This is a genomic window from Streptococcus sp. 27098_8_186, assembly GCF_041432055.1.
In the GTDB taxonomy this organism is placed as follows: domain Bacteria; phylum Bacillota; class Bacilli; order Lactobacillales; family Streptococcaceae; genus Streptococcus; species Streptococcus dentalis.
This window is the reverse complement of the sequence record NZ_JAPVYV010000009.1, coordinates 1-86,309: the sequence shown is the minus strand read 5'-3', so window position 1 is coordinate 86,309 and position 86,309 is coordinate 1. Positions and strand designations below refer to the sequence as shown.

The window sequence follows — 86,309 nt, the reverse complement described above, 5'->3', positions numbered from 1 at the left end:
ACTTTTTTTAAAAAATTTTTACTTTCTTGAAAGTTTTTTTACTTTTTTAGTTTATATTAAAAAATCAGGAGCATCAATACCCCTGATTCCTCTATAATTTAATTGATGTTTTCAATCTCTTTTTGATCTCTATTCTTTTACTTCCAATAGACCGATATCTCCGTCTTCTCTACGGTAGATAACATTAGTTGTGTTGTCTTCTGCATCACGATAAATGAAGAAATCGTGTGCTAATAGATCCATTTGAAGGATCGCTTCATCTATATCCATTGGTTCTAGATCAATTGTTTTTGAGCGAACAACTTTTTCTGTGGTTGTTGCTTCTTCTACAACTGCATCGGTAAACAATTTACCTGCACCAGATTTAACACGATTTTTCTTTTCGATTTTTGTTTTATTCTTACGAATTTGACGTTCAATTTTATCCACAACCAGATCAATTGAACCGTACATATCTTGAGAGACATCTTCTGCACGCAGTGTAATAGATCCAAGTGGAATAGTTACTTCTACTTTTGCGGTCTTTTCACGGTAAACTTTTAAGTTTACTCGAGCGTCTAGCTCTTGATCTGCCTGAAAATATTTTTCAATCTTTTCGAGTTTAGAAACGACATAGTCGCGAATGGCTTCTGTTACTTCTAGGTTTTCACCACGGATACTATATTTAATCATATTAGTACCTACTTTCTAAACATTATGTTTTTATTTATATGTATATTATAACGCTTTCATAAAGTTTTTGCAAATCTTTTTTTACCTTGCGATTGAAAATGTCTTTATTTCTTTCACACCTTTTTCAATTAGTAGGCGCTTCATTAATTCGATTGTTTTGCCCGTTGTGTAGATGTCATCGAAGATAAGATATTTCTGCTTTTTTGAAACTTCTTCTTTTAATTGAAAGTGTTGAGAGGTTTTTAATCTTTCTTCTCTTGTTTTTTTTGATTGGGCTAAGCTGTCTTCTTTTTGGAAGAGACTGCTGTACTTTATTTCTGCAAAATCTAATATAGTCGATACTTGATTGAATCCTCTCTCCTGCTTTTTTTCATGGCTGATTGGAGTCGGTATTATCGTATAGCTTTTATACTTTTTCAAGGCTTTTTTGATTTCACATGCAAATACCATTCCTAATAAACGATCGCCTTCAAATTTATATCGCTTGAAATAGTCCTTCATTGCTGCATTATATCTAAATAATGATTCATGTTCGACCATATTCCCCTTTTGTATCCAGTATTCGCAATCTTTACATACTTTCTCCTCCTTATCTTTATAACATCTAGGACAATGGATTTCACCAATTTGTTCGAAGTCTTCTTTGCATTCTTTGCAAATCCATTCTTCTTGTTGATTCATAAAAATAAGGTCTGTGAAATGTTCACCAGTTTTCAACTCTTTCGTACAAAGCAGACATTCTTTCAAAATCCAGCCTCCTGATTCATTTCCTTTATTTCCTTAATCGCTTTCTTCATTTCTCGTGTTATGCCATCTGATAGGAAAAGTAGTTTACCTGTTGGTCTTTCTTTACTTCGACCGACCCTTCCTGAAATTTGTACGAGGGCACTTTTAGTAAATAATTTGTGATTACTTTCTAAAACAAAGACATCTACAAATGGAAAAGTCACTCCTCTTTCTAAAATTGTTGTCGAGACTAGCATGGTTATGGCTCTGTTTCTAAACTCTTCTACCATTCGTAGGCGGTCTGTTGTCTGTGAGGATACAAAACCTACTGTTTCTTTTGGAAAGTATTTTTTTAAATTCTCAGTAAATTGTTGTCCTAATTCTATCTCAGATACAAAGATTAACAATGGGTAGTGAGTCTGTCTTTGTTTCTTGATCAGTTGCAATAGTTGGTAAGGGATTCTTCCTTTTTCTATTTTTTCTCTAATTTTCGGCACCCATTTTATTTCAGGGACCACTAGTGGGTTCCCATGAAATCTTCTTGGAAGACTATAACGAATGATTTCTTTTTTCTTGACCTTTTTATCTAACTCATCTGTAGAGGTTGCTGTTAAATATAGGGTATTTCCCTCTTTTTTTATTGCATTCTGAGCTGCTTTATATAAGATTGGATTGTCCACATAGGGAAACGCATCTACTTCATCTATAATAAGGAGATCAAAGGCCTGATAAAACTTTAGCAATTGATGGGTTGTAGCGATCACCAAGGGTGTTCTAAAATAGGGTTCCGATTCTCCATGAAGTAAAGAGATGGGGCAGGAAAAATCTTCCTTCATCCTTCCGTACAGTTCGATACAGACATCGATTCTTGGGGTAGCAATACAGACTGCTTTTCCTGCCTTGATCGCTGTTGCTACAACCTGATACATCATTTCCGTTTTTCCAGCTCCTGTCACAGCATGTACCAAGGCATGTTTTCCTGCTTTAACTGCTTGGATAAGTCCTTCAGATACCTCTTGTTGATAGGAAGTCAAGGTCCCTTTCCAGTTTAGCACCTCTTGACCTTCAAAGTCTCGCTGTGCAATAGTATAAAGTTTTTGATCACTCCGGATCCTTCCCAATTGGATACAGGCTCTACAATACAGCACCTCCTCACTCAACTTCCAAAGTTTCTGATCAATCAAACTGCCACATCGAAAGCAATGGTACCTTCCATTCTCTTTTTCTATAGCTGGAAGTTCTTGGGCAATTTCTTTTAGATCATTTGTCATTTGACTCTCTGTTAAGAGTCTTCCATAAGAATCTTCTATCTTCATACTTATTAATTCGCAAAAGTTGGAGAAAATCATTCTTTTTTGTAAAATAAGAATATGGAATATGTTACATTTAAAGAGAACGGCACTGTTCAAGAAGAAATCAAAAAATCAAAATTCATTTGTCATGTCAAGCGAGTCTCCTCTGAAGAGGAAGCTAGAGATTTTATCAATGCCATCAAAAAGGAACACTATAAGGCTACACATAACTGCTCTGCTTTCATCATTGGAGAACAAAGTGATATCAAACGAACCAGTGACGATGGAGAGCCTAGTGGAACAGCTGGGGTACCGATGTTAGGAGTTTTGGAGAATCATCGCATCACTAATAGTTGTGTCGTGGTTACCCGCTATTTCGGAGGTATTAAATTAGGTGCTGGCGGTCTGATTCGTGCTTATGCTGGAAGTGTGGCACAAGCAGTTCGAGAAATTGGACTAGTAGAAATCAAAGAGCAAGTGGTTCTTGGGATCACACTTTCTTATTCCCAATACCAAGAATTTGCTAATTTCTTAAAAGACCATCAATTGGCGGAACAAGATCCAATGTTCACAGATCAGGTGATGACAACTATTTTTGTGGATAAAGAAAACACAAACTCTATCACAGCAGCTTTAGTCGAATTTTACAATGGTAAAGTCATTATTAAGGATCAAGGAATTCGTGAGGTTGAAGTACCCCTGCTTTCTGTAGAAAAATAATTAAAATACTATCGGCAACGATAGTTTTTTTTTATCACACCCATAAAATTTCTATATTTTACATTCTTCCCGCAAGGGACTATACTTGTTAGTATCAAGAAAACCTAGAACTGAGGTATATTATGGCTATTTATGAAAATATTACAGAACTGATTGGGAACACTCCGATTGTCAAATTGAACCGTCTTGTTCCTGAAGGAGCTGCAGATGTCTATGTCAAACTCGAAGCTTTCAATCCTGGATCATCTGTTAAAGACCGGATTGCTTTGAGCATGATTGAAAAAGCTGAAGCGGATGGCTTGATCAAACCAGGTGATACCATTGTCGAAGCAACTAGTGGGAACACAGGGATTGGCTTGTCATGGGTTGGCGCAGCTAAAGGCTACAAAGTTGTGATTGTCATGCCTGAAACTATGAGTGTGGAACGTCGTAAAATCATCCAAGCCTATGGAGCTGAACTCGTTTTGACTCCTGGAAGCGAAGGAATGAAAGGCGCTATCGCTAAAGCTGAAGCAATCGCTGCAGAAAGAAACGGCTTCCTTCCTCTTCAATTTGAAAACCCTGCTAACCCAGAGGTACATGAAAGAACAACAGGACAAGAAATCGTTGATGCCTTTGGAAAAGATGGTTTAGATGCTTTTGTCGCAGGTGTTGGTACTGGTGGTACTGTTTCTGGTATTTCTCATACTTTGAAAAAGAATAATCCTGCTGTCAAAGTCTATGCCGTTGAGGCCAATGAATCTGCAGTCCTTTCTGGCGAAAAACCTGGACCACATAAAATCCAAGGGATTTCAGCTGGTTTTATCCCAAATACTTTAGACACTAATGCATATGATGGTGTTCGTCGCGTATCTTCAGAAGAAGCTTTCGAACTTGCACGCGCTATCGGTGGAGCTGAAGGATTCTTAGTCGGTATCTCAAGCGCAGCTGCTATCTATGCTGCTATTGAAGTCGCAAAAGAATTGGGTAGCGGTAAAAAAGTTCTTGCTCTTGCACCAGATAATGGAGAACGCTACCTTTCTACTACCCTTTACGAATTTGAATAATTCTCTATATCAAAAAAACTTCGGTGGGTTTCATCAACCTATCGAAGTTTTTATTTTTTTTCTTGTTTGCTGAAGAATGCTTTTCCTTCTTTGACCCAGGTCGGCATCTGTTGGGCTAAGGGCGCAAAACCACTCTTGTGGCGGTCATTTGAAAAACGATGGTGTCGAATACTTCGTTGTGGTGTTTCTTCTAGTGTTCTCAGAGAGAGACTAGCTTTCTTAGAATATTCATCAACATCGATGACTTGGACAAAGACTTTTTCTCCAATTGAAAGAATATCATGAATATTACTTACATAACCACTTCTAATCTCTGAGATATGAATTAAGCCCTTGACACCTGACTCTAGTTCGACAAAGGCACCATAAGGTTGAATGCCTGTAATGGTCCCCTCTAACTTATCTCCAATTTTCATATTAGTCCTCAATTTCGACGGTTTCAATCACGACATCTTCTACCGGCTTATCCATCATCCCTGTCTCAACAGCCGCGATCTCATCCAACACAGCAAAAGAAGCTTCATCCATCAATTGTCCAAATACGGTATGGCGTTGATCTAGGTGAGGAGTTCCCCCTTCTGTCGTATAGATTTCGGCAATTTTTTCAGGCCAGCCACCGCGGACCAATTCCTTTTTCGAATATGGGAGATGTTGATTTTGTACAATAAAGAATTGGCTGCCATTTGTGTTTGGTCCAGCATTTGCCATCGAAAGGGCTCCGCGAATATTGTACAATTCTTTTGAAAACTCGTCTTCGAAGCTCTCCCCATAGATGGATTCACCACCCATACCTGTGCCTGTTGGATCTCCCCCTTGGATCATAAAATCTTTAATAATCCGATGGAAAATGACACCATCATAATAACCAGACTTTGCAAGAGCTACAAAGTTTGCAACTGTTTTTGGCGCTTGATCTGGGAACAATTGAATGTTCATCTCACCGTGATTGGTTTTGATCACAGCGACAGGACCGTCAACCGTAGCAAGTTCTAACTGTGGTAATGTCAATTCTTTTTCAACCATATTTAACTCCTCTAAGGCATAGAATATGCCATCTTCTTCCAGATTCTTAGTAATATAATCAGCTTTTTCTTGTAACTCTGGGGCAGATTTTCCCATTGCGATACTAATTCCAGCATAATCAAACAGTTCTAGATCATTTAATCCATCCCCAAATACTAAAACATTCTCTGGCTTCAAGCCCAAATGATTTACAAGATGAGAAACTCCTGAAGCTTTTGAAGCTTCAAAGCGGACAACATCTGACGAATGGGGATGCCACGAAACTAGGCGCAAGTCCTCTTGCAAAGAAGGGGGCAACTCTAGCTCACTATCCTTTTCATCAAAGGTCCACATTTGGAAAATAGGTTCTTTCAAATGCAGATCTGGATCTACGGGTAAGTTGGGATAAATGATGTCAATTGCATCACTGATCAAGGGTGTCCGATTAGACAGGGTAGCTTGATGACTAGCCACTAACCCATAATCAATCTCGGATTCTTTGGTCCAATCTACAAAAGAAGAAACGATTGCTTCATTGATTGGTGATTGGTAGATCACAGTTCCTTTTGTATCTTCTATATAGGCACCGTTTAAGGTTACTAGAAAATCAGGCTTTAAGTCCATGATTTCAGGAACAACCCCAAAAATCCCTCTGCCGGTTGCAATCCCTGTCCGGATTCCTTTTTCTTTCAATTGATGAAAGACTTCTTTGACAGATTCTGGGATCAATCCAGTTTCTTTTGCACGTAATGTATCATCAATATCAAAAAAGACGATTTTAACTTTTTTGGCTTTATAACGTAATTTTGCGTCCACTTGTCTCCCCCTTATGATCATGCTCTATTATAGCATGTTTCCTTTTAAAAATCTTCTTGATTCACCAGATGGTGTCGAAAGGCATAGACGACTGCTTGCGTCCTATCACTGACTTCCAATTTGGATAAGATGTTGGAGACATGGGTCTTCACTGTTTTTAAAGAAATAAAGAGTTCATCTGCTATTCGTTGATTTTCATATCCTTTCGTCAATAAAGCCAGAATATCTCGTTCTCTAGCTGTCAAATCATCATGCAATTCAGCATGGTTCTTTCGTGACTCAACTTTTTGACTAACTTCTGTCTCAATCGCAAATTCTCCCTTTGCAACCTTCCGGACAGCCTGTAAGATCTCAGTTGCTGACGAGGTCTTTAAAATATACCCTTTTGCACCGGCATCTAAGACAGGATAAATCTTTTCGTTATCTAAATAAGACGTCAAAATGACAATTTTAGCTTCCGGCCACTCTTTTAGGATGGCTAGAGTCGCATCGATTCCATTTAGCTCTGGCATCACAATATCCATGATGATGACGTCTGGTCTTTCTTTCAACGCCAACTCCACCCCTTCTTGCCCATTTTTCGCCTCTAAGACTTGCTCAATATCGGTTTGCATGGACAAAAAGCTTTTCAATCCCAACCGGACCATTTCATGGTCGTCTACTAATAATACTTTCATACAGTTTCCTTTTCATTTTTATCTTTTACAAGGAGGGGAACGCGAATATCCACAGCCACTCCCTTTTGAGGACTCGTTCTTATTTTAATAGTTCCCGCCATGTCCTCTACACGTTCTTGAATATTTTTCAACCCATAACTCAATCGTTCTAATTTTTCCTGCTCAAAGCCGATTCCATCATCTACCATCCGTAAATGAAGTTGTTTTCCTTCCTGATGCAAGAAGACATCCATTTGTTGAGCTCTAGCGTGTTTCAAGGTATTGCTAACAATCTCTTGGACAATCCGAAATAGATGTTCTTCCATATCTTTTGGAATGCTCACTTCATTGTGTTTGAAGACGACTGTTAGGTTACTCTTTTCCTTCAATTCTCTAAAAATCATCTCCATCCCTTCTACCAAACTTTTTCCTTCCAATTCTGTAGGACGAAGATGTAGTAGCAAGACGCGCAAATCATTTTGGGCTGTCCCTAGAATATCTGACACACCATTGAGTTGCTGCTGGATCTGACTTTTCTCTAACTCAAGGGCCTGGGCTGCCACTCCAGATAAAATCATATTGGCTGCAAACAATTCTTGACTAACCGTGTCATGTAGATCACGCGCAATTCTCTTACGCTCGATTTCCACAATTTCTTCCTCATTTCGCATCACACGATTTTCACTTTTTTGTAAATTTTCTTCTAGTCGAAGCAATTTGCTGTCCAATAAATCTAACTGTTGATTCAATTCTTTTGGGGCAATTTCTTTTCGCTGTGAAGCAGTCAGGATAGATTCTACCTTTTGTTGTACTGCATGGACCGTTACAAATTGCGTGATTTTGATAATTAAGACAACCAAAGCCGTCAATGCAAGCGTCAGACTAAAAACCAAAAATAGGAATGATTGAAGCAAGGAAATATCTGAGAGAAGTTTGCCCCACTGAAAACCAACAAAATGGAAAATGGTATGACAAATGACCGCAACCACCATTAGGGAATAGAAGTACAATAGGAGATAGTCTAATTTCTTCATGCGCGAATCACCTCAACATCCCCAACAATACCAACTAACACAATTTTTATAGAACGGTGCGATCTCCGATAATGTGCTGTTTCAATATCTATGGTTTCATTCCTCATTTTACGGACAGGAAGATCCAAAAACTTCAGATCTCCATACAGAGTGTTAATTTGTAAATGCAACTCTAAATCAATCGGTAAGATAATTTTTGTATTACCAAAACCTTTCCGGATGATCACCACATTGTCCCAATTGCAAATGGCTACCTCCTCTAAATGGAGGGTGTCATTTCCAAAAACTCGGATCACATTCAGATCTCGATACCCTCGACTTTGCTTTGAAAAATGTTGTAAATCACCAATCCATCGAGTTTTTTCCTGACGAATTTTCGTATCCTCTTCAACATCAAACACAACGGCTTCATTTTCCTTATACATATAAGGGTAGGCAATCAATAAACCATAAACCACCGCAAATAAAATGGCTGCAATCACAAAAGGATTCAGCATCACGATAAAAAACAAGAGCACACTCAGCGCGATTAATAGAAAATTCGCTTTTTGTTTGCCAAAATAGTAATACAAAAGGAGCAAAAAGAGAACCATCAAGACAACAAATCTGGAAAAATCGATTGATAAAATGGTGATCGCTGCTAATGTTAACAAAACGGCTTCAACGAAAATAAAAATTTGTATTTTCCACATAGTCTACCTCATCTTTTCCTATTTTATCAAATTTTTCCTCATTTGACTTCCGTCTGTGGTTGGATAATACGAAGAGCAAAAAAACACCCAAAAGATAGAAATCCTTTGGGTGTCCTTGGTATCGGAATGAATTGTTATTAAATAAGTTCTTTCCGATAACGGTTGTATAGAGGCATTATTTATACATGAATGCCCAGTAATAGTTACCGTCGCCATTGATGACTGCTGCTACCGCACCTTCTGTGGCATTTGGATCGAGCATTAATTCTCTCAATCCACTGTTATACCATTTCGTTGCAACCGTTGTTGCATTGTCTTCACGACGAGCTACAAAACCTGTGCTATCGTACTGACGTGAAATAGTATGGGCTTTTGGTAAGGCACGTGAGTTGTAGACATCATCTGACCAAGTCAATTCTTTTAAGCCTTGTGCTTTTCGCAATTCGTTAATCTTAGCAAAAGCTTCTTTCGCTTTATCTAACTCGATATAGTTTGTATTGTCTGTCGCTTCTACACGATAAACGAATTTCACATAGCCAAACTCAACATCTTTGTAGTTCTTGTCATCTACTCCACTCTTCAAGTTAGCGATTAAAACATAGTCTTTAGCCCATGGGTTTTCTTTAGATTGCTCAAAGAGTTCTGGGTCTTCGATTTCCCATTCTACTTTGGCATCCCAGCCAGCATTGTCAATAAATTTAGGATTCATTTTCTTAATGACATAGTCCTTAAATTCATCCACATTCTTAAATGGAAGAGCTTGACCTGCTTTAGCTGTTTCTACAAGATTTGTAGAGTAGAGCTTCACGCTTGAGTCACGATCGCTATAAGCATATTCATCATCTTTGGCATCTTCGTGGAATTTTGGATCGATCTCAGGATCTTTCGGATCTGTCATTCCATAAAGTTTCCATTTGTCTCCGTTCCATTTCCAATAAGCAGAGTAACCAGTTGCTTCTGTATCAGATGGAACATAGTAATAGTGACTTGAACCATCAAAGTAGTAGTTCTTATCTCCACGAAGGGCTACTGAGCCAGGTTTACCAGGAGGGTAGACTACTTTAGGCGCACGTCCATTCGGAGCCCATGGAAGATGTTCTAATCCTTCTGCTGGTGTCTCAACGTATGGAGGAATTTGGTTTTCACTAGGCTGATCCGATGATACCAAACCATCATTTCCTGGGACTTCAGGTTGAACCGGTTCCTCTGGCTTCGGTTCACTTGGATTTTCTGGAGTTGGAGCGAAAGGATTAAACTCTCCATCTGCCCCTACAAATGGAGGATTTTCTGGGAATACTAAACTATCAATGTTATCAAAATCAGAAGGATCTGATGGTGTAACAGGTTGATCTGGTTTATCGGTTGGATTTGGTTCTTCAGGTGTTGGTGTTGGATCCGGAGTCGGTGTTGGGACTGGATCAGGAGTAGAAGGATTTTCTGTTGAGTTCTTCACAAATACCCATTTACCATTTTTATAATAGTAATAATCCCCGTTATCCAATACATAATAATGGTAGCCATTTTCATACAAATAATGAGGGTCGTTGGCAAGGTTATTAGTAGAGTTATCCCGATTGGTTAGAGGTTTCCACTCACCATTGCGGTAGATCCGGTAAGTTCCATCACTCATCCGATAATAATGATTGCCATTCCAATAAATGTAGTTTTCATCATTTTCTAAGGAATAGCCATAGTTCCAACCATTATAGCCATAATAATTATTCCAGCTAGGATAACCATAGTTATAGCCATAATAATTGTTCCAGCTAGGATAACCATAGTTATAACCATAATAATAGTTCCAATTTGGATATCCATAGCCATAACTATAGGTCCATGGATTATAACCATTATAACCATTCCAGTTATTGTAAGCATAGTTATAATAGTTTGAACGATAAGAGGAGGTATTCCATCCTCGATTTTCTGCAGCTACTTTTGTTGCTATAAATGCCGGAACAATCATAGCTGTTGCTAGGATTGCTCGACTAACCACTCTATATTTTCTGTCCATTTAACTAATCTCCATTGGGAAAGTATAGGCGAAAGATATATCAACTATGTGCACATATTTCAAAAGTCATTCTGCCTCCCTGTATCTTAGTTCACGATATTTATCTCCACTAGTTTCAAGGCCTATTCAACTAGTAGAAAAAATCTATTCATTAACCAATTTCCTATCAAAGCAGGTCTGAACGACATTTTTACTCTTTGATTTCCTTTCATGCAAATTATAGCATGGGCCTAAATCGAAGGCAAATAATTTGATATTCAATCTATTTTCAATTTCAAATCACCTTATGTTTAATTGACTATTTTATTTTACCGATCTTGAAACCCCTTGTTTGTGAAGGGGTTCGCACAATCTATTCAAACTTAGAAAAATAGTATCTTGTAGTGGCCTTAAAGTTTTTCCCTCAACAGGGAAATAAAAAAATTACGACATAGCAATAAAAAATACAAAAAGGCTCAGAAATTCATCTGAGTCTTTTTGTATTTTTTAATCCACACCTGTAGCACTATTGCTCACTACTGCTAGAACTTTCTGTATCGGATCGTTCCGCAGAGGACGAACTAGATGTCTCTGAACTTGAAGAGGCTTTCGTGCTTGAAGAAGCCGTCACTTTAGGCTCATATACCGTTAAAACAATTCGTGTTCGGTTAATATCCACCGTACTCGAGACTTCTGGAGTTTGACTGACAATTTGACCTGCAGAAACAAATACTCCATCAGGGAGATGTTCCGTTTTTCTTAATTCGATATTGGCTTCTTTAATACCATAGATCTCAATCAAATTACTTCTAGCAAAATCATAAGTTGATCCAACATAGTTTGGCATTTCAATTGAAGTCGTTTCTTTCGCTACTTTCAAAACAATCTTGGTTTTTGAATTCAGAGAATATTGCTCTCCTGGAGCTGGGGTTTGTTCAAGAACTGTCCCTGCAGCATAATCGAAGGTCTCAACTTCTTCAATCGTGATCATTTTGCTTGATACTTTATAAGTATTTTTCAGATCTTCCTCCGCTTTAGCTCGTGTTTCTCCTACATAGTTTGGCATTTCAAAACTATTTGGACCTTTTGAAACAATCAAATCAATGCGACTTTGTTCTTTCTTTTGAGCACCTGCATTTGGATTGGTCCGAATCACATAGCCTTCTGCAACCGAATCACTGTACTCTTCTTTCTCTTCACCGACTTGAAGGTCTTGTCCCTCAATAACCGCTCTAGCTTCGGCAATGGTTTTGCCGGAAACATCTGGAACTGTTTTATTGGCTGGGCTCATATACAACAAGAAAGTAAAGGCTGCAAGAACTAGTGCAATGGCAACAAACAATACCTTGTAGCGCGCCCGCAAGCGTCTTCTTGGCTTTTTACTTGGTGCCATTGTCTGCTGGTCAGATAATGGTCGATTAGGATCTACCGAACTGATTTCACTGCGTACCTCAGAGATTGGAACAGGAGCCGTCTTTGGAGTTGGACTCACTTTTGGAAGAGTCTTTGTATCAGCTTTCGCTTGGTCTTCAAAAATCAGTTTTTTCTCATTTCTTCTCTCGTAGGACAAGCAACTTGAAAGGTCCACATACATCTCTGCCACTGATTTATAGCGATCCGTCAGTTTTTTAGCTGTCGCTTTGATCACCACATTTTCTAAAGCTTGTGGAACATTCTTATTCTCTTCCCGAATAGATGGGAGTGGCTTTTGAAAATGCTGCAAAGCGATTGTAACTGCACTATCTCCATCATAAGGAATGTGTCCTGTCAACATCTCATAGAAAATGATCCCCATCGCGTAGATGTCACTTTGCACCGTAGCTTTTGAACCGCGCGCCTGCTCAGGGGACAAATAATGAACCGACCCCAACATCGAGTTGGTCTGAGTCAAACTAGTCTCTGCGAAGGCCACTGCAATCCCAAAGTCTGAAACTTTTGCTGTTCCATCTGGTGTCAAGAGAACATTCTGTGGTTTTAAATCTCTATGGATAATGCCACGCGTATGGGCAAGACGCATAGCTAGAAGGATCTGCCCCATCAAACGAACAGCTTCTTCATTTGATAAAGGAGCATTTTCTTTGATATAGCGTTTCAAGTCTAAACCTGCAACATATTCCATTGCAAGGTATTGTTGTCCTTCTTCTTCGCCAATGTCTGTAATCCGAACGATATTTGGATGGTCCAGCTCTGCCATCGCCTTTGCTTCACGCTGAAAACGCGCAACTGCAATGGGATCCGTCTGGTAATTCGTACGCAGTACCTTGACTGCAACTTCTTCCCCATCCAAAATCAAATCACGCGCAAGATAAACATCTGCCATCCCGCCGCGTCCAATTTGTTGGATGATTTTATATCGCCCGGCAAAAATTTTGCCGATTTGAATCATGCTGCGTCCTCCTCAGTAAAGTGGAGCAGTACAACGGTGATATTATCCAAGCCTCCAGCATTATTGGCAAAACGAATCAAGGTTTGAGCTTTTTCTTCCAGTGAAACATCACTCAAGACAATGTCTCTGATTTCATCTGGGCCAATCATATTGGTTAAACCGTCACTATTGATCAAAATATAATCATCTGCTTCAACCGTCACCAAACCATAATCCGGCTCTAACTCATCTTTTTGACCAATGGACTGAGTGATGATGTTACGTTGAGGATGATGGGCAGCTTCTTCCTCTGTAATTTGACCAGCTCGCAAAAGAGCATTTACAAGAGAATGGTCACTGGTCAACTGCTGGTATTCGCCCTGACGAATGAGGCCAATCCGTGAATCCCCAACGTGGGCATAAATCACTTGTCCTTCTACAAAAGCCAAGGCTTCTAGTGTCGTTCCCATCCCTTTGTGCTCATCATCTTGCCCAGCCAAATGAATCCGACGATTCACAGCTTCTAAATGTTCTGCAAACCATTCCCGTACTTGATTAACCGTCTCGATCTCAGAAGAAACCCAAGCCGCACCTAGGTCTGTGACTGCCATTTCACTAGCAATATTTCCGGCACGGTGTCCTCCCATACCATCAGCAAGAAAAACCATCGGTTTTCCTGCCTTGTTTGTATATTGATTTGCATAGTCTTGGTTATTTGTCCGTCTTTGACCTACATCGGTTAAGATCGTCATATCCATACTGTCAGTTTCCTCCTGATATTATGAGATTCTCTTAAAACGACTGATAAAGAAGCCGTCGCTTCCATATAATTCGGGTGTAATAAGGATACAATCATTTTTAAGAATATCTTTTCTTTCGTGATCCAATGGGACTTGTTCGAAATTTGGATGGTTTTTCAAAAATTGGTCCACCACTTCAAAATTCTCTTTGCCCATAATTGTACACGTACTGTACACTATTATACCACCTTTACGCACACTTTGACAAACACTATCCAGAATGGCCAATTGAATGGCTTGTAAAGATACAAAATCTACACTCTCTTTATTGTACTTGATATCAGGCTTTCTCCGTATCAAACCAATCCCTGAACAAGGCGCATCCACCAAAATTTTATCGAAAGCATCAGGTCCAAATGTTTCAAAGACTTTTGTCGCATCTAACTTCTTTGTCAAAATTTTGTCCGCAACATGGAGCCGATTAGCATTTTCTTGAATCAATTTGAGCTTATGGTCATAGAGATCCAAGGCTGTGACTTTCCCAGTTGTGAGATAAGAAGCCAGGTGGGTCGTCTTTCCACCTGGCGCCGCACAGGCATCTAAAACCCACTCATCTCCTTGCAAATCCAAAGCCGGTGCCACCAATTGGCTGGACTCGTCTTGAATAGTAATGCGCCCTTCTTTAAACAAGGAGTGTCCTGCAAAATGTCCCTGCTCTTTCACAAGAGCGGACGAAGCAAGTAGAGAGGAGGTTGCTTCGAGCAGCTGAGCCAACTCTTCTTTTTCGTCCAGATCAATCACACGAATACTGGATTTATTACGCTGATAGAGACTCTTAAAAATAGCGCAAGCACGTTCTTCACCGTATTCTTCGATCAATGCTTTGACCAACCATACAGGTAGGGAATACTCTACCGAATAACGTTTGTTCTTTCGCTTGATCGTATCAACAGCTGGTAGCCCCTCGCGGAGGAGCTTTCTAAGAATAGCATTGACAAACTTCTCACTGCCTTCTTTACGACGTTTTGCTATCTGGACAGCTTCATTGACGATGGCATGATCGGGAATGCGGTCTAAATAGACAAGTTGATACAAACTCATCATCAAAAGATAATAGAGCCAAGGATCTAATTTCGTCCGGTCTTCAATCACATGGGCGAGATACCACTCGAGTGTTATCTTTCGTGCTACAGTACCGTAAACAACTTCCGTAACAAAGCTTCTATCTTTATCTGAAAGTTGAGAGTGTTCTAACGCTTGATTTAGGGCAATATTAGAATAAGCTCCCTGCTCAAAAACCTCTTCTAGCACTCGAACGATCTGTTCACGCGCATTCATTTGTTTAACTTCCAAAGTGATCTCCTACTTTCAATTGACGGCCAGCGCCATTCAAAAAGTCTGTGATGGACATTTTTGGTTTTCCTGCCGGCTGCACAACTTTGAGGGACAGCGCGCCTTCTCCTGCAGCGACCACCAACTCTTTTTTGGTCAAAGCAATCACTTCTCCTGGATTTCCATTTCCTTCGCATAGCTCTGCTTCATAAACTTTAAAGCGCTGACCATTTAATAACGTATGAGCAACTGGCCAAGGATTCATCCCCCGGATCTGGTTAAAGACTTGGCGATTGGTTTTGGTCCAGTTCAAAACCTCTTCTTCCGGTAAAATATTCGGTGAAAATGTGACCAAACTTGGATCTTGTGGACTTGGCTTGATCTCCCCTGCCAGGTAAGCTGGCAAAGTATCTAGGAGTAAGTCACGTCCAAGGACAGCCAATTTTTCAAACAAAGTTCCCACATTGTCCTCATCTAAAATTGGGAGAGAACGAGCTGCAATCATGTCTCCGGCATCCATTTCCTTGACCATTTCCATAATTGTAACTCCAGCTTCTTCATCACCATTGATCAGGGCATAGTGAATGGGAGCTCCACCTCTATATTTAGGCAATAAAGACGCGTGGACATTCACCGCAAATTGGAAGTTCTCCAACAATTTTGTCGGTAAAAATTGTCCAAAAGCAGCGGTCACAATTCCATCTGCATCTAGTGATAAGAGAGTTTCCATTTCTGGACTACCCGATAACTTCTCCGGCTGAAGAACCGGTAGTTGATGTTCCAAAGCTACCTGCTTCACCGGGGTCATTCGAATCTCTTTTTTGCGACCTACTTTGCGGTCTGGTTGAGTCACAACTGCCAAAATTTCATAGCGCGAATCTGCTAACAATCCCTTTAAAACTGTCGCTGAAAAATCAGGCGTTCCCATAAATATTAATTTTGTCATTTCTTTCTTCCTTACATAAAACTTTGAGGTTCATTATCAATACTGACACGGAGATCTTGGTTGCCTCTTTCTTGTGTAAATTCTAAGATTTGATTCAAGACCTGAGTCATGCCTTCTTCGAAACGATATTTCACAATGATTTGATAATGATACAAATTATGTGTACGTGCAATTGGTTTAGGTGTTGGTCCTAAGATTTGGACCTGATCAGATAAGCCAGATCGGAGAATTTCCATGACCTGATGTGACTTCTCCATCACAATTTCCTCACTCTTATGTGATAGGGTTAACCCAACTGTGAAGTAATAAGGCGTATAGCCCAGCTGCCGGCGAATCTGCATTTCATAGGCAAAAAAGCCTTCATAATCTTGGTCTTTGGCAAATCGAATCGCATAATGATTGGGGTTGTAACTCTGAATGATAACCTCTCCTTCTTTCTCTGCTCGTCCGGCCCTTCCTGCCACCTGAGTCAAGAGTTGAAAGGTTCTCTCTGAGGATCGATAATCCGGTAAATTTAAAGAAGTATCTGCATTCAAGACACCCACTAATGTCACATTTGGAAAATCCAAGCCCTTCGCAATCATTTGCGTCCCTAACAAAATATCCGCTTCTCCATTCCCGAAAGCATCTAATATCGCTGCGTGGCTCCCTTTTTTTCGGGTGGTATCCACATCCATGCGCAGAATTTTAGCTTCAGGAAAGATCTCTTGTAATTCATCATAGGCTTTTTGTGTTCCTGTCCCGTAATAACGAATGGAAGGACTTTGGCAATTTGGACAGTGTCGAGGAATCGCTTTGCTATAGCCACAATAATGACAGTTCATGGTTTTAGTATCCATGTGGAGGGTCAGTGAGATATCACAATTGGGACAAGTATCTACAGTTCCACACTCGCGACACATGACAAAACTGGAATAACCACGGCGGTTCAACATCAAGACAACCTGCTCTTTTTTCTGCAAGCGATCAGCAATAGCTTCCACTAGAACCGGAGTGAAGTTACCAGCTTCATTTTGGCCAATATAATCACGGAAATCAACGACTTTAACTTCTGGAATTTTGGCTGCCGGATTGGCCCGCTGGGTGAGACGAATTAATTCATAAACCCCTTTTGTTGCACGAGCCCGCGATTCTAAACTTGGTGTAGCAGATCCAAGAAGCAAGACTGCTTGATTGTACTGAGCCCTTAGAACTGCAACTTCCCTTGCGTGGTAGCGTGGGTTACTATCTTGTTTGTAGGAAGCCTCGTGCTCCTCATCAATGATAATGGCTCCGATGTTTTTTAAGGGAGCAAAGATGGCTGAGCGTGCTCCAACGACTACCTTGGCCTCCCCACGTTCAACTTTTCGCCATTGATCATACTTCTCACCGTTTGATAAGCCCGAGTGTAGAATGGCTACTTCCTGACCAAAACGCGAGATAAAACGATCCGTCATCTGTGGCGTCAGGGAAATCTCAGGAACCAACATAATAGCCGTTTTCCCCTTATTTAGAACTTCCTGAATAATCTGCAGATAAACTTCTGTTTTTCCACTTCCAGTCACACCTTCTAATAAAAAAGGCTTTGATGTTTTCCCAATTTGAGAAACTACTGTCTCTACAGCTTTTGCTTGCTCTGAATTTAAAAGCAGGGCCTGGGTCTGTTCTTTTCCTTCATAATATGCAGCCGCCCGATTCACTTCTCGTTCTGTAATTTCTAAAATACCCTGATCAATAAAATAAGCTACTACTTCTCGTGAAAAATCCTGATACAACCCTGCTAAAGGTTGCTCCCCTTGCTCTAGTAACAGGCGTTCTTTCAATGCTAGCCTTTTTTTAGCTCTCGCTGATGGTTGAAGTTCTTTTAATCCTTCTTGGTTAACGCGATACCATTTTTCTGTTTTAATTTGTTTCTTATCCTTGGCCTTGTATTCAAGTACCAAATCTCCTTTTCTGACCAACCGCATCACTTGGGCTTGATCGGCCACATCCAGAGAAGAAAAAGAAACTTCATTTTTCTCACCAAAAAGTTTCACTTTGAGAGTGGGATCTAAAGAAGGTTGAGGATACAAAATCTTATCATAACTCGAATTGAGGAGAGAAGGAAGCATGGTTTTTAAAATCGTGATCTTATAAGAAAAAACACTTTTTCGTAATTGATCTGCCAACCAGAACTGCTCTTGATTTAAGACCGGAGTGTAATCCAAGACCTCAACAATCGCTTTTAATTCCTCGCTTGTGTCTGCCTCTTCTAAAACATCTACCACAATCCCTTGAATGAGGCGATTCCCTTTACCAAAGGGGACATGAACTCGCATACCTGCCTCCACCATATCTTCAAATTCTGATGGAATCTGATAAGAATAGGGTTTATCTGTCTGCATCAATGGGACATCTACGATGACTTTTGCTATCACTTTTTCACCTCCAGACTCGATCATATGAGCTTTACTTTATCACGGAACCCTTTAAATAGCAAAAAATAAGATTGAGAAGCCCCAACCTTAAATTTTTTCACCATCTTCTTTTTCTTTGGCAATTTGTTCCTTAATTTTGCGCTCTTCTTCTTCTTTGCGAATCCGCTCTGCTTCAATCCGACGACGAAGCGCTTCACGTTTTGCTTCTGGATCCGGGTGAACAACTACGTTCCCAGACTCGATTTCTTCAAGCGCTTGTAATGTTGATTTGACTGATTGGAATTCTTGAGTTGGTACTGCACCACTTTCCAATTCGTGGGCCCGTTTTGCCTCAAGAATGACCAATGAATATTTTGATGGTACTTTGTCAAGCAATGTATCAATAGAAGGTTTTAACATCATATTCCTATACCTAATTTCTAATTATTTATCTCTTCACAATAGTTTGTGTTTTTGGTAACATATCCAGATAATGGCCAATGACACGGTCTACACGGAAATGCTCTGCTTCGATCACACGTTTGACACGCTCAGCAGCAAGAGGAACCTCGTCGTTCACAATGGCGTAGTCATATTCACGCATCATGGCGATTTCTTCTTTTGCTTTTTCAATCCGTTGCGCAATAATTTCTGCACTATCTGTCCCACGACCCACTAATCGATCCTGCAATTCATCCAAATCAGGCGGAGTTAAGAAAATAAAAACTGCATCTGGAACTTTCTTCTTTACTTGAAGTGCACCCTGAACTTCAATTTCAAGGAATACATCGATTCCTTTGTCCAAGGTTTCATTCACATAGGTTAAAGGAGTCCCATAGTAATTTCCAACGTACTCAGCGTACTCCAACATTTGCCCTTGACGGATCAAATCTTCAAATTCTTCACGTGTACGGAAAAAATAGTCGACACCATCCACTTCACCTGGACGTTGTGCACGCGTCGTCATCGATACAGAATACTGAAACTGATTGTCCGAGTTTTCAAAAATTTCTCGTCTGACCGTTCCTTTTCCAACCCCCGAAGGACCAGAAAATACGATTAATAAGCCACGATCCGCCATGATTTCTCCTTCAATGTCTTTCTATCTAGTGTAACAAAAATCGGCCTAATTTTCAACTGATTTTTTCATTCAAAAAGCTTGAGATGCTAGACCTCAAGCTTTTCGTTTATTTTGCGTAATCTACTGCACGCAATTCTCGAATAACGGTAACCTTAATGTTTCCAGGATATTCAAGATTGGACTCGATCTTCTCACGAATATCATGAGCCAAGATCGTCACTTTATCATCCTTGATTGCCTCAGGGCTAACCATAATACGGATTTCACGACCCGCTTGAAGGGCGAAACTTGTCTTAACTCCTTCAAAACTATTTGCAATTTCTTCAAGATCTTGCAAGCGTTTGATGTAGCTTTCAAGTGACTCACTTCGTGCTCCAGGTCGAGCTGCACTCAAGGCATCTGCTGCAGCGACAATAACTGCGATGACACTTTCTGGTTCCACGTCACCATGGTGACTAGCAATGGTATTGACAACCACGGGGTGTTCCTTGTACTTCCGTGCCAATTCTGTCCCAATCTCGACGTGGCTTCCTTCCACTTCACGGTCAATCGCTTTACCGATATCATGTAAGAATCCTGCACGTCGTGCCAAAGTAGCATTTTCACCCAACTCGCTAGCAATAATACCAGAAAGTTTGGCAACTTCAATGGAGTGACGCAAAACGTTTTGACCATAAGAAGTACGGAATTGCAACCGTCCCATGATTTTCATCAAATCTGGATGGAGGTTTGGTGCACCGATTTCATAGGCAGCAGCCTCACCGTATTCACGAATACGATTGTCAATTTCCTGACGGTTCTTCTCAACCAGCTCTTCGATGCGGGCTGGATGGATGCGACCATCTTTGAGAAGGCTCTCCATTGTCATACGGGCAATTTCACGACGAATCGGATCAAACCCTGACAAGGTCACCACCTCTGGCGTATCATCGATAATCACATCGACACCTGTCAAGCTCTCAAAGGTACGAATATTGCGCCCTTCACGACCGATGATGCGCCCTTTCATACTATCATCTGGCAAATGAACCGTTGAGTTTGTTTGCTCAGCAACAAAATCACCAGCCATTCGCTGCATGGCTTGCACGAGAATGTCTTTTGCAATTTTATCAGAACGTTCTTTCACTTCCAGTTCTGCTTCACGAATCCGCGATGCAATTTCTTTTGAAAGTTGCTCTTCCGTCTGATTCAAAATAATGTCACGCGCTTCTCCTTGACTTAGAGCAGCGACACGTTCCAGTTCTTCTACTTTCTTGTGTTCAAGCTCTTCCAGCTGTTGTTCACGCGTATCAATGTGTTTAGTTCTATCTGTAAGACTTTGCTCTTTGTGTTCAAGAGACTGTTCTTTGCTTGTTAAAATATCGTCTTTGCGATCAAGATTGCTAGCACGTTCTGCCAAACGGTTTTCCAATTGCTTCAATTCTTGTCGTTCTGACTTAAACTCAGCATCGACCTCTTCACGATATTTTCTGGCTTCTTCCTTTGCCTCCAAAAGTGCTTCTTTTTTAAGTGAACTTGACTCATGCTTCGCCTCTTTTAAAATTAAATCGGCTTCACGTTCAGCCTGTCCACGTAAATTCGTTGCTTCTTGTTCAGCATTCAAAAGGGTGAGTTCCGCTGCTTCTTTTGAAGCTTTCATTTTAAGAGCAGTTCCCACATATCCAATGACTAAACCAATGACCGCGGCAAAAACACCTGTAATAAACAAATTCATGCTTTTACCCCAAATCTATTTAATTAGTTGAATTAAAAATTCTTTTACATTTTACCATAAATTACTAAAATTAACAATCTAAAAAAACAGGAAAAACCTTTTATATTTTTGCTTGACCCTTATTCTTTTATCCACGTTTCTTTCATGGAACACCTGTGAGAAATTCATCTATTTCCACTTTGTTGAATCTGCTTTTTATGCTATAATCAAGAAAAACAAAGAAGGATTTGAGTATGACAAAAGAAGTAATTGTTGAAAGTTTTGAATTGGACCACACAGCTGTGAAGGCTCCCTATGTACGCTTGATTGGTGAGGAAACTGGATCCAAAGGAGACATCATCTCCAATTTTGATATTCGTCTGGTGCAGCCCAATGAAAATGCGATTCCAACGGCAGGACTTCACACGATCGAGCATCTTCTTGCGATGCTCATTCGCAAACGCATCGATGGTATGATTGATTGTTCCCCATTTGGATGTCGCACCGGTTTTCATATGATCATGTGGGGACAACATTCGAGTACGGAAATTGCTAAAGTAATCAAAGATTCTTTAGAAGAAATTGCATCTGTCAGCACTTGGGAGGATGTTCCAGGCACAACCATTGAGTCTTGTGGAAATTACAAGGATCACAGCCTCTTCTCAGCCAAAGAATGGTGTCGCCTGATTCTAGATCAAGGAATTTCGGACGATCCGTTTGAACGTCATCTTGTTTAAGACTAAAAAAGGATAAACTTCTGGTTCATCCTTTTTTATTGTCATTTTTCCCAGAAAGGGGATGTCTGATCAAGCATTAATAATCCAGAGCATCTGAATGACCTTTTCCGTTTCCTACGAAATAACCAGTCTTGGCATTGATACTAAAGAGATAGGTTCCATCTGGTTTGAAGAGGTTGTAATAGCCATTACCATTAATGATATTGACACGCTCTAAAATGTATTGATTGCCAGTGATATGTCCACGTTTACGAGCAATGTTCAATACTTTTTCAAGAATACCATCACCAAACACCCAAGCTGGGTTATTGACATCATTGATAGCTACTTGGTTATACGGAACACGGCTTAGGTTTCTCTGAAGTGGAACACCATCGCTCGGAAGACCGTACCCTGAATAGCCTGGACTTGCAGTTCCTGCACTACCTGTAACAGCATTGACAGCTGGGGCCGTAGGCGTTGCTGCTTGAGCTGGAGTTGCATTAGAAGTATCTGTACCACCTGTTCCTGTCACTGGTGCCGGTGTCGCAACTTGTTGTGAACGTCCTTGCGCAACCGCCTCATTCAATAAGCTATCTAATTTGTCATTACCTGTCTTTGTTTCTGCAAACGTCGCATCACTTTTTACTTTGGCATTTGCATCAAGAACTCCATCTTTGATGACTGGAGAACTAAATTGAGAATTCACTTTTTGAATGGCAGAAACTTGCTTCACAAGGTCTTCATATTTTGTTCTAGCTGCATTATAATCACTGCTTCCTTCCAATTTGTCCAGCAGTTTCTTCAGATTTTCCAAGTCTCCGAATTTATCATTTTTAAGACCACTTTTCGATTCGTCTACAAAAAAGGCATCGTAAGCTTTGGTAAACTCTTCAAGTTTTTGAGCCTGTGTTTCACTGCTACTTGATTTAGAAGTAGAAGATGACTTGCTAGATGAAGATGATACAACTGTTGTACCACCAGATGTTCCACGACTATGCATCCAGTTATAGGTTACAAAAATGGCCGAACCGACAATCGCAAGACCTAACGTAGAGTATAAAACCGCTTTGATTCGTTTACCCGCATTGCTTGGTGTTTCCTCAGGAAGGTCCTCTGCTTCTACAATTGGTTCGGTTGGTGTGGGTCCAAATTTAATCTTAGCTGGTAATTCTGTTGAGATAGCATCCATTTCAGGTCTTTGTTCCAAGACCGTTTCCGTTACTTCCGGTGCCTCCACTGCTTCAGCAACTTCAGCAACTGTTTCTGAAGCAGCCAACTCCTCAGCTTTAGCCAATTCTTCTTTGGCCAAAATCTTTGTATCATATTTTTCTGCTTCTATTTCTGCTTGGTGTTGTTTGATATATTTGTCTAAGACATTATCACCTTCCGTTACACCTGCTTCAATTTCTTCTGCCTTTCGATTGGCCTGCCCAATCGTCATCTCTTTAGCATCTTTAAAATCTAAAATTGATTCTGTTTCTTGCTCTAATGGCTTTCTATCCTTCTCTGTCATAAAAATCCTTTCTATGCCTTTATCTGCCGTTTTACACGTTCCCCAAAATATTGGTAGAGATCAACTTTAAGGGTTCCGTTATAAAGTTTTCGTTTTTTATCTGCTTTACTACCGAATTTAGATTCAAAACCTTCATCACTGGTTAGGATAAATTTACTCCATGTTTTGAGAGGTGCAAATACTTGCCCCATTTCAGTATACAATTTTGACACACCTTCATCATCTGATAAGCGTTCTCCATATGGAGGGTTGGAGATAATCACCCCATTGATTTTATCTGAATGAAGATCTTGAACTCGCATTTGTTTGAAAGTAATGTCACTGCTAACACCCGCTTTCTGAGCATTTTCTTTGGCAATCTCAACCATCCGTGCATCGATATCGGTTCCCATAATATCCAATTCGATCTCACGATTGATTTTTCTGCTTGCTTCTTGACGGACTTCATGAATCAAGCGATCATCCATCCAGTTCCATTCTTCAAAAGAAAAGGTCCGACGCAAACCAGGTGCCATCTTTCTAGCAATCATCGCTGCCTCAATACAAAACGTACCAGAACCACATGTGGGGTCAATTAAGGGCTTATCTGGATACCAGTTTGACAGCAAAAGGATTGCTGCCGCCATATTTTCCTTAATAGGGGCTCCCCCTTTTTCGGTCCGATAGCCACGTTTGAAAAGGCTACTGCCAGTAGTGTCAATCAGGACGGTTGCTTGGTCTTTAAGGATCGATACTTCGATCTTGAACTCTGCCCCATTTTCCATTAGAGGAACACCTTCTGGTCGGGCATAGTGTTTTTGTAACTTTTTAACAACTGCTTTTTTCGAAATGGCCTGAACGCTAGGTTCATTATGAAGTTTTGATTTGACACATTTAGCCTTAGAAATAGGAAAACGTGCTCCCAAAGGCAAATAGTTTTCCCAATCCAAAGCAAAGACACCTTGAAAGAGTTCTTCAAAAGTTTTGGCCGGAAAACTCCCAACCACAATTTTCACTCGATCAGCCGCGCGCAACCAAAGATTGGTCTCTATGATTGCTCGACGGTCTCCTTGAAATCGAACCCGTCCATTTTCAACCTGGCAATCGTAGCCAAGATCGCGTAGTTCTCGGCCAACAACAGCCTCTATACCAGCAGCGGCCGTTGCAATTAATTCAAATTGTATTTTCATCTTATTCCTATCACTTTAAAAAAGGAGGTTGAGATCTCTCTCCACCTCATCAACCTATATGCAATTTTCTATAAGCCATGTTTTGTTCCAGAAATGACTAGGTACCATTTCCTTCGATAATCATCTGTCTACTGTTTCCAGTCAGAATGCTATGTTCGTTTCCACGCATTCCATGCCCCGACCAAAGTTTGGGTTGCTAGCTTGAGGGGTTTACCGCGTTCCACTTTTTAGGTTTCCCTAAAAACTACGTCACTGTGGCACTTTCAGAGCTACTAGAGCCTATCTTCAGACTTAGCTCCTTCACTCGCCGTAACTTGAATACCAAGTCCCTAGGCTTATGGATTCACCTAGCACAAACACTACAGGCATCACAGCCTGTGCTAGCATGGACTTTCCTCATGAGAGCATCCTCTCACGCGATTATCCAAAAATTGCACGATCTAAAGGATTAATAATCGCGATCTACGATCTGTTTCCCAAAAACTTCTTTTTCCAAACGATTGAGTCGTTTGAGAATATCAAAGTTCGTAGCTGTTGTCACTTGTGGGAATTCTTGCGTAGCTGTACTAGCAATCGGAGATGTTTGTGGTGTTTCTTCTGCTTTTTGGGCAAGTTCTTCACGAAGGCGAGCGTTTTCTTCACGCAATTCCTTCACCAAAGCAGCATAGGTTTCATAGTCTTTTATAACATCATCCAAAAATTCATTTACTTCATCTTTGTTATAACCACGAACTTCTCGTTTGAAATCTTGATCAAAAATATCTTTCGCAGTAAAAATAATACTTGCCATTAGTCTCTCCAATCTAGTTCATCATCACAATTATATAAAAAAATGGTAAGAAAAATCAAGGTATAACACTTAGTTTTCGTAAAAATTTTCGGCAAGTTCATTTAAATCATCAAAACTTAATTGTTTGATATAAAATAGTTCTTTTTCTAGCATCATTTTGTAGAGATACTTTAAATTGGTTTCATTTTCTGGATCATAAAAAAGGTAAGCTCCATCCGCATTATCTATCAAAAACTGATTGTATTCTTTTAATTGACCCGGATTGCTATAGTGGGGATAGGCATATTTCACGAAATCCACCTGTTTGAAGCGTGCTAATAGCTCCTGATTGCTTTCATTCCAATTTTCGCCAACATTCTCAAATAGAAAGATCGTCGCCATTTGAAAATCGTAGTCTTTTTTTAATGCAAAGGCAACCTCTAGCACCCAAGCCTCAAATCCCAAATTACCAGAAAAGACCAGCCATTTCACTCCTTCTTCAAATAGACGACGAAGATCTCTTTCAATAGCTTTTTTAATGATGGTCAGTCGAGGGTCTTTATTGGAAAAGACTCCCACATCAAAACTCTTATAACCTGCAACAAGTATGGTATTCATTTTTTCCTCATTATTCTAATTTATGATATAATAGAGTGATGTAATTGTACCAATAAGGAGAACTATGGTCAACTATCCACATAAAGTAGCCAAAAAAACCTTGGTCTCTACACAAAGGAAACATCCGATCGACTTTGCGAATCGTGGAATGACATTTGAAAAAATGATCAACGAAAGCAATCAATACTATCTTTCTCGAGGGCTGGCAGTCATCCACAAAAAACCAACCCCGATTCAAATCGTGAAAGTGGATTATCCACGTCGCAGTCGGGCAAAGATTGTTGAAGCCTATTTCAGGCAAGCCTCAACAACGGACTACTCTGGAGTATACAAGGGACGCTATATCGATTTTGAAGCTAAGGAAACACAGCAAAAGCAGTCTATGCCGATGAAAAATTTTCATCAACATCAGATCGATCATATGGAGGCGGTTGTCCATCAAGGCGGTATCTGTTTCGTTCTCTTGCATTTTGCAAAGTTAAGCGAAACCTACTTACTTCCTGCTCCTGCATTAATTCACTATTACAACATCGATCATGGTAGTAAATCTATGCCTCTCTCCTATATTCAGGAGCACGGTTTTCTAGTAGATAAGAATCGACTTCCGAGTGTTCCTTATCTTGAAATTATCGAACAGAAACTTCTAGGCGGTATTTAAATGAACAAACAAACAGTCATTCAGTGGTTGAAATATGTTGCCATCGCAGCCATTTCATTTTTCTTACTTTTATTTGTCCTTTGTGGACTGATATTTGGCTACTATGCTATAAAAGCGCCAACCTTATCTGAAAGGGATTTGGTTGCAACAACATCTAGTAAGATCTATGACAACCAAAATAACTTGATCGCAGATTTGGGGTCTGAGAAACGAATCAACGCCTCAGCAAATGAAATCCCTACTGATTTGGTCAATGCTATCGTGGCGATTGAAGACCACCGTTTCTTCAATCACCGTGGGGTCGACATCATTCGGATCGGCGGTTCCTTCCTTCACAACTTGCGTGGAGGAAGTGAAGGTGGATCAACCTTAACGCAACAATTGATCAAATTAACCTATTTCTCAACTTCAGCCTCTGACCGTACCCTCTCTCGTAAGATCCAAGAAGCTTGGTTAGCAACCCAACTGGAAAAGAAAGCGACCAAACAAGAAATCTTGACCTATTACGTCAATAAAGTATTTATGGCGAATGGAAACTATGGAATGCAGACAGCCGCGAAAAGTTATTACGGAAAAGACCTAAAAGATCTTTCGCTCCCTCAATTAGCACTCCTTGCAGGGATGCCTCAAGCACCAAACCAATACGATCCATACTCCCACCCTGAAGCAGCACAACAACGCCGAAACTTAGTACTCAAAGAAATGCTCGATATGAAGACCATTTCTAACAAACAATACGAGGCATCTGTCAACACACCTGTCACAGATGGTCTTCAAAGTCTTAGTTCTTCAAGTAGTTATCCACCATATATGGATAATTACCTGAAAGAAGTGATTAAGCAGATTGAAGAAGAGACCGGCTACAATTTGTTGACAACTGGGATGGATGTTTATACAAACGTTGACACCGAAGCGCAAAAGAAATTGTGGGACATCTACAATACAGATGAATATGTCAACTATCCTGATGATGAATTGCAAGTAGCTTCTACAGTTATCGATGTCAATACTGGGAAAGTCATTGCACAATTAGGATCTCGTCACCAATCTAGCAATGTTTCCTTTGGTACTAACCAAGCGGTTGAGACCAACCGTGACTGGGGCTCTACAATGAAGCCAATCACAGATTACGCACCAGCTCTTGAACATGAGGAATATACTTCTACTGCAGCAACCATTACAGATGCACCTTACAATTTCCCTCATTCCTCAACACCAGTTTACAACTGGGACCGTTTCTACTACGGTAGCATTACCATGACTTATGCAATCCAACAATCTAGGAACGTTCCAGCAGTGAAGGCTCTCGAAAAAGTCGGTCTTAAAAAGGCTAAGAAATTCCTAAATGGACTGGGAATCGATTATCCAAAAATGGTATACGCTAACGCTATCTCAAGTAATACTAGCGATTCAAGCAATAAATACGGAGCTAGCAGTGAAAAAATGGCTGCTGCCTATGCTGCTTTTGCGAATGGTGGTACCTATTACAAACCGAAATATGTCAGTCGGGTTATCTTTAGCGATGGAACTACTAAAGATTTTGATTCGGAAGGAACCCGCGCGATGAAAGCAACAACTGCCTACATGATGACAGATATGATGAAGACAGTCCTCATGGCTGGTACTGGTACAAATGCAGCTATTTCAGGAGTCTATCAAGCTGGTAAGACTGGTACGTCAAACTACTCCGATAATGAGTTAAGTAAACTAACTAAAAATTCAAGTTATTCAAGTATCGTAGCTCCGGATGAGTTATTCGTAGGATACACACCTGAATATGCTATGGCCGTCTGGACGGGTTATTCAAATCGCTTGACTCCGGTATTAGACAACGGAATTCAGGTAGCAACAGATGTTTATCGTCAAATGATGCTCTATCTGGCTAATAACAATAATTCTGGGCATACAGATTGGACACAACCAAGTGGGCTTTATCGAAGTGGTTCTTATCTCTACTTAAACAATGGTAAGAACAACAACAATAACTACTACTATGAACCAAGTTACCCCACAGATCAGTATTCATATGAGGAACCTTCGTCTAACTCTTCGAACGAAGAAAATTCATCTAAACCATCAGAGTCTTCTTCACAAGACTCTAACAATCATAACGAATAATATAATGGAGAAGTCGGGCTTTTCACCCGGCTTTTTTAAAACAATGATTGAAACATCAGAACCTTCTGTTCTTGTTTTAAAAACAACACTAATAAATCTGATTTATTTAGTTAGACATTCCAGCTTTTTTATTATTGAGTATATAAAAAAGAGCCTTTCGGCTCTTTTCTATATCATTATTTTGCTAAAGCTCCCATTGGATCCCACGGTGCTAGGACAATTGGTTCTGCTTCATAGGCTGCTAATTCGTCTGAGGTTAAGAATTCTTTACGAACTACGATTTGGTAGGTATATTCATCCATCCATGCATCAGAAGCCACAAAGTAACCATCTGTACCGACCTTGTCCCCCCATGAATTTTCAACCTTCCATTTACGAGGCTGACCTGCTTCGTCTAAATCAACCCCTGTCAAGACCATAGCGTGTGTCATTAGACTTTCAGCATAGTCCAAGCGACCGGCTTTGTCTTGTGTTAAATGAATATCCATACCCGCTTCAAAGTCGTAGACATCGGTTGCCAGGATTCCTGCTTTGCGGTTGCTGACTTGACCTACATCTGAACCAAACCAGACAGTTTCTCCTGCTTTCATTTGAGCAATGGCTAATTCTTTCAAACGATCCATTGGAACATTTAGGTAGCGAACTGAACGGCTACCTACAACATTGCCCAACATCTCAACGGTGTATGATTTTCCATATGGCTTATCTGTAGTTGGGGCATTGATAATAGAGACATAATCGTCTAATTGAAGGTCTACATATTTTTTGTAGAAGCTTTGTGGAGTTAAGTCACTTTCGCTATGGAATTGGTTGTCCTTATCACGGTATGAAAAGTCAAATTCACGCGGAGGCAATCCTAAAGACATAGCCAAGAAGTTAAAGATTTCTTGCAACAACGCTTGTTTCTTGCTCGCAACTGCCTCACTATCTGCGCCTGAGTGAATCAAATCACGCAAGATTTGCGCATCTTGACGCAAGAGTTTATTGAGGTAGGTGTTCAATTCCCGGCTATTGCTTGAAGAAATCGATTCTGGATAAACTGATTTTGGAACCACTCCGTATTTCTCAAAGAGGGATACCACCATATCCCATTGACCGCCATCTTGTTGTGGGGTTTGTAGGAGAAAAGCCACCTTACGGCTGGTCAATTCTTGGTCTGCTGTAGCAATCACTTGCTCCAAAAACCAGTTTGATTTTTCATACTTATCCCAAAAGAAAGTATGTGCTTGAGACAATTCAAAATCCTCCAATTGGAAGCTTGAAATCATCTTGTGACGGAAGGTATTTAAAGCCGCAAACATCCAACAACGCCCAGATGCTTTTTGGTTTGTCACCTTATCCTTGGTCAAATCAAGTGAAAAAACTGGTGTATTTTCTACTGCACTCTTGCGCGTTTCAAGCGATGCATGGATCCCATTGTGGGTAACAGCATTTTCAAGAGCCGCATATTTCACATTTGCTTCATAATTAGCATAGAGCTGGTCTGTAAATTCTTTCGTTAATTCTGACATAGCAATCTCCTTTTTTCGTTATTTACTATTATAATCCTTTGAGCAGAATCTTCAAGTAAAAATCACCCTATAGAGAGGGATTCTGTTTAGAATAGATGATTTTATCTCCGCAATATCCTTTGCGTTGAATGGCATGAGGGATGGTTTCTACATACTGCATTCCTGCCTTTTCCATGACTTTCCCTGAGCCAGGATTTAAACTGACATAAGTGGCTTTGATTTCTTTAAATCCAACTTTGTTCAATAAGAAATCCAAAACAGCTATGACGGCTTCTGTCATGAATCCCTGCCCCCAGAATTTCTTGCCAAGGATATAACCCAGCTCGCAAGATTCACTTTCCTGGTCTTGAGAAACCACACTAATATCTCCAATTACCTGTTCCGGTGATGTTTTCAAACAGAGCGCCCATTTATAAGTATCTGGTTTAAGATACTGTTCGATCCATCTTTTGATCGATTCTCTGGTTCTCTCAGTAGATGCATGGGCATCCCAGGTGACATAGTTCAGGGTTTCAGGATCAGAAGCCCAATTTTCAAACATCGCTGGTGCATCCTCCAAAACGAAAGGCCTCAAGTATAAATGCTCTGTCTCTATGACAAGACTTCCAAGATGATTCATAGATTGTCTCCCTTCATTTTTTATGCAACTTGAACTTTGCAAGTTGGTTACTTTAATCTAGAAGAAAAGGACGGATGAAACCGCCCTTCTTTTTGATGCTTTTCACAATATTGTATGGGGAGACTACGAAATCGAACTCTGCGAGTTACCGATTTCTGTCTAGTATTAATAGAAAAATTCTATTTGTCTCCACCTCATCCATGAGCTTTTCAATGATACATTGACGCAGTAGCTGGCTGATTTGAACGGAGCTCTTTGAGCACCTTTCAAATCTAGACAGCCTTGCGGGGGTGAGACTAGGAAATCGAACTCTACGAGTTACCGATTTCTACCTCGTTTTCCTATTTTAAGACTCGGGCTAAAAAGGTCCACTGGACCTTTTTACTCCCAAAAATGATCAAATACTGTGATTGGCAAGTGGCGTTTGTGTTGGCCTTTGTACCACCACTTTTCAATAGTGGCTTGAGCTTCTGGGCTCACTTGTTTGCCTTCTAGGTAATCATCGATTTCATTATAGGTGACACCCAGCGCTACTTCATCTGCTATTCCTGGTTTTTCTTCTTCCAAATCTGCTGTTGGGATTTTCTCATAAAGAGCAGGATCGGCTCCTAAGGCCTTAAGCAATTGTTTTCCTTGGCGTTTATTCAAACGGAAAAGGGGTAAAATATCTGCACCACCATCTCCAAATTTTGTGAAGAAGCCAGTAATATTTTCTGCAGCATGATCCGTCCCAATCACAGCTCCGCTACGTGCTCCAGCTAGAGCATACTGAGCAATCATACGACTGCGAGCCTTAATATTGCCTTTGTTAAAATCAGAAACCTCTGTTCCAGTCGCTTCCACTGCTCGGACCATTTCGTCAGCAGACTCCTTGATATTCACAACCAGGCTAACATCCGGCTGGATAAAGGCCAATGCTTTTTGTGCATCTGCCTCATCTGCCTGTACCCCATAAGGAAGACGAACGGCAATAAATTGATAGGAGGCATCTCCTGTTTCTGCGCGCATTTCTTCCATGGCTAATTGAGCTAATCGTCCAGCAAGAGTTGAATCTTGTCCTCCTGAGATCCCTAATACAAATGTTTTCAAGAAGGGATGTTTTTTTAGATATCTTTTTAAGAAATCAACCGAGCAGCGAATCTCTTCCTGAGGATCAATGCTTGGCTTGACACCCAATTGTTGGATAATCTCTTCTTGCAAACTCATTTTGCTTCTCCTTCTCCATTGGCCTTGTTACGCATTTCCTCGATCAGATCCATCTTATCCTGCCAAATATCTTTGGCAAAGTCAACTGGGTAATGCTGTGGATTGAGGACGCGCTTGTATTCATCCCATAATTGATCGTAATTTTTACGAGCATATTCTTGAATTTCTGATAATGTTGGTAGTTGATAAACCAATTGACCCTCTTTAAAAATATCCACTAAAAGAGGAATCGCCTCAAAGTTTCGGACCGTTTTATTGATGTAGGTATAAGTCGGATGGAACATTTTAAGTTCAGTCAGTTGTGAAACATCTACTCCATCATAAGTGATGTAGTCCCCTTCTGATTTACCTTTTTCACGGCTGGTAATCCGCCAGACTTGCTTTTTACCTGGAGTAGAAACTTTCTCTGCATTATTGGAAAGCTTGATGGTATTGATCATCTCTCCTACTTCGTTTTCAACAGAGACAATTTTGTATACCGCTCCAAGCGCTGGTTGATCGTAAGCTGTAATTAACTTGGTTCCTACACCCCAAACATCAATTTTTGCTTTTTGCATTTTTAAGTTGAGGATGGTATTTTCATCCAAGTCATTAGAAGCGTAGATTTTAGCATTTGTAAACCCAGCCTCATCTAATTGCTGGCGAACCTTTTTAGAAATATAGGCAATATCTCCTGAGTCAATCCGGACGCCTAGGAAATTGATCTTATCTCCCATTTCACGCGCTACCTGAATAGCAGCAGGGACCCCAATACGAAGAGTATCATAGGTATCGACGAGGAAGACACAATCTTTATGGGTTTCCGCATAAGCCTTAAAGGCCTGGTAATCATTTCCATATACCTGTACAAGAGAATGGGCATGGGTTCCTAAAACCGGGATTCCAAAGAGTTTTCCTGCACGAACATTACTAGTCCCATTGGCACCTCCAATGACTGCTGCACGAGTTCCCCAAATGGCCGCATCCATTTCTTGCGCACGACGTGTTCCAAATTCCATCAAAGGCTCATCTTCAATGACTGAACGAATACGAGCAGCTTTTGTGGCTATCAAGGTTTGAAAGTTGACGATATTCAAAAGGGCTGTTTCCACCAATTGACACTGGGCTAGAGGGCCTTCTACTTGCACAATCGGTTCGTTCGCAAAGACTAAGTCTCCTTCTTGAGCCGAGCGTACTGTCAGTTCCAGCTTGAGATCACGGAGATATTCCAAGAAGTCCCCATGATAACCAAGTGACTCTAAATAGGCAATATCGCTCTCAGAAAAACTCAAGTTTTCCAAGTATTTCACAATTCTCTCTAAGCCAGCAAATACTGCGTAGCCGTTTTTAAAAGGCTGTTGACGAAAATACACTTCAAATACGGCATGTTTATTGTGAATACCTTGATCAAAATAGACTTGCATCATGTTGATTTGGTATAAATCAGTATGCAAAGTTAAACTGTCATCTGGATACATATGTATACCTCTTTTTTATTGATTTGTTCTATGAATTCCTACCATAAAATTAGTACCATTATAGCACATTTCAGCCCTATTGAATACTGAAAGGAAAGCATGAAAAAAATCTGAGACAGGAAGCTCAGATTTTTTTGGATTAAAAGTTTTCTGTGATATATTTATAAACTTCTTGGCCAGCAATCGCACCGTCTCCGACGGCTGTCGTCACTTGACGCAAATCTTTTTGACGAACATCGCCAACTGCAAAAATACCAGGGACTGTGGTTCTCATATGATCATCCGTGATCACCCAGCCATTTTCATCTAAAATACCAAGTTCTGTCGCAAAATCACTGACAGGATCTAAACCAACATAGATAAAGACACCACCGAAGTCTTGCTCTCTAACCTCTCCTGTCTTCACATCTTTTAAAAGGACAGACGTTACTTTTTGTTCACCCTTAATTTCTTCAACAACCGTATTCCAAGCAAAGTGAATTTTATCATTAGCAAAGGCACGATCTTGAAGAACTTTTTGGGAACGCAATTGATCACGACGATGGGCAATGGTCACTGTTTTTGCAAACTGAGTCAAAAAGACAGCTTCTTCTACCGCAGAATCGCCACCACCAACGACCAAGAGATCCTCATCTCTAAAGAAAGCTCCATCACAAACAGCACAGTAGGAAACCCCTCTACTATTCAGCTCTTCTTCACCAGGGACATTCAATGAACGGTGGTTAGACCCTGTTGCAATCACCACGGTTTTAGCTTCAAATTCCCCATCATCTGTGACAATCTTTTTGGTTGCTCCGTGGTCTTCGATGCGCTCTACCTGACCAAACAAATGTTCCACACCAAGATTTTCTAAAGGCTCGAACATTTTTTCAGCCAAATCTGGGCCGCTAATATTCGCATAGCCAGGATAGTTTTCAATGTCAGACGTATTATTCATTTGACCGCCTGGAATTCCTCTCTCAATTAATGCGACTTTTAAATTGCTTCGTGCTGCATAAAGGGCAGCAGTCATCCCTGCAGGACCTGCTCCAATAATCACTGTATCAAACATACTCAACCTCTTTCTGTTTTGTTGTAACCATTATAATTCTAACACGGTCTTTTTGCAATTATCGTGCTTGAAAGATAAACAAAATCCCTATGACCGCAAAGGTTAAAATAGGAATCGTCATGATATCAATTAAGAGGATATCATACAAATGGGCTTGTCGTTGCTTGGCTGTTTTATCTTTCTTCTTAAGGGCACGGTAGCCAATCCAAATACAAGAAGCGATCCCAACTAAAATCGTTGTCGTCACTAAACTTTGTAAATATAAGGACAATAATTTATTTAACATCACGTCTCCAAATATTTTTACATTTTCAGAAAACAAACCCAGCTAGCATCGCCAGCTGAGTCTTACCTCTCCTCTATTATATCAAACATAGGTCCGTTTGTAACTAGCAAAGAATTCTTTTGTCCGTTCTTCTTTTGGATGTCGCATGATTTCCTCTGGTGTTCCAGATTCAATAATCCGTCCTTTATCCAAAAATAAGACCTTATCTGCTACTTGCGCTACAAAAGACATATCATGGCTGACCAGTACCATGGTTTGTCCTGATTTTGCTGCATTGGCAATGGATTTTTCAACTTCTCCAACCAATTCTGGATCCAAGGCTGAAGTCGGTTCATCCAGCAAAAGAACCTCTGGTTTCATGGCCAAGGCACGGGCCAAAGCCACCCGTTGTTTTTGTCCACCTGAGAGGTGACGAGGATAGTGATTTTCACGATCCGATAAACCGACTTTTGCCAGTTCTTCTCGAGCAATTTTCGTTGCTTCTTGATCGGATAGGCCCTTCACAACAATGAGCCCTTCTTTCACATTTTCAAGAGCTGTTTTTCTACCAAACAAATTAAACTGCTGGAACACCATGGCCAATTTTCTTCTTAAGGTTAAGATTTGATCTTGGGTAATGTGCTCAAAATCAACTTCGAAATCATCAATCTTAATTCTACCACTATCTGGTGCTTCCAAATAGTTTAAACTGCGTAAGAAGGTTGATTTACCAGCTCCCGAAGACCCGATTAGGGCCACGACTTCCCCTTTTTGAATTTCCAAACTTAGATTATTTAAAACCTTTTGACCTGAAAATGTCTTTGATAAATCTGAAATATAAATCATTAGATCCGGACCTCCTGATCTGGTAAATCAATTGCTACGGGAGTCTCAATATCCAGTCGACGTTCAATGTGACGGCCTAGTATTTCAATGAGAATGTTCACAATCCAGTAAACAATCGATACCGTGATAAAGCGTTCAAAGTACTTCAAATCGCTCCCCCCAATAATCCGTGCTTGAGCAAAAATTTCAACCACACTGGCACTAAAGGCGAGCGAGGTCCCCTTGGTTAAGCCAATGAGAGAGTTGATTAAGGTCGGGGTTGCAACGACTGCTGCATTGGGAATAATAACCCGGCGATAAACTTGGCGGTTGGTCATCCCAAGACTACGCGCTGCCTCAATTTCACCAGGATCCACTGATAAAATGGCTGCCCGGATGGTCTCACTCGCATAAGCCGCCTCATTAAAGGCAAGAGCCACAATTGCAAATAACTCAGCTGGAATAGCATTAATATTAAAAGCTGTTCCATAAGACTGATTGATCGCTTTTAAAATAAGAGGAATCCCATAATAGGTCAACATCAACTGAACCAACAAAGGAGTCCCCCGTAAAAAACTGACAAAAACAGCTTGAATCGGGTAAAGAATTCGTACACGATTAATTTTGACCAGAGCAAAAATCATGGCAAAAATAATCCCAAAAAATGCGCCTCCTAGGGCTAATAAAATCGTCACAGGCAATTTCCCTATGACAGCCGGAAATGCATCCAATACGGCTCTCAAACTAAACAGCTTGCTATCTGGAACGTGTTTTAAAAAGTCAGCATACCAGTTGGCAGTTAAAAGATTAGTTGTAAACATTTTTGTTACTTCCTTTCTCGAACATAAACATTCTATCACATTCACTATCGGAATTCCAAAAATTGCTACAGAAATAGAAAAATGATAGACTACTCAAATTTAGTCTATCATAATTTTAGACAAGTTCCTAATAGTTTTTCTTTATGGAGTTCATAAAGAAAATCTATGTTTTCTTCTGAACATTTGAAAGAAGGGGTTAGAAAGTTTGACGTTTGGCCTTTCGTTCGGCCCGACCACGCGCACGGTTTTCAGCTCGCTTAGCTTTTCTCCGCTTTTCATCAACTGCCCATTTAATTTTTTTCTTGTAGCCTGGTTTGATTTTTTTCTTTTTCTTCTTCACCAGACCAATCATTTCGATGTCGAGTTTCTCTTGCTTTTTCTCACGATTGGACCGTCTATCCCGATCATAAGTATCTTCAATAACCCCATTTTTCAACACTTTCGGTACGAAACGAATGCCCATTTTTTCTAGTTCACGGATATCTGAATCATCACTTGGTTGATAAAGAGTAATAGCGACACCTGGTAGACCATTGCGTCCTGTCCGGCCAACACGGTGAACGAAGAAGGAAAGATCTTGTGGAATAGCATCGTTGATGACATGACTCACCCCTTCGATATCAATTCCACGAGCCGCCAAATCGGTGGCCACAATATACTCAAAATCAAGATTTTTAACCTGATTCATGATCCGTTTCCGTTCACGTGGTGGGATATCTCCGTGAATCTTCGCCACTTTTAATCCCTGAGCCACTAAATAGGCATGGAGATCATCTGCTCTCGTTTTGGTATTGACGAAAATCATGGCCAAATAAGGTTGCAAGGTCTTGGTCAATTGGTAAATTTGCTCATTTTTATCCCGACCCTTGGTCGAAACCAGCCAATTATCGATGGTATCTGAAATCACCGTCTTAGTCTTAATTTGCTCCATGACTGGGTTTGAGAGATATTTTTTCAAGAATGGCTGTAATTTTTGCGGAATGGTAGCTGAAAAAACTAAAAATTGCAGTTGTTGCGGAAGTCTTGAAGCAATCTTATCCACGGTAGACAAGAATCCCATGTCCAGTGTCATATCTGCCTCGTCTACCACAAAAGTATGGGCCTTATGAATAGCCAGATCACCAGATGCAACCAGATCATAGATCCGGCCTGGAGTTCCAATCACGATATGTGGTTGTTTGACCTGCAGTTTTTCAATCTGACGGCTTTTATCCGTTCCTCCAACATAATTTACAATCCGAATCTCTTTTTCAGAATGACTAGCGATTTGACGAGCAGCTTGGTAAATTTGCGTCGCCAACTCCCGACTAGGAGCCGTGATGACCGCTTCTACTTGTTGGCTGTCTTCATTTAACGTTTGAAAAATCGGCAAGAGGAACGTATGGGTTTTCCCAGAACCAGTCTTTGACTCTCCTACCAAATCATTTCCAGCTAGGACAATCGGAATTAGTTTTTCCTGTACTTCGGTTGCTTCTATAAAATTGATTTCTTTCAGTGCCTCTTGAATATAGGGCTTAAAATTAAACTCTGTAAATTTCATTTTCTCAGTTCCTTTCATGATCTCTATTATTATATCAGAAAAGCTGTCTTCTTGCCTCTCTTATGGGTCATTTTCCCTAACCAGCGAAGTCTCTCTGAGTCAGCAAAAAAACGATGGGCAAGCCCACCGTCGTTTTATAGATAGAGAAGGACTAGAGTCACGACACTTGTCACCAAGGCAATGCTCCACATAAAGGCATCCACTTTCCATTCTGACCAGTTTTGGCCATTGCCAGAAAGGCCACCCAGTTCTAAATGATGGTGGAAAGGAGTCATTCGGAAAATCCGACGTCCTTCCCCGTAACGTTTCTTGGTCCATTTGAAATAGGTCACTTGTAGCATCACTGAACCTGTTTCAATGACATAGACCAGACCAATCAAGAGCAGGGTCCACTCGACATGCAAAGCCATTGACAAGGCTGCAAGCATCCCTCCAAGAGCTAGACTACCGACATCTCCCATAAAGATTTTAGCCGGCTTGTGGTTGAAGACAAAGAATCCTAGCAAGGCCCCAATCATACTCAAGGTGACAAAGAGAATGTCCCATTTTCCTTGCATATAGGCAATAAAGGAATAGGCACTCAGGCTAATGGCAACGGAAATGCTGGCTAATCCATCAATCCCATCTGTCAAATTGACGGCATTTGAAAAACCAACCAACCAAAACAAAGCAAAGAGAATGTAGAAATGGCCCAAGTAAAGATCGTAACCAAAGACATTCAAAAGGCTTCCTGCACCGTGGCGTTCAGAAAAAATATAGAAGATGATTCCACCAACGAGTTGAAGAGCTAATTTTTGCTTTGGATTGAGCCCTTCATTAATCTTACGAAAAACCTTTAAAAAGTCATCCAAAAATCCAACAATTCCATATAGAATCAAGATAAATAGAGTAAGTTGAACAGGTCGCGTGAAATTTCCAGTCAATACGGTAACGACAAAACTGACTAGAACTGCTGTAATGAGAAACACCACTCCACCCATTGTTGGAGTGCCAGCTTTCGCTTTGTGTTGTTTCACATCTTCATGCATTTGTTGCCCAGAAATATGAGCACGATGGTAAAATCGAATAAAGGCTGGAATAGCAGCCACTGTTAATAGAAACGATACAAGGATCGTAGCAATATACATCTTAGTCTCCTAATGTTAACGTAATCTTTTTGGTTTTATTGAGTGAGGTGTTCATTTTGACACTTTGTTTGGTTACTTTCTTTCCACTACCTTTATAGGTAATTTCAATTCCAGTCCATTCTCCAAAGATGTCTGCATTTTTCTTAGTCCAACCATACATATCTGGAACCGCATCAAAGTCTTCTGTCAATAACAATACTTGTTGATTTGCTTTAACTTTAGAGCCTACATCCACAGACATTTTGCGGATATTTTTCCCGGTTCCTAGGACAATTGGTTGCACCAAATTGCGACGCAATTCCTCTGAATAAGCACCTGGGCTTAGATTTTGCTTCAGATTCAACTCTTTAGAGAGAGTTTCCACTGAAGGGATTTTGTAGGTCGTTTCTTTGGTCACATCATCCAACGTTGGTGCCTCTGATGTTAAGTGCAATTCATCTTTTAAAGCAACTGCATCTTCCAAAATAGGATTGACCAGTTCTTCCCAGCTAGTGGCTGAGAATTTCACTTCTGGTTGTTGGACTGTTACATACATGATGAATTCAGGGTCTTCTGCAGGTGTCATCGCTACAACCGAGTTGATATAATCATTTTCTCCTTGCAAGTATCCTTGATCTGTCGCCATTTGGGCAGTCCCTGATTTCACTGCAACGTTTTGACCGGGTACCTGAATGATAGGTCCATCACTGTACAAGGTTCCATACTCTGGATCTGTTCCGACGGTGATCATATAATTTCGAGTCTGTTGCGCAGCTGATCCTGAAACTGGTTTTCCAACAACTTCTTTTTTTGATTTGCGGGCTGTGTCTGATTTTTTATCGTAAATGGCACTAATAAACTTCGGCTCCAACATTTGCCCATCATTGGCGATAGCACTAAAGGCCCGTAACATTTGAGTTTGACTGACGGAAATCCCTTGACCAAAGGCAGATTGTGCCTGACTGACGTAGTTATCGCCCGGAAGACCACCATAAGCTTCATTTCCCATTCCAAAACGAGTTGGAAGACCGAATTTAAAACGGGTTAGGTAGTCCATCCAGACAGCATTTCCCATCTTTTGCTCTAAGCGGGTCATCCCCACGTTACTTGAGTAAGCAAAGCCCTGCGCGATATTCATATAGCGACCTTCAGCCAGTCCCATATTGACATCCCAGTCACGGATGGTCGCATCTTTTACTTGTAGTTCGTTACTGTAGTATACCTCATTATAAGCTGGGAAGGTTCCATGATCAATCGCCGAAGCTAATAACATGACCTTCATCGTTGAACCCGGTTCATATTGATCTTGATAAAGGATGGTATTCCAGGTTTTCAAGTTTTTCAGATCCAGCCCTTGTTTGGTATCCGCATTATAAGATGGACGTTGCGTTGTCGCAAGGATTTCTCCTGTTTTTGCACTCACAAGAGTCGCACTAACATACTTTCCTTTTACTTTTTCTTGGAAAACATCCATACGTGTCTCAAGGTAGGTCTGCAATTCTGCCGAAATGGTCGTATAAACATCTTTTCCATCTTCTGTTTTGACAGAAACCTTATCTGAACCAGGAACGATATTGCCGTTTCGGTCTTTGTCATAGGTGATGACTCCATTTTGACCAGCGAGAATACGATCGAGGGATTTCTCCATTCCTGATTGCCCCTTCAAGGTTTTATTCCCCTCTTTATCTTCTTGAAGAGAGGCCTGCCCTATAAATTGAGAGGCAAAAACTCCATTTTTATAGCTTCGATTTGGACTAGTTGTAAAGGCAACCCCTTCAATCTTCGCTGCTTCCATGGCCTCACGGATAGCCGTCATATTACTATAAGTAATGCCATTTCCGTTCGAGCCAAAAGAAACCTGTTTCAATTTCTTTTGCGACAACTGTTGAATGACGTAATCCTCATCCATCCCTAAGTACTGCTTAAAGATTTCTGCTACTTTTTTAAATTGGCTCTCTTCTACATAGAGGATTTTCCCGGTTGCTGATTTGTACTTTTTATCAATAATGGCATAAACATTATAGGTCGTCGCATCTTCAGCAATTACTGCTCCATTTCGATCATAGATCGTTCCACGTTTTGCAGGAACAATGACCGTCTGCTCATGGACTTTTTTGGCTTGATCCGATAAGGTCACACCAAATTTTTTGTCAGTCCCAATGATCATTGCAAAATTAATCAGAAAGAGAAAAAAGAGGAAAATCGCCAGTACACTGAGATTTTTCCCAACTTGTTTTCGATTCTGATCCGGCAAGCGACGTTTCTTTATCGAATACCCGATCAAAAATTTTTTGAATTTATTCATCACTACTTGCACTCACTGTTTTTCGATTTTCTTTTTGCAGCTTCATTCCTTGGGAGCTAGCCAACTGTGATAAGCGGTCATAACGTGTTAATTCATTGACCTCTTGACGAACATCTGCCAATTCCGTCTTTTTGGCTTCTAGTTCCGTATTCAAATCAGTCAATTCACTTTGAACTTGTAAAATCCGTGTCTGCATAAAGACGATACTAATGGCTAAAATAACAGCTGTTAGGACAATCGACCCATAAAAAGCCTTTTCTACTCTAGAGAAACGGCGAAAGCGGTCTTGTAGTACCTGTGTTCTTGTTCTCTCATTTCTTGCTGCCATATCAATTCCTCTTACTTGTGTATTTTTCGAGCAACCCGTAATTTTGCTGAATGAGATCGATTATTTTCCTCAAGCTCTTCTTCACTTGGCAAAATAGGTTTCCGGTTGACCAACTCCATCTTTGGTTTCAAATCATCTGGAATAAAGGGAAGCCCCTTTGGAACCTCAACTGTCGAAGCTTCTTTAAACAATTGTTTGGTCAATCGATCCTCTAACGAATGAAAGGTAATCACAGAAATACGACCATCGAGGGCCAACAAATCCATGGCTTGCTGAATTGATTCATCTGCAGCTCCCAGTTCATCATTGACTTCGATACGAATGGCTTGGAAAATCTGTTTAGCAGGATGGCCCTTTTTCTTGAGCTCCTTAGCTGGTTTAGCAGATTTAATAATCTCTGCTAATTCAGTCGTTGTTTCAATCGGTTTAATTGCTCGTGCTTGCTCAATTTTCCGCGCAATTTGCTTGGAAAATTTGTCCTCTCCATATTTGAAAAAAATACGGACTAGATCATGGTAATCGTAGCTATTTACGACCTCATAGGCCGTCAAGGAAGCTTCTTGATTCATCCGCATGTCCAGTGGCGCATCTTTCTTGTAAGAAAATCCGCGTTCCCGTTCATCTAACTGAGGACTAGACACACCTAGGTCATAACAGATTCCATCAATTTCAGTCACACCCAATTCGTTTAGACGTTCCTTCAAATGACGAAAGTTATCCTTAATGAAGGTCACCATGCCTTTCTCAATGAATGGAGCTAAACGAATCTTAGCATTCTCAATCGCATGCTGATCTTGGTCAAAGGCATAAAGATGGCCCGATTCATTTAATTTTGTTAACAAATATTCGCTGTGTCCTGCCCCACCCAATGTGGCGTCTACATAGATCCCATCTGGCTTAACATCCAGCATATCGATCGTTTCATGAAGCAAAACCGTTACATGATGAAATTCTTTACTCATATCTTTACTATTTTACCACAAATGGGACCAAGATGCACTCCTGAAAGAAAATTCACTAACTAATCCTATCTGACCTTTTCGGATCTTACAAAATACCTAGAAGGTCTTGATATCACTTGTTTCCTATAAGATTTATGATACAATATTCTTATGAAAATAAGAAAACAGATTCTCATCCCACTTTTATTGGTCGATGCTATCGCTCTCTATTTTTTTATAACTACTATTGAGGCTTGGATTTTTTGGCTTGCTGCCCTGATCCTAGTCGGCTCACTTTGGTGGCTCAAAAAAGCCATTCAAGGACAAAAAACAGAGATGAAAGAAAAATAATTTCTTTCACCTCTGTTTTTCTTTTATTCACTCCAAGAAACTCCTTAAAAAAGCAAACTAGCTCTGAAATAAAAACTCACCTAAGGGTGAGTTTTGCGGTTTATTGATTATGTTTCCAATTACTGTAAATTCCAAAAAGAATGATCCATATGGTTGCTCCAATCGCTCCAATGTATGTTGATTCTTGCAAGAAGAGACAAACGAATACAAAGAGGAAGAAAACAATGGTCAATGGATTCAACACTTTATAGGCTGGCATGACAAAACCATCTGGCATAAATTCTTTCGATTTACGGTACTTAAGATGGGCAAGCATAGTCAAAATGTAAATAGCAATGTAGACACCAGAAGAAGATGCCGTAATCAAGGCAAAGGCATCTGAGACACCTGGCAAGACATTGATAAAGGCAGAAACAGCAACCACAATCGCAGAAAAAATAATCGCCCGACTTGGAATCCCCATACGAGATAAGCTATTCAGTTTCAAACGATTCATCACTTTACTGTTTGGCGTCTCTTTTGCAATCTGGTACAAGTGACGCCCTGTTGAATAGAGGGTGGAATTCAAGGAGGATGCAGCAGCTGTCAGTACAACAAAATTAATCAATCCTGCTGCCCACTTGATTCCTACCATCTGAAAGACCGTTACAAATGGTGATTTATTGACGGGAAGCTGTTGCCAAGGGAAAATAGCCATAATCGCCAACAAAGCCCCTACATAAAAGATTACAATTCGGATTGGAATTTCTTTAATGGCTTTTGGTAATACTTGGCGGGGATTTGCTGTTTCAGAAGTAGTAATTCCAACAAACTCAATCGCTTGATAAGCAAAGAAGACCATTTGGAAGGCCATGACGAACTTGACCCAACCATTTGGAAACATTTGAAAACCATTGGTAATATTGGTTAAGCTAGCGTGTCCAGCAGGTGTTTCAAAGTTAGTCGTCACCATAAAGATCCCTGTTGCGATCAAGGCTAAAATCGTAACAATCTTGATCATTCCAAACCAGAATTCAACCTCTCCAAAAACCTTCACAGCGATCAAGTTTACACAACTCAAGAGCGCTAAAAAGACAATTTGAATCTGCCAGGCTGGCCAATTTGGGAACCAAAGTTGGACATAGTTGGAAACAGCCGTGATCTCTGCCATTCCCAAAAATACTAAAGAGACCCAATAAGACCATCCTGAAAAATAACCCCAACCTTTTCCTAGATACTTGGTGATAAAGTTGATAAAGGTGTGTTGATCAGGGTCCATATAAAGCATTTCTCCGATCGCCCGCATCATCAAGTACATGAAGGCGCCAGTCAGCATATAGACTAAAATAATAGAGGGACCTGTCAAAGAAAGGGAACGACCGGCTCCAAGAAAAAGTCCTGTCCCGATGGTTCCTGCAATAGCAATCAGCTGAACATGCCGATTTTGCAGACCACGAACCATCCCATTTTCGGTTTCTTCACCAGGATGATGTTTTTTTGACATATGATTACTCCAATTCTTTTTCTGTATATTTTCAGAAAAGTATATTTCAAATTTTCATATAATCTACTATACCATGTTTTTAAAAATTGGTCAATCTAGTACAGAATATTCTGAATTTTGAAGATGCAAAAGAGTGCTGGAGTCTCTTCCAGCACTCTTTTGCTTATGAATTAGGATCATCCAAACTACGGCCATGCAAACCTTTTTCTCGTTGTACTTGGCGTAGTTTCTCAGGTGTTACATCGTTACCTTCTTCATCCACAATTTTGATACCTTCAATGTGGTGACGAACCGAACGACGATAACCTTCAATGTATTCTTCACGAAGTTTTGCTTGCTCCACTGCTTCTTCAGGAGTCAAACCTTCTGTTTTTTTCTTTTTAGCGAGCTCATTGATACGAGCGATTTTTTCAGGTGTCATAATAAAACCTACTTTCTACCTGTCATCAGGTACTTATTTTGTGTTCAATTGATTAAAGGCCGCAACAGCATTAGCTTTCGCTACAAGACCTGCAAGCAGGGCCAAACGGTTATTTTTAACAGCCTCATCTTCAGCCATCACCATGGTATTGTCAAAGAAGGCATCGATGACTGGACTAAGAGCAAAGAGCTGTGCCAATTTATCACTAGCTGAACCAGTCAATTCTAATTCTTCAATTGCTTTAGCAAGAGCTTTTTCTTGATCATTTTCAAAGAGACTGGCATCGACTGCTACTGAAGCATCTGCTTTTTCTGCCAAGTTGAAGGCACGTGAGAGTGATTCAACAGCTGCCTTGTAACCATCCGTCTTAGCAGCTTCTGAAAGAGCTTCAGCTGCTTCCAGCATATCTGCTACGACAAAGTTTGAACCAGCAAGAACAGCTTCTTTGATATCTTTTGGTGTACGTCCCATCATCTTGTCCACACGCGCCTTGATGAAGTTGAGCACTTCTGCTTGATTGTCATAAGAAAGGCTATCAAATGAAAGTCCGTAAAGGCTGTCGATTAACTCATCCATCGGGATATGCCAACCAAAGGCATCCAAAATACGAACAATCCCTTGCGTTGCACGGCGAAGCGCATAAGGGTCATTGGAACCCGACGGAATCAAACCGACTGAGAAGAAGGAAAGAAGGGTATCCAATTTATCTGCAAGAGCTAGCACTGCACCAACCTTGGTTTCAGGAAGAGCTCCGTCTGCTGCATCAGGAAGGTAATGCTCACGGATAGCTGTCGCAACCGCAGCATCCTCACCAGCAAGGAGGGCGTATTTTTCACCCATGATTCCTTGCAATTCATCGAACTCTCCGACCATACCCGTCAAGAGGTCAAATTTGTAGATTTCAGCTGCACGAGCAACGGCTGCCGTTTCTTCAGCAGTCAAACCAGCTTGCTCAGCTAATGACGCTGCAATAACACCCGCACGCGCCATGTGTTCTGAAAGAGAACCAATTTTTTCATGGAAGGTCACGTTAGCCAATTTAGCAACGAGGTCTTCAATCTTAAGTTTTTGGTCTTCACACCAGAAGAATTCACCATCTTCAAGACGTGCCACCAAGACTTTTTCATTTCCTCGGATGACATTTTCCAAGTGCTCAGCGTTCCCATTACGGACGGAAATGAAGTTTGGTTTGAGCTTACCATCTAGGTCACGTACAACAAAGTACCGTTGGTGCGTTTCCATTGAGGTCACCAAGACTTCTTCTGGAACGTCCAAATATTTAGTGTCAAAACTTCCCATAAAGGCAGTTGGGTATTCGACCAAGTTCAAGACTTCATTCAAAAGTCCTTCTTCGATTTGAACTTGCACACCTTGTTCTGCTTCGATGGCTTTGATTTGCTCACGAATCATGTTTTCACGTTCTTTGCTATCCGCAATCACGTAAACGGTACGAAGGTCTTCTTCATAAGAATCCGCATTGGTGATTTCCACTTCGTGTCCAAGGAAACGGTGTCCACGACTCACACGACCTGACTTGATATCCAAAAAATCAAGGTCAAGCGCTTCATCACCCAAAAGAACGATCAAGGTGTGAACTGGGCGAATGTATTCAAATGTGTTGTTAGCCCAGTGCATGCTGACAGGGAAGGTCAATGAAGTAAGTACTTCTGGAACGCCAGCCAAGACTTCTTTAGCTGGTTTTCCAGCTTCGTGCTTCGTGACATAAACGTACTCTTCCCCTTTGACTTCACGGAATTCGATATCATCAACCGTCAAACCTTTCCCTCGGACGAATCCTTGAGCCGCTTTTGAGAAGTTTCCATCTGCATCCAAGGCGGTTTTCTTAGAAGGTCCTTTAAAATCTTCAGTCAAATCCGATTGTTGATCTGCTAAACCAATCACACGGACAGCCAAACGGCGTGGTGTTGAGAAGGTTTGAATGCTTTCGTATGAAAGACGGTTGTCATCCAAGAAGGCTGCCATCTTCTCACCGAGTTGTTTTTCACTTGGTGTGACAACGTAGGCTGGCAACTCTTCAAGTCCAAGTTCTACTAATAAGTTTTTTGTCATGTTTTTTCTCCGAAAAATATCTTTTTTTCCAGTTTGCCTTATGTGATTGGCACGCAAGCAACCGACTTCGTCGTTTCATTGCTAAAATTGGAGCCTAAGGTCTCCAATTTTGCCTGGTATCGTTAGTTTCTCTAACGATACCTAAATCACAGCGGCAACTGGTTCTGTAGGGTTACTCTATTAACCTATCCTATCTAATACACTCTTTTTATTCTTCCTCTTCTGCTAGGAGTTTGGCGCGTGTGGCTTCGTCGAGAAGTGGATAACCAAGTTTTTTACGTTCTGCGACGAAGGTTTTGGCTACGACACGTGCCAAGTTACGGATGCGGGCGATGTAGCCAGCACGTTCTGTAACGGATACTGCTCCACGTGCATCTAGCAAGTTAAAGGTATGCGAACATTTCAAAACGTAGTCATAGGCTGGGTGAACAAGGCCCAATTCCAAAGCACGTCCTGCTTCTTTTTCAAATTTTTCGAAGTTTTCAAGAAGCATATCTTGATCAGAAACTTCAAAGCTGTATTTTGAGTGTTCATATTCTGGTTGAAGGAAGATTTCTCCGTATTTAACGCCTGGAGCCCACTCAATATCGTAAACAGAATCTACTTCTTGGATGTAAGAAGCCAAACGTTCCAATCCATAAGTGACCTCAGAAGTTACTGGGCCAGTTGCCAACCCACCAACTTGTTGGAAGTAGGTGAACTGAGTGATTTCCATACCATCCAACCAAACTTCCCAACCAAGACCAGCTGAACCAGTTGATGGGTTTTCCCAGTTATCTTCAACGAAACGAATATCGTGTTCCAAAGGATTGATCCCCAATTTTTCCAATGACTCAAGGTAGAGTTCTTGGATATTTGATGGAGAAGGTTTCATGACCACTTGAAATTGGTGGTGTTGGTAAAGACGGTTTGGGTTTTCCCCGTAACGACCGTCCGCTGGACGACGAGATGGCTCTACATAAGCCGCATTCCATGGCTCAGGACCAATGGCACGAAGGAAAGTATAGGGACTCATTGTTCCCGCACCCTTCTCATTATCGTAAGCTTGCATCAGCATACAACCCTGGTCATTCCAGTATTGTTGCAAAGTAAGGATGATTTCCTGGAAAGTCAATTTTTTAGACATGTTTTACTCCTTTTTCTATAATTTCTTGCGACACGAGTCTGCCTCGTCGATCGTACGAGGCAAGACGAGTTAGTACTGCGTTCAGCTCAGGCACCCTAGTGCTGAGCGTGGGGCAGTCCGACTGTAAGGAGGTCTCTGCCACTAACGCAGTGAAAGGTTAGTTTTTTAGACATGTTTTACTCCTTTTTCATAAAGTTTCTTGTGACTCAGGATACAAAAAGAACCGTGTCTTCGCTCCTAAGTCCTTTGACCTAGGGGCGTCAGAAACGCGGTTCCACCCTAATTTATTACTTCATTTTATCTTACTTTACTCAGCTTTTTGCTGAGAGAAAGCGCCACTTGCTTACTTTGCTCTACTTGGCTCTCACTATCCCAAGCTCGCTAGAAAAACGCCGTAAGCCCTTCTTTCTTGACTAGTATTATAGCAGATTTTTAATGACTTGTAAATTAAAATCCGCATGAGACAATCGTTTCATACGGATTTTAGGCTAACAAACTATTTTGTTTTGCTTATGGACGACTTACAGCTTTTGGTTTTTTACTGGGTAAAGATTTCTGAAATATAAAGACCAAAGTTCAAGAAGTTGATATCTTTTGTTTTATCAAAGGATTTTAAAAAACCGAGAACAAAACTGTCCTCGATTTTCATTAATAAATAGAAATTCTCTTTTAAAAATCTTTGGTGTCCGGATCTGGTGCACCTGCTTCAACCGGAAGATGGCGAAGGAGTTCCATATCATCTGCCGTCAATTCAAAATCAAAGCAATTTAGATTACTTGCAATCCGCTCAGGTGTAACCGATTTTGGCAGTGGAAGGAAACCTTCTTGTAAACTCCAAGCCAGGGCTAGTTGAGCGACGGTCTTTCCATATTTAGTAGCCATTTCTTTTACTTGTTCATTTTGGAACAATTCTCCTTGGCCAAAAGGTCCCCAAGCCTCTAGTAAAATGCCATGCTTGCGACTCGCTGCGATGGCTTCGCTTTGGTACACCCCAGGTGCTAGACGAATTTGGTTCACAGCCGGAATGACCCGAGCTGTTTCAAGGAGGGCTTCCAAATGATGAGGCAGAAAATTGCTAATACCAATAGCCCTAACTTTACCAGCAGCTAGCATATCTTCCATTGCTCGCCAAACCTCAGCATTCCGTTCTTTCCAAGCATCATTTTCTCGAAGGGGCTTTGGATTTGGCCAATGAATCAAATAAAGATCGACATAGTCCAATCCCAGTTTCTCAAGAGACTCGTCCAAAGCAACTTGAGCATCTTCATAGGTGTGATGAGTATTCCAAAGTTTGGTGGTAATAAACAGGTCCTCGCGCGCAAGACCACTATCCTTGATGGCCCGACCAACACTCTCTTCATTTTGATAAATCGCAGCTGTATCGATATGGCGATAACCTGCTTTTAAAGCAGCTAAAACAGCTTGATAGGCTTCTTCTCCATCCGCTGCTTTCCAAGTTCCAAATCCCAATACAGGAATCTCCACCCCATTATTTAAACGATAATGATTCATTTTTTCTTTCCTTTCTTCGATTTCGGTTTCTTAGGCCCTCGAAGCTTGAGCTCTGGCTTAAAAATATTCTTCTTGGTTGGCTCCATCTTCTTGCTATAAAAACTATAGAGTAAAAATGCCCCACCAACAATCACAATAAAGATATTTTTTCTAACAATCCCATATAGCAAGAAAAAAATTCCCATCAATAAAAAACGTATATCAATCGCCTTCATAAGCTACCTCACATTTCAATTCCCATTATAGCATGAAAAGGCAGCATTCACAAAATTGTACTACCATTGGTAAACAAAAAGACCCTCCAGACTGTTTAACTCCCATGAATACCTCACAAAAACCTCTCTAGGTATGACCTAGAGAGGAATTGTTCGTTCTTTAATTTTTGAATCTAGTTGGCAGCTTGGTAACGTTTGACCCCATCAAGATAGGTCGCAACCAGATCCAAATTTTGGTCAAGTACGATGAAGTCCGCATCATATCCTTCACGGATTTGACCACAAACATCATCAATATGGACTGATTTTGCCGGATTGAGGCTGGCCATCATCACTGCCTCATAAGGGTTGGCAATCCCCCACTCTACAACATTTTTTAATCCATCTTTCAATTTCAAGATTGAGCCAGCTAGATTACCAGTTGATTTCAAGCGAGCAGTCCCTTCAGCAACCACAACTGGGAATTCCCCAAGCATGTAGTCCCCATCTTCTAAGCCCCCGGCTGTCATACAGTCAGTTATCAAGGCAACATTTTCTTTCCCTTTTTGTTTCATCAGGATATCACACGCTAGAGGATCAACGTGATGGCCATCACAGATCAACTCTGCTGTAGTATGAGGCAACTCATACATGGCACCAACCATACCGAGTTCACGGTGCGTCAAACCACGCATACCATTGTAGGCATGCACCCAGACACTCGCACCTGCATCTACCGCTTTTTTAGCTTCTTCAAAAGTTGCATTGGAGTGTCCAAGGGCGACTGTCACTCCTTCTCCTGTAATGGTCCGAACAAATTCTTCTACCCCTTCACGCTCGGGAGCAAGGGCAATCTTATTCAACAGACCATTGGCAGCTTTTTGCCAAGCCCGAAATTCTTCCATACTTGGATCCTTCATATAAGCTGGGTTTTGAGCTCCCTTGTATTTTTCTGTAAAATAAGGGCCTTCAAAATAAATCCCGCGAATCTTGGCTCCTGTTGCTTCTTTGTATCGTTCACCGATATTTTCAGTTACTGCCAAAAGTTGTTCGTAAGAGGAAGTCAAGGTCGTAGGCAAAAAGCTCGTAACCCCTGTACTCAAGAGACCTTCACTCATGGTATGGAGAGTGCCTTCAATATTATTATCCATCACATCTACCCCACCAAAACCGTGAATATGGGTATCTACGAGACCTGGCGCAATGCTGTAACCAGAATAATCCAGTACATTCGCACCTTCTGGTATGCTTTCCACATGTTTTCCAAACTTGCCATCAACAAGCTCCAAATAACCTCCGCGGCGAACCCCATGTGGGTAATAAAATTGATCTGCTTTAATATATGTAGACATAAAATCGTCCTTTCCATTGTAGAAACAAACGTTCCTTTTTTATTCATACATATTATAACGCTTTCAGTTTCATTTGTAAATGGTATAGACCTATTTTTGGATAGAATCCAATAAAAACAGAGCAAGCTTCCTACTTACTCTGTTTGACGTTCCTTAAATTTGCTCGATTTGTACTTTTTCAGCTAGATTCAGGGCATGGTCCGCGACACGTGTATAGTGAGAAATGATATCAATAAAGTTCACTCCGGCTTGAGGTGTACATTCACCTTGGTTCAAACGACGTATATGAGTTTTCCGTAGTCTTTTCTCCAAGTTTTCAATTGTCTCATGTCGCGCTACCAGTTGGTTTGCAAGCGTTACATCATTATTCTCAACAGCCTTTAAGGCATCTTCAACAAATTGATGGGTTTGGTTATAAATATCTTCCAATTCAGCCAAAGCTGCTTCTGAAAAAACAACTTTCTTACGAATTAAATAATCGGTCAGATTGATCAAGGATTCCGCGTGATCTCCAATCCGCTCCAAATCCCGTGAGGAATCCAAGATATTGGTGAGAATTTCACTCTCTCTCGGACTCAAGGCTTCACTCGACAAACGAATCAAGTAGCGAGTCAAATCGTCATCAATGGTATTAATGGCTTCTTCTGTCTTATGTCCCTTTTCAGCTGTTTTTTCATTTTGATGAAGGATATAATCATAAGAAAGGCTAAAGGCTTTATCTGCATACCCACCTAAATGAAGCAACTCTTTTTTCGCATTTCCAAGAGCAATCGAAGGCGCTTGAGTGATCAAGTTTTCATCCAAGTAGAGCGGCTCATATTTGACAACCTCATCCTCACCAGGAATCAGTTTGGTTACAAAGTATGCCAAAGCTCCAATGAATGGGAATTGAATGATGGTATTGGTCACGTTGAAAGCTCCGTGAGAAAAAGCAATGGTCATTTCTGGTGACAAATGCAAGAGCCCTTGGAAGTATTCAATCATGGCTGTAAAAGGTGTTAATAAGATCAAACAAAGGATTGTACCGATCAAGTTAAAGAGCACGTGGGTTGCTGCAACACGCTTAGCAGAAACATTTGCCCCCATCGCTGCAATAATAACTGTCAAGGTTGTTCCGATGTTGTCCCCAAAAAGAATGGGTAAAGAACCGCGAAGATCTAAGAAACCACCTGAATACAAACCTTGTAGAATCCCAATGGTAGCTGAAGAAGCTTGAATCAAAACGGTGATGATGGCTCCTGCTAAAACACCCAGAATTGGATTTTTTCCAAGGGTGATCATGTACTGACTAAATTCTGGCAATTCTTTTAAAGGGCTCATTCCCGCACTAATCAGGTTTAAAGCGTAGAAAATTCCTCCAACTCCAAAGAGAATCCGACCAATATTGTTGGCCATTCGATTCTTGGTAAAGAAAAGTAAGACCGTTCCAAGAAACATAATTGGAAGGGCATAAGTCCCCAGTTTAAACCCAATAATGAACGAGGTGACCGTAGTCCCGATATTAGCCCCCATGATGATCCCAATGGCTTGACGCAGGGTTAAGAGACCTGCACTGACCAGACCAACGGTAATCACCGTTACCCCCGTACTAGACTGAATAAGGGCTGTCACAACAATCCCTACTAAGACTCCAAGAAAGGGATTGCTGGTATATTTATCAATATAGTAGCGAAGACGGTCCCCTGCTGCTTGTTGCAGCCCTTCTCCCATGGTTTTAATACTATAGAGAAAGAGACCCAACCCTCCCAAAAAGTTAAACAAAATTTCCTGCCAGTTAATGGACATGATCATTCCTCCAAATATGAGATCAAAAATAAAACTCCTCTCCTATTGTAAAGGATAATTTCCAATCACACAAGAGATTTCTGTAAATTTCTATTATTTTTTGAAACCGTTTTTTTCTTTCTGTTTTATTTTCCTCATTTTAAAAAGCAAAAAAAGAGGGTGGAAAATTTCCAACCTCTCTAGTCTTTGTTCAAATTGCGCAACATCTCATCGATCTTGTTACCGTATTCGATGGATTCGTCTTTCACAAAAGTAAGATCTGGAATCTTGTATAATTTCAGATTCCGACCTAATTCACGCTTGATGGTTCCTGTTGCTTTTTCAAGGCCTGTCTGAGCCTTTTGATTGTCTGAAGCCAAATCACTCATAATTGAATAATACACTTTGGCCATAGACAAATCACCTAGCATTTGAACATCCGTAATGGTGACGCCTTGAACACGCGGGTCACGGACTTTCTTTTGTAAAATCTCGTTGACTTCACGCTTGATTTCCATCCCTACTCGGTCTGTCCGAAAATGACTTGCCATAGGAACTCCTTTCTGCTTTATGTTTTAAAAACTAGAAAATCAGAGGAATCCCCTCTTTTTTCCTAGTCAACCTCTTATTTTTTAATTTCTTCCATGATGTAGGCTTCGATGGTATCATCTGTCTTGATATCATTGTATCCTTCGATCATCAATCCACCTTCACGACCATTTGTAATCTCTTTAACATCATCTTTGAAGTGTTTCAAGCTTGCAAGAGAACCGTCATAGATCACGACACCGTCACGAATGACACGGACTTTGGAATCACGTGTAACCTTACCACTAAGGACCATAAATCCACCGATGGTACCCACTTTAGAGACCTTAAAGGTTTCACGAATAACTGCTTCCCCGATGACTTTCTCTTCAAACTCAGGATCCAACATTCCCTTCATGGCATCTTCCATTTCTTCAATCACTTTGTAGATAATTGAGTGAAGACGGATTTCTACCTCATCAGCTTCAGCTTGTTGACGTGCTTGTGGGGTAGGTCGGACGTTAAATCCGATGATGAAGGCATTTGAAGCTTCTGCAAGGGTCACGTCTGATTCGTTGATGGCACCAACCGCTGAGTGAACGATGGTCACTTTCACACCTTCTACTTCAATCTTTTGAAGGGAAGCAGCAAGGGCTTCAACCGAACCTTGTACATCGGCTTTAATGATGACATTAACAGATTTCACTTCCCCAGCCTTCAAGGTATCAAAGAGGTTTTCAAGGCTGACGCGGTTGGTTGCTTGACGTTGTTTCATCAGAGCACGTTTGGCACGTTCTTCACCCGCCGCACGCGCAGATTTTTCATCTTCATATACTGCGAAGTGGTCACCCGCCATTGGCGCTTCGTTCAAACCAGTGATAGAAACCGGAGTAGATGGTCCTGCTACCTTCACACGACGTCCCAGGTCATTGGTCATGGCACGGACACGTCCAAAGGTATTTCCGACAACGATTGGGTCTTGGACATTCAAGGTACCTTGTTGAACAAGGAGGGTTGCCACCGCACCTTTTCCTTTATCCAAACGCGCTTCGATAACGGTACCGATGGCACGAACAGTTGGATCTGCCTTGAGTTCTTGGATTTCGGCCACAAGAAGGACAGTTTCCAACAACTCATCGATGTTTTGGTTGAACTTGGCTGAGATTTCTACAAACTCAGAGTCTCCACCCCAAGCAGTTGACATCACACCGTGTTCAGCCAATTCGCCGATCACACGCTCTGGATTAGCGCCTGGTTTATCAATCTTGTTGATGGCCACAATGATTGGAACATTGGCAGCTTTTGAGTGGTTGATGGCTTCGATTGTTTGAGGCATCACCCCGTCATCTGCTGCTACGACCAAGATGGTAATATCGGTAACAGATGCACCACGCGCCCGCATAGAAGTAAAGGCCGCGTGTCCAGGTGTATCCAAGAAGGTAATCTTCTTGCCATTTTCAACGATTTGGTAGGCACCGATATGCTGAGTGATCCCACCAGCTTCACCTGTCGCCACACGGGAGTTACGAAGGGTATCCAAAAGGGTTGTCTTACCATGGTCAACGTGTCCCATGATGGTGACAACTGGTGGGCGTTCTACCAACTCATCCGGATTCAAGTAACCATCTTCAACGAAGAAGCGTTCGATATCGGCATTGTCCACTTCAACCTTTTTCTTGGCTTCAATTCCATAATCTACCATCAAGAGTTCAATCGTATCTCCATCCAGCGATTGGTTTTGAGTCGCCATGACTCCCATCATAAAGAGTTTCTTGACGATTTCAGCAGGTTCACGCTTGATCCGTTTTGCGATTTCTGCAACCGTCATTCCATCCGTATACTCAAATTCACTTGGTAATTCATGGAATTTACGCTCTGTTACTGGTTTTGGAGCATCATTACGGTTGTTCTTTCCTTTTTTATTCTTCTTACTGTTATTCCAGTTACTATTTTTCTGATTTCTCACTTGATTTTGACTATTTCGATTCCTTTGTTGTTTTCTTGGACCATCTTCTTCACGATCAAAATCATCGCGTTTCTTATCTGGTCGCGCTTGTTTCTTCCGACGTGTATCGACTTGAGCTGGAGCAGCAGCAACAGCTGTTTTTGTATGGTTCTCAACAGCTGGCTCCTGTACAAGTGCTTTCACTTCTGGTGCTTCTACCCGTTTCCGGCGCTGTTGACGTTCTTGTTCTGCTTTTGCAGCTTGTTGTTTGTAGCGATCTTCACTTCCACGTGCGTACTCAGCATGTTGTTCAGCTTTCAGTGCTGCTGCACGCGCTTTGAAATCAACTTTTGGTGCCACTTGGGGTTGTTCACCACGTCTTTGATCTGGTCGGTTATTGCGACGATCAGATCCTTGATTTCGTTGTTCATTTCGCTCTTGTGGTCGTTGATTTCGATTGTCACCATTTCGCTGATTGTCCTTGCGATCGCGTTTTGGACGGTTATCTTGTTGTTTTCTGCGTTCAGCTTGCTCTTTTGCACGTGCTTCTCGTTCCGCTTTAAAGTTACGACTCTTTGGTTTAACAGCTGGTGTTACTGATTTTGTCTCAGTTGCCTCTTCTTTTTTGACGGGTGCTGCTTCTTTTTTCTCTGCGACAGCCGTTGTCTTGGCAGCCACTTCTGCTACTTTCTTTTCGACTGTTTCCTTTTTCGCTGAAAAGCTCTTGACCAACTTTTCAGCAACATCAGTATCGACACTAGATGCATGACTCTTGACGTCAAAACCTAATTCTTTCGCACGAGTGACGACTTCCTTACTTTCCTTGCCCAATTCTTTGGCAATTTCGTATAATCTTTTCTTAGACAATTGCTGTCCTCCTCTTCTATTCCATAAGAGACCTCATTTTCTTTGAAAATCCAGCATCTACAACGGCGACGACCTTACGGGCACGTCCGATTGCAGTGCTTAATTCTAGTGTTGAAAACACGGTAGATACTTGAACCTCATAATAGTGACCCTTATCTGTCACCTTTTTTGTCAGGTTACTAGCTGCATCATTTGCCAGAAAAACTAATTTTGCTTTTTCTTCCTGGATTGCTTTGATCACGAGTTCTTCTCCAGAAATGAGTTTTCCTGCTCTTTGCGCCAAGCCCAACAAATTACTTATCTTTTGCTTATTCAAGGCCTAACTCTCTTCTCTTCACCTTATGATCTACATAAGCGATCAATTCATCATAGAAAGCTTCTTCCACTTCCATATTAAAGCTACGATTAAAAACTTTCTTTTTCTTAGCAAGTGCCGCTTCTTCATTGTCTAGCTTGATGTAAGCACCTCGACCATTGGCTTTGCCAGTTGGATCGATAAAGACTTGTCCTTCTTTATTTTTGACAATGCGGAGCAAATCGCGCTTATCAATAATTTCATTTGAAACGACAGATTTTCTTAAAGGGATTTTTCTTGTTTTTACCATTTTCCCTTCCTCTCTTAATCGACTTGCTCTTGACTACTTTCTACTTGGTCTTCAAAAGTTTCTTGAGCTACTTCCATTTCTTCGAACTCACTATCAGATTTGATGTCGATGCGGTAACCGGTCAAATGAGCAGCCAAACGAACGTTTTGACCACGACGACCGATGGCAAGAGATAATTTATTATCTGGTACCACAACGAGAGCATGTTTGCTATCTTCGTCATCAAAAATAACTTGGTCCACTTCTGCAGGAGCGATCGCATTGTAGATGAATTCAGCTGGATCTGGAACCCACTCGATGACATCGATATTTTCTTCTGTCGGAACCATGCGGTCTAATTTTTGATCGTATCGAGCTGGGTGGAACTTGCTAGTAATCTTTTTAATATTCGATCCACCACGACCAACGATAGTCCCAATCGCATCTACATTTGGATTATGGCTACGGACTGCAACTTTTGTACGATCTCCAGCTTCACGCGCTACACTCATAATCTCAACAGTTCCATCATAAACTTCAGGAATTTCTTGTTCCATCAAACGTTTGATCATTTCAGGGTGGCTTCGGCTAACAAAGACATTGACACCGCGTGGATTATCTTCTACCTTGTAGACAAAAACTTCGATCCGGTCATGAGATTGGAATACCTCACCCGGGATTTGGTCTTGCTTAGACAATTGTGCTTCGATCGAACCAAGATTAACATAGATAAAACGATTATCAAAGCGCTCCACCGTTCCACTCATGATTTCATTTTCATGCTCTTTATAAGTGTTATAAGTGATGGTGCGCGTTTGCTTCCGCATTTTTTCCATGATCGTTTGTTTGGCAGCTTGAGCTGCTACGCGACCAAATTCAGCTGGTGCTTCTTCAAACTTGATCTTGTCTCCCAACTCATAAGCAGAGCTAATGGCCAAGGCATCCTTCAAGCTGATTTCTAAACGGCTATCAAAGACTTCATCTACTACTTCACGAACCGTATAAACACGGAAATCTCCAGTTTTTTCATTGAATTCAATCGCTGCACTTTCTGATTGTCCATAACGACGACGATAAGCTGAACGCAATGATTCTGTGACTGCTTCGATGATATCTTCTTTTTTGATCCCTTTGTCTTCTTCCAAAATGCGGAAGGCTTCTAGCATTTCTTTAGTCATGTTATTTTTGCCTCTTCTATAAAGGCTTCCTTTCTTTCATTCTGTTACAATTTTACGGCCAACCTTGCTTTGGACACAAGGTTATAAGGTATATCCACTGTTTTCTTCCGTGTTTTATCCATGTACTCAATGGTTAAAACATCCTCTTCAAAACCTACCAGGTTTCCCTCAAAGACTTTTTGCTTTTCAACAGCCTTGTATAAGCTGATATTGACATACTTGCCAACAGCTCCCTCGAGTGCTTCCTTGGTTTTCAAAGGTCTCTCCAAGCCAGGACTGGTGACTTCTAAAAAGTATTGTTCTGGAAATGGGTCAGGTTTGATTTGGTCCAATAGCGGGCTAATGATTTCTGTCAAATCCGCTGTATCATTCAGTGTGATTCCTTCTGGTTTGTCTACGAAAATGCTTAAGACGTAGTCACCACCCATTTTGCCATATTCAACATCAACCAATTCAAATGGTTCCTTTATAGCTGGCTGAATCACTTCTGTTACTAAGTCAACAATTGTTGCGATGGTTGCCACCTCCTCATAGATAAGAGGCGAAGATATTTCCCCGCCTCTCCTTTTCTATTCATTTTATGTATTATAGCACGATTCCCCAATGATTGCAAGGAATATGCTAAAACTGTGCTTCAACACGGTAAATGACCTGTCCTTTACTTGAGAACTTTTTCTCATATTCCGTCATGATATTCCCCTCAAAATCACTAGCATGAAGGTCTAGCCAGACTCCCTTCAAAGTCATACCATACTGTGAAAAGCTCACCAAACTGTATTCAAACAGACCTCGATTATCTGTTTTAAAGTGAATCTCCCCATGTTCTGGAAGAATTTGCTTAAAGGTATCCAAGAAGGTCTTGTAAGTCAAGCGACGTTTCTCATGACGTTTCTTTGGCCATGGATCTGAAAAATTCAGATAGAGTTGATCAATTTCACCATCTTCAAAATAGTTGGTCAAGCTATCCCCATCTACCCAAAGCAATTTAATGTTAGGAACATCAGCTTCTAAGACCTTATCTAAGGCATAGCTCAAGACCGATTTTTGAATATCAATTCCGATGTAGTTGATCTCTGGATTGGCCTTGGCCATCCCAGTAATAAAAGCCCCTTTTCCGCTACCCACTTCGATATGAATAGGATGATCATTCCCGAAAATCTCATGCCACTTCCCCTTAGCATCTTCTGGATTTAGGACCACATATTGCTGATTCGCTTCTAGTAGTTCTGTCGCTCCCTTGCGATTTCTAACTCTCATATTTCCTTTCCATATTTCAACCGGAAATTGCGCAGAGCATAGATCTCGCGATTGACATTTTCTAAATCATTATTTTCATAGTATTTAGCAATTTGGCACAAGAAAGAGTATTGACCAAACCAATAGAGTTTATCAAATACTTTTTGATTGTACTTGTAGCCATAATAACCTAACCAATCGCGCCAATTAGAATCTGGGATATAGTGACTCAAGATATGTGCCACATCCAACATCCGATCTGTCAAACGAACAGAGTCCCAATCGACTAGATAAATCAAGCCGCTCTCTGTCTCAATCCAGTTACTATGACGAACATCTCCATGGACGATCGTCGCATAATCCTCCCGAAAGGCAGGCACTGTCTTACGTAAATTCTTTACGACTGATTGGATATAGTGGTTCTGACGTAGGGCAATTGGCAACCGATTACTCCAAGAATTGAGCAATTCTAATGGAGATTCCACAGGATAGCCAAGTTTTTTCAATTGGGTCATCAAAGGTCTAGAACGGTGCAATCTCGTTAAAATATTGACGACTTGTTTTTTCGACATCCCATTAGGCGTGAGAATTTCCCCATTCAACCATTCTTGGGCACTCATCACATTTCCATCTGGCAAGCGTCGACTCCATAACAATTGAGGAGCAATCTGTTCTTTTGCTAGACCCGCAAGGATTGGGGTCGTATTCATTTTTACAAAAACGCGCCCACCATCTGGGTAGGTCCCCATGTAGGCCTTCCCACTCTTCCCAGGAATTGGGGTGAGGCTTAGCTCTTTTTCATTCGAGTCCATCTTTTCCTCCGTAAAAAGTTTCCAATCTATTTTACTAATTTTAACGACTTTCGTCAACCAAGCGCGCCATCTTAAATGGAAGATAGAGTAGGATTAAAGCAACTGTATAAGCCAATAAGCCTAACAACAGGACTTTATCTGAAATAAAGACCAGGCCAATTCCCCCTTCTATCACCGTTATCATCCCCATGACCAGCTGAATCGTTTTGTTCAACCCTGCCTTTTTACTGCCCTTTTTCATCGGGAAAAGGAGGGTCAACGGTTGGTAATCAAAAGCACTGTAAAGCCCCAGTAATTGAAAAATAACCAAGTAATTGAGCAAGGCTACAAGGGCAATCACTACGAGGGGTTGGGGAATAAAGATGATAGCGAGAATGGAAAGAGCCAAGAGTCGGAGAGTCATAGAGAAAAGATCTCCATTCCGTAGGAAGGAGCGCATATATAAATGAAGCCACGTATTGCCATGTGTTTTGGGAAGAAGCCCTAAGAAACCATCCAAGTAAGCTCTTCTTTTGACACTGTTGGTAATGCCTTTCACCGTTGTAAACAAGGCAAAGAAACGAAGGATCAATTGTTTCCTTGCATTCTCACGAGCAATGGCCAAGGTCCAATTCAAATTTCCATCCTGGTAGAAGCGGGCTTCCTTCCAACTAAAAACAGCCCCTTTAGCCAACCCTAAGACAAGGATATAAGCTACTATAGCAAATTTATTCATCCCCGTTGCCAGAAGAAGAGGCACAAATAATATAAGAACAAAACTTTGAATCAAAAACCAAAAGACAAAAGACCTCTTAGCCTGCCCTTTAATATAACTTTTCACTTCCTCTTCCTTTACTAAAAGGAATAAAGCATCGGGCTTCTCTAAGTAAGTCGCAATGGAGCCTATCGGAACCAAGAGGAGCAAACCAATCATGAGACTCCAGCGGATCAGGCTTGTATCTTTGGGTAGATCTTGCAAGAATTGGCTGTATTGAACCGCCAAAAATCCTATGAAAATTAGCATAAAGAGGACGAAATGATCATTGAGAACATAGCGGCTATATTTTACACATTGAGTTCGAAACGTTTCTTGCCGTTTTTTCATCAACTCTTTCATGCTGTTTCCTCTTCTGTCAAGGTCATGTAGATATCATTTAGACTTGCTTTCTCATCCCCAAAAGTTGAACGCAACTCATCCAGGCTCCCTTGTGCTCGGATTTGACCCTGATGGAGGATCACAAAACCATCACACATCTTTTCAGCCGAATCAAGAACGTGGGTACTCATCAAAATCGATTTTCCTTTTGCTTTCTCATCTGCCAATAACTGAATCAAATCTGCAATCGCAACAGGATCCAATCCCAAAAAGGGTTCATCGACAATATAAAGACTTGGATCCACTGCATAGGCGCAAATAATCATGACCTTTTGCTTCATCCCTTTTGAAAACTGGGTAGGGAACCAATCTAATTTTTCAGCCAAACGGAATCGTTCCAACAAAGGCTGGACGCGCACCATGACCTGATCCATGTCTAAATCATAGGCCATAGCTACGGTCTCGATATGCTCTCGCAAGGTTAATTCTTCATATAGACTAGGGGTTTCTGGAATATAACCAATTTTCTTGCGGTATTCCGTTGGAGCTTCTGGCAAACTAAGGCCGTCAATCCGTACTTCCCCAGCATAAGGATGTAGCAGACCAATAATTTCATTAATCGTGGTTGACTTCCCAGCTCCATTTAGTCCAATCAAACCAATCAGTTGGCCATCCGGAACTGAAAAACTCACCTCTTTCAGGACAGGGATGTTGACATAGCCCCCTGTCAACTTGTTGATTTCTAACATATTTTCTCCGATTTCTGGTATAATGTTCTTATATTATAACAAAATTTAGTCTAAATGAGGTGTATTTATGGTTGACGATTGTATTTTTTGTAAGATTATAGCTGGCGACATTCCTTCCTCCAAAGTCTATGAGGACGAGGAAGTCCTCGCATTTTTGGACATCTCTCAGGTTACACCCGGTCATACGTTAGTCGTTCCAAAAAAACATGCTCGCAATCTATTAGAGATGGACGAAACCGCCACAGCTCAACTATTTGCACGTGTCTCTAAAGTTGCTAAAAAAGTAGAAGCTGCTACCCAAGCTAAGGGAATGAATATCATCAGCAACATGGAAGAAGTTTCTGGACAAACCGTTTTTCACACACATGTCCACATTATCCCTCGCTATTCCGATCAAGATGAGCTTGCCATTTCATTTACTGAACACGAGCCTAATTTTGAACAACTAGCAGTTCTCGCAGAAACCATCAAAAACAGTTAAAAAGGAGGCCATATGAAACTCAAAAATCTCTTTTGGTTTGCAACAGGAGCTAGCATTAGCTACCACCTAGTAAAAAACCGCAAAGAAATCAAAACAGAGGTGACTGAATCCAGCCAATTGGTCAAGGGAATTCAAGATAACCTAGCAAAAATCCAACGCAATCTGGATATTATCCAAGACCAAAAGACCAATCTTCAAGAATTGGTAACGGATTTCCAATACAAGACCAAACTATTTAGTCAACAAGCAACAGCCTCTCTAAAAGAAATTCAAGACATCTGGCAACCAAGTAAAAACGATTGAGAAAACTCAATCGTTTTTTTCTTATTCTGAAGGTAGCGTAGGTGTCACACTGCTCGACTCTGTAGCTGCAGGGGCAACTGGCGTTACAGGAGCAACGGAACTTTGAGGTGTCACTACACCTGTATCCTGGGTTGATGGTACAACTGGTAGTTGGTTATACTCTTGGTAAACAGGTGCTTCCTCAGATGTTGCTACTGGAGTATCATTTTGAGAAGAAGAAGAATTCTTCAACTCTTCGTCTCCATCCAATAAGTAAGCATTTGTTTTCAGTGTTTTAATTTCTTTCTTTCCTAAAGCTTTGCGGATGATATTTTGAATTTTCAAGAGATGTTTTGAAGTGACAATCTGATAACTTCCACCATCTGCCAAGGTCGCATCTTCTCCTTTCAGCTGATACTGATGAATCGTTGAAAGGGCGTCTTTATATCCGAGTAATTGAAGAAGACTGTTGCTATCAAGTGAAATGTTGGTTTGCATATTGTCACTAACAGACTCAATAATTCCTTTGTAGTGACTCAAACTATTGAGGCTTAAAACTTTCTCAACAATTTTTTTAATCACTTCACGTTGGCGTTTTTGACGCCCATAGTCTCCTTCCGGGTCTTGGTAGCGCATCCGTGAGTAAACGAGTGCTTGGTCCCCATTAATTTCCTGACGTCCTGGTGCGATTTTAGCCGTATATTCTGGCTCATTTTCCTCAATCGAGATATCGAAGTCAAATGGATTGTTAACCGTGATACCACCAACCTTATCCACTAATTGAACCAATCCCTTCATATTGATCATGACATAGCGGTCAATATGGATATTCAAAAGATCTTGAATGGTCTTAATGGCTAACTTGGCACCACCTTGAGCATAAGCCGAATTCAATTTTGCTTGGACCGTTTCACCATCTGAAGTAATATTGGTTAGGATATCTCTTTCCAAGCTCGTCATGGTTGTTTCTTTTGTTTGAGGATTAACAGTCACCAAAATCATGGTATCACTATTTCCAGCCCAAGGATCTTCCCTAGAACCACTACCTGTATCAACCCCCATCAAAAGGATGGTCATCGGCTTGTTTTCTGCAATGACATTGGTCTCATTTCCAAAGCTCTTATAGGTCTTACTGAGTGCCCCCGTCGTCTGATTAAGGATGGTAAGGCCATAGGCTCCGACCCCAATCACTGTTACCGTCAATAAGCTCAAAAACATCAAAATAATTTTTTTAACCATATAGAATCTCTCTCTAATCTATCAGTTTCCCCATAAGGTAAACATCTAAAAATTCTCCTTCAGCTGAACAAGCTCCACGAGCTTGGCAACCTTCGATCTCAAAACCTAACTTTTTATACAGGTGAACCGCCCGTTCATTGCGCACTTGGACATTCAAGACTAGTTTCCGAAGAATACCGGTCGAGTGTGCCCACTCAATTCCTTCTTCCAGCAAGATCTGTCCAAGCCCTTGATTCCAATAAGCTTTTTGAACCACAATAAAGACATCACCAATATGCTGAGTGGACCGTTTAGAAGCCGCAGTGATATTTAACAAAGCTACCAATTCCTGATCTAGAAATAGCAAGAGGCAAATCCGGTTATCCGACATCTCTTGCACCATTAGAAAATGCTCCATGTCTGCTAGAGTCATGCCAATCCCAGTTTCATCTAGCGTCATGTAGTCCGACTCTTTTCCAACTTGATTTAAGAAATCAATGACAAGAGCTGCGTCTGCACTTTCAGCTTGCCGAATTTCTAACGTCACTTCCTTTTCCTTAGTCATCGGTTTTTTCCACCTGCTCAAAGGATGCTAGTAAAGCTTCTGCACGCGCTCCATGAGCTTCAAAAGCTAACTCTCTCCCATCTTCCAATTTTCGGATAAAAATTTTTAGATAAGCATCCGAAAGACTCGGCTCAATCAGCTCTCCCCATTCAATAATGGTAGCCCCATCTCCAAATAGAAAATCATCTAAATCAATAGAATCTGGATCATTTCCAATCCGGTAAACATCCAAATGGTATAAAGGCAAGCGACCTTCGTATTCACGAACAATGGTATAAGTCGGGCTTTTAATCATCTGATCAATCCCTAACCCCTTTGCAATTCCTTTAGTAAAGGTCGTTTTTCCTGCCCCTAGATCACCTGATAAGATGATCACGTCTTGCTTTTCTATGAGTTTTCCTAGCTGTTTTCCTAGAGCGATCAGCTCCGTTTCATTGTGACTAATCATTTCTCTATTATACCAAACTTTTTAAAAATCTGCTCTTTCTTTTAGAAATTGTTCGACTCCGGTTTGTTTTTGAGAAAAAGAAATCAAAGAAAACAGGAAACTCTCCCATTAATTCCCTCAATCCATCTAAAAAGGAATGGGAGACAACTCCCATTCCTTTTTGGCACTTTCCTGATGCTTAATTCAAGGCCATGCTAACGTAGTTTAAAATAAAGAGAACATCTAAAATCCAAATCATGCTGTGCACTTCTTTGGCTTGTCCTTTAACCACCTTCACCAAGCTATAGGTGATAAATCCAGCAGCGATCCCTTGTGTAATCGAGTAGCTGAAGCCCATAAAGATAGAGGTGAAGAAGGCAGGAACGGCCTCTGACATATCTTCCCAATGGATATTTTTCAAGCCACTCAACATCATGATCCCAACAACAATCAAAATTGGAGCTGTAGCAGCGGTCGGTACAATCGCCAACAAAGGACTAAAGAGACTTGAAATAGCAAAACAGATTGCCACAACCAAGGCTGTCAAACCAGTGCGTCCACCAGCTCCAATACCAGCTGCAGATTCAACATACGTCGTTACGTTTGAAGTTCCTGCAATAGCTCCGACTGAAGTCGCTACAAGGTCTGAATAGAGGGCCTTATCTAATTTCGCTGATTGATGGTTTTCCCCATTTGTCGCAACAATCCCAACTTTTTCACCCGTACCGATTAAAGTTCCAATTGTATCAAAAATATCAGTCAAGGAGAAGGCTAAAATTGCCATTAAGGTCTCAGGCAAACGAGACGTATTGGAAATCAACGAACCCAATCCTTTTGATCCCAAAGCTTGACCAAAGATCGTGCCTAAATCATTAAAGGCAGCTCCTAGATGGTTACTTGCAAAGTCAATTTTAGTGATATCAACCACATGGATGAGAATTCCAAGCACAGTCGTTGCTAAGATAGAAAGGATAATCCCTCCCTTAATCCCTTTGACAACAAAGAAAATAGTAATCGCAAGACCAACAAGAGCCAAGAGGACAGCCGGATTGTTAAAATCAACCAATCCAGGAACAGCAGATGCATTGGCTGAGATCGTTGCATTCGCCTTATCTGCTCCTTCCCCGACCACTGTATAGGTATGAGGGTCAATCGTGAATTTCAAAAATCCTGCATTCTTAATCCCAACATAGGCCAAGAAAATCCCGATCCCCGCTGAAATAGCAGACCGAAGAGCAGTCGGAATCGATTCGATGATCATCTTCCGAACATTTGTCAATGTGATAATCAATGAAATCACACCACAAATGAAGACCATTCCCAAAGCTTCCTGCCATGTGTAGCCCATACCAAATACAACAGTAAAGGTAAAGAAGGCATTCAAGCCCATCCCAGGTGCTTGTGCATAAGGTAAATTGGCATAAAAAGCCATCATCAAGGTTCCGACAACGGATCCAATAATCGTTGCAAGGAAGACTCCTTGAGCTGGCATACCTGTTTGTGACAACATTTGAGGGTTTACGAAGAGGATATAACTCATCGCAAAAAAGGTTGTCAAACCAGCAAGAACCTCTGTCCGAACAGTGGTTCCATGTTCTGAAAGTTTAAAAAACTTATCCATTTCAGAATAAACTCCTTTTTCATCATTCTCGCTCCCAATCAATTTGCGAACGTTATTTCTATTTTACCAAAAGATCTTTCGCCTTTCAAGAAATCCTACTTCTCTTCTCGATTTTTGAGCGCTTTTCCGATTTTTCTGATATAATGGTCTCATTCTTCTCGAAAGGAACCGAATTATGCATAAAAAGATGATCGCTCTAGATTTAGACGGCACCCTCTTAAATTCCGAAAGCAAATTGAGCGACTTTACCATTGATACGATTAAAAAAATTAGTGCTCTTGGCCATAAAGTCATTATTACAACAGGACGCCCCTACCGTATGGCACATACCTACTACAAACAACTAGAGCTAGATACTCCAATGATCAATTTTAATGGTTCTCTTACGCATCTACCTGAGAAAAAATGGGCGGATGAACAATGTTTGACTTTAGATAAAAAATACCTGCTAGATATGGTCGCTAACCGAGACACCATCCAAGCGGACTTTATAGCTGGCGAATACCGCAATAAATTCTTTATTACTGATCCAAATGAGCACGTTGCAGACCCTAAATTATTCGGTATTGAATCTTTCCAACCTGAAAATCAATTCAATCCCGAGCGGGTAACGAGCGACCCAAACTGTATCCTCTTTCAAACGAAAGCGGAAGACAAATATGCTCTGGCAGATGAAATGAATCGGCATTATGACTACAATCTGTCAATCAATACTTGGGGTGGACCCTTAAATATTCTAGAATGCAATCCCAAAAATGTGACCAAAGCATCCGCTCTGACCTACCTTCTGGATAAACTCAATATGGATCAGAAAGATTTGATTGCTTTTGGAGATGAGCACAATGATACTGAGATGCTAGCTCTTGCTGGTCATGGATACGCCATGAAAAATGCTAGCTCCGTCCTTCTCCCTTATGCAGACTCCGTCACAGATTTCACCAATAACGAAGATGGTGTCGCGCGCCAATTAATTCAATTATTCTTATAATAGGAACAGACATGAGTTATCCCCTCATGTCTTTTTCTACCCTAAATACTTAATCGGTTAATCAATACCCCCCTATTTTTCCATTTTTTTCATTGCTTTGTCATCTAACTTGTGATATTATTAACATAGTTATTAAAGAAGCGCTTCCAAAAATGCTAAACCACTTCTCGTTCACTTAAGGAGGAACAAAATGAAAGCTGTTGTTGTAAATCCAGAAGGTACTGGTGTTGAAATTGTTGCAAACAAAGAAATGCGACCACTTGAAACAGGGGAAGCTCTTGTTCAAATCGAATACTGTGGTGTCTGCCACACTGACTTGCACGTCGCACATGGAGACTTCGGTAAAGTTCCAGGCCGTGTTCTTGGACACGAAGGAATCGGACTTGTGAAAGAAGTTGCTCCAGATGTCAAGAGCCTAAAAGTTGGGGATCGTGTCAGTGTTGCTTGGTTCTTCGAAGGTTGTGGAACTTGTGAATACTGTACAACTGGTCGCGAGACTCTTTGTCGGACTGTTAAAAATGCTGGTTACTCTGTTGATGGAGGAATGGCTGAACAATGTATCGTTACTGCAGATTATGCAGTGAAAGTACCTGAAGGATTAGATCCAGCCCAAGCTTCCTCTATTACGTGTGCAGGTGTTACAACTTACAAAGCCATCAAAGAAGCCAAAGCTGAACCAGGACAATGGATCGTTATCTATGGAGCTGGTGGACTAGGAAACTTGGCTGTTCAATATGCCAAGAAAGTCTTCAACGCTCATGTTATCGCTGTCGATATCAACAACGACAAACTTGAATTAGCTAAAGAAGTTGGTGCAGACTTTGTTATCAACGGTCTTGAAGTCGAAGATGTCCCAGGCCTCATCAAAGAAAAAACAAATGGTGGTGCTCACTCTGCTGTCGTAACAGCTGTTTCTAAAGTAGCTTTCAACCAAGCAGTAGATTCTGTTCGTGCAGGTGGCCGCATTGTCGCAGTTGGTCTTCCTTCTGAAATGATGGACCTCAGCATTGTGAAAACTGTATTAGATGGTATCCAAGTCATTGGTTCTCTTGTAGGAACTCGTAAAGACTTGGAAGAAGCCTTCCAATTTGGTGCAGAAGGCTTGGTAGTCCCTGTCGTTCAAAAACGTCCAGTAGAAGATGCTGTCAAAGTCTTTGACGAAATGGAAGCCGGAACCATTCAAGGACGTATGGTACTTGACTTTACAAACTAAACAACTGAACCTACAGGACTAGCCCAGTTGGGCTAGTCTTTTTGAGTGCTCTCAATCACTCTTATTTACAATTTATTATATATTTATTTTTGTTTTCGAGAATATCGTTTGATTCTCGGAATCTTTTCATTGAGAACAAAATCCTATAAAACATATCTATTATTGATTTTTTAAGCATCAACAAGTAATAAACAAAATTCATTCAAGAGCATTCTTTTTCTATCTAACGATAATTTAATATAATAAATCAATGTTTTTACATCGAGATTTTGATAGAAAAATTGACTTAAGTGTGGAAACGATTTATAATAAAGTAGCTTAAAGTTTTCTTAAACTGAAAGTCAAACAAATTTTATAAGGAGGAATGTCAATAATGAGTATTGGTATCATTATTGCTAGCCACGGTGAATTTGCAGCTGGAATCCACCAATCCGGCTCGATGATCTTTGGGGATCAAGAGAAAGTTCAAGTGGTTACGTTCATGCCAAGTGAAGGCCCGGATGATCTCTATGCTAAATTTAATGCAGCTGTTGCCGCATTTGATGCAGAAGATGAAGTCTTGGTTTTGGCTGACCTTTGGAGTGGTTCTCCATTTAACCAAGCAAGTCGCGTCATGGGAGAAAATCCAGATCGTAAATTTGCGATCATCACAGGATTGAACCTTCCGATGTTGATTCAAGCTTATACAGAACGGTTGATGGATGCAAATGCCGGCGTTGATCAAGTCGCTGCAAACATCATCAAGGAAGCAAAAGACGGTGTCAAAGCCCTTCCAGAAGAATTGAATCCTGTTGAAGAAGCTAGTACAGCCGCTGCTGCTCCTGTAGCCCAGGCTGCTATTCCAGAAGGAACAGTTATCGGAGATGGAAAACTCAAGATTAACCTTGCCCGCTTAGATACACGTCTTCTTCATGGACAAGTCGCAACTGCTTGGACACCTGATTCAAAAGCCGATCGGATCATTGTTGCTTCAGATTCTGTTGCCAAAGATGAACTCCGTAAGGAATTGATCAAACAAGCGGCACCAAATGGTGTGAAAGCAAACGTTGTCCCAATTCAAAAATTGATCGACGTTGCAAAAGATCCACGTTTTGGAAATACCCATGCTTTGATCTTATTTGAAACACCCCAAGATGCTCTTCGCGCCATCGAAGGTGGTGTTCCGATTAAAACCTTGAACGTTGGTTCAATGGCCCACTCAACTGGTAAAACCATGGTTAACAATGTGTTGTCAATGGATAAAGATGACGTGGCTACATTTGAAAAAATGCGTGATCTTGGAGTTGAATTTGACGTCCGTAAAGTGCCAAATGACTCTAAGAAAGATTTGTTTGACTTAATTAACAAAGCTAACGTTCAATAATCGATTACTTACGAAAGGATTTTAAACATGTCTATTATTTCTATGGTATTAGTGGTCGTTGTTGCCTTCTTAGCAGGTCTTGAAGGTATCCTTGACCAATTCCAATTCCACCAACCCCTTGTTGCTTGTACCTTAATCGGTTTGGTAACAGGTAACTTGACTGCTGGCATTATGCTTGGTGGTTCACTTCAATTTATTGCACTTGGCTGGGCAAACATTGGTGCCGCAGTTGCACCCGATGCTGCCCTTGCATCTGTCGCTGCTGCCATCATCATGGTACTTGGGGGAGACTTCAGTACAAAAGGAATCGCTGTCGCTCAAGGTGTCGCTATTCCACTTGCAGTTGCTGGTCTTTTCTTGACCATGATCGTCCGTACCCTTTCCGTTGGTTTGGTTCACACTGCCGACGCTGCTGCTAGAAAAGGGGATATCAAAGGTGTAGAACGCGCTCACTTTGTGGCCCTTCTTCTTCAAGGTCTTCGTATCGCCATTCCTGCAGCCCTCTTGTTGATGATTCCTGCTGAAACTGTCAAAACTGCTCTTGAACAAATGCCAAAATGGCTCTCTGATGGAATGCAAATCGGTGGTGGTATGGTTGTAGCCGTTGGTTATGCCATGGTTATCAACATGATGGCGAGCCGTGAAGTATGGCCATTCTTTGCCATTGGTTTTGCTCTTGCAGCCGTTAGCCAATTAACTTTGATCGCTCTTGGAGCAATCGGTGTTGCTCTTGCCTTAATCTACCTTTCACTCTCTAAGAAAGGTGGCAATGGAGGTGGCGGAGCCGCTACTTCTAACGATCCAATCGGCGACATTCTCGAAGACTATTAAGAAAGGTGTGACACTATCATGACTGAAAAATTACAATTATCTAAATCAGATCGTCAAAAAGTTTGGTGGCGTTCAACCTTCTTGCAAGGTTCTTGGAACTATGAACGGATGCAAAACTTGGGTTGGGCATACTCATTGATCCCAGCTATCAAAAAACTCTACACAAAGAAAGAAGACCAAGCGGCTGCTCTTGAACGTCACATGGAATTCTTTAACACTCACCCATACGTAGCTGCTCCAATCATCGGGGTAACTCTTGCCCTTGAAGAAGAAAGAGCAAACGGTGCTGCGATTGACGATGCTGCCATCCAAGGGGTTAAAATTGGTATGATGGGTCCTTTGGCGGGTATCGGAGATCCAGTCTTCTGGTTTACAGTACGTCCTATCCTTGGTGCCCTTGGTGCATCACTTGCTGCGTCTGGTAATATCCTTGGTCCACTTATCTTCTTTATCGCATGGAATGCAATTCGTATGGCCTTCTTGTGGTACACCCAAGAACTTGGATACAGAGCAGGTTCTGAAATTACCAAAGATATGTCTGGTGGGATCTTGCAAGACATCACTAAAGGGGCTTCTATCCTTGGGATGTTCATTCTCGCTGTCTTGGTAGAACGTTGGGTATCTATTAAATTCGTCTTCAATGTTTCTTCTGTAAAATTAGACGACAAAGCTTATATCCACTGGGATAAACTTCCTGAAGGTTTCAAAGGAATTCAAGAAGCCTTCGCTCAAGTTGGTTCAGGCCTGTCTCAAACACCTGAAAAAGTTACAACTTTCCAACAAAACTTGGATTCATTGATTCCTGGTTTGATGGGATTACTTCTTACTTTTGCTTGTATGTGGTTGTTGAAGAAAAAAGTATCTCCTATCACGATCATCATCGCCCTCTTTGTAATCGGTGTATTAGCACACGTTGCTGGCTTGATGTAAGCAAAGATCAACTAAAAAGAAGGTTTCGGCCTTCTTTTTATTATGTTATAATGGAATGAACAGTAATACAGGAGGATCTCATGGCTCAATCATTGAATAAAACCGTTGAATTCCATACTACAGGGGTTTCTTACCTTGGAGTGGGGGGAAAGGTTGGAAAAATCCTAGTAGGGAATGCCGCTTTTGAATTTTATGCGGATGCAAATGTAGAAGACTACATCCAAATTCCCTGGCAAGAAATCGAACAAATCGGAGCCAATGTATCCGGACGTAAAATTAGCCGCCATTTTGAAATCTATACCAAAGAATCAAAATTTCTCTTTGCTTCAAAAGACTCTGGTAAAATTTTAAAGATTGCTCGGGAACATCTGGGAAATGATAAAATTGTCAAACTTCCTACATTGATCCAAATCATCACGGCTAAAATTAAAAATCTATTTGCAAAATAGGATCTTTTCTTGTATAATAGACGCAAACGGATAAGTAAGTTAAGAGTCTCTTTCAGAAAGTCTGCGGGTGCTGCGAGCAGATAGAAATCTTAATTGAAATTCTACCGTTTCTTTAAAATACAATATCGAATCAAGTGCACACCTGTGAAGTTGGATGGAACCGTGGCTCTGCCACTCCAACACTCTAACAGGTGTGTTTTTTGTTAAAGGAGAAGCTATGTTAGATATTAAACGAATTCGTACAGACTTTGATGCGGTTGCTAAAAAATTGGCAACACGTGGCGTAGATGCGGCTATTTTGAATGAAATGAAAGAAATCGATGCCAAACGTCGAGATATCTTAGTCAAAGTAGAAAATCTCAAAGCAGAGCGTAACACTGTATCTGCTGAAATCGCACAAGCTAAACGCAACAAAGAAAATGCAGATGATAAGATTGCTGCCATGCAAACCCTCTCTGCAGAGGTTAAAGCATTGGATACAGAATTGGCTGAAATCGATGCCAAATTAACTGAATTCACTACTACCCTTCCAAACATCCCTGCTGATAGTGTCCCTGTTGGAGCAGATGAGGATGACAACGTTGAGGTTCGTCGTTGGGGAACACCTCGCGAATTTGGCTTCGAACCAAAAGCTCACTGGGATTTAGGTGAAGACCTTGATATCCTTGACTGGGAACGCGGGGCTAAAGTCACTGGTGCTCGTTTCCTCTTCTACAAAGGACTTGGAGCTCGCTTAGAACGCGCTATCTACAACTTCATGTTGGACGAACATGGCAAGGAAGGCTACACTGAAGTCATCACACCTTACATGGTCAACCATGATTCTATGTTTGGTACTGGTCAGTATCCAAAATTCAAGGAGGATACTTTTGAACTTAGCGATACCAATTACGTCCTCATTCCAACAGCCGAAGTTCCTTTGACAAACTACTACCGCGATGAAATTCTTGATGGGAAAGACCTTCCAATCTACTTCACCGCTATGAGTCCATCTTTCCGTTCAGAAGCTGGTTCTGCTGGTCGTGATACTCGTGGCTTGATCCGTTTGCACCAATTCCATAAGGTTGAAATGGTGAAATTTGCCAAACCAGAAGAATCATATGATGAATTGGAAAAAATGGTTGTCAATGCTGAAAATATCCTTCAAAAACTGAACCTTCCATACCGTGTGGTAGCTCTCTCCACTGGAGACATGGGCTTCTCAGCTGCTAAGACTTATGACTTGGAAGTATGGATTCCAGCGCAAAACACCTATCGTGAAATCTCAAGCTGTTCCAATACAGAAGATTTCCAAGCTCGCCGTGCGCAAATCCGTTACCGTGATGAAGCAGATGGCAAGGTAAAACTCCTTCACACTTTGAACGGTTCTGGATTGGCAGTCGGACGTACCGTCGCTGCTATTCTTGAAAACTACCAAAACGAAGACGGTTCTGTGACCATTCCAGAAGTCCTTCGCCCATACATGGGTGGCGCAGAAGTCATCGCACCAAAATAAAGTTTAAAAAAACTGAGTCTCGCAAATTGCAAGCTCAGTTTTTTAATATTTACGAAAACGTTGGTAGCGTTGCTCCAGAAGATCTTCGAGAGGTAAGGCTTGTAAAACCTTTAACTCTTCCTGTAATTCCTTCTTCACTTGAGCCAATAGTTCTCCATTTGAAAATCCATGCTCGGGAATTACCTTATCGACAATTTCCATATTTAACAATTCGTGAGAAGTAATCTTCATCAACTCTGCTGCTTCCATGGCACGGCTTCCATCTTTCCAAAGAATAGAGGCAAAACCTTCTGGACTCAAGACTGCATAGATGGAGTTCTCAAGCATCCAGACCTTATCTGCCACAGCAAGAGCTAAGGCACCACCAGAACCACCTTCTCCGATGATAATCGCGATAATCGGAACTTTTAAATCACTCATTTCCATGAGGTTACGGGCAATGGCTTCACCTTGTCCTCGTTCTTCAGCACCAACACCAGGATAAGCACCCGCTGTATTGATAAAGGTCACAACTGGACGGCCAAATTTCTCTGCTTGCTTCATGAGGCGCAAAGCTTTTCGATAGCCTTCTGGATGGGGTTGCCCAAAATTACGTTTTAGATTATCTTGAAGATTTTTTCCTTTTTGGATTCCAACGACTGTAACCGTTTGATCGCCTAAGCGTCCAATCCCACCAATTACCGCACCATCATCACGGAAGTTTCGATCTCCATGCAATTCGATAAAATCATCAAAAATTCCTTGAGCAAAATCAAGCGCAGTCAATCTTCCTTGGTCACGTGCCTCTTTAATAATCTGTGTTATTTTACTCATGTTTACCTCCATGAAGGGCCAATAATTGTCCAACTGTTGCTCGGATTTGGCTTCTCTCCACGATCAAGTCTACAAATCCATGTTCTTGTAGAAATTCTGCTTTTTGGAAATCATCTGGCAATTTTTCACGCACAGTTGATTCGATCACGCGTCGACCAGCAAACCCGACCAAGGCTTGACTCTCTGCCATGATAATATCACCTTCCATAGCAAATGAAGCCGTTACCCCACCAGTTGTTGGATCTGTCAATACTGTCAAATAGAATAATTTTTCTTTGGAATGACGTTGAACAGCCGCAGAAATCTTTGCCATTTGCATCAAACTCACGATTCCTTCTTGCATCCGAGCGCCACCGGAAGCGGTAAAGAGAACAACTGGCAATTTTTCTTTTGTCGCAAATTCAAATAAACGAGTAATTTTTTCACCTACTACAGAACCCATTGAAGCCATGATAAAGTTAGAATCCATGATCCCAAGAGCAACTTTTTGCCCTTTAATCAAGGCAGTTCCAGTCAGGACAGCTTCATCCAGTCCTGTCATTTCCCGCACTGCTGCTAGTTTCTTCTTATAATTTGGGAAGTTCAAAGGATCTGTCGTTTCGATTCCTGTAAACATTTCTTCAAAGCTGGCTGGATCCACTGTCAGCGCCAAGCGTTCTTTAGCAGAAATACGGAAGGTATAGCCACAATTCGGGCATACACGTTCACTACCTAAATCCTTTTGGTAAATGGTATGTTTACAACCTGGGCATTGTGAAAATAGTTCATCAGGAACTTCAGGTTTTGGCTGAGGCTCCTTCCAGGCTGACCTATTCGGATTGATCCGAATATATTTATCTTTTTTAGAAAATAATGCCATTACTTACTCCTTATAATATGCTACAGTATCTGAAGCATTACTTTAAAAGCCTGAAACTGTGAAGATGATGTTCATACTTCCCTCACAAGTCCAGGCTTTTTCATCATTCCTTATTATAATTTGGAAGGAATTGTTCCATCAAAAATGCAGTGTCATAATCACCAGCGATCACATGTGAATCTGAAATCAAATCCAACTGGAAACTGCTATTGGTTGTGACACCATCGATTTCCAACTCATAAAGAGCACGCTGCATTTTCATCAGTGCATCAAAGCGATTTTCACCATGGACAATGATCTTGGCAATCATACTATCATAGTATGGTGGAATCGTATAACCAGGATACACAGCAGAATCCACACGCAAGCCAACCCCACCACTTGGAAGATAGAGATTAGTAATCTTACCTGGGCTTGGTGCAAAGTTGAAGGAAGGATTTTCCGCATTGATCCGGCATTCAATCGCATGGCCTTTAATGACAATATCCTCTTGAGTAACGGATAATTCTTGGCCAGCTGCGATTTTAATCTGTTCCTTAACGATATCAACTCCTGTTACAAATTCTGTGACAGGATGCTCCACTTGCACACGGGTATTCATTTCCATAAAGTAGAACTCACCCTTGCCTTCATCATACAAGAATTCAATCGTTCCAGCATTCTCATACCCAACTGATTCAGCAGCCCGAACAGCAGCAGAACCAATTTGATTACGAAGAGTTTTTCCGATAGCAATTGAAGGGGATTCTTCTAGAACTTTTTGATTGTTCCGTTGAAGAGAGCAATCGCGTTCACCTAAGTGAATGACATGTCCATGCTGATCCGCTAAAATCTGTACTTCAATGTGGCGTGCCGGATAAATCACCCGCTCCATATACATGGCACCATTCCCAAAAGCAGCTTGAGCTTCTGAGGAAGCAGATTCAAAAGCAGCAACCAGATCTTCTGGTTTTTCAACCTTCCGAATTCCCTTACCACCGCCTCCTGCAGATGCTTTCAACATCACAGGGTAACCAATACGTTCTGCAATCTCGAGGGCTTCTTCAGCAGTATACACTTCACCATCTGATCCAGGAATAACAGGCACTCCTGCTTTGATCATCTGTTTACGAGCATTAATCTTATCCCCCATCAAATCCATGACTTTAGCAGAAGGACCAATAAATTTAATGCCCACTTCCTCACACATGGTCGCAAATTTTGAGTTTTCACTTAAAAATCCAAAACCAGGATGGATAGCTTCTGCTCCTGTTAAGACAGCTGCAGACAAGACAGCACTCATATTCAAATAAGATTCTGTTGATTTAGCAGGGCCAATACAGACTGCTTCATCCGCTAGTAAGGTATGCAAGGCTTCTTTATCAGCAGTAGAATACACCGCAACCGTCTCGATGCCAAGTTCACGAGCCGCACGAATAATGCGCACTGCAATCTCACCACGATTGGCGATTAAGATCTTACGAAACATAGATAGGCCTTTCTTAATTTCCAATTGCAAAAGTAAGCGTTCCTGAAGCTGCAAGCTTACCGTCTACCTCTGCTTTCGCTTCAACAACAGCAATGGTTCCACGACGTTTGACAAAAGTAGCTGTCATCACCAGTTGATCTCCTGGAACGACTTGTTTTTTAAACTTCACCTTGTCCATCCCTGCATAAAAGACTAATTTCCCTTTATTTTCAGGTTTTGACAACTCTAGTACACCTGCTGTTTGTGCCAAAGCTTCCATGATGAGAACACCTGGCATAACAGGATATTGTGGAAAATGTCCATTAAAAAATGGTTCATTAATTGTCACATTTTTAATGGCAACAATCGTATCTTCGCTTGTTTCTAAAACGCGATCCACCAAAAGCATTGGGTAACGATGCGGCAAAGCCTCACGAATAGCATTAATATCAATTGTCATTTGATTCGAACCAATCCTTTTCCAAATTCAACCATTTCTTCATTCGTTACCAAAATTTCAGTGACTACCCCATCTTTTGGTGCTGGGACTTCATTCATCACTTTCATGGCTTCGATAATCAAGAGTATTTGACCCTTAGTGACCTTATCTCCTACAGATACAAAGGCTGGTTTATCCGGAGCTGGCGACAAGTAAGCCACCCCAACCAATGGACTTTCAACCACATCACCTTCTGCAGCCTGAGCTGGAGCAGCAACTGGTTCAGCAGCTACAGCTGGAGTTGCTGGTGCTTCAACAACAGGGGCTACTACAGGAGTTTGAGGAGCTGCTACCACTTCAAGTGCAGGAGCAACCGGTGTAGCCGCAACTGAACTCGTTTGGTTTTTACTCAAATTCAATTCTTCGCCATTATTTTTATATGAGAATTCACGCAAAGTTGACGCATCAAATTGAGCCAACAAATCTTTGATTTCAGAAATATTCATGAATTAACCCTCCCAACGTTTAAAGGCCAGAACAGCATTATGTCCTCCAAAACCAAAGGTATTTGAGATAGCGTACTGAATATCCGCTTCTTGGCCTTCACCATAAACAACGTTTGCTTCGATATAGTCAGACAATTCTTTAGTACCAGCAGTTTTTGGTACAAAGCTGTGACGAATCGCTTCGATAGTAGCAATCGCTTCAACTGCACCAGCAGCACCAAGCAAGTGCCCTGTAAATGATTTCGTAGATGATACAGGAACTTCTTTACCAAGTACAGAAACAATGGCACCACTTTCACCTTTTTCATTGGCAGGTGTTGATGTCCCGTGAGCATTAACATAATCGACATCTTCAGGTTTGATACCAGCTTCATTAATAGCCAATTTAATTGCTTTAGCAGCACCTGAACCATCTGGTGTTGGTGTTGTCATATGGTAGGCATCACAGTTTGAACCGTAACCAACAATTTCAGCTAAAATATTAGCACCACGTTTTTGGGCATGTTCCAAGCTTTCGATGACAAGAACCCCTGCACCTTCACCCATCACAAAACCATTGCGGTCTTTATCAAATGGAATAGATGAACGTTCTGGATCTTCCGTTGTTGAAAGGGCCGTAAGGGCATTGAAACCACCGATACCAATCTTAGTAATCGAAGCTTCAGCACCACCAGCCAAAACAACATCATGCATACCAAATTTAATTTCACGGAAAGCTTCACCAATTGCATCATTGGCAGAAGCACAAGCTGTTGTCACGGATTTACATACCCCTTGAGCTCCAATCTTAAGTGCGATGTTTCCAGCACCCATGTTTGAAAGAGCTTTTGGAATAAACATTGGTTGAATTCTCTTCATCCCACGTTCATGCATCCGGATAATTTGGTCTTCCAATTCTTGCAAACCACCGATACCAGATGATACAATCACACCTATACGATCGCGGTCTTCTTCTTCCATATTCAAGCCGGAATTTTCAATAGCTTCCATCGCAGCATAGATTGCATACAAGGAGTATGTATCCATACGATTTCGATCTTTTTTCACGAAATATTTATCGAATGGGAAATCTTGAATTTCACCAGCATTAAAGACTGGAATTTCAGAAGCATCAAATTTTGTAATGGGCTTGATTCCAATTTTTCCTTCATGAAGGCTATTCCAAAACTCTTCTGGTGTATTACCTATTGGTGAGGTTACACCGTAACCTGTAACAACAACACGATTTGTAGACATATATATTCTCCTTTTGCCGGATGGATATTTAAGTAAGTGATTTTCGATCAGTGAGCATTCATTATTGCATAGTCATTCCGCCATCAATGGCAATTGTTTGACCAGTTAAATATTCTTGACCTGCCAAGAAAGCCGCAACTTCTGCCACTTCTTCAGCTTGACCAATTCGTTTCATTGGCACTTGAGCTAGCATGGCATCTCTCATTTTCTCTGGAATAGCGTCTGTCATATCTGATTCAATGAAACCAGGTGCAATGGCATTCACACGAACACCACGGGCCGCAACTTCACGGGCAACGGATTTGGTAAAACCAATCAATCCAGCTTTTGAAGCTGCATAGTTCGCTTGACCAATATTCCCCATTAGACCAACAACAGAGGACATGTTGATAATGGCACCTTGACGAGCCTTAGACATAGGTTTTAAGACAGCTTGTGTCATATTAAAGGCACCGGTCAAGTTGATTTTCAAGACCCGTTCAAAATCTTCTTCAGTCATTTTCAACATCAACTTGTCGTTTGTGATCCCAGCGTTATTGACCAAAACATCAACACTTCCAAGCTTTTCAATTGCTTCAGCTACCATACGTTGCGCATCTTCGCCATTAGAAATATCCCCAGAAATACCAACAACCGTCACACCATAGTCAGCAAACTGCGCAAGCAAGTCCTCAGAAATTTCAGAACGTCCATTTAGGACAACATTAGCCCCGAGACTCGCAAATTTATGAGCCACAGCCAATCCAATTCCGCGTGTTGAACCTGTTACAAAAACATTTTTATTTTTAAGTTCCATCTTTACCTCGTTTTAAGCATTCAGAAGTGCATCTAGACTAGCCTGATCTTCGACGTTATGAGTTGGAAGAGTTTTATCAATTTTCTTCAAGAATCCTGACAAGACTTTTCCAGGTCCGATCTCGATGACCTCATCTACACCAAATTCTTGAATCTTAGCAATTGAATCATAGAAACGAACCGGTTCTTTTACTTGACGGGCCAAAAGTGCTTTCACATCTTCTGACTTCATGATAGTAGCTTCTGTATTCCCAACTAAAGGAAGATCAAAATCATTAAATGCCACTGTTTCTAGTTCAGCCGCCAATTTTTGACTAGCAGATTCCAGTAAGGCTGTGTGGAATGGACCTGACACATTCAAAGGGATCAAGCGTTTGGCACCTGCTTCCTGCAATAGTTCCACAGCATAGTCCACAGCCGCAACCTCACCACCAATCACAATTTGTGCTGGCGTATTGTAGTTAGCTGCTGTTACTACACCCTTTTCGGATGCTTGTTGACAAATCTCCTCGATCAAACTTGGATCTGTATTCATAACAGCAACCATTTTCCCACTTCCAGCAGGAGCTGCTGTTTCCATGAATTCACCACGTTTCGCAACCAAAGCTACTGCATCTTCAAACGAAAGAGCTCCAGCCGCAACTAAGGCAGAATATTCCCCCAAAGAGAGGCCGGCAACAATATCAGGAGTGATACCATTTTCTGCTAAGAGACGATAAATGGCTACTGACGTTGTCAAAATAGCTGGTTGAGTATAGCGTGTCTGATTCAGTTTTTCTTCGTTAGAATCAATCAATTCACGCAAATCATAGCCTAGAATACGACTAGCCGTATCAAATGTCTCTTTAACAACGGGATAAGCCGCATACAAATCGCTCGCCATGCCCAATTTCTGAGCCCCTTGACCAGCAAATAAAAACGCACGTTTTGTCACTATCCTAATCCTTTCGACGTTTTTAGACGTTTACATCTGCCCAACGAGCAGCCTCTCTTTGAATCACCTTAGCTGCACCATAATAGATATCTTCTAGAATTTCAGCACAAGTTTCTTCCTTGCTGACAAGTCCAGCAATTTGACCTGCCATGACAGATCCATTGTCAACATCTCCATCAACAACGGCATTGCGAAGGGCACCTGCTCCTAATTCTTCAATTTCTTCTTGAGTCTTCTTCCCTGCCAAGAAATCTTTTTCAGCTTGGTTATAGGCAGAAGCCAATTTATTCTTGATCGCACGAACAGGGTGTCCAACAACTGATGCTGAAACTACCGTATCAATATCTTTCGCTTTCAAGATTTTATTCTTAAAGTTTTGGTGGGCATTAGATTCTTTAGCAACCACGAAACGAGTTCCCACCTGAACAGCTTCGGCACCTAACATAAAGACAGCTGCAGCACCGGCACCATCAGCGACACCTCCCGCACCAATTACTGGAATAGAAACAGCTTCAACCACTTGACGAACCAAGGTCATGGTCGTCAATTTACCAATGTGACCTCCAGCTTCCATCCCTTCTGCAATCACTGCATCGGCACCCAATTTTTCCATCCGTTTTGCAAGGGCAACAGACGGAACAACTGGAATGACAGTGATCCCTGCTTCATGGAAACGATCCATGTATTTCCCAGGATTTCCAGCACCAGTTGTAACAACTTTTACACCTTCTTCAATCACCAGGTCAACAATGTCATCCGCGAATGGGGACAAAAGCATGATATTTACACCAAAAGGTTTATCTGTAATAGACTTCACTTTATCAATGTTAGCCTTTACAACTTCTTTTGGAGCGTTCCCACCACCAATGATTCCAAGACCACCGGCGTTTGATACTGCTCCAGCCAAGTCACCATCAGCGACCCATGCCATCCCACCTTGGAAGATTGGATATTTAATATTCAATAGTTCAGTAATTCGTGTTTGCATGATACCTACCTCTTTTTTCGCTTAAGTAATAGTTTGAGTTTAAAAGATTGTTTCTTTGAGCCTCAAACTATTACCTAAACAAGAGAGAATATCTTTCGATACTCTCATCTATCATTATTTTGTTTTTTCTTCTACGTAAGCGACAAGGTCACCGACTGTAGACAATCCTTCTTCAGTTTCGATTTGGATGTCAAAAGCATCTTCAATTTCAGAGATAACTTGGAACAAATCCAATGAATCTGCTTCTAAATCTTCGAATGTAGATTCAAGAGTTACTTCTGATGGTTCTTTACCAAGTTCTTCAACGATAATTTCTTGTACTTTTTCAAATACTGCCATGATAGGCCTCCTTAAAAAATAATATATAAAATTTTAAAATGTGTTTCCACATGTTTAACTAGATTGTAACAAGAAGTGTGCCCCATGTCAAACCTCCACCGAATCCTGTCAGAAGAATTTTTTGACTTCCATCCATCTTGATTCGATGATTCTCGACACACTCCGATAATAGAATGGGGATACTAGCAGCACTAGTGTTCCCATATTCCATCATATTTGCTGGGATTTTCTCTCTAGAGACACCCAGTTTTTTTGACATCTTATCTAACATTCGGTCATTCGCCTGGTGTAACAGAAAATAGTCAATCTCTTCTGCTTCCATAGAGGCGTCTGCTATAATTTTTTGAATACTTTTCGTGACATCACGAATGGCAAAATCAAAAACTGCCCGTCCATCCATTGTGAGGTATCTTCGATCAGAAACTTCATCTGAATAAGGGGAAGACAAACCCAAATAGCAAGACTCAAGACTAGCACCTCGGCTACCATCTGTAAAAAGATTTTCAGCCAAAAACGAATTTTGCTCGCTCGTTTCAAGCAAGACACCACCAGCTCCATCTCCAAAAAGGACTGAAGTGGAACGGTCTGACCAGTCTAATACTTTTGAAAGCGTCTCACTCCCGATCACAATTCCTCTCCGGTACATACCTGAAGAAATGTATTTTTCAGCAGTGGCTAATGCAAATACAAATCCGCTACATGCTGCAGTCAGATCAAAGGCAAAAGCTCGAGAAGCTCCAATATTAGCTTGTACCCGGGCTGCAGTTGATGGCATTAAACTGTCTGGAGTAATCGTAGCAACAACGATGAAATCAAGTTCCTCAGCGTCTAAGTTTGCTTTTGCTAATAATCTTTGTGCGACAACTGTTGCTAGATCACTTGTCGTCTCATCTTTTGAAATGTGACGCCGAAGGATACCTGTCCGACTACTGATCCATTCATCACTTGTATCCATGATCTCAGCCAAATCATCATTTGATACGACTTGGTCAGGTGCATAATGAGCAACCTGACTAATTTTAGCAAAGACCATTATTTAATTTCCTCCAAGAAACGATACAGATTTTGCAATCCTTTTTGCATCACTTTTTTCTCTTCGGGACTCATATCTCCAATAATCTGGTTGACCATCCGTTTATGGAATTGCTGATGAAGACGATAAAGTAGACGACCGTTCTTCGTTAAACTCAAGTGTACAACCCGGCGATCAACTTCCGATCTTCTTCTTTCGATATACCCTTTGCGCTCAAGATTATTCAAACTTGTCGTGACAGTCCCCAAAGTCACCATCAACTCCCGTGAAATATCACTCGGGGTTGCATTCGGTGTCGAACCAATCACATCGATCGTATGCATTTCTTTAATAGAAACATCTTTGAATCGACTTGCTCTTAGGCTCGACTCCTCAATAACCAAAACATTATTAAAGATGGATGTTAAATAGTCGTTAACTAATTGGTAATTCAAAACTCCACCTCCTAATTTTACTTTGATGGTCAAATTTTAGCAAAAATATAAATAATTTGCAAGTATTTTTTCACAAAACACAGAAAAAATACAAATTTATTTTCCTTTAAATTGTGGCCGACGTTTCTCAGAGTAGGCAATAACCCCCTCCTTGAAATCTTCTGTAAATGCTAGTTTCTTTTGCAAATCTAATTCAAGACCCGCATATTGGTCCCATTCATTCAAGAACGCTTCCCAAACCATTTCTTTCATGGCAGCATAAGAATTTGACGATCCTCTTCTTAATTTTTTAAGCAATTGCTCAACTGTTTTATCGAGTTTTTCAGATTCACAAACACGATAAGCTAGACCGTAATCAAATACTTTTTCTGCAGTCAGAGCTTCACCCGTCATTACTAAATGAGTAGCCCGAGACATGCCAATGGCTTTTCCTAATAAGAATAACCCACCCGCATCCGGTGCTAAACCAACCCCAACAAAGGCTTGGATAAATTTAGTACGATCACTAATAATACAAAAATCAACAGCTACTGCAATGTTGGCTGCTGCTCCTGCGACCGCTCCATCTGCTACCATAATAACCGGCTTTGGTAATTGCTTAATTTTTTTTGAAATCGTATTAACTAATTCGGCAATTAAAACAAGAGACTCGATGTCATCCGCATCGACTGCGCGTTTCATTTCGCTCAAATCCCCACCAACTGAAAAGATTTTCCCTTCTGCTGATAGAATAATGAATTTTACTTCCTCATTTTTTTCTGCATCTTCCAAGGCAGCTAAAATTTCCTGACACATTGGAATGTTAAAACCATTGGATACTTCAGGACGATTTAAAGAGATTGTCGCGAGGTCGTTTTCGACAGAATACAAAATTGTTTCAAACATCACAGACTCCTTTTGTTTAATTATAAAATATTTTGATATTAAAACTTTTGAATTATAACATATCATACCACAAAAAAGTAAAATAGTAAAATATATCTATAAGATGTAACAAAATTGTAAAATTTGAATAATTACAATTTCTCTCTTTTTCAAAATCAATTATTTTATGCCCTATCTGTAAATACATTGTATCAATAACTGAACTTTGGTATAATGTATTAATGAAACTATTAAGGAGAAAATATGAAAGTAACTAAATTCGGTGGAAGTTCTCTAGCATCAGCTTCTCAATTAAAAAAAGTACTTAATATCATTAAAGATGATCCAGAAAGAAGATTTGTAGTTGTATCAGCTCCAGGCAAACGCAACGCAGAAGATACAAAAGTAACAGATGCTCTGATCCGGTATTATAAAGAATTTACTTCAGATAAGGATGTCACACAAACACAACAGTGGATTATTGAACGTTATCGTGCCATTACAGAAGAATTGGGTCTCAAAGATTCTATTATTCAGGAAATTGCTGAAGAAATCTATGATTTAACAAATTTACCTAAAAAAGGCAATCCATTTACATACGATGCATTCCTAGCAGCAGGCGAAAATAACAATGCTAAACTCATTGCTGCTTATTTCAACCAAAATGGATTAGAAGCAAGATATATCCATCCAAAAGAAGCAGGAATTACAGTCACTGCAGAACCTTCTAACGCTCGTATTTTACCATCTAGTTACGATAAAATTGAAGAACTAAAAGATTCAAGTGAAGTGATTGTCATTCCAGGATTCTTTGGTGTAACTCAAGACGGCGACATTTGTACATTTTCTCGTGGAGGATCTGACATTACAGGATCGATCATTGCAGCAGGTGTAAAAGCAGACTTATACGAAAACTTTACAGATGTAAATGGTATTTTTGCAGCACATCCAGGTATCATTAAACACCCACATTCTATTCCAGAATTAACCTACAAAGAAATGCGTGAATTAGCTTATGCTGGTTTTTCAGTCTTGCATGATGAAGCACTCGTTCCAGCATACAGGGGTAAAATTCCATTAGTCATTAAAAATACAAATAATCCAGAACACCCTGGAACCCGCATTGTTTTGGAACATTCAAATGATCATGTGACTGTTGTAGGGATTGCAGGTGATTCAGGATTCGTTAGTATTAACACCACAAAATACCTTATGAACCGCGAAGTCGGTTTTGGTCGAAAAGTCCTTCAGATTTTAGAAGATCTCAATATCAGTTGGGAACATATGCCAACAGGAATCGATGACTTGTCCATCATTTTGCGTTCACGTGAACTGACCCCAATCAAAGAACAAGAAATTTTGAAACAATTAACGCAAAAGCTAGAAGTTGATACAGCCGAAATTGAACATGATCTTTCCATCATTATGATTGTTGGTGAAAAAATGAAAAGTCAAGTAGGGGTCACCGCCACTGCAGCCAAAGCACTATCAGAAAATGAAGTAAATATTCAAATGATCTCCCAAGGTTCTAGTGAAGTTTCCATTATGTTCGTTGTAAGTAAAGATCAAGAAGAGAAAGCCATTAAAGCCTTATATCAAGCATTTTTTCCAAATAACTAAATAGAGAAAAGCTCCGTTAACTAAACGGAGCTTTAATTAATATTAAAATGAAAAGTAAAAAAAGAGATCAAGTATTTGATCTCTTTTTTCTATACTCCGCCAGTAGGACTCGAACCTACGACATCATGATTAACAGTCATGCGCTACTACCAACTGAGCTATGGCGGAATCA

General features: G+C 40.9%; 84 protein-coding genes, 1 tRNA gene, 1 other RNA gene and 2 pseudogenes. 16 read left to right on the top strand and 72 right to left on the bottom strand.

The window, feature by feature from the left end; translation table 11 throughout:
* Nucleotides 1-129: 129 nt before the first annotated feature.
* From hpf to O3602_RS08540, 3 genes are all read right to left on the bottom strand, one after another.
* Nucleotides 130-672, bottom strand: a complete 543-nt coding sequence (gene hpf / locus O3602_RS08550) for a ribosome hibernation-promoting factor, HPF/YfiA family (RefSeq protein WP_003012610.1) — start codon at nucleotides 670-672, stop codon at nucleotides 130-132.
* 81 nt (nucleotides 673-753) lie between these two features.
* Nucleotides 754-1,419 carry a ComF family protein gene (locus O3602_RS08545; RefSeq protein WP_371611506.1) on the bottom strand — a complete coding sequence of 222 codons (666 nt, stop codon included), beginning with the start codon at nucleotides 1,417-1,419 and terminating at the stop codon, nucleotides 754-756.
* Nucleotides 1,416-2,714 (bottom strand): DEAD/DEAH box helicase, encoded by a 1,299-nt coding sequence (locus O3602_RS08540; protein WP_247920053.1) that lies wholly within the window; start codon nucleotides 2,712-2,714, stop codon nucleotides 1,416-1,418. Before O3602_RS08540 ends, O3602_RS08545 begins: the two co-directional genes overlap by 4 nt.
* Before the next feature lie 54 nt (nucleotides 2,715-2,768).
* Between O3602_RS08540 and O3602_RS08535 the strand changes: the two genes are divergently transcribed.
* Both O3602_RS08535 and cysK read left to right on the top strand, forming a co-directional pair.
* Nucleotides 2,769-3,410 carry a YigZ family protein gene (locus O3602_RS08535; RefSeq protein ID WP_003012605.1) on the top strand — a complete coding sequence of 214 codons (642 nt, stop codon included), beginning with the start codon at nucleotides 2,769-2,771 and terminating at the stop codon, nucleotides 3,408-3,410.
* Between the two features lie 122 nt (nucleotides 3,411-3,532).
* Complete coding sequence (gene cysK / locus O3602_RS08530) at nucleotides 3,533-4,456, top strand: cysteine synthase A (RefSeq protein WP_003004014.1); 924 nt, start codon at nucleotides 3,533-3,535, stop codon at nucleotides 4,454-4,456.
* Between the two features lie 50 nt (nucleotides 4,457-4,506).
* On the opposite strand, the gene O3602_RS08525 is transcribed toward cysK, so the two are convergent.
* From O3602_RS08525 to O3602_RS08460, 14 genes are all read right to left on the bottom strand, one after another.
* Nucleotides 4,507-4,872: a S1 RNA-binding domain-containing protein gene (locus tag O3602_RS08525; RefSeq protein ID WP_371611505.1), complete on the bottom strand. Its 366-nt coding sequence runs from the start codon at nucleotides 4,870-4,872 to the stop codon at nucleotides 4,507-4,509.
* A gap of 1 nt (nucleotide 4,873) precedes the next feature.
* Nucleotides 4,874-6,274, bottom strand: a complete 1,401-nt coding sequence (locus tag O3602_RS08520) for a bifunctional Cof-type HAD-IIB family hydrolase/peptidylprolyl isomerase (RefSeq protein ID WP_371611504.1) — start codon at nucleotides 6,272-6,274, stop codon at nucleotides 4,874-4,876.
* A 44-nt stretch (nucleotides 6,275-6,318) separates the two neighbouring features.
* Nucleotides 6,319-6,951: a response regulator transcription factor gene (locus O3602_RS08515; RefSeq protein ID WP_003004009.1), complete on the bottom strand. Its 633-nt coding sequence runs from the start codon at nucleotides 6,949-6,951 to the stop codon at nucleotides 6,319-6,321.
* Nucleotides 6,948-7,964, bottom strand: coding sequence for a sensor histidine kinase (locus O3602_RS08510; RefSeq protein WP_151379196.1), 1,017 nt, complete (start codon nucleotides 7,962-7,964; stop codon nucleotides 6,948-6,950). The genes O3602_RS08515 and O3602_RS08510 overlap by 4 nt, the downstream gene beginning before the upstream one ends.
* Nucleotides 7,961-8,656, bottom strand: coding sequence for a cell wall-active antibiotics response protein LiaF (gene liaF, locus O3602_RS08505; protein ID WP_003003865.1), 696 nt, complete (start codon nucleotides 8,654-8,656; stop codon nucleotides 7,961-7,963). Before liaF ends, O3602_RS08510 begins: the two co-directional genes overlap by 4 nt.
* Before the next feature lie 175 nt (nucleotides 8,657-8,831).
* The gene (locus tag O3602_RS08500; RefSeq protein ID WP_371611503.1) at nucleotides 8,832-10,670 is read right to left on the bottom strand and encodes a CAP domain-containing protein; all 1,839 of its coding nucleotides are present in this window, start codon (nucleotides 10,668-10,670) and stop codon (nucleotides 8,832-8,834) included.
* A 505-nt stretch (nucleotides 10,671-11,175) separates the two neighbouring features.
* A complete protein-coding gene (gene pknB / locus O3602_RS08495) occupies nucleotides 11,176-13,035 on the bottom strand; it encodes a Stk1 family PASTA domain-containing Ser/Thr kinase (protein WP_371611502.1) in 1,860 nt (619 codons plus the stop codon).
* On the bottom strand, nucleotides 13,032-13,772 hold the full coding sequence (locus tag O3602_RS08490; RefSeq protein WP_049486055.1) for a Stp1/IreP family PP2C-type Ser/Thr phosphatase: 741 nt from the start codon (nucleotides 13,770-13,772) through the stop codon (nucleotides 13,032-13,034). Before O3602_RS08490 ends, pknB begins: the two co-directional genes overlap by 4 nt.
* A 21-nt stretch (nucleotides 13,773-13,793) precedes the next feature.
* Nucleotides 13,794-15,107, bottom strand: a complete 1,314-nt coding sequence (gene rsmB, locus O3602_RS08485; protein WP_151379198.1) for a 16S rRNA (cytosine(967)-C(5))-methyltransferase RsmB — start codon at nucleotides 15,105-15,107, stop codon at nucleotides 13,794-13,796.
* Complete coding sequence (fmt, locus tag O3602_RS08480) at nucleotides 15,097-16,032, bottom strand: methionyl-tRNA formyltransferase (RefSeq protein ID WP_151379199.1); 936 nt, start codon at nucleotides 16,030-16,032, stop codon at nucleotides 15,097-15,099. Before fmt ends, rsmB begins: the two co-directional genes overlap by 11 nt.
* Nucleotides 16,033-16,043: 11 nt before the next feature.
* Nucleotides 16,044-18,452, bottom strand: coding sequence for a primosomal protein N' (locus tag O3602_RS08475; protein WP_151379200.1), 2,409 nt, complete (start codon nucleotides 18,450-18,452; stop codon nucleotides 16,044-16,046).
* Nucleotides 18,453-18,515: 63 nt separating this feature from the next.
* Nucleotides 18,516-18,830 (bottom strand): DNA-directed RNA polymerase subunit omega, encoded by a 315-nt coding sequence (gene rpoZ, locus O3602_RS08470; RefSeq protein ID WP_003010339.1) that lies wholly within the window; start codon nucleotides 18,828-18,830, stop codon nucleotides 18,516-18,518.
* A gap of 25 nt (nucleotides 18,831-18,855) precedes the next feature.
* Nucleotides 18,856-19,488 carry a guanylate kinase gene (gmk, locus tag O3602_RS08465; protein WP_003012545.1) on the bottom strand — a complete coding sequence of 211 codons (633 nt, stop codon included), beginning with the start codon at nucleotides 19,486-19,488 and terminating at the stop codon, nucleotides 18,856-18,858.
* Nucleotides 19,489-19,594: 106 nt separating this feature from the next.
* Nucleotides 19,595-21,202 (bottom strand): ribonuclease Y, encoded by a 1,608-nt coding sequence (locus O3602_RS08460; RefSeq protein ID WP_003012653.1) that lies wholly within the window; start codon nucleotides 21,200-21,202, stop codon nucleotides 19,595-19,597.
* A 233-nt stretch (nucleotides 21,203-21,435) separates the two neighbouring features.
* Here O3602_RS08460 and O3602_RS08455 point away from each other — a divergent pair, with 233 nt between their 5' ends.
* Nucleotides 21,436-21,918, top strand: a complete 483-nt coding sequence (locus O3602_RS08455) for an S-ribosylhomocysteine lyase (protein WP_003012574.1) — start codon at nucleotides 21,436-21,438, stop codon at nucleotides 21,916-21,918.
* Between the two features lie 76 nt (nucleotides 21,919-21,994).
* On the opposite strand, the gene O3602_RS08450 is transcribed toward O3602_RS08455, so the two are convergent.
* The 5 genes from O3602_RS08450 to O3602_RS08430 form a co-directional block, all read right to left on the bottom strand.
* On the bottom strand, nucleotides 21,995-23,413 hold the full coding sequence (locus tag O3602_RS08450; RefSeq protein WP_371611500.1) for a cell division site-positioning protein MapZ family protein: 1,419 nt from the start codon (nucleotides 23,411-23,413) through the stop codon (nucleotides 21,995-21,997).
* Nucleotides 23,414-23,424: 11 nt separating this feature from the next.
* A complete protein-coding gene (locus O3602_RS08445) occupies nucleotides 23,425-24,582 on the bottom strand; it encodes a class I SAM-dependent RNA methyltransferase (protein WP_003003842.1) in 1,158 nt (385 codons plus the stop codon).
* Between the two features lie 66 nt (nucleotides 24,583-24,648).
* An RNA gene (gene rnpB / locus O3602_RS08440) (RNase P RNA component class B) lies at nucleotides 24,649-25,014 on the bottom strand.
* 16 nt (nucleotides 25,015-25,030) lie between these two features.
* Complete coding sequence (gene gpsB, locus O3602_RS08435) at nucleotides 25,031-25,372, bottom strand: cell division regulator GpsB (RefSeq protein ID WP_003003917.1); 342 nt, start codon at nucleotides 25,370-25,372, stop codon at nucleotides 25,031-25,033.
* Between the two features lie 69 nt (nucleotides 25,373-25,441).
* Nucleotides 25,442-25,969, bottom strand: a complete 528-nt coding sequence (locus O3602_RS08430) for a DUF1273 domain-containing protein (protein ID WP_003004017.1) — start codon at nucleotides 25,967-25,969, stop codon at nucleotides 25,442-25,444.
* Between the two features lie 64 nt (nucleotides 25,970-26,033).
* On the opposite strand from O3602_RS08430, the gene recU reads away from it, so the two are divergent.
* Nucleotides 26,034-26,627 carry a Holliday junction resolvase RecU gene (recU, locus tag O3602_RS08425; protein ID WP_371611499.1) on the top strand — a complete coding sequence of 198 codons (594 nt, stop codon included), beginning with the start codon at nucleotides 26,034-26,036 and terminating at the stop codon, nucleotides 26,625-26,627.
* Nucleotides 26,628-28,745, top strand: coding sequence for a penicillin-binding protein PBP1A (gene pbp1a / locus O3602_RS08420; protein ID WP_371611498.1), 2,118 nt, complete (start codon nucleotides 26,628-26,630; stop codon nucleotides 28,743-28,745).
* Nucleotides 28,746-28,921: 176 nt separating this feature from the next.
* Here the strand turns inward: pbp1a and pepC are convergent, their stop codons facing one another.
* The 13 genes from pepC to rsmH form a co-directional block, all read right to left on the bottom strand.
* Nucleotides 28,922-30,256: an aminopeptidase C gene (gene pepC, locus O3602_RS08415; protein ID WP_371611497.1), complete on the bottom strand. Its 1,335-nt coding sequence runs from the start codon at nucleotides 30,254-30,256 to the stop codon at nucleotides 28,922-28,924.
* Between the two features lie 67 nt (nucleotides 30,257-30,323).
* Entirely contained in the window at nucleotides 30,324-30,875 is a 552-nt protein-coding gene (locus O3602_RS08410) for a GNAT family N-acetyltransferase (RefSeq protein WP_371611496.1), read from the bottom strand.
* A 381-nt stretch (nucleotides 30,876-31,256) separates the two neighbouring features.
* A complete protein-coding gene (nadE, locus tag O3602_RS08405) occupies nucleotides 31,257-32,081 on the bottom strand; it encodes an ammonia-dependent NAD(+) synthetase (RefSeq protein ID WP_155125288.1) in 825 nt (274 codons plus the stop codon).
* Nucleotides 32,078-33,538 carry a nicotinate phosphoribosyltransferase gene (locus O3602_RS08400; protein ID WP_371611495.1) on the bottom strand — a complete coding sequence of 487 codons (1,461 nt, stop codon included), beginning with the start codon at nucleotides 33,536-33,538 and terminating at the stop codon, nucleotides 32,078-32,080. The genes nadE and O3602_RS08400 overlap by 4 nt, the downstream gene beginning before the upstream one ends.
* 139 nt (nucleotides 33,539-33,677) lie before the next feature.
* Complete coding sequence (trxB, locus tag O3602_RS08395; RefSeq protein WP_371611494.1) at nucleotides 33,678-34,589, bottom strand: thioredoxin-disulfide reductase; 912 nt, start codon at nucleotides 34,587-34,589, stop codon at nucleotides 33,678-33,680.
* A 58-nt stretch (nucleotides 34,590-34,647) separates the two neighbouring features.
* Nucleotides 34,648-34,875, bottom strand: coding sequence for a DUF4059 family protein (locus O3602_RS08390; RefSeq protein ID WP_003003995.1), 228 nt, complete (start codon nucleotides 34,873-34,875; stop codon nucleotides 34,648-34,650).
* Nucleotides 34,876-34,956: 81 nt separating this feature from the next.
* Entirely contained in the window at nucleotides 34,957-35,700 is a 744-nt protein-coding gene (locus tag O3602_RS08385; protein WP_371611493.1) for an amino acid ABC transporter ATP-binding protein, read from the bottom strand.
* Nucleotides 35,700-36,500 carry an amino acid ABC transporter permease gene (locus O3602_RS08380; protein ID WP_371611492.1) on the bottom strand — a complete coding sequence of 267 codons (801 nt, stop codon included), beginning with the start codon at nucleotides 36,498-36,500 and terminating at the stop codon, nucleotides 35,700-35,702. Before O3602_RS08380 ends, O3602_RS08385 begins: the two co-directional genes overlap by 1 nt.
* Before the next feature lie 196 nt (nucleotides 36,501-36,696).
* The gene (locus O3602_RS08375) at nucleotides 36,697-38,040 is read right to left on the bottom strand and encodes a DEAD/DEAH box helicase (protein WP_371611491.1); all 1,344 of its coding nucleotides are present in this window, start codon (nucleotides 38,038-38,040) and stop codon (nucleotides 36,697-36,699) included.
* A 134-nt stretch (nucleotides 38,041-38,174) separates the two neighbouring features.
* Nucleotides 38,175-39,167, bottom strand: a complete 993-nt coding sequence (gene mraY / locus O3602_RS08370) for a phospho-N-acetylmuramoyl-pentapeptide-transferase (RefSeq protein ID WP_151379206.1) — start codon at nucleotides 39,165-39,167, stop codon at nucleotides 38,175-38,177.
* A gap of 1 nt (nucleotide 39,168) precedes the next feature.
* Nucleotides 39,169-41,451 (bottom strand): penicillin-binding protein PBP2X, encoded by a 2,283-nt coding sequence (gene pbp2X / locus O3602_RS08365; RefSeq protein WP_371496495.1) that lies wholly within the window; start codon nucleotides 41,449-41,451, stop codon nucleotides 39,169-39,171.
* Complete coding sequence (gene ftsL, locus O3602_RS08360; RefSeq protein WP_021154536.1) at nucleotides 41,444-41,779, bottom strand: cell division protein FtsL; 336 nt, start codon at nucleotides 41,777-41,779, stop codon at nucleotides 41,444-41,446. The genes pbp2X and ftsL overlap by 8 nt, the downstream gene beginning before the upstream one ends.
* 11 nt (nucleotides 41,780-41,790) lie before the next feature.
* Nucleotides 41,791-42,741, bottom strand: a complete 951-nt coding sequence (gene rsmH / locus O3602_RS08355; protein WP_003010377.1) for a 16S rRNA (cytosine(1402)-N(4))-methyltransferase RsmH — start codon at nucleotides 42,739-42,741, stop codon at nucleotides 41,791-41,793.
* 150 nt (nucleotides 42,742-42,891) lie between these two features.
* Between rsmH and O3602_RS08350 the strand changes: the two genes are divergently transcribed.
* Entirely contained in the window at nucleotides 42,892-43,071 is a 180-nt protein-coding gene (locus O3602_RS08350) for a hypothetical protein (protein WP_270300053.1), read from the top strand.
* A 100-nt stretch (nucleotides 43,072-43,171) separates the two neighbouring features.
* Here the strand turns inward: O3602_RS08350 and O3602_RS08345 are convergent, their stop codons facing one another.
* The 19 genes and pseudogenes from O3602_RS08345 to O3602_RS08255 form a co-directional block, all read right to left on the bottom strand.
* Nucleotides 43,172-44,554 (bottom strand): amino acid permease, encoded by a 1,383-nt coding sequence (locus tag O3602_RS08345; RefSeq protein WP_003012538.1) that lies wholly within the window; start codon nucleotides 44,552-44,554, stop codon nucleotides 43,172-43,174.
* A 163-nt stretch (nucleotides 44,555-44,717) separates the two neighbouring features.
* Nucleotides 44,718-44,975 (bottom strand): DUF896 family protein, encoded by a 258-nt coding sequence (locus O3602_RS08340; RefSeq protein ID WP_003012632.1) that lies wholly within the window; start codon nucleotides 44,973-44,975, stop codon nucleotides 44,718-44,720.
* Between the two features lie 33 nt (nucleotides 44,976-45,008).
* Complete coding sequence (glyS, locus tag O3602_RS08335; RefSeq protein WP_371611490.1) at nucleotides 45,009-47,045, bottom strand: glycine--tRNA ligase subunit beta; 2,037 nt, start codon at nucleotides 47,043-47,045, stop codon at nucleotides 45,009-45,011.
* A gap of 208 nt (nucleotides 47,046-47,253) precedes the next feature.
* Nucleotides 47,254-48,171, bottom strand: coding sequence for a glycine--tRNA ligase subunit alpha (gene glyQ / locus O3602_RS08330; RefSeq protein WP_002886077.1), 918 nt, complete (start codon nucleotides 48,169-48,171; stop codon nucleotides 47,254-47,256).
* A gap of 669 nt (nucleotides 48,172-48,840) precedes the next feature.
* Entirely contained in the window at nucleotides 48,841-49,683 is an 843-nt protein-coding gene (locus O3602_RS08325; RefSeq protein WP_003012614.1) for an aldo/keto reductase, read from the bottom strand.
* Entirely contained in the window at nucleotides 49,680-49,898 is a 219-nt protein-coding gene (locus O3602_RS08320) for a hypothetical protein (protein ID WP_003018530.1), read from the bottom strand. The genes O3602_RS08325 and O3602_RS08320 overlap by 4 nt, the downstream gene beginning before the upstream one ends.
* 173 nt (nucleotides 49,899-50,071) lie before the next feature.
* Nucleotides 50,072-51,229: an N-acetylglucosamine-6-phosphate deacetylase gene (gene nagA / locus O3602_RS08315; RefSeq protein ID WP_003012560.1), complete on the bottom strand. Its 1,158-nt coding sequence runs from the start codon at nucleotides 51,227-51,229 to the stop codon at nucleotides 50,072-50,074.
* A gap of 153 nt (nucleotides 51,230-51,382) precedes the next feature.
* Complete coding sequence (locus O3602_RS08310) at nucleotides 51,383-53,014, bottom strand: Na/Pi cotransporter family protein (protein ID WP_003012589.1); 1,632 nt, start codon at nucleotides 53,012-53,014, stop codon at nucleotides 51,383-51,385.
* Between the two features lie 179 nt (nucleotides 53,015-53,193).
* Entirely contained in the window at nucleotides 53,194-53,544 is a 351-nt protein-coding gene (gene rbfA, locus O3602_RS08305) for a 30S ribosome-binding factor RbfA (RefSeq protein ID WP_003003976.1), read from the bottom strand.
* Nucleotides 53,545-53,618: 74 nt separating this feature from the next.
* Nucleotides 53,619-55,820 (bottom strand): annotated as a pseudogene (gene infB, locus O3602_RS08300) (translation initiation factor IF-2); the annotation flags it as partial.
* Nucleotides 55,821-56,209: 389 nt separating this feature from the next.
* Nucleotides 56,210-56,333 (bottom strand): annotated as a pseudogene (locus O3602_RS08295) (translation initiation factor IF-2 N-terminal domain-containing protein); the annotation flags it as partial.
* 16 nt (nucleotides 56,334-56,349) lie between these two features.
* Nucleotides 56,350-56,649 carry a YlxQ-related RNA-binding protein gene (locus tag O3602_RS08290; protein WP_003010399.1) on the bottom strand — a complete coding sequence of 100 codons (300 nt, stop codon included), beginning with the start codon at nucleotides 56,647-56,649 and terminating at the stop codon, nucleotides 56,350-56,352.
* Nucleotides 56,642-56,938 (bottom strand): RNase P modulator RnpM, encoded by a 297-nt coding sequence (rnpM, locus tag O3602_RS08285; RefSeq protein ID WP_003010401.1) that lies wholly within the window; start codon nucleotides 56,936-56,938, stop codon nucleotides 56,642-56,644. Before rnpM ends, O3602_RS08290 begins: the two co-directional genes overlap by 8 nt.
* 14 nt (nucleotides 56,939-56,952) lie before the next feature.
* Nucleotides 56,953-58,095, bottom strand: a complete 1,143-nt coding sequence (nusA, locus tag O3602_RS08280; RefSeq protein ID WP_003012617.1) for a transcription termination factor NusA — start codon at nucleotides 58,093-58,095, stop codon at nucleotides 56,953-56,955.
* Between the two features lie 44 nt (nucleotides 58,096-58,139).
* Nucleotides 58,140-58,619: a ribosome maturation factor RimP gene (gene rimP, locus O3602_RS08275; RefSeq protein ID WP_003003953.1), complete on the bottom strand. Its 480-nt coding sequence runs from the start codon at nucleotides 58,617-58,619 to the stop codon at nucleotides 58,140-58,142.
* 97 nt (nucleotides 58,620-58,716) lie between these two features.
* Nucleotides 58,717-59,352, bottom strand: coding sequence for a tRNA (guanosine(46)-N7)-methyltransferase TrmB (gene trmB / locus O3602_RS08270; RefSeq protein WP_003012558.1), 636 nt, complete (start codon nucleotides 59,350-59,352; stop codon nucleotides 58,717-58,719).
* The gene (gene ccrZ, locus O3602_RS08265) at nucleotides 59,349-60,143 is read right to left on the bottom strand and encodes a cell cycle regulator CcrZ (RefSeq protein ID WP_003003852.1); all 795 of its coding nucleotides are present in this window, start codon (nucleotides 60,141-60,143) and stop codon (nucleotides 59,349-59,351) included. Before ccrZ ends, trmB begins: the two co-directional genes overlap by 4 nt.
* Nucleotides 60,144-60,183: 40 nt before the next feature.
* A complete protein-coding gene (locus O3602_RS08260; protein ID WP_371611489.1) occupies nucleotides 60,184-61,239 on the bottom strand; it encodes an ABC transporter permease in 1,056 nt (351 codons plus the stop codon).
* Nucleotides 61,236-61,967, bottom strand: coding sequence for an ABC transporter ATP-binding protein (locus O3602_RS08255; RefSeq protein WP_151379216.1), 732 nt, complete (start codon nucleotides 61,965-61,967; stop codon nucleotides 61,236-61,238). The genes O3602_RS08260 and O3602_RS08255 overlap by 4 nt, the downstream gene beginning before the upstream one ends.
* 67 nt (nucleotides 61,968-62,034) lie before the next feature.
* Between O3602_RS08255 and O3602_RS08250 the strand changes: the two genes are divergently transcribed.
* Both O3602_RS08250 and O3602_RS08245 read left to right on the top strand, forming a co-directional pair.
* Nucleotides 62,035-62,448 carry an HIT family protein gene (locus tag O3602_RS08250; protein WP_003012582.1) on the top strand — a complete coding sequence of 138 codons (414 nt, stop codon included), beginning with the start codon at nucleotides 62,035-62,037 and terminating at the stop codon, nucleotides 62,446-62,448.
* A gap of 12 nt (nucleotides 62,449-62,460) precedes the next feature.
* Complete coding sequence (locus O3602_RS08245) at nucleotides 62,461-62,751, top strand: hypothetical protein (RefSeq protein ID WP_003012641.1); 291 nt, start codon at nucleotides 62,461-62,463, stop codon at nucleotides 62,749-62,751.
* A gap of 21 nt (nucleotides 62,752-62,772) precedes the next feature.
* Here O3602_RS08245 and O3602_RS08240 read toward each other — a convergent pair whose 3' ends face one another.
* The 4 genes from O3602_RS08240 to O3602_RS08225 all read right to left on the bottom strand — a co-directional run bounded on the left by O3602_RS08240 (nucleotide 62,773) and on the right by O3602_RS08225 (nucleotide 66,561).
* Nucleotides 62,773-63,969 (bottom strand): LCP family protein, encoded by a 1,197-nt coding sequence (locus O3602_RS08240; RefSeq protein WP_003012563.1) that lies wholly within the window; start codon nucleotides 63,967-63,969, stop codon nucleotides 62,773-62,775.
* A gap of 13 nt (nucleotides 63,970-63,982) precedes the next feature.
* Complete coding sequence (locus O3602_RS08235; RefSeq protein WP_003012634.1) at nucleotides 63,983-64,513, bottom strand: GNAT family N-acetyltransferase; 531 nt, start codon at nucleotides 64,511-64,513, stop codon at nucleotides 63,983-63,985.
* Nucleotides 64,506-64,961 carry a tRNA (adenosine(37)-N6)-threonylcarbamoyltransferase complex ATPase subunit type 1 TsaE gene (gene tsaE / locus O3602_RS08230; RefSeq protein WP_003012535.1) on the bottom strand — a complete coding sequence of 152 codons (456 nt, stop codon included), beginning with the start codon at nucleotides 64,959-64,961 and terminating at the stop codon, nucleotides 64,506-64,508. Before tsaE ends, O3602_RS08235 begins: the two co-directional genes overlap by 8 nt.
* A gap of 178 nt (nucleotides 64,962-65,139) precedes the next feature.
* Complete coding sequence (locus O3602_RS08225; protein WP_003012612.1) at nucleotides 65,140-66,561, bottom strand: NCS2 family permease; 1,422 nt, start codon at nucleotides 66,559-66,561, stop codon at nucleotides 65,140-65,142.
* A 175-nt stretch (nucleotides 66,562-66,736) separates the two neighbouring features.
* Between O3602_RS08225 and O3602_RS08220 the strand changes: the two genes are divergently transcribed.
* The 7 genes from O3602_RS08220 (at nucleotide 66,737) to serS (ending at nucleotide 73,830) form a co-directional block, all read left to right on the top strand.
* The gene (locus O3602_RS08220) at nucleotides 66,737-67,549 is read left to right on the top strand and encodes a Cof-type HAD-IIB family hydrolase (protein ID WP_270300044.1); all 813 of its coding nucleotides are present in this window, start codon (nucleotides 66,737-66,739) and stop codon (nucleotides 67,547-67,549) included.
* A gap of 190 nt (nucleotides 67,550-67,739) precedes the next feature.
* The gene (adhP, locus tag O3602_RS08215) at nucleotides 67,740-68,762 is read left to right on the top strand and encodes an alcohol dehydrogenase AdhP (protein ID WP_371611488.1); all 1,023 of its coding nucleotides are present in this window, start codon (nucleotides 67,740-67,742) and stop codon (nucleotides 68,760-68,762) included.
* A 373-nt stretch (nucleotides 68,763-69,135) separates the two neighbouring features.
* Nucleotides 69,136-70,125 (top strand): PTS sugar transporter subunit IIB, encoded by a 990-nt coding sequence (locus O3602_RS08210; protein WP_003010431.1) that lies wholly within the window; start codon nucleotides 69,136-69,138, stop codon nucleotides 70,123-70,125.
* A gap of 27 nt (nucleotides 70,126-70,152) precedes the next feature.
* Nucleotides 70,153-70,956 (top strand): PTS mannose/fructose/sorbose transporter subunit IIC, encoded by an 804-nt coding sequence (locus O3602_RS08205; protein ID WP_061455936.1) that lies wholly within the window; start codon nucleotides 70,153-70,155, stop codon nucleotides 70,954-70,956.
* 18 nt (nucleotides 70,957-70,974) lie between these two features.
* A complete protein-coding gene (locus O3602_RS08200) occupies nucleotides 70,975-71,886 on the top strand; it encodes a PTS system mannose/fructose/sorbose family transporter subunit IID (RefSeq protein ID WP_003003902.1) in 912 nt (303 codons plus the stop codon).
* An 80-nt stretch (nucleotides 71,887-71,966) separates the two neighbouring features.
* The gene (locus O3602_RS08195) at nucleotides 71,967-72,335 is read left to right on the top strand and encodes a DUF956 family protein (RefSeq protein ID WP_342986942.1); all 369 of its coding nucleotides are present in this window, start codon (nucleotides 71,967-71,969) and stop codon (nucleotides 72,333-72,335) included.
* A 217-nt stretch (nucleotides 72,336-72,552) separates the two neighbouring features.
* Nucleotides 72,553-73,830, top strand: a complete 1,278-nt coding sequence (gene serS / locus O3602_RS08190) for a serine--tRNA ligase (RefSeq protein ID WP_003012601.1) — start codon at nucleotides 72,553-72,555, stop codon at nucleotides 73,828-73,830.
* Nucleotides 73,831-73,872: 42 nt separating this feature from the next.
* Here the strand turns inward: serS and O3602_RS08185 are convergent, their stop codons facing one another.
* The 13 genes from O3602_RS08185 to O3602_RS08125 all read right to left on the bottom strand — a co-directional run bounded on the left by O3602_RS08185 (nucleotide 73,873) and on the right by O3602_RS08125 (nucleotide 84,541).
* Entirely contained in the window at nucleotides 73,873-74,643 is a 771-nt protein-coding gene (locus O3602_RS08185) for an acetyl-CoA carboxylase carboxyl transferase subunit alpha (RefSeq protein ID WP_023920222.1), read from the bottom strand.
* Entirely contained in the window at nucleotides 74,636-75,502 is an 867-nt protein-coding gene (gene accD / locus O3602_RS08180) for an acetyl-CoA carboxylase, carboxyltransferase subunit beta (protein ID WP_003003810.1), read from the bottom strand. The genes O3602_RS08185 and accD overlap by 8 nt, the downstream gene beginning before the upstream one ends.
* Nucleotides 75,503-75,605: 103 nt before the next feature.
* A complete protein-coding gene (locus tag O3602_RS08175; RefSeq protein ID WP_003003860.1) occupies nucleotides 75,606-76,970 on the bottom strand; it encodes an acetyl-CoA carboxylase biotin carboxylase subunit in 1,365 nt (454 codons plus the stop codon).
* A gap of 13 nt (nucleotides 76,971-76,983) precedes the next feature.
* Nucleotides 76,984-77,409: a 3-hydroxyacyl-ACP dehydratase FabZ gene (gene fabZ, locus O3602_RS08170; protein ID WP_003004019.1), complete on the bottom strand. Its 426-nt coding sequence runs from the start codon at nucleotides 77,407-77,409 to the stop codon at nucleotides 76,984-76,986.
* A complete protein-coding gene (gene accB / locus O3602_RS08165) occupies nucleotides 77,406-77,894 on the bottom strand; it encodes an acetyl-CoA carboxylase biotin carboxyl carrier protein (RefSeq protein ID WP_371611487.1) in 489 nt (162 codons plus the stop codon). Before accB ends, fabZ begins: the two co-directional genes overlap by 4 nt.
* A 3-nt stretch (nucleotides 77,895-77,897) precedes the next feature.
* Nucleotides 77,898-79,130, bottom strand: a complete 1,233-nt coding sequence (gene fabF, locus O3602_RS08160) for a beta-ketoacyl-ACP synthase II (RefSeq protein ID WP_155127740.1) — start codon at nucleotides 79,128-79,130, stop codon at nucleotides 77,898-77,900.
* Nucleotides 79,131-79,191: 61 nt separating this feature from the next.
* Complete coding sequence (gene fabG, locus O3602_RS08155) at nucleotides 79,192-79,926, bottom strand: 3-oxoacyl-[acyl-carrier-protein] reductase (RefSeq protein ID WP_003003829.1); 735 nt, start codon at nucleotides 79,924-79,926, stop codon at nucleotides 79,192-79,194.
* 12 nt (nucleotides 79,927-79,938) lie between these two features.
* Complete coding sequence (gene fabD / locus O3602_RS08150) at nucleotides 79,939-80,859, bottom strand: ACP S-malonyltransferase (RefSeq protein WP_371611486.1); 921 nt, start codon at nucleotides 80,857-80,859, stop codon at nucleotides 79,939-79,941.
* A 22-nt stretch (nucleotides 80,860-80,881) separates the two neighbouring features.
* Nucleotides 80,882-81,847: an enoyl-[acyl-carrier-protein] reductase FabK gene (gene fabK / locus O3602_RS08145; RefSeq protein WP_049522748.1), complete on the bottom strand. Its 966-nt coding sequence runs from the start codon at nucleotides 81,845-81,847 to the stop codon at nucleotides 80,882-80,884.
* Between the two features lie 114 nt (nucleotides 81,848-81,961).
* Complete coding sequence (locus O3602_RS08140) at nucleotides 81,962-82,186, bottom strand: acyl carrier protein (protein WP_003003892.1); 225 nt, start codon at nucleotides 82,184-82,186, stop codon at nucleotides 81,962-81,964.
* Nucleotides 82,187-82,244: 58 nt separating this feature from the next.
* Entirely contained in the window at nucleotides 82,245-83,219 is a 975-nt protein-coding gene (locus O3602_RS08135) for a beta-ketoacyl-ACP synthase III (RefSeq protein ID WP_371611485.1), read from the bottom strand.
* Entirely contained in the window at nucleotides 83,219-83,653 is a 435-nt protein-coding gene (locus O3602_RS08130; RefSeq protein WP_003003993.1) for a MarR family winged helix-turn-helix transcriptional regulator, read from the bottom strand. The genes O3602_RS08135 and O3602_RS08130 overlap by 1 nt, the downstream gene beginning before the upstream one ends.
* A gap of 96 nt (nucleotides 83,654-83,749) precedes the next feature.
* Entirely contained in the window at nucleotides 83,750-84,541 is a 792-nt protein-coding gene (locus tag O3602_RS08125; protein ID WP_371611484.1) for an enoyl-CoA hydratase, read from the bottom strand.
* A gap of 240 nt (nucleotides 84,542-84,781) precedes the next feature.
* Between O3602_RS08125 and O3602_RS08120 the strand changes: the two genes are divergently transcribed.
* On the top strand, nucleotides 84,782-86,137 hold the full coding sequence (locus O3602_RS08120) for an aspartate kinase (protein ID WP_371611483.1): 1,356 nt from the start codon (nucleotides 84,782-84,784) through the stop codon (nucleotides 86,135-86,137).
* Nucleotides 86,138-86,231: 94 nt separating this feature from the next.
* On the opposite strand, the gene O3602_RS08115 is transcribed toward O3602_RS08120, so the two are convergent.
* Nucleotides 86,232-86,305, bottom strand: a tRNA-Asn gene (locus O3602_RS08115).
* Between the last annotated feature and the right edge of the window lie 4 nt (nucleotides 86,306-86,309).

Excerpts from the sequence above, each read along its gene's own strand:
- hpf (WP_003012610.1), bottom strand. The coding sequence starts at position 672 with ATGATTAAATATAGTATCCGTGGTGAAAACCTAGAAGTAACAGAAGCC.
- O3602_RS08540 (WP_247920053.1), bottom strand. The coding sequence starts at position 2,714 with ATGAAGATAGAAGATTCTTATGGAAGACTCTTAACAGAGAGTCAAATG.
- O3602_RS08535 (WP_003012605.1), top strand. The coding sequence starts at position 2,769 with ATGGAATATGTTACATTTAAAGAGAACGGCACTGTTCAAGAAGAAATC.
- cysK (WP_003004014.1), top strand. The coding sequence starts at position 3,533 with ATGGCTATTTATGAAAATATTACAGAACTGATTGGGAACACTCCGATT.
- O3602_RS08525 (WP_371611505.1), bottom strand. The coding sequence starts at position 4,872 with ATGAAAATTGGAGATAAGTTAGAGGGGACCATTACAGGCATTCAACCT.
- O3602_RS08515 (WP_003004009.1), bottom strand. The coding sequence starts at position 6,951 with ATGAAAGTATTATTAGTAGACGACCATGAAATGGTCCGGTTGGGATTG.
- O3602_RS08510 (WP_151379196.1), bottom strand. The coding sequence starts at position 7,964 with ATGAAGAAATTAGACTATCTCCTATTGTACTTCTATTCCCTAATGGTG.
- liaF (WP_003003865.1), bottom strand. The coding sequence starts at position 8,656 with ATGTGGAAAATACAAATTTTTATTTTCGTTGAAGCCGTTTTGTTAACA.
- O3602_RS08500 (WP_371611503.1), bottom strand. The coding sequence starts at position 10,670 with ATGGACAGAAAATATAGAGTGGTTAGTCGAGCAATCCTAGCAACAGCT.
- pknB (WP_371611502.1), bottom strand. The coding sequence starts at position 13,035 with ATGATTCAAATCGGCAAAATTTTTGCCGGGCGATATAAAATCATCCAA.
- O3602_RS08490 (WP_049486055.1), bottom strand. The coding sequence starts at position 13,772 with ATGGATATGACGATCTTAACCGATGTAGGTCAAAGACGGACAAATAAC.
- fmt (WP_151379199.1), bottom strand. The coding sequence starts at position 16,032 with ATGACAAAATTAATATTTATGGGAACGCCTGATTTTTCAGCGACAGTT.
- O3602_RS08475 (WP_151379200.1), bottom strand. The coding sequence starts at position 18,452 with ATGATCGAGTCTGGAGGTGAAAAAGTGATAGCAAAAGTCATCGTAGAT.
- rpoZ (WP_003010339.1), bottom strand. The coding sequence starts at position 18,830 with ATGATGTTAAAACCTTCTATTGATACATTGCTTGACAAAGTACCATCA.
- gmk (WP_003012545.1), bottom strand. The coding sequence starts at position 19,488 with ATGGCGGATCGTGGCTTATTAATCGTATTTTCTGGTCCTTCGGGGGTT.
- O3602_RS08460 (WP_003012653.1), bottom strand. The coding sequence starts at position 21,202 with ATGAATTTGTTTATTACAGGTGTTTTTGCCGCGGTCATTGGTTTAGTC.
- O3602_RS08455 (WP_003012574.1), top strand. The coding sequence starts at position 21,436 with ATGACAAAAGAAGTAATTGTTGAAAGTTTTGAATTGGACCACACAGCT.
- O3602_RS08450 (WP_371611500.1), bottom strand. The coding sequence starts at position 23,413 with ATGACAGAGAAGGATAGAAAGCCATTAGAGCAAGAAACAGAATCAATT.
- O3602_RS08445 (WP_003003842.1), bottom strand. The coding sequence starts at position 24,582 with ATGAAAATACAATTTGAATTAATTGCAACGGCCGCTGCTGGTATAGAG.
- gpsB (WP_003003917.1), bottom strand. The coding sequence starts at position 25,372 with ATGGCAAGTATTATTTTTACTGCGAAAGATATTTTTGATCAAGATTTC.
- O3602_RS08430 (WP_003004017.1), bottom strand. The coding sequence starts at position 25,969 with ATGAATACCATACTTGTTGCAGGTTATAAGAGTTTTGATGTGGGAGTC.
- recU (WP_371611499.1), top strand. The coding sequence starts at position 26,034 with ATGGTCAACTATCCACATAAAGTAGCCAAAAAAACCTTGGTCTCTACA.
- pbp1a (WP_371611498.1), top strand. The coding sequence starts at position 26,628 with ATGAACAAACAAACAGTCATTCAGTGGTTGAAATATGTTGCCATCGCA.
- pepC (WP_371611497.1), bottom strand. The coding sequence starts at position 30,256 with ATGTCAGAATTAACGAAAGAATTTACAGACCAGCTCTATGCTAATTAT.
- O3602_RS08410 (WP_371611496.1), bottom strand. The coding sequence starts at position 30,875 with ATGAATCATCTTGGAAGTCTTGTCATAGAGACAGAGCATTTATACTTG.
- nadE (WP_155125288.1), bottom strand. The coding sequence starts at position 32,081 with ATGAGTTTGCAAGAAGAGATTATCCAACAATTGGGTGTCAAGCCAAGC.
- O3602_RS08400 (WP_371611495.1), bottom strand. The coding sequence starts at position 33,538 with ATGTATCCAGATGACAGTTTAACTTTGCATACTGATTTATACCAAATC.
- trxB (WP_371611494.1), bottom strand. The coding sequence starts at position 34,589 with ATGTTTGATACAGTGATTATTGGAGCAGGTCCTGCAGGGATGACTGCT.
- O3602_RS08390 (WP_003003995.1), bottom strand. The coding sequence starts at position 34,875 with ATGTTAAATAAATTATTGTCCTTATATTTACAAAGTTTAGTGACGACA.
- O3602_RS08385 (WP_371611493.1), bottom strand. The coding sequence starts at position 35,700 with ATGATTTATATTTCAGATTTATCAAAGACATTTTCAGGTCAAAAGGTT.
- O3602_RS08380 (WP_371611492.1), bottom strand. The coding sequence starts at position 36,500 with ATGTTTACAACTAATCTTTTAACTGCCAACTGGTATGCTGACTTTTTA.
- O3602_RS08375 (WP_371611491.1), bottom strand. The coding sequence starts at position 38,040 with ATGAAATTTACAGAGTTTAATTTTAAGCCCTATATTCAAGAGGCACTG.
- mraY (WP_151379206.1), bottom strand. The coding sequence starts at position 39,167 with ATGTATATTGCTACGATCCTTGTATCGTTTCTATTAACAGTGGCTGCT.
- pbp2X (WP_371496495.1), bottom strand. The coding sequence starts at position 41,451 with ATGAATAAATTCAAAAAATTTTTGATCGGGTATTCGATAAAGAAACGT.
- ftsL (WP_021154536.1), bottom strand. The coding sequence starts at position 41,779 with ATGGCAGCAAGAAATGAGAGAACAAGAACACAGGTACTACAAGACCGC.
- rsmH (WP_003010377.1), bottom strand. The coding sequence starts at position 42,741 with ATGAGTAAAGAATTTCATCATGTAACGGTTTTGCTTCATGAAACGATC.
- O3602_RS08350 (WP_270300053.1), top strand. The coding sequence starts at position 42,892 with ATGAAAATAAGAAAACAGATTCTCATCCCACTTTTATTGGTCGATGCT.
- O3602_RS08345 (WP_003012538.1), bottom strand. The coding sequence starts at position 44,554 with ATGTCAAAAAAACATCATCCTGGTGAAGAAACCGAAAATGGGATGGTT.
- O3602_RS08340 (WP_003012632.1), bottom strand. The coding sequence starts at position 44,975 with ATGACACCTGAAAAAATCGCTCGTATCAATGAGCTCGCTAAAAAGAAA.
- glyS (WP_371611490.1), bottom strand. The coding sequence starts at position 47,045 with ATGACAAAAAACTTATTAGTAGAACTTGGACTTGAAGAGTTGCCAGCC.
- glyQ (WP_002886077.1), bottom strand. The coding sequence starts at position 48,171 with ATGTCTAAAAAATTGACTTTCCAGGAAATCATCCTTACTTTGCAACAA.
- O3602_RS08325 (WP_003012614.1), bottom strand. The coding sequence starts at position 49,683 with ATGAATCATTATCGTTTAAATAATGGGGTGGAGATTCCTGTATTGGGA.
- O3602_RS08320 (WP_003018530.1), bottom strand. The coding sequence starts at position 49,898 with ATGAAGGCGATTGATATACGTTTTTTATTGATGGGAATTTTTTTCTTG.
- nagA (WP_003012560.1), bottom strand. The coding sequence starts at position 51,229 with ATGTCTACATATATTAAAGCAGATCAATTTTATTACCCACATGGGGTT.
- O3602_RS08310 (WP_003012589.1), bottom strand. The coding sequence starts at position 53,014 with ATGTCCATTAACTGGCAGGAAATTTTGTTTAACTTTTTGGGAGGGTTG.
- rbfA (WP_003003976.1), bottom strand. The coding sequence starts at position 53,544 with ATGGCAAGTCATTTTCGGACAGACCGAGTAGGGATGGAAATCAAGCGT.
- rnpM (WP_003010401.1), bottom strand. The coding sequence starts at position 56,938 with ATGGTAAAAACAAGAAAAATCCCTTTAAGAAAATCTGTCGTTTCAAAT.
- nusA (WP_003012617.1), bottom strand. The coding sequence starts at position 58,095 with ATGACTAAAGAAATGCTAGAAGCCTTCCGCATTTTGGAAGAAGACAAA.
- trmB (WP_003012558.1), bottom strand. The coding sequence starts at position 59,352 with ATGAGAGTTAGAAATCGCAAGGGAGCGACAGAACTACTAGAAGCGAAT.
- ccrZ (WP_003003852.1), bottom strand. The coding sequence starts at position 60,143 with ATGGACTCGAATGAAAAAGAGCTAAGCCTCACCCCAATTCCTGGGAAG.
- O3602_RS08260 (WP_371611489.1), bottom strand. The coding sequence starts at position 61,239 with ATGAAAGAGTTGATGAAAAAACGGCAAGAAACGTTTCGAACTCAATGT.
- O3602_RS08255 (WP_151379216.1), bottom strand. The coding sequence starts at position 61,967 with ATGTTAGAAATCAACAAGTTGACAGGGGGCTATGTCAACATCCCTGTC.
- O3602_RS08250 (WP_003012582.1), top strand. The coding sequence starts at position 62,035 with ATGGTTGACGATTGTATTTTTTGTAAGATTATAGCTGGCGACATTCCT.
- O3602_RS08245 (WP_003012641.1), top strand. The coding sequence starts at position 62,461 with ATGAAACTCAAAAATCTCTTTTGGTTTGCAACAGGAGCTAGCATTAGC.
- O3602_RS08240 (WP_003012563.1), bottom strand. The coding sequence starts at position 63,969 with ATGGTTAAAAAAATTATTTTGATGTTTTTGAGCTTATTGACGGTAACA.
- O3602_RS08235 (WP_003012634.1), bottom strand. The coding sequence starts at position 64,513 with ATGACTAAGGAAAAGGAAGTGACGTTAGAAATTCGGCAAGCTGAAAGT.
- tsaE (WP_003012535.1), bottom strand. The coding sequence starts at position 64,961 with ATGATTAGTCACAATGAAACGGAGCTGATCGCTCTAGGAAAACAGCTA.
- O3602_RS08225 (WP_003012612.1), bottom strand. The coding sequence starts at position 66,561 with ATGGATAAGTTTTTTAAACTTTCAGAACATGGAACCACTGTTCGGACA.
- O3602_RS08220 (WP_270300044.1), top strand. The coding sequence starts at position 66,737 with ATGCATAAAAAGATGATCGCTCTAGATTTAGACGGCACCCTCTTAAAT.
- adhP (WP_371611488.1), top strand. The coding sequence starts at position 67,740 with ATGAAAGCTGTTGTTGTAAATCCAGAAGGTACTGGTGTTGAAATTGTT.
- O3602_RS08210 (WP_003010431.1), top strand. The coding sequence starts at position 69,136 with ATGAGTATTGGTATCATTATTGCTAGCCACGGTGAATTTGCAGCTGGA.
- O3602_RS08205 (WP_061455936.1), top strand. The coding sequence starts at position 70,153 with ATGTCTATTATTTCTATGGTATTAGTGGTCGTTGTTGCCTTCTTAGCA.
- O3602_RS08200 (WP_003003902.1), top strand. The coding sequence starts at position 70,975 with ATGACTGAAAAATTACAATTATCTAAATCAGATCGTCAAAAAGTTTGG.
- O3602_RS08195 (WP_342986942.1), top strand. The coding sequence starts at position 71,967 with ATGGCTCAATCATTGAATAAAACCGTTGAATTCCATACTACAGGGGTT.
- serS (WP_003012601.1), top strand. The coding sequence starts at position 72,553 with ATGTTAGATATTAAACGAATTCGTACAGACTTTGATGCGGTTGCTAAA.
- O3602_RS08185 (WP_023920222.1), bottom strand. The coding sequence starts at position 74,643 with ATGAGTAAAATAACACAGATTATTAAAGAGGCACGTGACCAAGGAAGA.
- accD (WP_003003810.1), bottom strand. The coding sequence starts at position 75,502 with ATGGCATTATTTTCTAAAAAAGATAAATATATTCGGATCAATCCGAAT.
- O3602_RS08175 (WP_003003860.1), bottom strand. The coding sequence starts at position 76,970 with ATGTTTCGTAAGATCTTAATCGCCAATCGTGGTGAGATTGCAGTGCGC.
- fabZ (WP_003004019.1), bottom strand. The coding sequence starts at position 77,409 with ATGACAATTGATATTAATGCTATTCGTGAGGCTTTGCCGCATCGTTAC.
- accB (WP_371611487.1), bottom strand. The coding sequence starts at position 77,894 with ATGAATATTTCTGAAATCAAAGATTTGTTGGCTCAATTTGATGCGTCA.
- fabF (WP_155127740.1), bottom strand. The coding sequence starts at position 79,130 with ATGTCTACAAATCGTGTTGTTGTTACAGGTTACGGTGTAACCTCACCA.
- fabG (WP_003003829.1), bottom strand. The coding sequence starts at position 79,926 with ATGGAACTTAAAAATAAAAATGTTTTTGTAACAGGTTCAACACGCGGA.
- fabK (WP_049522748.1), bottom strand. The coding sequence starts at position 81,847 with ATGCAAACACGAATTACTGAACTATTGAATATTAAATATCCAATCTTC.
- O3602_RS08140 (WP_003003892.1), bottom strand. The coding sequence starts at position 82,186 with ATGGCAGTATTTGAAAAAGTACAAGAAATTATCGTTGAAGAACTTGGT.
- O3602_RS08135 (WP_371611485.1), bottom strand. The coding sequence starts at position 83,219 with ATGGTCTTTGCTAAAATTAGTCAGGTTGCTCATTATGCACCTGACCAA.
- O3602_RS08120 (WP_371611483.1), top strand. The coding sequence starts at position 84,782 with ATGAAAGTAACTAAATTCGGTGGAAGTTCTCTAGCATCAGCTTCTCAA.